The organism is Marinomonas rhodophyticola (assembly GCF_026113935.1).
Classification (GTDB): Bacteria; Pseudomonadota; Gammaproteobacteria; order Pseudomonadales; family Marinomonadaceae; genus Marinomonas; species Marinomonas rhodophyticola.
On sequence record NZ_JAPEUL010000004.1, the window covers coordinates 632159 to 743150 of the forward strand.

Genomic DNA, 110992 nt, shown 5'->3' on the forward strand with positions numbered 1-110992 from the left:
GTATAAATATTTTTTACTTATATGTGGTATGTTCAATTGGGGGGTAGCTTTTCTTAGGCAAAGACTAAAATATAAACAGAAGTAATTAGGGGTAAAGTAAATAAAATCTACTCCATACTCACTCCAATATTCAATTTTACAAGCGCTACCCTAAGTAAACGTAGATAACGCTTGCCCCTCACTTATGTCCCTAGGTGATTTAATAACTGGGGTCAGAGTCTGAGGTATCCCCATGAATTTACTCATAAATAGCTTCCTTGTTCGAGCTGCTGAACGAGTTGCCTTATGCCGTCCTGCCATTCCTTTTTTGGTATCTGGAAACGGGTCATAATGGCTCGTTTCCCAAGGTAAAAGTGTGACAGAACTCTTCGCTTACGTAGAGTGTTCACCTGAAAGCGTTTTGCATAGCCTGCCAGTTCTATGACTTTACCGATTAAAACAAGCAGAAGCGCAGTGACAGTTGTAAGCAGGATTAAGTTGCTCAGCCGCTCTATCTTTGATGTAAAATTCAACTCAAATCCTAGTCCGAATCGGCTGCTTTTTATATCGCGAAACCCTTCTTCAATTTGCATTCTCGTTTCATATGCTCTGACGCAACGCTTCGCAAAAAGACGGTTCACAGGAAAAGAAGACACTAATAACCAAGGCTCTTTTGCTCCTCTGGCTGCGGTAAGCGAAGATAAAGAAGCACGTCTTTTACCTTTTTGATTGATGGAGTGACGCCCTTTAGGTGGATTCTTGTAAAGGACAAACTGATTAGTGATTGGGCTAGATTGACGATGTTTAAGCTCTAGATGCTTAGGTTTTTGATTAGCACTAGAGAACAAAGTGGATATGCAACGCCAGGCTTGAAGCGAGTCATCATGGTACTTACGCGGCCTTCTGACTCGTCCGACATAATCCCAGCCCTGTTTCACAACTTCATCTAACCAAGGTGTCTTAAATCCAGCATCCGTTACAATGATGGGCTTTGCTTTACTTGGAAGCAGTGCTTTTAAAACGCTTAAAAATTGTCTATGTGTTTTAGGCTTTTCTTTTGTGAGCTTGTCATGCACTTCTTCATAAAGCGTAATGGATCGCCCCTCAAAAGCCATACTGGCACGAATTAGAAAGTGTTGTCCACGAGCATCTAAATCAGACCAATCCACGCTAATGATTGGACGCGTTTGAATTACAAAGAGTCGGCATATATAAGCGTAAATCGATAATGCTTCGCGGCGTAAATTCGGATTGGAGAGCAATCGGTCTGATCGTTTAATGCAGTGCTTTTCATACGCTTTTGATTGGATGCCTCGACCGATACTCGTCACGGTGCAAAGATTGCCTTGCGCTAAGCTGAGTACACAAGCCGATAACGCCTTGCGGCGAGTTTTATGCATGTTTGGGCTGACAATCGGAAGGATTTTGTTCAGAATAGTGGTCGCGTTCATGGCTCTCGTGTTTGGTTGTTTTTGGCGAAATTATTGATCACCAAGGGCCATGAACGTTCCCTTATTTCGTTAACTAATTGTTATTTATATCAAATTTTTGGGGATACCTCAGGGTCAGATGAAAAATAGCGAATGTGGGTCTCTGGGGGTGTTATGCCGCTCCAGTTTTTCCAAATCCAAGCGAGAATTGATGTCTTTTTCGGTAAAACAGTAGGGATAAGAACGTTATTTTCATCTGACCCTAAATTCATCTTAAATTCATTTGACCCTAAATTCATATGATGCTTTCTAATTTACTTTTTTATTTGCTGATACGAAAAAGGCTTGCTATGGAAGCTCCCCCTGCGATTAGGCATGCTAAACCAAAAGCATAGTCAGAGAAATAATCGCCGAAGTTTCCAGAAAATTTTGATAGAACTACAATTATAACTGCGACTAGTGCAGCACCTAATGATTGGCCAGCAGTACGAGCCGTCGATAGAATACCTGATGCAGTTACTGTATATTTTTCTTCGACATTTGAGAACATTTCTTTGTTATTTGGTGGGAGGAATAGACCATATCCAATACCGCAAATAGCTACGCGCCATATAAAATCGAGATAGGAAGTATTATTAGGAATCAGAGCTAAAGATCCCAGCCCAACGCAAAATATTATTATCCCCATAGTTGAGATTTGAGTTGCGTTTATTTTGTTTGAGAGTTTTCCAGATAAAGGCGCGCAAATTGCTACTGCAACTGGCCAGGGTGTAAAAATAAGTGCTGACTCTAGTACACTATATGAATAGGTGTATTGTAATACGAAAGGGATGGATATTAACCCGATGCCTTGTGCTATAAACATCAGAATAGACGATAGAACAGCAAATGAATATCTTTTAGAATGAAATATATCAAGCGGCATAAGTGGGTATTTTGCTCGCTTTTGCCATGAAACGAAAAACACTATTAACGCTGCCGAAAGTGAGATTAAAAAACATACAAGTATGTCATTCCATCTTCCTATTTGATCTACTGAAATTGTGAGTAATCCGAAAGCGAGAGCAGATGTCATAGCGCCTATAAAGTCAAATCCGCTTTTGGTCGAAGTGTCTTTTCCAAGTGCCATGATAGCGAAATAAATGGCAATCCCTCCTAGAGGAATATTTATATAGAATAACCATGGCCAAGATAGATAAGACATTATTAATCCGCCAAAGACCGGACCTGTAGCAGTTCCAATTGCGAAAGCCAAGGCATTGAGGCCAAAAATTGAACCTAGGGATTTGGGAGGGAAAATTACCCTATATAAGCTAAGGCCTACACTTATCATCACGGCATAGCTTATACCTTGAATAATTCTCATTGTTAAAAGAATTGAAAATGTTGGCGAGAGTGCACATCCGATTGATGACAATGTGAAAAATATTATGCCAATTTTATAGAAGCGCCGCTCACCAATTCGGGAACCTAGAGATGCACAAATAAGCATGGTTGCTGCACTTGCTGTTTGATAGCCATTTGCAACCCATATTACAGTCGCAGCATTTATCTCTAGTGAGTCGGCAATATTTGGTAATGCGATGTTAACAATAGAGCTATCCAATGCAGCCATGACAACGCCTATTAATATAGCTGCTGCTGCGTAATATCTTTGTGGAGTGGGGTAACCTTGTGCTTTTTCTGCGGACGACATTTCTTATATCCTTTAGTCGTTGTAGGTAAAGGCCTCCCTAATGATAGTGGAGGCCCTACATAGTAGTTTTACGAAGAATAGAGTGGTCTATGAACGTATAACTATTGATGTGTGTTGGCAGGAAGGCTTTCTAGGTAATAATGAAGGCCCAAAAATAATATTTCTGAAGGTGTGGCTGTTCTAGGGGATTGTGGTGCCTTCCATTCTTTTAAGTCACCATTGATCCGAATGCTTCGTAAAAAGCAAAGGACAGTTAACGTATAGAAGCGTTTGTAATCATCAAACGTTGTTTCATCAAAAGCATAGTCAACAAGTGTTTTCATTACATTGTCGAATTTATCTAAATCCATAAGTACTTCCTTCTATAAAATGATCGACCTTTTTCATATTCTGGTAACTTTTCAGAAACACTGACTACTATATTGATAATATGATTTAGTCTGATAAAAGACTGCTTTTATTGCTTTTAGGTTGAAATAAGCTTCCAATCTAAAGGTAATGATCGCGGTGGGTCGTAGTCTGTACTTGGAATATATGTCTTTACGTAAAGCGGCACTAGCGAGTAATATCGATAAGCAAATCGGAAAAATCGATACCTATGTCAAGGAAAGACCGTGAGGGTTGTTTATGAATATAAATGAATTGAAGGCTTTTATTGCCGCAGTACAATCAGGAAGCCTCACTCAAGCCGCACTTCGGTTAAATCGAGTTCAGTCTAGCATTTCGCAGCGTATACAAAATCTTGAAAGGAAGTTAAATACAACTTTACTTGAGCGGCAGGCTGATGGTGTGAAACCTACTTTACAGGGGGTAATGGTTTACGAATATGCAGTTAAGATTGTTGATGCTATGCGCGAATGTCAGGAAAAAATAGAGCGCTGTAACTACGATAATGAAAGAATACGGGTGGGTGTCGTTGAATGTCTTCCTTCTTATATCGTTGATAATATATTGGATCTTAATTACAACGGCAATTTAAATATTAGTGTTTCTATCGGAAGTTCACATAATCTTCTAGACTTTTTTGAAAAGGGGGATTTTGACATCATAATTATTGGTGCTGGGTTCGCTTCATCCAATTTTATAAGAACGCCTGTATTTCAAGATAAATTAGTTGTTGTAAATTCAATTTCTCTATCTCCAATAACTAGTTTTTATGATTTGCAAGATCAAGTTTTTTTATTAAGTAGTGAGAAAGCAGCATCTAGAAAAAACATTAACCATTTAATACGTGATAAAGGTGTATGCCCTAAAAAAATAGTTGAGTGTGGCTCATATCCTATATTATTTTCTCAGGTCGCAGCGGGTAAAGGTATTTCGTTAGTTCTCAGAAGCGCCTTGAGTAAAATTTATAGTGATAAAATAAGAATTAACGAATTGCCAGGTAGATATTTTAATATGCAGATCGAAATGATATTTCGGAGTGACACTATAGGAAAAAATACACTTGAACTCCGCAGACTGATTTGTGACTTATTTAAAAGTCAGAGTTTGAAAAAACCATGGTTCTAATTACTTTTTAATAGGCGGTATGATTGAATATACTGGCCTGCTAGTACTGGGGATATTAGGGGAGGTAACTAATTTTGCATTTCGGTTGGATGAGTAGTATGCGATTTTTATTAAGATGTCAAATGCCTAAGGAGTAAAAAAGTCCCTGATTGCAAATACACCAAAGCCACCTTACTATGCTGTGATTTTTACATCTCTCCGTGGATAATTAGGGAAGAAATCAACAAGACACCCACATAACCCCGACGATTCCTCTTTAGACCGTTTATTTAACTAGCACATTTCTCATGGAAGAGGGGGTTGTCATGTTAAGAGCCAGAAGTCAGTTACCACGATACGCCTTACTATCACTGTATTTTTCTTTGTAGATTCCTTTGGAGATTCCTTTGAAGAGAGTGCTTTGTGTTCGTAGGGCGTTTTTGTATGGAGAGGATCCAATTTCTGGCGAAAGCTTTGAACACCGCCGTGGCTGGGCTGAAAAGCGTTTGTTATTTTTAGCCAGTGTCTTTGCTATCGATGTTTGTGCCTATGCGGTAATGAGTAACCATCTGCATGTGGTGTTGCATATCCATGCAGAAAAGCGCGAAGTGGTCTACATTAGAGGTTTTGCAAAGGTGGCAGAAGTTACGTAAAGGCACCGTGTTTACTCAGCAATTCATGCGAGGTGAGTCATTGCCTGATTATGCTATGGCGTTGGTGGAATCGCCTGACGAAAGCCTTAGTGGCATGTAGCTATACCCATTAGGGCCTAGAGCTTTTTCTAGGCTAGAGTGGGGGAGGCTTAGATAACCTAAGGAGCGTTATATTTGTCGAACATAATAAAACCGTCGTTAATGAAAAAGTTCGAATAATTGGTATACAGCGAAGAGTTACTCCCATAGACGCCATTCTTACTGATAAATACATCGGTTGCAACGTTTGTCCCCCCATGTAGCGTGCCTAATAAATAGGCTTGGTCGAAGGGATTTTCGATGTCTTCTTCAGAGAGATCGCTAATCGAGAATAATGGCCCGCCACTGGCACCACCAAAAGTAAAAGTTTCAACAACAACGCTGTTATGGGCACCTCTTTTAAACCATTGGCGGGTTGAAATATCTGAATAGGTTAAGGTTTTTCCGTTGTAGCCTAAATCTGCATCAGAAGAGTAGCCAGCGGCGTAGACTTTTTGCGAATACAGAATCATCTCATTTGGGTCGAGTGTTAATTCTGTTTCGAGTAACAGCGGCTTTATTCGACTAAAGGGAATCTTTTTGGGAATAGACAGCAAGGCTGTGTCGTAGTCACTGTTCTCATACACTAATGAGGCGGGATATTCCAACCTTGAGCCATCCACAAGGAGATTTTTCCACACTAGCTTTACTGCCTGTTCACCAGAGGTTTGATGAAAAATACAATGGCGATTAGTCGTTAATAATCTTGATGCGCGCCCAGGAATGGTATCCGATAAACTTGCGGTACAGGTAAAATCTTTGCCGTTTTTAAAGGTGACAATAAGACGTCCAACGGCATTAAGCTGAATGGGAGAATATCCCGTGCGGATTTGACGTAGATCCGCACTGGAACGCGTTTCGTCTTCAGCGTGTGCTAGGGTAAAAAGACTCAAAGTGAAGAATAAACTGAACAACAATTGTTTCATTTCTGCTCTGGGAAAATCGACATCAAATTGAAGATGGTCAGCATTATAGCGAAGCTTCCTAACGAAGCAATCTAACTAGATTTCAAGACGGATGTTTGTCTCCGTAAACAACTAACAAGACCTCCACACACACCACGATTCCTCTCTATACCGTTTATTTAGCTAGCACATTTCTCGTGGAAGAGAGGTTTGTTAGGCCAAGAGCCAGACGTCAGCAAGTCAGTTACCACGATACGTCTTACTATCACTGTATTTTCCTTTGTAGATTCCTTTGTAGAGAGTGCTTTGTGTTCGTAGGGCGTTTTTGTGTGGAGAGGATCCAATTTCTGGCGAAAGCTTTGAACACCGCCGTGGCTGGGTTGAAAAGCGTGTGGGGATTTAAAGCCCAAGTCTGTAAATCCTCTTTAAAGCTTTTTTAATTCATTGCTTTTGTTTAGCTGATATTCATCAAGGTCGTTGGCGAGAAACAGGTTGCCCGAATAATGGGCTTTGGCTTCTTGATAAATGTCGGCGATGGAAGGGGACAGGTTCGGGTTAGCTTGGTAGCGAGGACTAAAGTGCGTTAACACTAGGTTGGGGATGCTGGCTTGCTCGGCAAAGGTCGCCACAAGCCCCGCGTAACTGTGACCGTAGCTGTTGCCTGACTTCTCAACGAGGTCTTTGGTGTAGGTGGCTTCATGAACCAGTACACTGGCTCCATGGCTTATTTGAGCCAATAGCTCTGGCTGGTCATTGTCACCTGCCACTATGATTTTTTGCGGGTTTTGATCGTAGAGCAAATAGTCTTCACAATGGATTAATTTGCCGTTTAATTTAACATCTTGCCCCTTTTGTAGCTGCCCCCAATGTGGGCCTCTGGGGATGTTGTGCCGTTCCAGTTTTTCCACATCCAAGCACGGGTTGATGTCTTTTTCGGTAAAACAATAGGCATAAGAAGGGACTCTGTGAGATAGGGCGACCGTTTCCACACGAATCTTCCTGAACTCGACAGACGGTAGCTCATCAGTACAGACAAACTCAATGTCATAGGGCAGATACAATTGTGTATGTTGCTGAGTCGCTTCCACCCATTCTCTTACACCACTTGGTGCCATAATTTTCAATGGCGCCTTGCGGCCATTCATGGCGGCGCTTGCCAATATGCCTGGCAAGCCATAACAGTGATCGCCATGAATGTGAGTGATGAAGATGGCTTGTAAGGCATTGATCGATAAATTGGTATGAAGTATCTGATGTTGCGTGCCCTCGCCACAATCGACAAGGTACCAGCCGTTGCCTCTTTCTTCGCGCACCGCGATTCCTGTTACATTGCGTGTTTTGGTGGGAACGCCTGCCGAGGTTCCAAGAAAGACAATATTCATTTTTTACCTAGATTCAAAAAACACACATCAGTCACTGCTAAGAATTGTTATCTTCTATACGCTTCCTGAGCTAAAATACAAACCTTGTTCGTACTTTACTACATGAGATTTATAAATGACCGCATTTGATACCAAAGTGGAAGAATTGATCGCTAAGCATCCTCATTTAACCAAAGATGAAGCCATCAAAATCGTCACTGAGAAAAACAAACGTAAGAAGCAGAAGAGAAATGCCAGAACCAACAAAGGTGGTGTTAACAAGGGTTAGCAGTAAAGTATATTTCAGAAAAAAGGCCCCTTTGTCATGTTTCAAAGGGGCCTTTTGCTTAATGTTACTTAACCTGCCATGCGGCTTGCATTGAATATTTCAATCCAATAACCGTCTGGGTCTTTGATGAAGGCAATGTTGTTCATCTTGCCATCACTGAGTTTTTTCTGGAATGGTACACCAAGTTCCTCAAAACGCTGGCAAGCGCCTTCTAGATCGGGCACGTGAAAACCAATGTGCCCAAACCCACGGGGATCACTGTTACCGTTGTGGTATTGCGTATTCTCTGGGGTATCGCCCCAGTTATGGGTCAGTTCTAACATAGCAGGGCGGCCAAAGGTTTGTGCTGTTCGCTCTGCATCATCAGCACTAATATCAGAAAAGTCTTCACCGTGAGTCAGAAAATACAAACTGAATTTCATCTCAGGAAAGTCGAGTTTCTTTAATAGCGTCATACCCATGACTCGGGTATAAAAATCGAGAGCGCGCACAGGGTCAGCAATGCGTAACATGGTTTGGTTGAACACAAACCCGTTTGTTGCTGGGTCTTTTTCTTCGCACAGGCCTTCAGCTTGTTCAAAATGACGACTCATATTTGTACTCCCTTGTGTTAATGAATGGTTAACACAGGAACTGGGGGCTGGCTGAGAAATTCCAACCCCCGTATGACGTTAATGGCTTAATACGCCAGTGCCATTTCAGCCATTTTCATGGTGTTTTCAAAAGACTTACAGCCAGCGATAAACAGGCCGTTATGGCAGAACATGGCATCATCTAATCCTGTTACCTCTTGCAGTTCTTTATCTGACAGTCCAGCCCATGGCGCAGGCAGTTTTTTGCGGTCTTCAAAGGAGCCAAGCTCGACGGGAACAGTTTGTATGCGCCATTCGCCTGTTTGAGAGGGGTACACCATGAACAAGGCGTCTTGCGATAATCTGAGTACCGTGGTTTTCCATGGCGTGTACTGTTCTAACACAATGACTCTTGGGTCTTGGGCTTTTTCGATGGCTTGGGCGACGATGGCTTTGGCATTTACACCACCGCTGGCTGCGGCGATGAATCGCGCTAAGATGCGTGAGGCAAAGGCAACGGCTTCATCAAAGCAGGTATCGAAATCGCTTTCTTCTTGCCATGTTGGGTTAAACATAGAGATGGTTTGACTCAGGCTAACGCCGGTTTGTACGCCTTCCACATGTCCGCAATCAATGGCATCGATAACAGAGACGAGGTTCTTGTCCAGCGCGTCTGCCACTTCTTTGTCCCCTGCGCAGATCGCTAGGCCGTATTTTTGCCAGATCAAACCGAAGGACGAAAAAGGAATGCCGTTTTCACGCGCTCCAGCACCGCCTTTTTGGTGGTGGTCAAAACGGCCTTGCTCAGCGTCGTAAATACCGCCTACGTCAACCACAATGTCGGCTTTGGCGATGGTGTCTAAGTCACGTGTGCGGATCAATTCGACCGATGGGAAAATGCTTTTCAGTGCGGCGATTGCGAATACGTCGTCAGCATGAAAGTTTCCATTGTGCGTTGCGATTACTTGAACTTGTTCGGTCATTTTACAGCCTCATTGATTGATGTCATTTCACTTAACAGCACACACGTCACTTCACAGTACATACGTACCAAGGGGCAGCATTTTACGGGGTTTTTATACTGGGTGACACCCTTCGTTTCAATTGTATTTAAGACAGGCTTGTGTACGAAACGCGTATTGTTAAGCGAGATAAATAGGAATATGATTCCTAAAACCTTAGGGGAGTAGTCTCTCAGCGTTGTCTGAGATAATCGTCAACAGTCTCCGAACAGTCGTTCGTGGCGGTTATATCCTGTTTGTTTGGATTGACAAGACCTAAGGCAAGTGTTGTTTTCGGGGTGGAGAACAATGTTTGCCTTTTGTCTCTTCCACCCCGAGGGCGCTCGTGTGTTTAATTTAACTGTTTGCCTTGCTCTGTCCTTCGTAGGAGGAGTTGGGAATGAATAATGTCAATGTTTGTGCTGTGGCTTTTTATAAAGCGACACGCCTCTGTTATTCTCATTTCATCTTGTTTGGATCGGTTCGGTCTAAACCCTCGATATTTTGCATCGTTTCTTTTTTCAAATCTGAGGTAAGGTTATGACGCTTGCTATTCTGGCTTTATTAGTCGGTTTTGTTCTATTGGTATGGAGTGCCGATCGTTTTGTGGAAGGGGCGGCGGTTACGGCAAAATACGCCGGTATGCCTTCTTTACTGATTGGTATGGTGATTGTTGGTTTTGGGACCTCGGCACCTGAAATGGTGGTGTCTGCCATGGCGGCGATGGATGGAAATCCTGATCTTGCTTTAGGTAATGCGCTGGGTTCGAATATTGTCAATACAGGGCTTATTCTGGGTGTGACGGCCCTGATTGCGCCGATTATGGTGCAATCTAATATTGTTCGAAAAGAACTTCCGTTGTTGTTGTTAATTGGTTTGGTATTTGGTTATTTGATTTGGAATGGGTCGTTGACACGTTTTGAGTCTGCGCTTTTGTTGGTTGGTTTTTTTGCTTTGGTTGGCTGGAGTATTTACTCTGCGATGAAAGGCAAAGGCGATGCACTCGAAGACGAAATGGAACAAGAGCTGGTGACTCATACTATGTCTAAATCCAGAGCCATTTTTTGGTTGGTATTTGGTCTTGTTGTGTTGATCATCAGTTCTCGAGTATTGGTGTGGGGAGCGGTGAATATTGCCCAAGCGTTTGGGGTGAGCGATTTGATTATCGGCTTGACCATTGTGGCATTGGGAACCTCGTTACCAGAATTGGCGGCGTCTATTATTGCGGTTAGAAAGGGCGAGCATGATATTGCCATTGGTAACGTGGTGGGATCGAATATGTTTAACATACTTGCCGTCATAGGGATTGCGGGGAGTATTTCGCCGATGACAAATTTGTCTGCCGAGGTGTTGTCTCGGGATTGGCTGGTGATGATGGGAATGACGGTGATGTTGCTGGTTATGGCATATGGTTTCCGCCGGGCGGGTCGTATCAATCGATTTGAAGGTGCGGGTCTGCTGCTGGCGTTTGTGGCTTATAACATTTGGTTGGTTTCCTCTGTTATTGTGTAATTTAATACTGTATTGGTTAGGATAAAACGAAGAAGAGATGCTTATGCAAGAGACACTGATTCAATTTTGGCAAAATCATTCGGATACGATTATTTCACTTTGTTATAACTTAGTATTAGCTGTCGTGATATTCACTGCCAGTTCGTTCATCGCAAGAGCGGTACGAAAGGCGATATTGAATGCCAATTCTAAGCTAAATAAATTAGACGCGACTTTAATACCAATTTTTTCAACCGTTGCCAGTTATGCGGTGTATATTATTGGTGGTGTGTTTATTTTAGACATTTTTGGGGTCAATACTGCCAGTCTTATTGCGTTAGTTGGTGCGGCCGGTCTGGCAATCGGGTTGGCGTTAAAAGACACGTTAAGCAATATCGCTGCGGGTATTATGCTGCTGATATTGCGTCCATTTAAGGCGGGTGATTTTATTGAGTTTGGCTCAACGCAAGGTACGGTAAAAGAAATCAATTTGTTTACCTGCGTGTTTGAAACGGTTGATGGCTTATATATTGCTTCGCCTAATAGTGTTTTGTGGGGCGGCAGTATTAAAAACTTCACCCGAAATGGTAAGCGACGAATGGATATTGTTGTCGGAATATCGTATTCAGATTCCATCGATGTTGGGTTGTCTGTACTGCAAAAAATCATCGCAAGTGAATCACGATTGTTATCAGATCCCGCGCCGCAGACTATGGTGGTGTCTATGATGGACAGTTCGGTAAACCTTCAGCTTAGAGCGTGGGCAAAAAACGAAGATTATTGGCCAGCCTACTGGGATTTAAATAAACGTGTGAAAGAATCCATCGAAGAGGCGGGTTTAACTATCCCGTTCCCTCAGCGTACTTTGCATCTGGTTACTGAACAAAGTATGCCAGTATTGAAAGAAAAGCCTTAATAAGATTTGGCTGTCTATGTGCATGTTTAGCTGCTTTTAGGGCAGCTAAACATGGCTTGAGCTAACACTCTTCTGAGTAATCCTTCTTCTGAGTAGTCATTACGACCACATTTCTACTCGGTTTCTTCCTTGTTCCTTGGCTTTGTATAGAGCTTGGTCTGCCAGTTTAAGTAGGTCCTGATAGTTCTCTACTTGATGAGAAAACGCGACGCCCATACTGACGGTCATGGTGAGGTTCGTAGCGATATCGAGATAGTTATACGTTTCTATGCGATGGCGTAATGCTTCACAGTAAGCCATTACGTCGGTGTCATCCATGCCTTTTATCATTAAGGTGAATTCTTCACCGCCCCAGCGAGCGGCATGTACCTGATGATTGATTAGTGCTTCTAGCTGTTTAGCAAGTGCTTGGATGGCCCTATCACCAGTGAGGTGCGAATACTGGTCGTTGATCCTTTTAAAGTAGTCGATATCCATGATCACCAAAGCGAGGGGCGTGTTCTGTTGCTTGGCTTCCACGAACTTCTCACTAAGCCATTGATCAAAAGCACGTCGATTAGGTAATCCGGTCAGTTGATCTTCATTGGCTTGACGCTGGAAGTCTTCTGATTGTTGACGCAGAGCATAGGTTTGTGATTCTACAAGGGCTTTTAAACGTACTTCACTTTGTCTTAAACGCTGCAAGCGCCAACGAAGTCCGCCAGCTAAGAGTATTAGGGTGAACAGTGCACAGGCAATTTGTACGTCGAGTCGTTGCCAGACATAGGGTAAGATTTGGAATTCGTAAATATCTTCAGCATTTTGCCAGTCACTGTATGGATAACGTGCACTGACTAAAAATTGATAGTGACCAGGTTCTAGGTTGGTGTATTCGGCAATGGTATTTTTCCCTCTGGTGGCCCAGTTTTTTTCAAAGCCGACGAGGCGAGTGCGGTATTCTATGCGCGACGACATAACATAGCCCAAGCCAGCATAATCAAAGAGTACTCGGTTGGTGCCAGCTGGCAGGACGTGTTTTTTGTTGACTGGCAAGGCGTGTCCATCAGCCGACATGGATTCAATCACCAGAGGCAAGCGGGCAGTATTTTTTTGTAGCACACGGGAACTGTTGACCATGGCAACGCCTTTGGCGGTGGCAAACCATAATCGACCATCTGCCATTGCAATAGCGGCTGGGTTGGAGCCTCCGTTTGCTTGGGCACTGGCCATGCCATCGCTTTCGGTAAAATGTTCGAACTCAAGATGTTGTTGGCGACCATCGGCAACAGCATGGGCGGCTTGGTAACTTATTTGCCAAATGCCACGATTACTGGTTAACCACAAACTGTTTGAACCATCATAAATAACTTGGAAGAGCTTATCGATGGGTAATCCGGCATGACGGCCGACTAAGCCTAACTGACCATCTTTTTGACGATAACGCACTAAGCCACGATCTGTCGCTATCCAAACATAGCCACTTTCCATCCAGAAACCAAAGGCATACTCGGCATCTTCCATGGTGTTGATGGGAATATTTTCAAATCCATCTGTCGTCAATTTTGCCGCGCCAACCCCAGTTCCGACCCAGAGTTGCCCGCGATCGTCCTCGGCCAGCGCCATAATATAATTATCAGGTAGGCCATTCTCACGGGTGAATATTTGTTGTTGTCCTGTTAGATCTTGTCTGACCAATCCGTTTGTGGTGCCAATCCATACGTTACCGTGGTGGTCTTCTAATACGGCTCTTACTTCGTCGCTGGGTAAGCCGTTTTGTTGATTAAGATAAGGAGAGAGCTGGTTGTCTTGCCAAAGCATTAAGCCATTCAGATAAGTACCGACCCATGCGCCACCTTGTCGGCGTTTACCAAGGCTAAGCACAGAAATAGAAGCACCTGCATTCAGTCTTGCATTGTGTGCGGTGTTGTCTTCAATGATGCTCAGTCCTTCGCTAGAGCCGACTAATATGATATTAGGGCTTATTTCAAGGATACTGCGGACATAGTCACCCACGAGCCTGCGTTCTTTTGTCCAGGTCGTAAATGGCGCTTTGCGTAAACGCATTAAACCACCGTTCGTCCCAACCCAAATACTGCCTTCTAAATCTTGTAGTATTGATAAAACACGATTATTCGGCAGGCCAGATTTCACATTTAAGGTTTCAATAAATTGTTTATTTAATCTTAGTAGGCCTTTATTCATGGTGCCTAACCAGAGATTATTTTCATTGTCCTCCATTAAGGAAGTAATACTTTCACCGGCTAAACTTGGGTGTAATAAATACGCTTGGTTGTTTTCTAGTACATAAGCCCCTCGGCTGGTTGCAATGATTAGACGGTTATCTTGGGTTTCTAAAAGGGCATATACTCGTAACTCAGGCAAACCATATTGTGTTAATAGCTCTTTTTTATCTGGTCCATTTAAGTGAAATAAACCTTTATCTGTTGCAGCAAAAATCCGACCTTGGCTATCTTCCATTAATCGATAAGCACTGATATTTGGCAGTAGCCAAATATCATCTTCGGTATAGGTCGTCGCTGTTGATTTTGCGCGATAAAAAACGCCCAAACCTTCTGTGGCCAGCCAAAGATTGCCGGCTTTGTCTTTGAGTAAATGATTCACCATGCTACGGGCTACCGATTGCGGCTGCCACTGATTATCTTTGCGATAGGTTACACTTCCTCTGGCTCCTGCAACCCATAAACCATTTTGATCATCCGATACTAATGCTCGCGTACCAGAGTCTATGATGCCAGTTTGGGCGGAGCGTTCATAAAAGCGAAAATCACGACCGTTATAACGTGCAACACCTTCCCAAGTGGCGAACCATAAATATCCGTCGGAGGTCTGTTCTATGGCATTGATACTGTTGTGTGGTAGGCCGTCTTGGGTAGACCAAGTGTCAGTGAAGTAATCGGCAAGAGGGGTTGTCGCATGAGCAATATTTGCAGAGCACATTAACACCATTGTTAACCACCATGGCAGTGCTTTTTGCAGACTAGCGTGCATTTCTTTTTTCCCTCTTGCTTATACGCGTTAGTAACATTGTTTCTTTGAACTGTTAGGATTCTAAAACGACGTCAAATTTATAGCGTTTTGTCTTGTGTATTTTTAATATGGAATAAGCATCAAAACGGCATGACACAAAGGTTTACAGATAGGCTGGATGGTATCATGAAGAATTTACAAAAAATGTTTCTAAATGTTACTGAACATTCAGTATAAATTATACGTGGTGCTGAGAGTTCGTCTTAAATCTATTGAGGGGAAGTGTTTATATATAGGTGAGCACTCAATAAAGAGTGTCTCCTTAATATTAACTTAATGAAAATTGTTGCGCGCAGTAGTAGATGACAACCTTGTCTGAAAATATAGTTTGTAAAAAGACAACGGAGACAAGCCAAAAATGCATTTTGGCGGTTAGCTTGTCTCAGCTGAGTTTTAATTAATGATTAGTAGCATTTTGCTTGTTTGTTTTGTTCAACAAGAGGTTCATAAATAGCAAGATTTTTTGGTAAATTGGCTTCTAAATCTTTGATACGAGTCGTGTTAGCTGGATGCGTGGACAGCAACTCTGGTGTTTTGCTCTCTCCACCGGCACTCATGTTACGCCACAATGCAACGCTTTCTCTAGGGTCAAAGCCAGCTTTGGCCATGTATTCTAAACCCAGTAAATCGGCTTCTGACTCATGAGCACGGCTGAAAGGTAAGATAATCCCGACTTGTGCACCAATGCCCAATGCCTGAAAAATGGCGATTTTTTCTGGCGTTTCCTCACCGCTTAATTGATAACCCAATGACAGCGCTTGGCTTGTTGCCAACTGAGTCGAGACCCTTTCATTACCGTGTCTTGCTATCACATGGGCCAATTCATGGCCCAAGACAGCGGCTAATTGAGATTGGTTTTCGGCGACCTTTAAAAGGCCTGTATAAACACCCACTTTATAACCTGGCAAGGCAAAGGCGTTTACTTGTTCATCATCAAATAAGACAATTTCCCAAGCTTGGTTGCGATATTTTTCTGGTAATACTGCGATCAAGGTGTCCGCCACACATTGTACTTGTTTGCCTAGTTGGGGGTTTGATGAGGTAGGAATCTCCTTCTTCATTTCGGTAAAAGACTGAACCCCCATTTCATCCATCTGACTGTCGGGCAACACGGCAAATTGCTTTCGTCCTGTTGGCGACGAACTGCAACCCACCATCACAACAAGCGCCGCTGCCAGCGCCGCTTTAAAAGAAACCTTCATAAACATCATCGTAAAACCGCCTTGAAAAAACTGCATGGACTGTTGGAAATAACCGCTATTATAGAGAAGGGCTTTCGTTAGAAGCAAATGTAGATAAGCTCGTTTGTCAGAGGCTTTGTCAGAGCTAGGGAAAACATTCGTCAACATTATGTAGGATCAAACATTTTGACTCTGAGCTGCTTTATAAATTGATCTAGTGTTTCGTTCAAACTTGTCCCTAAAATCGTAAACGATTCTTTACAATGCTAATATCGACTTTAAGTTAGGATAGTGGAGAATATTTTTTTAATGCAAGGAAAGCGACTAAAGTATTGAGATGCATATGATGCATTTCGTTTCGTTAATTTACACTTTGGTTGAGTAATATTTTGAAGCAATTACAGACTGCATGTTTTTATTTCATTTCGTTGTTTTTTGCTACCGCATTATTATGCTCGTCGGCAAATGTATCTGCGCAGGCTGTGAATCTAGATGATGGTTGGGAATATGCATGGGGTGACTCTGCGTTTAATTCTGATGGTGTTCCCTTATGGACTCAACAAAATAGCCTGGCTGATTGGCACTCCATTGCTTTTCCGGCCGATCCACCTGCTCGTGGTGGACATAATATTATTTGGTTTCGTATAACACTTCCGCAACATGTTTATAGAGATCCTGTATTTTACGCATCCAGTATTGATTTATTGGCTGAAGTGTATTTGGATGGTGAGCTTATTTATAAACATGGTCAGTTAGATCAGAATGGCGTAGGAGAATTTGCTGGTTGGCCTTGGCATATGATTACTTTGCCTGAGGATTTTTCGGGTAAAACACTCTATTTTCGAGTCTATTCAGATTATATTAATATTGGTTTTTGGGGAGAGTTAAAGCTCACCGAGCGAGTTGATGCTCTCTCACAAGTTATTGAAGAATCATTACAGGGTTTTATTGTCGCTGGTGTGACGATATTTATTGCTTTTATGGCAGTTGTTTTTGTCATGTTAAAAGGTCAGCGGCGCCAATTTCTGAATGTATGTCTCTTTTCTCTTGCGGCAGCGGGGTTAGTATTGGGAGACATCCCCGCCATGAAGCTTATCTGGGATCAACCTTTACTGTGGAATTATATTGGTGCGTATGCGTATTTTTTACTGCCGATTCCTATGTTTATGTTGTTGGCTGAGTGGTTGTCAGACGCCGGTTTAGAGGTTCGTCATTTTCATTGGTTATGGCGCGCTCATGTTCTGTTTTTGTTGGTGGCCGCAATTGGAAGTGTGTTTGGCCTTATTCACCTTACCCAACTTTATCCAGTATTCGATGGCATGTTTATCGTGACTTCACTCTTGTTGGTCGTCTCTGTTTTATTGGTGTTTAACCGTGTTCGGTTCGAGCAAAAACTGCTTATCCTGGCTTACTTTGGTTTTTGCGCTGTCATGATGCTTGATATGGCGGTTGCCCATAATTGGATCTCGTGGAGCCTCTGTTCCTGTTTCCAGTGGTGCGCTGCTATTTTCTATTGCGATCATTGGCTTATCTTTTAACCATTATCTATCGACTCAGCGTCGATTAGAGGAGCTGAATATCTCATTAGAGTCTAAAGTCAATGAGCGTACTGAGCAGCTTAGTATTATGGTAAAGCAAGAAGCACTTCGCGCTAATGGGCTGTTGTTTCAACAGGAAAAAAATGAAATTGTCAGTGATGTCATCGTCGAGCTGGAAAGCTGTCATACATTACAAATGGGAATTGAAAAGATAGCGAGTAGCATCGAAGCACTTTGCATGCCTTTTGCTGGTGTATTTAGTATAGCGAGTACCGATGGCTGGCAAAAAGCCCACAGCTGGGGGCAGAAAATGAACACATCTCTTCCTGATAATGCGGAGCTGATCAAGCTTAAGTTTAATAACGAGCAGGGCGTTTTTCCATTTAGATTCGTTAATCAGCAAGGTTCTGTTTGTTATGTTGCACTACTGCAAGTTCAGGCAACAGAAGCGCTCAATGGTTATCCCGTTGCTCACTTTATGAAATTGCTAAAGCGAGCCATCGAAAAAATAAACATTACCTTAGCAAATATAGCCTTACGTGAGGAACTGCAACGCTTTTCTTATGAAGATGAGTCTCACTGGATTAAAAAACCGACGCTTTTTCTCCGAAGTTATGGAATGTGAAATGGCAGCGGCTGAACAAAATCAAGAAGCGTTATCCCTCCTGATTTGTGATATCGATTACTTTAAAAAATTCAACGACACCTATGGTCACCCTGCCGGTGATGAAGCGCTGAAAACCCTTGCTAGCTTATTGAGCCACTTTTTCGATGAAGACAATATTGTTTGTCGTTTGGGGGGGAGGAGTTTGTCGTTGTCATGCCGAGAGTCAGAAGTGAGGCCTGCCTACGCAAGGCTGAGCAATTAAGAGCTGCTGTTGAAAAAACTCAAATAGAATATGAAGGAAATTTGCTCGAAAATATCACCATATCCATCGGCATCTCAAGCTGGCCCGAACTGATTGAAGACCCGCGACAACTATTCCAACAAACAGACGCCGCCTTGTATCAAGCCAAAGAGAGTGGCCGCAACTGCATTCGGGTGACGGAAAAGTAGTTCAATAACATCATGACCAGCGAAACCAGATAGGCCGCCAAGCAATTGGCGGCCTTTTTCGTTATTGGGTTTGTTAAACGCTGGAGTAGTATCGAAGTGTTTGTGCCACATCTACGTTTAATCATGATTTTGACTTACTACACTCTCTGTACCAAAATGTAATAAATATTGGTATGAAAGGAGAAAAGAATGCCTAAAAATACAAGCATTAGTTTAGGTAGTCATTTTGATCAGTTTATTGCACAGCAAATAGCAGATGGGCGATATGCCTCCGCTAGCGAAGTCATCCGTGCAGGATTGCGTAAACTTGAAGATGATGATCAAAAACTTAAAACACTGCAAAGTTTAATACAAGAAGGTATTGCTAGTGGCACTGCCGAATACAGCTATGAAGGCTTGATGAAAGAACTTGATGACGAATTGGGTAAATGAATTTGTTTACTCTGTCGAAGTCGGCACGTGCCGACTTAAAGCAAATAGCTACCTATACACAGAAAGTATGGGGTTCAGGCAAGCGTAGAACTTACATCAAAGAATTAGATTCAGCGATGCTTTTTTTAGCTGAGAATCCTATATCAGGAGTGCAATGTGACTACGTAGCCTCAGGCTTACGGAAACATCGACATGAAAGTCATACTATATTTTATGAAATTCAAAGAGACTCAATCTTTATTGTTCGGGTACTTCATAAAAGTATGGACGTAGAATCGAAGTTTTGAAGTTGTCGGCTGATTAACAGTAAGTACATTCAATTCAAGTGGAATGAGATGTCTATGGAGAGTACGCTGGTGAGTGGTCAACAAATAAATGAGCACATGAAAGCTTTGCTTTCAGCGGCGTTATTTATTTCAGAAAAGAGGTCGTCCCTCCCTAATTGTGGCCTATGATTAGCTACGAAGAAGCTACTTCGACGCAATCCCGATTGCGCGACCCTATGGAGTTTCTGAGTCAGTGTTTGAAGATCTATCTCTCAACCAATAAACAATCCATGCCTTACGGTTTAAATCGTCTTGCTAAAGGTTGCGTAAACAAAGCAAATGAGACGTTTGGGCGACAGCCCGATAAAAGATTTTTTGCTTTTCTTTTAAGGGAACGTTTTGCATCGTTTGGCAAAAGTTACACGCCCAGCTTTCCCTGAATTAAATAGCGGAATAAAGGTCGGGAATACAAAGCATTCGAATGGAACTCAAAGAAGAGATTAACCCCTCCCTAACCCTCCCCTTGGAAGAAAAAGGGGAGGGAACCATTGGTTCTGAGGTTGACGAGATCGGGATGACATCCACAAATCTTCGGCACTTCTGCCAAAAATCACTGTCTATTCACTTCCATGCGAATTTTTCCTTTATGATAGTCGCCATTAGAATTTGAATTTAAGTTGGAATCCGAAATTTATGAGCAGCACTCCTGAACACAAACCACGTCCGATGGTTGATCTTATAGTTAGTGTCATTTTGCCATCGGTCATTTTGATGAAGTTAAGTGGCGAAGATAAGTTAGGTACGACCGGTGGTTTGATTACAGCGCTGGCGTTTCCTTTGGGCTGGGGGATTTACGAGCTTATTAAGTACCGCAAGTTTAACTTTATTGCTTTGTTGGGTTTGGTGAGTGTATTGCTGACGGGCAGCATTGGTTTGTTTGAGTTAGACAATAAGTGGTTGGCGATTAAAGAAGCGGCGATTCCTGCGATCATTGGCATTGCGGTGTTGATTTCGACTTTTACGCCTTATCCTTTGGTGCGTGCTATGTTTTTCAATGCCGCTATCATGGACGTGGATAAGATCAAGCAAAAGCTGGAAGAGAACAACAGCACAGAAATGTTCGAAAAACGTCTGATGAAAGCCACGTACTTTATTGCCGGTTCATTCGCTTTTTCCGCGACCATGAATTACATCTTGGCAAAATGGATAGTGACCAGTCCAGCGGGAACCGAAGCCTTTAATGAAGAGTTAGGGCAGATGACGTTATACAGTTACCCAATGATTGCCATTCCATCGATGATCATGCTGATGGCGATTTTTTATTACCTATGGCGCAGCATCCAAAAAGCCACTGGTTTGACGCTTGAAGAGCTGATCGTTAAGAAATAACCCCGTCCCTAAGGTTGGGGTCAGAGCTTTTTTTGACCCCTTGGTCTCTTAGTCTACGTTGTCGGGCTAAAGCCGCGACCTACAAAAACCACTACAAATCAATCACTTGTAGGTCGGTATTTATGCCGACAAAAAATTTAAACACAACAAATTACGTCTTGTTGGGCTTAGTGATTGGTAAACGTTACCATCTGCGCTTGAAATCCCGATGACGTTAGTTCGACGCGTCATTTTGTTAGAGAGTTGATTGCGCGACTTTATGGCGTTTCAGAGTCAGTTAAAAATACCCTTCCTCATCACACCAAAAATAATCTATGCCTTACGATATAACGAGCGTAGGTAACAATTATGTGCCTCTGAAGAAAATCAGGCATTAAAGATCTTAAAGCGAATTTTTGGTTACTTTTTGGGCGCTAGCAAAAAGTTACACGCCCAGCAAGGGCGGAATAAAACTCGAAGTACTACGGAGCTGAGCTTGTTTTCTTTCTTGACGAAGCAAAAGAGAGAAAGTCGCTTTTAGTCTACCTCTAGTCGTTTCCAGCCACCTCCCACCCGTAGCGAAAAATTACACTGAGTTCATTGATATTTTACCCATGTGATAGGTAAGGAAAAACAATGAACGCAGCAGAGCTACACGACAAGTCCATTATTATTGACGGTTTGATTTGTGCGAAGTGGAATCGCGAGTTATTTGAAGACATGGCGAAGGGTAAGCTGACGGCGGCGAATTGCACGGTGTCGTTTTGGGAAAACTTCGAAGGTACGGTTCGTAATATTGTAGAAATGAATCAGTTGATCGAAGCCAATAGCGATTTGTTGCTTAAGGTTTACACCACCAAAGACATTCAGCGCGCTAAAGACGAAGGCAAAACCGGTGTGATGATGGGCTTTCAAAATGCCCATGCGTTTGAAGATCAAATTGGTTATGTTCAGATTTTTAAAGACCTTGGCGTCGGCATAGTACAAATGTGCTACAACACGCAAAACTTGGTCGGCACAGGTTGTTACGAGCGCGACGGTGGTTTGTCTGGTTATGGCCGTGAAATCGTAGCAGAGATGAACCGTGTGGGTATGTTGTGTGACTTGTCGCACGTAGGCCCTAACACAGCCAAAGAAGTCATCATCGAATCCAAAAAGCCTGTCGCGTACTCTCATTGTTTGCCCTCAGGTCTTAAAGAACACCCACGTAACCGTACTGACGAAGAACTGAAATTCATCGCTGATAATGGCGGCTTTGTGGGTGTCACCATGTTCGCTCCTTTCTTAAAAGCCGGCATCAATGCCACCATCGATGATTATGTTGAAGCCATTCAGTACATCTACAACATTGTGGGTGAAGATGCGATCGGTATCGGTACAGACTTTACTCAAGGTCATGGTTACGACTTCTTTGAATATCTTACTCACGACAAAGGTTACGCACGCCGTCTAACGCGCTTTGGCGAGATTATTAACCCACTGGGTATGCGCACCGTTGGGGACTTTCCGAACTTGACTGAGGCGTTGTTGAAGCACGGTTTTAGTGAGCGTCAGGTGGTGAAAATTATGGGTGAAAACTGGGTAAACCTTCTGCATGAAGTTTGGGGTGAGTAAAGCTACTGCGCTCGTAACGCTTTACAGTATTTGATCTTAACGAAAAGAATTTAAGGAATTAGATATGAGTTCTCACGCTCCAGAAATGCCAATTTTAGTGGATGACGAAACCGGTGTTTGGACAACCGATGCGTTGCCTATGCTGTACGTACCACGCCACTTTTTTGTCAACAATCACATGGGGATTGAAGATGAAATCGGTGCCGAGCGTTACGCAGAAATCTTATACAAAGCGGGTTACAAGTCCGCTTATTTCTGGTGTGAACAAGAATCTGAATGCCATGGAATTTATGGCGAAGAGATTTGGCATCACTATTTGAAGCGATTGTCTCAGCGTGGCTGGGGATTTTTCATTACCGAAGAGTTAGACATTGAGAAGGGCACAGCCAAAGTGCGTTTAGAAAACTCGGCCTTTGTTTATCACTACGAGAAAATCCACGGTAAGAAAGTTAACCGCAAGGTGGACTACATGTTTACGGGATGGTTTGCCGGTGCGTTGGATCAGATCTTAGAAAGTAAAGGTTTGGCGACTCGAACGAAAGCCATTCAAACCCAGAGTGCAGCCGAGGAAGGCTGTGATGTAGGGTATTTCCAAGTTTCTCCACTTTAGTTTTTTATCAGAACGTAAATGCGTGGGGTCATCACGGGCAGGTGATGACCACAACAGAATTTAGTTAAACCTCGTTTCCAAGAAGGCAGGATGTTATGTCCCAGTATGATGCGTTGTTCGAACCACTTAACATTAATAAATTAACCATTCGCAATCGTATTGTCAGTACGGCTCATGCTGAGGTTTATGCGACTGACGGCGGTATGACAACCGATCGTTATGTTAAGTATTACGAAGAAAAAGCCAAAGGTGGCTGTGGCTTGTGTATTTGTGGTGGCTCGAGTGTGGTTTCTATCGATAGCCCACAAAGCTGGTGGGGCTCTGTTAATTTATCGACAGATCGCATTATCCCACACTTTCAAAATCTTGCGGATGCGGTGCATAAGCACGGCGGCAAGATCATGATTCAAATTACTCACATGGGACGCCGCTCCCGTTGGGATGGTGAAAATTGGCCAAACTTGATGTCGCCCTCTGGTATTCGTGAGCCTGTTCACCGTGCTACGTGTAAGACCATTGAAGTTGAAGAAATGTGGCGCATTATTGGGGATTTCGCTCAAGCGGCACGTCGTGCCAAAGAAGGTGGACTAGACGGTGTTGAGTTGTCCGCAGTACACCAACACATGATTGACCAATTTTGGTCACCACGCGTGAATAAACGTACCGATGAATGGGGTGGTACATTTGAAGGTCGCATGAAGTTCGGTATGGAAGTACTAAAAGCGGTGCGTGCGGAAGTGGGGCCGGACTTTGTGGTGGGGATGCGAATTACAGGGGACGAGTTTCATCCAGATGGCTTAAACCATGAAGAAATGAAAAAAATCGCGCAATATTATGATGCTACTGGCATGGTGGATTATTTTGGTGTCGTTGGATCAGGCTGTGACACACACAATACTTTGGCGAACGTTATTCCAAACATGAGTTATCCGCCAGAGCCTTTCTTGTATTTGGCGGCAGGTATCAAAGAAGTGGTGAATGTGCCTGTCATTCATGCACAAAACATCAAAGATCCAAACCAAGCGAAGCGTATTATCGAAGCTGGCTATGTGGACTTTGTCGGTATGACACGTGCACACATCGCCGATCCTCACTTTATTGCCAAGATCAAAATGGATCAGGTGGATCAAATTCGTCAATGTGTTGGCGCCAACTACTGTATTGACCGTCAGTATCAAGGTTTAGACGTATTGTGTATCCAAAATACAGCAACTTCCCGTGAATACATGGGATTGCCTCATATCATTGAAAAAACATCAGGCGTCATTCGTAACGTGGTTGTGGTTGGCGGTGGCCCTGGTGGATTGGAAGCGGCTCGTGTCGCGGCTGAGCGTGGTCATAAAGTGACCTTGATTGATAAGGCCGATGAGCTGGGTGGGCAATTAGTGTTTGCGGCGAAAGCGCCACAGCGTGACCAAATTGCGGGTATTACTCGTTGGTTGGTGATGGAAGTAGAGCGTTTAGGGGTTGACGTTCGTTTAGGAACGGCTGCGGACGAAGCCTTGATTAAAGAGCTGAATCCAGATGTCTGTATTTTGGCAACGGGCGGCCGTCCATTCTTAGAGCAAAATCCAGAGTGGGGCGCAGCAGAAGGGTTGGTTGTCTCTACGTGGGATATTCTTAGCGGCAAAGTTGAGCCAGCTAAAAATGTACTGGTTTACGACACCATTTGTGAGTTCTCTGGTATGTCGGCTGCCGACTATTTGGCGTCGAAAGGTTCTTTGGTGGAGTTAGTAACAGACGACATCAAACCGGGTGTGGGTATCGGCGGTACGACTTTCCCAACTTACTATCGTTCGCTTTATGAAAAAGAAGTCATCATGACATCGGATATGTTGCTCGACAAAGTGTACCGTGAGGGCGACAAGCTGGTGGCTGTTTTGGAAAACGAATACACCGCGCAAAAAGAAGAGCGTGTGGTGGATCAGATCGTGGTTGAAAACGGTACACGTCCTAATGAAGACTTGTATTACGCCTTGAAAGCCAGTTCGCGTAATAAAGGTCAGATTGATAACGAAGCGCTGTTCGATGTGAAACCTCAACCTGTTCTTAAAGATCAGAATGGCGAAGGCATGATCTTATGGCGTTTAGGAGACTGTGTGTCTCAGCGAAATGTCCATGCGGCGATGTATGATGCTTTGCGTCTATGTAAAGACCTCTAATCCAATAAGGGGTTTAAGATGATTCTTGATTGGTTACCTCCAACATTGATTGGTGTCCTCCTTGTGTTAGCGGTGATTGGTGCGGTTCGCCGCATCAATTTATGGCGTGCAGGGCAGGCTGAAAAAGTCCATATTGTGGCTGGTTTATTCGCCATGCCGAAACGCTATTTACATGACCTTCACCATGTTGTTGAGCGAGATAAATACATGTCTCGTACACACGTTGCAACGGGTGGTGGTTTTGTATTGGCGATGGTGCTGGTGCTGTTTGTTCACCTGTTTGGTGTCGACAGTAAGGTTCTGGCGTGGGCATTATTAGCTGCTTTGGTGATGATGTTCAGTGGTGCCTTGTTTGTTTATAAGCGCCGTTTGAATCCGCCTTCACGCCTTTCAAAAGGGCCGTGGATGCGTTTACCTAAAAGTCTGCTGACCTTTTCGATCACCTTTTTTGTACTGACTTTACCTGCTGCTGGTGTGTTACCAGCAGGTTTTGGTGGATGGCTGCTCACTTTGGCTTTGTCAGTGTTGATCCTAATGAGTCTTGGTGAAATGCTGTTTGGCATGACGTGGGGCGGGCCAATGAAGCATGCTTTTGCTGGTGCTTTGCATCTTGCCTTTCATCGTCGGCCTGAACGATTTGGCGGTGGTCGATCTACTGGCCTCAAACCCGCAGTACTAGGCGGCGCTTCTCACGGGGTAGCCAAACCAACCGATTTTAAGTGGAACCAACTACTTGGATTCGATGCCTGCGTACAGTGCGGTCGTTGTGAAGCGGTGTGTCCTGCGTTTGCTGCAGGGCAGCCATTAAATCCCAAAAAGTTAATACAAGACATGGTGGTTGGCTTTGCGGGTGGAACCGATGTGAAATACGCAGGCAGTCCTTATCCTAATATTGAAGTAGGAAATGCCAAAGGTTCTCCTGATCAAATTATCACCGAAGGCTTGGTGAATCCTGATACCTTGTGGTCCTGTACTACTTGCCGAGCGTGTGTTGAAGAATGCCCAATGATGATTGAGCACGTTGATGCCATCGTGGATATGAGGCGTTTTTTGACCTTGGAAAAGGGACAGACACCTAATAAAGGGGCACAAGTTCTCGAAAACATTATTGCAACAGATAACCCTAATGGTTACGCACCAGCGGGTCGTGTGAATTGGGCGGCGGATCAAAACTTGCCTGTCATGAGGGACGTCAAACAAGCTGATGTCTTATTCTGGGTATCGGATGGTGCTTTTGATATGCGTAGCCAGCGCATTCTTCGAGCTTTTGTTAAATTAATGAAAGCGGCTAATGTGGATGTGGCGATTTTAGGTGATGAAGAGTTAGACAGTGGCGATGTGGCACGTCGATTGGGTGATGATGCGACCTTCCAGAATCTGGCTAAGCGCAATGTCGCTACTTTATCGAAATATCGTTTCAACAAGATTGTGACCACAGACCCTCATGCCTTCCATTGTTTGCGCAACGAATACGGTGATTTTGGCTCAAATGAATGGACGTCATTGTCTGGTGAGCCAGTAGAAGTACTGCATCACACAACCTTCTTGAATAGGCTAGTAAAAGAAGGCCGTTTACAGTTGGATGCGTTTAAAGGCGGTAAGGTGACGTATCACGATCCTTGTTATCTAGGGCGTTACAATGGCGAATATGAAGCCCCTCGTGAGTTGCTCGCAAGTTTGGGTATTGATGTCGCAGAAATGGAGCGATCAAAATTCCGTTCTCGTTGCTGCGGTGGCGGTGGCGGTGCGCCCATCACAGATATTCCAGGTGAGCGTCGTATTGCGGATATGCGCATGGAAGACGTCGTTAGCACAGGTGCCGATATGGTGGCAGTGGGTTGTCAGCAATGTACAGCGATGCTGGAGGGGGTTGTTGAACCCAGACCTGTCGTGAAAGACATTGCTGAAATTCTGGCTGGGCAAATAGTAGAAGCGGAGTAGGTGTCATGAATGATGATTCTTTAGATAATTTGCTACGTCGCGACCCTAGAGCAGAATGGATTGCGCGTAACCGCTTGCACCCGCTGCATGACAGTATGGTGTCTGTAGGACAAACTGAAGTGCGAGGGCCATCAGGATTATTGCGAAAAAATCCGCATTTAGTGGGATTTATTGGACCAAACGGTATTAAGAGAATTGACCGAGCGAATGTGTCGGCAGCAAATGTTGCAGGTAAAAAGCGCGGCAATAAAGAAAAAGAAATCCAATTGCCTTTGCATGTGGTAGAGAATCCAGAGCGCTATATCATGGTCGTGCCAGATATGATTGGTGGACGTTTAACGGCGCATGATAAAGACATTTTAGGGTTAGCCCATGAGCTTATGGCGAAGCGCAATGGTGCGGTTACCCTGGTGTGTTTCGGTGACATGAAAGATAGCCATCTTGATGTGGCGGGTGTGGATCGCTTGATTCATTTAAGCGCTGACTATTTTGATGGTTATGCCCCTGAAGCCAAGTTAGCCGCTCTTATGCAAATAGAGTCTCAATACCAACCTGAACATTGGCTTTTTCCGGACAGTGTCCACGGGGGCGCGGATTTGGGGAGCCGATTGGCAGCCAAACTAGGCGAAAGGCCAGCCGTGCAAGCATGGCAAGTTAACAGTACGACAACCGTTTGTCGTGGTGCATCAGCCAGCCAAGATATACAGCGTGAAACGCCCCGCATTGTAATGCTAATGGAAGAGTGTGCGAATGCCATTGAAGAGACTCGTCATCAAGTATTGCCACTGGATGTGACAGGCGAATTTACAGCTAGTATCACGCCTCGAGTGTTGGATAAAGGCCAAATACCTGTGGATGCCAATGCGGTACCGCTAGCGGAAGCCGAATTTATTTTGTCGGCAGGGAATGGTATTCACAATTGGGAGCAATTCCACGCCGCTGCTGCCGCGCTGGGAGCTACCGAAGGTGCCAGTCGTGTGGCGGTGGACGATGGCTTTATGCCACGTTTTCGTCAGGTAGGTGCTTCTGGAACATGGGTTACAGCAAGGGTGTATTTGGCGGTGGGGATTTCTGGCGCTATTCAGCATATGCAGGGGATTGGTCAGTGCGATAAGGTGGTTGCTATCAATACAGACGCGGGATGCGACATGGTGAAGCGTGCAGATTTAGCTGTGATTGCTGATAGCGAAGCGATGCTAGAGGCGCTTATTCAGCTTGCTCAGCAACATGCAGCCACTAAGCTTAATGAGGAGAAAAGTAATGCAGCCTAATGTCAATGTGGTGTCTTTGATATCAATTGGTCGCCATCCTCAATCTGGTCGTGCTAGACGGGCTGAACAGGATGGTCGTGCCGTTGAATTGGGTTTGAAGTTGGCTGGTAGTGCTTTAACTGTTGTTCACGCGGGCAATGAAGATGAGCCTATTTTGCGGCAATATGCTGGTATGGGCTTGTCATCCTTAACGGTCTTATCACAAGAAAGTGATTGCGATGCGCTGCCAGTACTCATGTCGTTTTTAAAGGAAAACCAAGCAGAGGTTGTATTGACAGGTGTTCGTTCAGAAGGTGGCGAGTCATCTGGTATGTTGCCGTATTTGTTGGCAGAGCAACTTGGCTGGCCTTTGGTTCCTCGCATTGCGGAAATTTTGAGTGTGAAGAATGGCAAAGCGGAAGTACTCATGGCATTGCCACGAGGTCAGCGTCGCGCAGTAGAAGTGTCACTGCCTTTTATTGCCAGTGTGGATAATGCGGCGCAAGAGGCCCGTCAAACGGCATTCGGTCCCGGCCAGCGAGCAGAGTTTGATGTATTAACGGTTATGACAGAGAAAGATGAAGAGGCCAGTCACTGGCAGATAACCGCAGCCAAGCCACGTCCTAAGCGTATTAAAGTTGTAAAAGCGAAAACGGCAGCGGATCGAATGAAAGCCGCGACAGCAAAACCAGTTGGTGGCGGTGGTAAGATCATGAAGAATGAAACCTCAAAGGAAAAAGCCAAGGCCATATTTGATTTGCTACTTGAAGAAAAAGTGGTGCGCTAAGAGCTTACTTAGGTATAAGCTATAAGTTCCCATAGTAATTGATTGAACAAAATAAAATGTTTGTTTATAGGTATACAATATGATGATCGTAGATTTGATCGACGAAGTCGATTTTAAAGAAAGGCTCATCGCGCTTGGTGCACCTGTCACACAAGAGCAAAGTTTAGCCGACGTGCAGGCTGCCATTTTAGCATGGCTGCAAGCTTACCCAGAGCAAACACCTTTCGTAAAAGATCTTTGCCGCGATATGCAAAAAGACAACACGACGGTTTTGCCTGAAGTATCTAGTGTAATGGCGGCTTTTGGTTAAATGTTGATGTCACGCTCTAAAAAAGTGCAAATTCGAAAGGTGTCTTTTTATTTTTTAACATATTATCAATAAGCGATTTTTTACATTATATTTTTTAATGGAAGTGATGGTTTATATTCTCAGAATCCAGTATTTTATCCTTGTTTAGAAAGTAAAGATTTAATCAGTTTGTGGGTTTTTAATAGTAATTTATTATCAATAACCTTATTTCTTTGATCGGATATGGTTTTTGATTTATAAACTCTTTAATGACCCGTTTTTTGATCCGAATTTATTTTATTAATATGGACATTAATATACTTGGAAATATGATATGAAAATTAAAACAAAGTTATTGATTGCTTTTTCAATTGCCACCGTTTTACCTGTTTTAATCGTTAGTTCGATTACTGCCTTTCTCGCCTCTGATCAGGCACTTAAGACTTTTTCACAGAACAGTGGGCAAACCTTAAGTGCAGTAGAGAAATCTTTTGATCAATTTATGAGTGACATAAAGTCGGTTGTAGGATTTATGGCTGACAGCGATCCTGTTACCGATCCTAATGCGATGCCATTAACGACGTATCATGAAAAACAAGGCAAAGCGCCCAGTAGCGTCGCTAAGCAAAATGGTGGACGCGAGGCTGACATTTTTAATTTGTTTGAAGCCATTGGTAAAAACAACTCAAATTATGTGTATGTCTACATGGGAGATGACGGTGATGGCTATCTAGAATGGCCCGGTACCTATGAGTACGCAGAGTGGCACCCTAAACAACGGGGGTGGTACTCAAGAGCGATGGAAACCCCTGGAAGGGTAACTCTGCGTGATGCTTATTATTGGGAACCAGACGATGCTGTTTATGTGTCTGCTGTTCGTACTTACAATAAGGGTAATGCAATCGGTGGCGTTGTTGCGGTGGATGTGTCCATCAAAACCTTGACTGAAATGGCCAATAAAACCAAGCTAGGCAATTCTGGTAGCATCATGGTTGTGGAGAATACGGGTACAATTTTGGTGGATGCACTGCATGCCGAGAACAATTTTAAGAAAATTGGTGAGGCCTCTCTGGTGAAGCGTATCAAAAAATTGCACAAACGTCAGAGGGGTTAATTCGTTTTACACTCGATGGTGCTGACTACTATGCCAATGTGTACACCTCCCCAAATCTTAAATGGAAGTTTGTCGGTTTGATGCCGGCGTCTGAAATCTATGCCAGTACTATGGAATTGGTCAAAACCACGGCCATTGTTTGTATTTTGTTATTACTGGTATTTGCCGTTGTTGCTTACTTGATGGCGAAAAGTTTGATTACCCCAATTGAATCTGTTTCTAGCCATTTGCGCGTTTTAGCAGAAGGTGAAGGCGACTTAACATCGAAAATTGACATTGAAACCAACGATGAAACGGGCACTCTTTCTAATTGGTTTAATCAGTTTATTGAGTCTACTCGCGCATTGATTCTTGGGATTAAAAAATCCAGTATGCAAATTGATAAGATTGCCGCGGAAACGTCTTCCAAAGCAAGTGATGTTGCCCAAGCTGCGACAGACCAATTACAGTCTATTGAGCTGATTGCAGAAGCGGGACAACAAATGCTGATTGCCTCTAATGAAGCCGCAGAAAGTTGTGCGAATTCGGCTCAGTTTTCCGAGAAAGGTTTGGAAACCACGATAGCAGGTAAAAACCTTCTTAAGCACAGTGCGGAAGGCGTAAATCGTTTAGGCACGCGTTTAAAAGAATCGAATCAGATTATCACCGAGCTGCAAAAAGAAACCACGAATATCAATCAAATTTTGTCGACGATTCAAGGCATTGCAGAGCAAACCAATTTGCTTGCTTTAAATGCGGCCATTGAGGCAGCTCGTGCGGGTGAACAAGGTCGTGGCTTTGCCGTAGTCGCGGACGAAGTAAGGACCTTGGCGGGTCGAACACAAGAATCGACGGAACAGATTAGCCATATTTTAGGCTTGCTTGCTAGTCGAACCAAACAAGCGTCGGATTCTATGGTGACGAGTTTGGCTGAATCGGAAAGTGCCATTAGTTTGTCTGATCAAGCGCTTGATTCGTTTGAGCAGATTGAAGAGGTCGTTAAACAAATGCGTGATATGACCATGCAAACTGCGGCGTCTGCAGAAGAACAACGTGCTGTTACCGAAGGGGTGAATGAAAATATCAACGCCATCAGTGAATCGGCCCATAGGGTATCGGGTATATCCGGAGACGTTGCTGAACTGTGTCGTAAACAAGACCAGCTAAGCAAAGAGCTGCATTCAATGGTGGTTCGCTTCCGCACCGAGTAATTTGTACGGTTATAAAATGCGTTGTAAAACAAAAGCTGCCTAAGGTGGCTTTTGTTTTTTTATGTCCTTTTTTCTGTCGACTTAGGCATAAAAAGAGCAAGAAGTAATATTAAAATAAAGTGATAACGATTATCATACCCGCCTAATGTTTCTTGTATAAGGTATTATCATGATTAAGTCGTTTGTGATGTTTGTATTTACTCTATGGGTAAGTTCGTCTTGGGCCGGTCAAGTGACGGTAAAAGATGTTCTTGACCGTGATGTGACGTTTAATTCGCCCGCCCAGCGAGTTATCGTGGGTTTTTATCCTGAAGATTATATGGCCATTGGTACGGAAGCGGCTTATGACAAGGTTGTTGCCATGTCTAAGTATATATGGGAAGCGCGCTCCGCTAGTTGGGAAATGTATGTGAAGCACCGTCCTTCATTACAAGATATTCCTGAAATAGGCCGTGTTGATACGCAAACTTTCTCGGTGGAAAAAGCCATTAGTTTAAACCCAGATGTGTTGATGTTAGCTGAATGGCAGTTTAAAGGGCTGGGTACAGATATTGAGCGTCTTGAGAATGCTGGTATCTCCGTTGTTGTGGTCGATTATAATGCTCAAACGGTGGAGCGACATGTTAAAAGTACCGAGCTGATTGGTTTGATCACCGGACAAGAAGCGAGAGCCGCAAAAATTGCTGCTGAGTATAAGCAAACTGTAGAAAGCATCAGTAAGCGTCTTGCCGATGCCAATTTACCGCAGCCAAAAGTGTATACGGAGTTTGGTGCATCGGGTGTGCAGGAGCTGGGTTTTACCTTTGGTAAAAACATGTGGGGCGCGATTTCAACCATGGCGGGTGGCGATAATATTTCCGCACCATTTGTTGAGTGGTGGGGTCGATTGAATCCTGAGCAAGTTATTGCTTCAAACCCAGATGTGATCATTATCACTGGCTACGAGACAGGCAAGGGGACGGATTCTATGCTGATGGGACAAGGTGTTGACACAGCGGAAGCTCGTAAACGTTTGGCCGGGTATAAGGATCGCTTGGGTTGGTCTTCCATTTCGGCGGTGCAAAATAATCGTTTATTTGGTGCTTATCATGGCGCATGCCGTACTATTTTAGATGCTGCGATGATCGAGTTTTATGCAAAAGCCATGTATCCAGAATTGTTCTCAGATTTAAATCCTGAGCAAGCGTACTTAGACTTTTATAAAAAGTACCTACCAGTAACCCCTGAAGGTACTTTTACCTTAGCGTTATAGGCGCAGCTTTCATTGATAAAAAAGGGACGCTGGTACCATTTCGGTCGCAGCGTCTCTTTTTCGTTTTTGGATGGTGTAATGTTACAACTACCTAAAGACATAACGCGTAATTTGTTGATAGCGATCTTCTGGTGCTAACAAAATAGGCGGAAAATGAGACTGGTGAACCGCATCTGGCCAATGTTGTGCTTCTAGGGCAAGACCGGCGTACGCTGTCAGCCTGCCTGGGTTGATGTTGGATGCTGCACTGAGCTGAATGTGTCGTCCATCGTAGACCTGCAATCCTGGCTCGGTGGTTTGGTAATCCAGAGTTAGCCCAGTAATGGGCGCTTTGAGCGTCGCTACGGTTTGCAATGGGCGATTGCGAAGTGAAAGACAGAAATTCGTATCAAGCCCTGGATAATCTTCACGACCAATACGGCGTAACTGATTAAAATCAAAGGCGCTTCCTTCAGTAGGAGTGACTTCGCCGGTAGGAATCAGCTCGTTATCGACAGGCAAATAATGGTCAGCTTTGATGTGAAGTTGATGGTCCAGAATTGAGCCGGTGCCATCTAGGTTAAGATAGCTGTGACCTGCAAAGTTACAAATCGTTAAGCGATCTGTGGTCGCAGTAATGTCCATTTCTAAACTGTTATCGAGTAATTGATAGACAACATTAACCACCATGTTACCGGGATACCCCATTTCACCGTCGCTAAGTCGTGTCTGTAGTTGCACTCTATCATCGGCTTGCTCGACGACCGACCAATTTTTACTGCCTGTGCCTGCAGGACCACCATGTAAATGATGAGGTTCTGGTAATGTCAGTGGCAATTGATAAGTTTTACCATCGACGACAGCATGGCCTTTGGCGGTCCGATTGGCGACGCGTCCGACAACAGCTCCGAAATACTTGGCGTCACCAAGATAGTCGGATAGATTCGATGATCCTAAGACGAGCGAGTGCGCATACCCTTTTAGATAAATGGATTGGATACTGGCTCCTAAGGTTAAGATGTTGACCTTAAGTTGTGCGTTAGTAAGTGTAATGCACTGAACTTGGTTTAAGTCTGGCGCTAGGTTCATGGTAAAAGCTCTTTTATTGAAATAAACGGGAGCCGAAGCCCCCGTTAAGAATAAATTAGATATTTTCTAACAAGTCATTAACACGATATTGCGCTGTTTTTAGAGCATCGTCTATCGATTTGTCACCATTAACCGCAGAACCCAACTCTTCTCCGATAATATCTTGGATGGCAAATTGACGTAATACCTCAGCCGGCAAGGCTTGTCCTGTTGTGGCCACTTTCGCAATATCACTGCGATGAGGTAAGGATTTGAACGCCTCACTGGTAATGACTTTTTTCACCGTTGGTAAGTGGCCTGTTCGAGACCATTCATAGTTGTTGTCATAGAAAAACTTAAACAGTTTACCAATGGCGGCCATTTTTTCATCCGTTCGGTCCCCGCGAGGCACAACCCAACCGTGGCCATCCGCATAGGTTGCATCTTTTTGTTGGAAAAATTGTGGCACAGGGAAAACACTGTAGCCATCAGACAAGGCATTATTCGGCTCTTTTGATTGCGCATCGTACGTGCCAATTAGCCATGTTCCATTCACAGCGATACCTCCGTCGCCATTGGCAAAAGCCGATACGGCAGCAGGGTAATCCATATTTTTTGTACTGAGTCCTTTGTCCATGATGTTTTTCATCAATGTAAGGGCGGCTTTGGCGTCTTTACCACTTAAGTCGATGCGATTTGGGTCATCAAAAAACTTACTGTTTTGTTGCATCATGAGGGTATAAAAAATACGTGCATAAGCGGCGGTTTCATTGGCTGAAATTTGTATAAGGTAAGGCTTGTTTGTCGCGCTCTTGAATTGCTCACCTTGGGCAAAAAGCGTATCGCTGCTGTCGGGCAATATGGGTTTACCATCCGCTGTCAGCAGATCTGCCTTTTTCATTAGGTTGTTGTTAACGTGAAAGAGCATGGTCCAGTTGTCAAAAGGTAGAGCGTAGACTTTGTTCTCTTTCGTAACACTGGAGATAGCGGCATCGGTGAAATCGGATGCTTTAATATGTTGCCCTTTTAACACATCATCAAGCGGCACCAACAATCCACGGGATTGATAATCTGACATAGCAGAATAATGCATCGACACTACATCTGGAGCAGAGCGAGAGGCTAACTGTGCGTTTAACTGATCGTATCCTGGCCATTCTACGGTGGTGACATTGACCTTGATATCAGGGTTGTCTGCTTCGAATTTATTGACGAGCGTTGTAATAATGCCACATTCACCAACGGCAGCAGATACGTCGGTTGTTTTACCGTACTCTGCTTCGCAGGCACCAAAGAAGCGTTGTAACTCTATGGTGGTATTGGCATTGGCTAAGGGTGATAGCGCCAATAAGCTTATTGCTGTTGTTCCGAGAAGTAATCTTTTCATTATTTTTTTCTCCTTGGTTGTTATTGTTTTCTTTTTTTACTTGTCATTGTGAGTGTGTTATTTCACGGCACCGCCAGAGACCGCTGTGACGATGTGGCGTTGGAAAAAGATATAGACGATCACCACAGGTAAAGAGGCAAAGACGGCTTGAGCGCCTAAAAAGCCTAAGCCTTCTGACTGCGCAAAGTTGGTTTGCGAGGAGGCGATGCCTATGGTGAGTGTGTACATATCGGCTTTGGTCGCTGAGATGAGTGGCCACCAATAATCATTCCAAGCTTGCAAAAAGGTGAAAATACCTAACGTTGCTTGGGCGGGCAGCGTCAGTGGCAATAACACTTTCCAAAAAATACGAAAGGTCGAAGCGTTGTCGAGCATGGCGGCTTCGTCGATTTCTTTGGGGATGGCTCGGAAGAATTGCGTCATCAGAAAAACGCCAAACGCAGAAGACAAGTTAGGCAATATTAAGCCTATGTGCGTGTTATGCAGATCAAACCAGTTGAACATTTGATGGCGTGCAATAATGACGGCTTGTTCTGGTACCGCTAAGCCAAATAATACAATGATGAACAATGTTCTGCGGAATGGAAACTCCAGTCTTGCAAAGGCATAGCCAGCAAGAGAAGACAGCAGCAATACGCCGATGGTTTGGCCGATGGCCACTATCATCGAATTTATAAACCAACCAAACACACTGGATGATTCCAGAATATTGGCGTAATTCACCAAGGTATACGGCATGGCAAAAACGGCTTCGGTGCCTTTGAGCAATTCGGCGTTGTCTTTTAGAGACAAGCCGACGATCCACGCTACTGGTGCCATCATAATGACGCCAAGCACAGCCGCTATCCAAAACAGATGGCGGTTTGAGGTTAAATGCTCAGGAGAATAATTCATGGTTTTCATGCGTCTGCCTCCTCTTTACGAGTGCTGATCCAGTATTGCAGCATGGCGGCACATAGGATGATTAAAAACAGAATTTGCGATGCCGCCGCACCCATACCAATGTCCCAGCGTAAAAAACCTACTTCATAGATGTACATAACGATTGGGCGAGAGGAGTCTCGCTGGACCACCATTGGTCATTAATTGAGCTTGACCAAACAACTGGAATTGCATGACCACTTGAATCACGGCAACCAGCATAATAGTGGATTTAATGGAAGGCAGTGTGATGCGTGTGAGCACCCGCCAGCGGGAGGCGTTGTCTAGTGCTGCGGCTTCATAAAGGTCTTTGGGGATTTGCTGCAATGCCGCCAAAAAAAGCATCATGGGCAAACCGATACACCACCATACCGTTGCGACACCAACCGAAAATAACGACCAACCAGTGGTTGAGAGGAAACCAATTGGCTGCCAACCGAAATATTCAAAGATCAGTGCCATTAAGCCATCATTAGGGATGAAAACGATTCGCCAAATGAGCGTGACTATAGTGACCGATAAGATGGAAGAAGCAAAAAACAAACCTCGTAAGAAAGACGACCCTTTGGTGGTTTTATTGAGCGCTAAGGCCAGAAATAACCCCAATATGACTAAGGTCGGTACAGACACACCAACAAAAATGACGGTGTTTTTTACCGCTTGAGCAAAAATCGGATCGCTCAATACCCGCGCGTAGTTTTTTAAGCCAATAAAGCGTTCCCCGCCAAAAAGATCGACTTTATTGAGAGAAAGCCAAATCCCCCAGCCTAGGGGAAAAACGAGTAACGTTAAAAAAACGCTAAGATAGGGCACGACAAATAGGCCATTTGACCAGCGAGAACGACGATAGCTTTCTGCCATCTTACACCTCCCTTTGGCTGTGATGAGCCAAGCCATTACCGTCAAAAATATGCGCGGCATGGGGGGAAATAGACACTCTCACCGTTTCACCTGCTTTTACTTTAGAGCGACCTGTATCTTCTGCAATAAGCTCTGTGCCATCAATTAAGGTGCCATACAGAAGTGTTCGATCCCCCAGCCGTTCGACAACCTTGATGGTTAGATCCAGTCCTTCTTCTTGTGGGGATACAATGGCGGTGTCTTCTGCCCTAATTCCGATCACGGCATCTTTGGCATTGAAATCCTGTGGTAGTGTGATCGCGGTAACGACTTTACCTGCGCCACTGACTTCTACGGTGACGCCATCCACTGTGTTTTCAATATGGTTAATCGGCAACATAGACATGGGTGGAGAACCGACAAATTCCGCGACAAAACGACTGACAGGGTGTTGATATATTTCCATCGGTGTACCGATTTGCTCGATTTTTTGCTTGTGCATGATGACAATGCGATCGGCCAGTGTCATGGCTTCCACTTGATCATGGGTTACAAAGATCATGGTTGAGCCAAGGCGCTGGTGGAGCTGCGCTAGTTCCAATCGAGTTCTACCCCGTAAAGCGGCATCTAGGTTAGACAAGGGTTCATCAAACAGGAAAGCTTTTGGTTCTTTGACGATGGCGCGGCCAATGGCAACACGCTGGCGTTGACCACCAGACAGTCTTCCAGGTTTACGATCCAGTAAATGATCTATTTCGAGGATTCTTGCCGCGTCATTGACGCGACGGTCAATATCGTCTTGCGCGACGTTCACGTTTTCGAGGCCAAATGCCATGTTTTGACGGGTCGTCATGTGAGGGTAGAGCGCATAGGACTGAAACACCATTGCCACACCGCGTTGACCAGGTGGCAAGGTATCAATGCGTTTGTCGCCAATTTCAATGCTGCCTTCTGTGATGGATTCTAGCCCCGCAATCATGCGTAATAGGGTAGATTTTCCGCAGCCAGAAGGGCCAAGGAAGACAACAAATTCACCGTCTTCAATGTGCAAGTTGATGTCATCTAATACGGTTACGCTGTCATATCGCTTTATTATATTTTTTATAGAGATAGATGCAGACATGGTTTTCTCTCTCAGCCAGTGTTAAACGGAAGAACTTGGGGGATTACACCCCAAGTCGAATCATGCGGTAGCTCATAGGAGCAATGCTTGCCGTTAGTTTCTGTTGTGTCACAGCAGCACCTTGGCCGTCTTTTGGCGCGACGGGTTCTGCTTCTGGACCATTTTTGGCGTCGAGTGCATGACCTGATATGACTTTATCCATAATGATGCGATGATGTGTGAAGCCTTGCAGAGATAGGTCTAACTCAATGTTTTCGTCTGGGTGGCGATTCACAATAAAGAAGGTCAATGCGCCGTCTTTATCGGATACCACTGCGGAAATATCCAAGTAAGCCACATTTTTAGCAAACTCGGTGTCATAGCTCGGAGAGTTCACCGCAAGATTCAGTGCGGTGCCACGACCATATTGTGATGCGTATAAATAGGGATAGTAAGTAGACTGGCGCCAAGCTGGGCCGCCTTTAACGGTCATGATGGGCGCAATAACGTTAACCAATTGTGCCAAACAGCCAATTTTGACCACGTCGCTGTGGCGGATAAAGGTATTGAGAATACAACCTACTTGCAAGGTGTCGGCAAAGTCGTAGATGTCCTCTAATAAAGCCGGAGCATGTGGCCAGCCATCATTGCCGCCGAGAATTTTCTTGTCCTGCTCATTCGAGTGGTACCAGACGTTCCATTCATCAAAGGAAATATACACATCGTGTTTGGAGCGTTTTTTGGCCTTAGTGGCTTTAATTACAGCGGCGATAGTGTCGATGTAGTTATCGAGTAGGCAAGCCTTCGCTAAATAATTTGCCATGTTTTTTTCGTGATTATCGAAATACATGTGCAGTGAAATGTAGTCAACTGTGTCATAGGTATAATCCAGAACCGTGCTTTCCCATTCAGGGTAGATACTCTGTTTAAGCGCAAGCTTTTTATGCTCATCACTGAATAATTTTGAGGAGTCATAGGGTGTGTTTAATTTTAAACACGCCCATATCCCTGTTAACATTTTACGCATAACTGCGCACATGGCTTGTATCTTTTTCTTACCTCGTGCGACTAATGCCTCGTAAAACGCTTTTACATTTGGGTCATGACGTACAGCCGACATGGCAGGCATAAAGAGCGCGCTACGCAAATAAGCATTTCCAGCCTTACTGAGTCTACCTGGACGGTTGAGACTGCTACCAGATTGGTTAAGTCGGACATCCAAACCTGCATAGCGACTAACCTGATTGGCCTTAAGTGTTTCAGGTAAAATAATCAGCTCTCCTAGCATCGCAATAGCAGAGACTTCTCCAATGCCCTTAGCCGCTAGAATATTATTAAATTGCTGTGCTATTTCAGTATCGCTTTTAATCATTTCTAGGGCTGCCATTCGCAAGCGTTGAATACGACTTTCTAGGTACGCAATGCCATCTTGCTCATCATGGATGACTAGATCAGAGGTGTCTTCATAAGATTTCATAGCATGTAAGCGGTTCTTCGCTTTGGTGCAATCATCTGTTAAACGATTGATCTGCCTTGATATATCTCGTATTTTTAATTTATTTTTCTGGGGAGGCGTCCACTTTTCAGGTGCCATTCGTTGTGCATATTCAGCCAGTAAGCCAGCATCAATATTATCAGTTTTGCTGTGTTCTAGTTTTATTTGAGCGAAGTGGTTAAAGCTTTTAGGGTTAATCACACTGATAGGTATGTCGGCATCATGAAGCGCGACAGCTAAATCCAAATAATAGATTCCAGTGGCTTCCATAACGACAGATTGCGGCGCATGTTGTTGCAGGAGAGTAAGTATTTCTGTTCGCCCATTTGGCGTCTGCTCAAAGGTTTTTACTAGACTATTTTTATTGTCATGGCGTATGACAAGGTCAACGGTTTTTGCTGCGATATCAATACCTACAAATGTGCTCATAATTTGCGTACTCGCTAATTTGGTTGGATAATAATTATCGGTTCCCGACCTCGCACTTTTTTACCGCTCAACCTTGTAACGCGAAGTCACTTAAGTGTGCTTCTTGATACTCTTCGAGATGAGTAAATGAGGCGGGAGCCACTCTACACGCGAGGTCAGTACACTGCCTCAAGGTCGCCGCGGCCTCCCGATAATGGTTAAATAATACACCTCAATAACCATTAAATTCATCATACAAGGTCGCCATTTTAGGGGAAGACGAGCCACAAACGACCAACTCAATATTTTTATCAAAAGCGCGCATGGCTTTGGCCGTTTCAAAGGCAACTCGACCGTATTCCGCTGCGGTTTTTTGGCCGATTTGCCAAGGGCCATCCATTTCATTTCCAAGGCACCAGAGTTTGACATTCCAAGGTGCTTCGCGACCGTTTTGTTTGCGTAGGTCAGACCAATAGGAGCCACCAGGATGATTGACGTATTCTAGAAAAGCGCGGGCTTCGTCTAAGCCTCGTGAGCCGAGGTTCACCGCCAACATCATTTCTGTACCTGCTTGTTCAGCCCACTCGGCGAATTCATGGATACCAACCTCGTTGCTTTCGGATGTGTGCCAAGCAAGGTCGAGACGAGTGGGGCGGTCTTCTTTTGGTCCAATTCCATCTTCCCAGTTGTAAGCAGAAACGAAGTTGCCACCAGGGTAGCGTGTCACAGGTACATCAATGTCTTTCACTAATTCGATGACATCTTGACGGAAACCATGTTCATCAGCAGTTGCGTGACCTGGCTCGTAGATACCGCTGTAAACAGCGCGTCCTAAATGCTCGATAAAAGAGCCGTAAAGGCGAGGGTCTATTTTAGCAATCACATAATCTTTGTGTGCAGTCACGTTAGCGCGCATGCTTACTCCTTTCTTATTTTTGTAGGATATTAAGATTTATTAAGTATCTGTTTTTTTGTTTCTTATCTGATTAGTGGATATTAAAAGCATGTTTGACTCGAGGTCAATCAATAAGACGTTTATTTTTTGTGCGATTAAATACCAAAATTGGTATGTCTAAGTGGAGGCGGTAATGAAAAAAGAATGAGGCAAGTATTTGAAATTCTACTAAGATATTGAAATATATAATTTTTTTAATATTGATTGATTAAAGCAGGATTATGGATATACACATCAGAAAATAAGATGTTGTGTATGAGGCTAAGATTGAAGGCGTAATATAATATCTTGGTCGTAGTTACCAAACTGTTTGCCAAAAATATTAATACCACCAGGATGTTTGGCATCATTTGGTACAGAGATTCGTACACGAATTGATCTATGGTCTTCTAATGCGATATCTTGTAAGGAAACATTGGAGACTCGAATACCATCGATATAGGTGCCGTCATGGGTGACACGAAAGCTTTTCAAATGACCATATTGGCTGCCAGCCAATTTCCACCAATCTGGTGTGTATTTGCCTCGATGGTCGCCGTAATCACCGGGCGCTGTCCAAACAGCGGCCGTTGTTCCATTGATGGAAATATGAATGTCAGAAGGCCAATTTTCAGAGGTGCCTGGCACTTCCGATGATAGTTCCATCACCAGCTCTAGCTCTTTTACTGTCTGGCCTGCAATACGGGCATTATTGGGGAATTGATATTCCACGTAACCTTTAGTGAACCATAACAAGCTGGCACGCATACGATCTGGCGAGAGGTAAGTATCTGGACTGTCTAAATACCCCACAATGCCGGAGTCTGAGCACAAACCACAAGGCGCCATAACATCAAATTCAGAATACAAGCCAACCGGCATGGAGACTTCGATGACATTGCTTTGTTTCTGCTTGGTATGACTGAAAGATAAGACGATTTCTTCGTGTGTCGCGCGGCAAATTTTTTGACTGCCTTTGCGACCTTTTTGGCTTTCGGTAGTAATTAAGCCGGCACTTTCGAGGGAATTGATATGACTGGAGGTCGATGATTGCGGCAGTTCTAGCAGGTCTGAAATATCATTAACATTCATGGGGCCTTTCTCATGCAGCAAGGTAAGAATCGCCAATCTGGCTGGTGCTGCTAAGCTTTTTAATACATTGGACCCATCTTCAGGGGTAAGCAATAAGAACTTTTTACTCATCGTTATCTCCAGTTGAAGATGTATTTATATCGAGTTTTATGATTCTTATCAAGTTTAACTTGCTGATAGATTGTTACGGAAAGTAAGTGGTGATCGCATTATTTGAGATAATGCGATCAGTAATAATCCCGCTAAATTAAGCCAGTGGTCCACCTACGATAGTGGAGCGTAGGCCAGCAATAATGTTTTCTCCCGTTTCGCGTCTTAGTTCGTCGTACCAAGCTTGGGTCTCTTGCATGTCTTTGCCGTGGGTAACGTCGCAGCGTTTACGGGCTTTTAAAACGAGGTCTTTGACACGGAAGCGACGTGCTTCTTCATAGTGTTTCAAGGCCTCAATTACCCCAGATAATGTTTTGGTTTTTTCTGACCAAAACTGTTCTCTAAAGCACTGACCCAGTACAACGGCGTCTTCTAATGCTGAGCAGCCGCCTTGGCCGATGTCTGGTGTGGTGCTGTGAGCGGCATCGCCAAGAAGGGCAATGTTGCCTTTTACCAAGGTATCAAATGGCTCGATGTCGTGAATTTCAATACGGTTTGTGGTGTCAGGGTCAATGGCCGCAATCAGTTTTTGAACGGGATCTGCCCAACCGGCAAAGTAGCGGGTGAGATCCGCCACCACGGTGCTTCTGTCTTCTGCTAGCCCTTTTGGTAATGGCACATCAAAGAAAAAATAAAAGCGACCACCAGCAATCGGCATAATGGAAACGCGTTTGCCTTCGCCAACGAACGTCGTCCATTGCTCAGCTGGTGCGATGCTTTCGTCTATTTCTACCAACCCGTTCCAATTCACATAGCCTGCATAGCGGCGTTCAGTTTGGTAGCCGATCACATCAGCGCGAACCGCTGAGTGTGTGCCGTCGGCGGCAATCATAAAGTCGCCAACGGCGTGGGTGCCATCGGTAAAATACGCCGTGACTCCTGTGTCGGTTTGATCTACTTTTTCTATGCGTTTGCCAAATTGGATGGTCTCGCGCCCCCACCAATCGACCATTTGGCTCTGTAGGTCGGCGCGTGATACCGGGCAAGGGCGCTCACCCACGGCGTCAACCAATGGCGCAAGACTAAACTGTGTCATCACGCTGCCAGTGAAGCCATCGTGGTAAGCCATGTGGTGCATTGGCCCACCGAGTTCGTCCATGATGCTGCCCATGCCTAGATGGTTCATGCATTTTACGCCGTTAGACCAAATAGAGAGTGCCGCACCAACGGGTTTGATTTCTTTTACAGCTTCAAAAATCTCGCATTCAATGCCTTGTTGTTTTAGTGCTGCTGCCGCAGATAGGCCGCCGATGCCGGCGCCGATAATAAGTGCTTTCATCTCATTCTCCTTTAATCTTGCGCCTTGTTTGAGCTGTCTTGGCGCATTTTTAATCTTTGATTAAAGAAGTAATTGGCAATAAATATGCCATGAAACAAATGAGTCTAAGTTTTATTTTATGAAACCATTGTTTTAGGGCGATTGATTATTATGAGAGTCGAGTCAAAGAAGAAGGTGGTCAATTTTCTTCTTTGACCGATGAGACAGAAAGTGATGTATCTTGGTGCGATTCTTTTAAAGGCTGCGCTATTCTGGCTCGTTCAGCCGTTTGTGATTGCTACGTTATCGAGAACTAGCTGCCGCGATAAGTGCTATAGGAATAAGGCGAAACAAGCAATGGAATATGGTAGTGGGCGTTTTCATCACTGATGCCAAAACGAATCACCACGGTATTCAAAAAGTTAGGGGTTGTGGTCTCGCCGTCGCTACGAAGGTTGCAGGCGTTAAAATACTCATCTATGGCAAATTCCAGCTCATATACACCCACAGAGAAGTCGTCGGCTTGCAGTAAGGGCTGATCACAGCGTCCATCGTTATTGGACAGCGTGCTGTGAATCCATTGTCGTTGACCGTCTGCAGTATGTTTATAAAGGTGTATTTTGACACCGGCTGCCGCGATGCCTTTTGTGGTATCTAAAATATGCGTGGTTAAGTATCCCATTGTTTTTCCTTAACGGTTTTTTTTAATGATGGCTTTATCTTGCCTGTTTTTTGCAAGCAGTACAGTAGTAAGTGAAAAGTGCCTGAAAATATTGTTTCATAGGCTTCAATATTTGTGCCATGTGTTTCTGTGGTGAAGAGATTTTGTTTGTTAGTGCAACTTTTGTCGAATTGTTGGAATTTGGAGTCTTTTTATGCACGACCCGTTAACGACTTTTAGTCATTTAAATGAAGCGGATTTTATCGCGTTATTCAGCCGTATTTATGAGCACTCTGCTTGGGTGGCAGAAGAACTGTGGCGTCAAAAAGCCGCGCATCCCAGTGAGTATTTTGACAGTATCGATAAAATACAAACAGCCATGGCCAATATCGTAGAACACAGTAGCGATGAGCAAAAATTGATCTTGTTACGCGCTCACCCTGATTTGGCAGGTAAGGCCGCACTGGCGGGTGAGTTGACGCAAGAATCCTCTTCTGAACAAGCAGGAGCAGGCTTAGACCAATGTTCAGAGGAAGAACTGGCGCACTTCTTACAGCTGAACGATACTTATCGAGAGAAGTTTGGCTTTCCTTTCATCATGGCCGTGAAAGGCGCTACCAAGGCGCAAATACTCGCCGGGTTTGAAGCCAGAACGCCCAATGACTGGCAAACCGAGTTTGACCGAGCCATGAGCGAAGTGCATAAGATCGCGGGGTTTAGATTGGCCGATCTTTAGATAAATATCATAGGTAAGGTCGCAAGCAGTAATAATCCCATTGATACACTAAAGTAACGGTGGAATTTAGGTTCTTGAAGCCTCTTAGATACGAGCTTGCCTATGGTAATCCACATGAATGTCCCAGGTAGCGTAGCGATATTAAACATCATGATGCATAGCAAAGCCGATGACCAATAAAGCTCCCCAGTCAATGTGAATACAGAGCTTGCTGTCATTAAGCTGGCCCAAGACTTAGGGTTAATTGCCTGAAATGATGCGGCTTGTAAAATGCCCATTGGTTGAAGGCTCTTTTTGTCTGAAGGCATTTTTGAACAAGCGATTTTTATAGACATATAAACAATGTAACTTGCTGCAATAAAGGTGAATACCTTATGAAGGTAAGGCCAATGCTTAAACATTTCACCCAAGCCAAATAAAATCATTATATGCAGTATTGTCATGCCAAAACGAATGCCAATCACGTGAGGCAAGGTTCTTCTAATGCCAAAATTGGCACCTGAGTTAGCCAGCAGGATGTTGTTGGGTCCAGGTGTTATGGTGCTTATTAGGCAAAAAAGCATCAGAGCGGGAGCGAGCCCAATAGGGCGCTATTTATCATTTCCTTTCCTTCTTAGAAAAATTCAGCCAATAATTGTATTAATACAATTATTGGTTTAATGTACCTATATAGATTTACATACAATACAATTGTGGGCAATTTATTTATTGTTATGAATATAATTATAGAAATTAGTAAAGACACATTCGATAAAGCTTGTTTGGCGCATCCAAAGTACAAAGCATTGGCCCTGCTTATTGAGCAAGCGATTCAGTCTGGCGAGTTACCCGATCGACAAAAATTGCCAGCTCAAAGACTTTTGGCGGATAAGCTAGAAATTACCCATGGCACAGTAACAAGAGCCTATGACTTGCTTGAAAAAAAGGGTCTAGTGAATGCGAAGCTGGGCGCTGGTACGTATGTGAACCTTCCAAGTTCCTTCATTGCTACTAATGATTCTGCTATCAAAGAATACGATTTTGCATCCAGTATGCAGCCCATGTTGGGTCAGCAAATGTTGATCAAAAATGCGCTAAATGAACTGGCTCAAGATCTTCTTGCAATAGAGCAGGTGATGACCTATTCGCCGCAAGGTATACAAAAGCACAAGCAATTTTTTACCGATTGGCTGGCTGTTAAAAAGATTAAGATCGATGCCAATGATATTGCTTTCACTCAAGGTGCTCAGCAAGGAATGTATACCTGCCTGCAAATTCTCACCAAAGAAAATGATTATATTCTTCATGAAGAATTAGCGTACCCTGGATTATTTCGAGCAGCACAAGCGAGCCGAATAAACCCCTTAAGTGTGCCATTGACGGCACAAGGCTTGGACTTAGAGGTTCTGGAAGAATACTGTCAGAAATTTAGTCCTAAGGTTTTGTATATAACCCCCAATATTCAAAATCCGACCAATATTAAATATTCACAACAGCAACTAAGCGCCATCATAGAACTGAGTGAGAAATATGATTTTTATATCATTGAAGATGATGTGAATTACTGCTTGCCAGAACACTGGAATGTACCCTTACAACAGCAAGCACCAGATCGAATATTTTACCTTTCTAGCTTGTCTAAATACGTGGCAGGTGGTTTAAGAATCGCTTACTGCTTGGTACCTAAACAATGGCAACAAGCTTTTAACTTGAGTATACACAGCCAATGCTGGATGGTATCGACGCTGAACTTTGAGTTGGCAACACGCTTCTTAAACAGTGAAAATTTCAAACACAATCAATCCCTTTTAGAAGAAGAAATGCGTTACAGACAAGGCGCTTTCCAAGCCCTTGCTGAGAAATTTGGTTTTCGTTCTCGGAGTGGTGGTTTGAATGCGTGGTTGGAATTACCAAACCATATTAATGTGAATCAGTTTAACAACTTCCTAGCATCGAAGAATATCAAAGTTAGAACCGCGGATTTATTTCGTTGCCCTACGGCATCTTTACCTTCAATAAATTGTTTTAGAGTGTCTTTAGGAGGATTTAACTCAAGAGTGGATTTTGAACAAGGCCTTTCTTTGTTTGAAAATGCCTTAATACAATTTAACAGCCAAGAAGATATTGTCATTTGATATTTTGAATCGAGTCTTAATAAAACCATCATAGGGTGTCTATGATGGTTTTTTATTTTCTACTTACTTATCGACAAAGTTAGCCTGAATACGTTGAGTCAGAAAATCCGCTGCGCTGATAGGTTGGTAGCGTTTCGCTGGACCTTGGATGATCTGTGATTTATTGGCTTGGCAGAAAAAGGCGATGGAATGTCGGCTGCCGCAGTATTCGTCGATTCGTGGCAAGCGGACTCTGTGCAGATTGGATTTAAGCTGATCGTCGCTCCAGCGCATGAGCATATCGCCAATATTACAAGTGATGACATCGCCATAGGGAGGAATGCTGGTCCAGCGTTGGGTTTCTGCTTCGGCGCCTGGGCAAACTTGTAAGCCGCCGTGGCCTTCGTGTTGGAACAATAAGGTCAAACAATCGAAATCCGTATGGGCGCCAGCTCGCCAAATACTGCCCTGTTCTGTGACCCCTTCGGTGGCGTAATAGTGCAACAAACGTAACGTGCTTTGGTAATCCGACAGGCGTGGGTCATGGGCTTTCGTAAAGAAATCTCGATCAAAGCCTAGTTTGTCCGCAAAGCAAGACAACACCTTCATGCCCACTTCCCAACATTGTTTTTCAAAGCGCAGTGCATTGGCTTGAAAGTGTGGCAACTCTTTTTCAGTCGGCCACAAGTTATCCATGTGGTATTGGGTGATTTGATAGGATTCTTTTTGATCTTTGGTGCCAGTGGAAGGGCGAATTTGGCTACGGCTTTCCCAGCCAGCGTTGACACCTTTGGGTCTTGGGTATTGGCTTTTAATGCTTTCTGGAAGGTTAAAGAAACGTTCGGATTCGCTGAATGCGGCTTTTATTTCTTGTGGATCAATGCCGTGGTTACTTAATTGAAAAAAGCCGATTTCAGTGGCTGCGAGCCAGAGTTGCTCGGTGATTTCTGTGCGACGATTGTCAAAGTCGCTCATGTCGATGATACGAATTTCGCGATCGTTGGTGTCTTCGCCTGCGCCACCAAACGTGGTTTCACGTTGCAGTTCTTCAAGTACGTATGAATGAGTCATTATGGTCTCCTCCTAATGGAAAATGGAGCAATGACCCAGCGTTTTGAGGCGCTTGACTGCTTCTACTCCGATTACTTCTGTATTACGGTAATATTGTTCTATTGCTTACCAAACACCTTCATGCAATTTTGCTGCCTCTTCTTCAAGGCAAGGTCCAATGACTTCCACTTCTCGTTGCCCCGATTCAAACACAGTACGACAAGGTAAGGCCAAGGTTGGGTTTTCTGGATGGTTGCCAGTGATCTGTTTCAAGCTGTGTTCACTTAACCCATACACAAGGCGTCCTAATCCCGCCCAATAGGCGGCACCGGCACACATGGCGCAAGGCTCGGCGGAAACGTACATAGTGCACTTTGCCAAAAAGTCAGGGCGATAGGCTTTGCTGGCGCGGGTCATTAACTTACGCTCCGCATGGCCTGTCATATCGAAGTCGGGCAGGTAGCCGTTTACTTGGCTCATCAACACATTGTCTTCATCGTCGACCAAGATCGCTGCAAACGGGTGAATGCCTTGTTGTTTGGCTTCATCCGCAAGGGCAAAGCTTTGGCGTAAAAAGTCTGTGTCTTTAGTATTTAATGTCATATCTGTCTCTATAGTTGAGGTTTTTACGATGTCATGAGCGAATTAAAGACAAGGCAAAAATGAACGAAAAAGCGGAGTCTATTGGCTATAAATGAGCATTTTGAGTTCATTTTTAACGCAGTATTTAAGAGCGCAATAATCGTAAGTTATTTCTTCTTAGGAAGGCTCCACGGAAAAAACCAAGCCTGAATCCACTGGATCGATTTAAACAGTAACAAACTGATAATCGACAAAAAGATCAGCCCAGCAAACGCCTGTGGAATTTTAAAGAATGACGTGGAAAATTGAATGAAATAGCCCAAGCCTTCTTCCGCCGCGACGAACTCGGCCACCACAGCCCCGATAATCGCCAAGGTGATAGAGACACGAAGGCCACTGAAAATGTGCGGGATCGCATACGGAATGCGAATCTGCCAGGTTTCACGATAACGCGGAGCTCGCAAGGACTGGCTCAGCTCAATCATTTCGGGTGGCGTTTCCAGCATGCCCGTTGTGGTGGAAACCACCAAAGGGAAGAAGGTGATTAGGCAGGTGATGAGTACACGAGATGGGTCATCGGTGCCAAGCAATACGATGATCAAAGGCGCCACGGCGACGACTGGGGTAGATTGAATGACAATCAACGCAGGATAGAGCACACGGTTCATCAATTGTGAGCGCATCATGCCAATCGACAGTGGGATGGCAATGATGATTGACAAGGCAAAGCCCATCAAAGCCACACGTAATGTTGCCCAAAGGTGTGTCAACCAGCGGGAAAACTCTACATCGAAAAAGGCCATAAAAATAGCCGAGGGCGATGGCAAAATATAGTTGGGTACACCGCCAACGCGACAGATAAGTTCCCAAAGCAGCACGAGGCCGATAAAGAATAAAGCTGGTGCAAAGCGATTCGCTTGTTGGGCAAGCCAAGAGTTAGGCTGGTACGTTGGGTTCATAAATATAGCCTCTAATTTTGTCAGTTAGCTCGGCAAAGCGTGGCGAGTTAATGGTTTTAGATGAACGAGGTCGTGGTAAATCCACCTCGATCAGATCCAACACCGTGCCAGGACGTTTGCTCATGACCAAAATGCGATCAGACAGTAACACCGCTTCACTAATGGAATGGGTGATAAACAGCACGGTTTTTGGATGCTCTTTCCAGATATCGAGCAGGTCAAAACCGATTTGCTCTCGCGTCAAGGCATCGAGCGCCGAGAAGGGTTCATCCATCAATAGAATGTCTGGATTGAGCAACAGTGCGCGGACAATGCCGACACGTTGCTGCATGCCGCCAGAGAGTTCGTCTGGCATCTTGTCAGCAAACTGAGTCAATCCGGCCATTTCTAATAGTTCATTGGCGCGTTTTTCATCGCTGGCAGAATAGCGGCCATATTTGTGTTTAAGCGGAAACAGCACGTTTTTGCGTACGGTTAACCAAGGCAATAAATTGGCTTTTTGGAAAACAATACCCACGTCATCACGTGGCTCGGTCACGGGCAAATTGAACACGGATACCTGACCATGAGACGGAATAAGTAATCCCGCCACCATGCGTAATAAGGTGGATTTGCCACAGCCAGACGGCCCTACCACCGCCACAAACTCGTGGCGATGAATGTCCAAGTTAATATCTTGCACTACCATGGGCGTTTCTGGGCGTGGGTCATATTTATGCCCCACGCCTTTCATGCTGACATAAGCCGCTTTGCCGTTGTCGTTTATTGGTGTTTGGTTATCCATGCCGTTACTCCGGCTTAAAAGTGTTGTTTACTGCTGTTGCAGGGTCGAGGGCGTCTTTTGATAGGCCATTGGCTTCTGCCACGTACTCCCAGGTTTTTTGAATGCGTTCATCGGTAAAATTACCAAAGCCGTCTTGTGTCGTCACATCGTTGTAGACCAGGTTATAAATGCTCTTAATTTGTGCAGAAACAATACTGGCGTCCACTTCTGGCACCATTTTGTGCAGATCGATACCGGCTTGGTCTGGATTGGCGTAAGTAAACTCGATGGATTTGGCAAAGGCTTTGATAAAGCGTTTGGCGACATCTGGACGTTCAGTTAAGAATTTCTCAGAAGCCAAAACAGACGAACTATAAAGAGACAAGCCTGAATTCGACCACGGCATTTCGATCAGCTCTTTGCCTGCGCCTTTTGCTTGTGCGTCATAAAGCGCGGTATTAGTAACCCAAGCAATAATGGCATCGGTGCTGCCTGTTATCATCATTGGCGCGAGCGCACCTGGATCGGATTTCACTAATTGAATGTCCGTTTCGCTTAAGCCATTTTGCTTCAAGACTAAGGGTAAAAAAGCATTGGATGAAGTGAAAGGAGAGGTGGCGACTTTTTTGCCTTTCAGATCTTTAATGGAGGTGATGCCACTGCTTTTAAGTACGAAAAAGGCGTGTGGTGCTTGAGTGAAGTATGGGTAAACCGCTACAACAGGTACTTTATCAAGGGCTTTGGCTGCCATTAACGCTCCAATATCAGAGCTACCAATGTCTGACTGACCTGTTGCCATTTTGGTTAGCGCATCGGTGGAACCGCGACCGCTGGCGATCTTGACCTCTAAGTCTTCGTCCGCAAAGAAACCTTGTTGAATTCCCACATAGACAGGTGCTTTGTCGCCACCTGGTAACCAATCTAATTGAAATGTCACCTGATCTGCCGCCATGGCAGAAACACTGGAGACAAGACTGGCTAGAAGCGTTAAACGGATTGCTGTTTTCTTTGCCTTACTCATAGCTTTACTCCATACAATTAATAGGGGTTAAAGACCCACTTGTTTCATATGGTTTGTATGTAGCAACAATCGTTCCATATTTTTATAGAATCATAGCCGTTTATTTAACTCATTGAATTCATTGGAATAAACAGACATTTATAGCGGGGTGTAGAAAAACCTATGAGGTTTTTTATCGAGGAGGTGAAACAAAACGGTGCGATATCAACTCACTCGAGAGGCGAGTTTTTTATAAACCGCGTCGTTGTCTCGTTTGCCAATTGCCAGCACATAAACGACGACTTCATCGTCTATGACTTCATAAGCTAGGCGGTAGCCTGAGGTTCTTAGTTTTATTTTATAGACAGAATCATAACCGCGTAGCTTTGAGGCAGGGACATGCGGGTTTTCTAGTCGCTCCGCTAGCTTCTTTTTAAATTGTGTTTGAATTTGTGGTGCTAATTTGCGCCATTCTTTTAGAGCAGCAGGAAGAAATTTTAATTTATAAGTCATCTAAACTCACTTCGATGGCTTTGGATAAATCAGTACGGCGAGCTTCAACCAGTTTTGCTAGTTCAATATCATCGGCCATCTCCATTAAAAGCTCATAGGCCTCAGCAGGGACGAGGTAAGCCGCTGGCTTATTGTGGTTTAAAATGGCGATAGCAGAGCCACCAGATTCGTTAAGTAAAGCCGTTGGGTTTTTCTTTAATTCAGAAATACTGGCTGTGTAATTGGCTAAGACTTGTCTCATAGGAACCTCAATTAAGTACTAAATTTAAGTCTTATTTTAGACCTAAATTTTTAACAGTGCTATATCTTTATCGCTCTGGCTTTATCTTTGATGCTCACCTTGGAGTGCAGACTAAGTTGGCTCTATCATCATGAAGTGTGTGTCGGGCTGTGCGACTGGGCAATGATCGACACCTTTTGGCATCACATACATATCGCCCTCATTAAGGATGATGTCGTGGGAAGATTTGAGTTTTAATGTGAGTTGGCCTTTGAAGACAATGATGACTTTTTCGTCATTCTCATGTTGATGCCAGCCAAGTTCACCGCTGCCTTTGAGAATTCTGATGGATTGTCCATTTGGCTTGGCAATGACTTTTGGTGCCCACTCTTCTGATAGCAGAGCAAATTGTTCCCTAATATTAAGTTTATTCATCATGTCCACCTTGGGTTACTTGCTTAAATTCACTTAATGATAATAAAACTCATTTGCAATTTTTTCTAGGTTGGTAAACCTTTTTTGAGCATTCAATGTATGTTTCGGTTGGATATAGTGTGTTTAGCGTTGCAAAATTGATTGTTCGGGGGAGGAGATTAGTTTTTAATTAAACTTTGTACGATTGGTCAGGTTTTTGCATTTCGACTATTATTATAACCACCATCATAGAGACTATTTTAATTAAGGAGAGCGCTTTGCAATTTATACTAAACGATGAGCCTCATCGACGATAACACGCTCCCTAGCGACTTTACAGCGTTGCGCTACTTAAGAGAAAAGCGTGGCTTAACGGGGACAAAAGAAGGCTGTGGATCTGGCGATTGTGGTGCATGTACGCTACTTGTTGGTGCGTTGGAAGACGGCGAACTTAGGTACTCGACACTCAATTCGTGCATTACGCCGATTCAATCCTTGGCGGGTAAACACATTGTTTCGGTGGAGTATTTATCAAAAGCTGGTGAATTGCACCCAGCTCAGCAAGCCATGGTGACGCATCACGGCTCTCAATGCGGCTTTTGTACACCGGGTTTTGTGTTGTCATTGGCGGGGCTTTATGAAAACGCGCAGCGCGCCGAGCAATCAATCGACCGCGAAGCGGTGTGCGACGCAATTTCTGGGAATCTATGCCGTTGCACAGGCTATCGTCCGATCATCGATGCGGGCTTGTCTATGAGTGACATGGCAAGCTCAGTGGAACCCTTCACTGAGCTAATGAGCCAAAATAATCAAGTCAAAACTCAGTTAGCAAGCCTGCAAAAAGAGCCCCAAAAACAGTCGTAATTACTTACAGCCGACAGATTTAGAACAACTTGCTCAGGCATTAAAAGCGAATCCAGCAGCGACCTTGATTGCGGGTGGAACAGACTTGATGCTAGAAAACACGCAACGCTATCGTGATTTTGACACCTTGATCGATGTATCTTGCGTGGCCGAGCTGAAACAGCTACACGTTGCAGAAACCACCTTGACCATCGGCGCATCCGTCACTTACAGCGAGCTGGAAGCGTTCAGTAAGACGCAGTATCCACAGATGAACGCTTTGTTAAGTCGCATAGCCTCTCGACAAATTCGTAACCGTGGCACCATTGGCGGCAACGTGGCGAACGCCTCACCGATTGCCGATTTACCTCCGCTATTGCTGGCGTTTGATGCCGACATCCAATTATTGAAAAATGACGGCAGCACCAGAGCTGTGAACATTTCGGACTTTTACCTAGGTTATAAGAAAACTCAATTAGCAAGCGATGAAATGATCGCCTCGTTTGATGTATCCCTCGGATAAGCTCGCGCAATTCCATCGTTTTTATAAAGTCTCGAAACGCATGGAAGACGATATTTCCAGTGTTATGTTGGCGGTTCGTTTTGCAGTCGATAATGGCGAATTAAGCGATGTGCGTTTGGCGTTTGGCGGCATGGCAGCGACGCCGATTCGAGGACGCAAAGCCGAAGCCGCATTGACAGGCAAACGCATTAATGACGAGCACGCGTTAAACCAGGCCATCGAAGCATTGCGCAGTGAATTAACCCCCATGAGCGATATGCGAGCCAGCGCGGCATATCGTTTAGACATGGCATGCAACCTGATTCGCAAGGCATGGTTAGAGCTGAATGGTACCGACGTGGTGACTTTCTCAGGCCATGCTGTCAGTGACTCAATTTTATCGACAGGTTTGGAGGCAAGCACTCATGCGTAAACTGCCACAAGATTTTGCTATCTCTTCTCAAAAAGGCCTTTTGCCGATCCATGAATCGGCGATTAAACACGTAACAGGCCAAGCGATTTACATTGACGATATGCCGGAATGGCCAAATGAATTGCATGTGGCGACGGGCTTATCGACGGAAGCGCACGCGGATATTGTGTCGATCAATTTGGATAAAGTCCGTGCCTATCCCGGCGTGGTGGATGTGATTGTGCAAGCAGACATTCCTGGTGATCCAGACGTTTCCCCGTATTAAGCGGGGATTTAATGTTGGCGGGTAATTTCGTGCATTACATTGGGCAACCGATTTTTGCCGTGGCTGCCACCAGTTTGCGCGCGGCGAAACAAGCCGTACGGTTAGCCGAGATTGTCTATCAACCGCGAGAAGCAACCTTGCATCCTCGTCAATCATTAGAGCGCCAAGAGTTTGTGCTACCCACCCATACCATTCAATGTGGTAATGCCACGGAAGCCATGGCAGCGGCGCCGCGTCGGATTAAGTCGGATTTGTATATCAAAGGCCAAGAACATTTTTACCTAGAAGGGCAAATCAGTGTGGCCGTTCCCAATGAAGACGGCGGAGTGCAGGTATTTGCGTCTTCCCAGCATCCTGCCGAAGTGCAAAAGCTGGTGGCTCGAGTTTTGGGTTTGCCTGTTGCGCAGGTGCTTGTTGAAGTGCGTCGTATGGGCGGCGGCTTTGGCGGTAAAGAATCGCAAGCCGCTGTACTTGGCTGTACCGCTGCCGTATTGGCTGTGCGTAATGGTTGTCCGGTGAAATACCGTATGCCACGCCAAGATGACATGGTACAAACGGGCAAACGTCATGATTTTTGGAACAGCTACCAAGTGGGCTTTTCCGATGAAGGGGAAATCCTCGCGGCAGAATACGACATGGTCGGCAAATGTGGCTGTACGGCAGACCTGTCCGACGGCGTGGTCGACCGCGCGATGTTTCATGCCGACAATGCTTACTTTTTACCGAATGCTCGCATCAGTGGTTATCGCGGCAAAACGCATACGGTGTCTAATACTGCTTTCCGAGGTTTTGGTGGACCTAAAGGCGTTTTGTTGGCGGAAAACGTCATCGAAGAAATCGCCTGTGCGGTAGGCAAAGATGCCTTAGATATTCGCAAACTGAATTGTTATCAAGCCGGTAAAGACACCACGCCGTATGGGCAAAAAGTTGACGACGATGTGTTGCTGACGCTGATGGAAGAATTGGAAGCCAGCTCGGATTACCGTGCGCGTCGCCAAGCGATTAATGCCTTTAACAAGCAAAACCCTTTCTTGAAAAAGGGACTGGCGCTGACACCCGTAAAATTCGGTATATCCTTTACCTCGAAACACCTAAACCAAGGCGGCGCCTTGCTGCATGTTTACACCGATGGCAGCGTGCATGTGAGCCACGGCGGAACAGAAATGGGGCAGGGGCTTTATACCAAGGTAGCGCAAATTGTTGCCAAAGCCTTTGGTATAGATTACCAGCGCGTTAACGTCGGCTCGACTCGTACCGACAAAGTCCCCAACGCCTCGCCCACTGCGGCATCAGCAGGCACGGATTTGAACGGCATGGCAGCATTGGATGCAGCGATGACGATTAAAGGTCGCTTGCAAGAATTCGCCATGGAGCATTTTGGTATCGCCGCCGATGCCTTCGCTATTGAAGACGATCAAGTCATTTTAGGCAGCGAGACCATGAGCTTCCCTGAATTTATCAAACTGGCCTACATGAACCGCGTGTCTTTATCGTCTACCGGTTTTTATAAAACGCCAAAAATTGGTTACGACCGCAAAGCCGCCAAAGGTCGACCCTTCTTGTATTACGCCAATGGCGCCGCAGTGGCAGAAGTGATCGTCGATACCTTTACCGGCGAATACAAAGTCACTCAAGTGGATATCCTTCACGACGTGGGGGATTCAATTAACGCGGACATCGACATCGGACAAATCGAAGGCGCGTTTGTGCAAGGCATGGGCTGGCTCACCTCAGAAGAACTCAGCTGGGATGATAAAGGCCGTATCACCACCAACAGCCCAGCGAATTATAAAATCCCAACCTCGGCGGACATTCCAGAAAAATTCACCGTCAAACTCTTTGATCGTGCCAACAGCGAAGAATCCGTCTATCGCTCTAAAGCCGTGGGTGAACCGCCATTGATGCTGGGGATTTCCGTTTGGTGCGCGTTAAAAGACGCCTGTGCTTCGGTCGCTGACCATAAATTCTCGCCACCATTGGCCGTGCCAGCGACACCAGAAGCGGTATTTTACGCCATGCAAGCGGCTAAGGAAGCCAGCCTATGATGTCTTCCATGAGTTGGGTTCATGCTTTACAGGAAGTAGAAAAAGCAGGGCAGGCTTGGGTGATCGCCACCGTGATCGGCACCCAAGGTTCTGCGCCGCGGGAATCCTCCAGCAAGATGATCATTACCGAGGAACACAGCTTCGACACCATCGGCGGCGGACAGCTGGAATACGCTGTCTGCCAAAAAGCCCGCGCCATGTTGCAAGATGCGTCTTCGCCTTCTCATCTGCTGGAACACTTTCCCCTCGCCGCCAAAACCAACCAATGTTGCGGCGGCGCGGTCAGCGTATTGTTGGAATATTTTCCAGAACCCGCCGACAAAATTACCATCTTTGGTATGGGACACGTAGCGACCACCTTGGTCAATGTATTGGGCAACATGCAGGCGAAAATCTCATGGGTCGACAGCCGTGAGAACCTAGCTCAAGACCACAATATTAAAGGTCTTCCGAGCAACGTCACACCGTTTTTGTATGAATCCATGTTGGAACACATCGACCACATGAGCCATAACGAAATCGCCTTAGTCATGACCCACGACCACGCCTTGGACTATCAGCTAGTGGAAGCATTATTGGATCGAAAAGACTGCCGATTCATCGGCCTAATCGGCTCGAAAACCAAAGCCCTACGCTTCAAAAAACGCCTCGTCAGCGCCTCCTTCAGCCAAGCCGAAATCGACTCAGTACATTGCCCAGTAGGACTAAACGAAATTACAGGCAAAAAGCCCTTCGAAATCGCCATCTCCATCGCAGGGCAGATTATCCAAATCACCCAAACCAAAACAGAAACGAAAAAGCGCAGCGGACTGACTTGGAAAGAAATCAACAACGCTTTAAGTGACGTGAAAGAAAGCTCAGTGGTTTAGTTAGCAGATTAAAATGAGCTTTTGGGGTTGAATTGAAACAAATGACATTCCTTCCTCGCTGTATTTTTAAAGAAAAGTACCGCCTACCTCGTAGGAATGTCATTTTTCAATTCTAGCTTGTTTAGCGGTGGTTAAAGTCTTTTGATCTCGTTCTTGGCGTTGGCCTTGCTCCACATCAACCTTGTAAGTTGTTGATTTAACTTTTTTGTAAGTCGCGGCGTTAGCCCGACAACGTAATTTTCCCTCCCCTTATGTCTTCCAAGGGGAGGGCGAGGGAGGGGTTATTACTTTGGTGCTTTTACGTTATAACGCTACAATGTAAAGGCTACAAAGGAATCGTCGAGGCATAACATGAGTAATTTATCAAAGCGTTCAACCGTTTATTTTGAACCAGATACCCTCAAAGCGCTAAAAATGCGAGCGGCATCATCGGATGTCTCTATTTCAGAACTAATTGATGAAGCGGTACGCTTGCTGATGAGAGAAGATCAAGAAGACCTTATAGCCATATCAGAGCGTTCAGATGAGCCAGAAATGTCTTATGAAGACTTTCTGAGTGAATTAAAAATTGATGGCAAAATATAAAATCTGTATCAAAGTGCTTCAATAACCCAAAGTGTCGAGCCCCTTTTCCTCCAACGTACTATCAGAAACAACAAGCCTTTATGGAAAAGGGCTTTGACCCGACTTCCGCGAGCATTATGCTCCTTGACCGCACCTGTTAACGGGTGCTACTAATAGCACTTAATTGCCCACTAGGTAGCCACTATGCAGATTAAATTTTCCGAGGATGTCATTCCTCTATCAGACCTTAAAATCAACCCTGGAAAGGTAGTTGGTCGAACGCAGGAAACGCATCGCCCAATTTTGCTTACCAGTCGTGGCCGTGGCGTAGCGGTTGTTCAGGGGCTAGAAGATTATGAGAAAAACGCGGAGGAACTGCAGTTTGTAAAAGCGGTAGCAAAGGGACTTATGGATGTTCGCGAAGGCAACACTGTCTCCTTGGAGGACGCCAAGAAAACCTTGGGTATCAAGTAAATGGAAATACGCATTGCACAGTCTGCTCTTGAAGATTTACAGGCTATTCAGGTGTATTACAGAGAGGAGGGTGTGCCACATATCGGTGAGGACTTCGTAACTGCTATCTTGAAGCGTTGCGGCATGCTTCAAATTCACCCCGATGCAGGCCGAATTGTTCCTGAATTCAACATGGATCATATTCGCGAACTGATAAACGCGCCATTTCGGGTTGTCTACCTCAGACAAGCTAAAGAGATTGTGCTCATACGCGTCTGGCGAAGTGAGCGGCAGCTTGAATTGACAGAAAATGAAACATAAGCAAACAACTTCGCATCCCAACCCACCCGTAGGGCATCGTAAGCGGAGCGTAATGTGCCGCGAAAGCGAAGCTTTCTTTAATGTAAATAGTTATTTTACCACCCCATAATCTATTTTATGAGCCAGTGTTTTAAAGGTTTTTTTGGATAAACGTAACGCTTACAAGGCGCTTTTTTCGTTAATTTATGGCTTATTAAAAACGGCTGTACCTTTTTTCTGTACTGATTTTCTTGAATAGTTTAATGTGAGTTTCAATTAATCATTTGGCTACTTCATCCTTTCAGGTTGAGTGTGCTTTCACGTTATTAAAGAATAAGGATGTTTATGACAGACTCAAAAATGGATTCATTTCCCCCAGAAGTGGCTGAAAAACTCCAATACTATGTCTATCGATTGATTGATCCTAGAAATGGAGAAACTTTTTATATTGGTAAGGGAAAAGGTAATCGTGTCTTTGCTCACGTGCGAGGTGATATAGAAGATGATTCGTTATCGGAGAAAATGACTAGAATCCGATCTATTCATCTCGCAGGTTTTGATGTTGCCCATGTTATTCATCGACATGGTTTATCCGAAAGCTCAGCCTTTGAGGTTGAAGCCGCACTAATTGACGCCTATCCTGGAATCACTAATATCATGGATGGGCATGGAAACAGTGATTTTGGTGCGATGCACTCATCTGAGATTATAAAGCGCTATTCTGCAGAAACAGCTAAGTTTGAGCACAAGGTTCTACTTATAAGTGTTAACCGTACTGCATTGGACAGTTCCCTTTATGAAGCAACTCGCTATGCTTGGCGCTTGAGTCAAAAGAAAGCGAGTCAGGCAGAGGTTGTACTGGCTACAGTACAAGGCTTGATTGTAGGTGCTTTTATTGCAGAAGAGTGGCTCGAAGCAAATTCAGACAATTTCTCAGGCAGGGAAAGTGTTGAAGGACGTTATGGCTTTAAAGGTGGCGAAGCGCCAATAAATATACAACAGCAATATGTTGGTAAGCGAGTTCCAGATGAGTACCGAAAAAAAGGTGCTTCGAATCCTATAAAATACACTTGGTAATTATAAGTCGTGCGACTAATGGAATTTAAGCTCAGATGAAAATAGTGTTTTTTCATCTGACCCTAAATTCCAGCCAATAACAATTAGTGCCAGATGTAAATTAAACTTTATTTTCATCTGACACTAATCCAAAAAAAAGCCCTTTCAATCCGAAAGGGCTTTTTTAGGTTATTTGAATATACCCTTTATTTAGTGTGATTTAACGAATGAGTTAATGCGGGACTCCTTATTTTTTGTTAACCAGTGATAAGCCAAATAAACAAGGCTGGTTCCAATGGCTATAAGCCAGATAACACTTGCTGTTTGAGAAATCATTGCGAAGAATCCACATGCCATCATTATGATGCGTTCCAGTTTGTTCATTCTTCTTTTTGCAAACCCTATGACACCAATTGCCCAGATGACGGTTGAAAATATCAATCCAACGCCAGCCAATAAAATATCTACATAACTTCCTATAAACAGGAGCGCCTCGTCAGCAAGGAAGGCAAATGGAATGAGGAAGGCCACAGCACAGATTTTAAAGGCTTCTACACTGGTTCTCATGGCATCTGTATTAGCAACGCCGGCCGCGGCAAAAGACGCCAATGATACCGGCGGTGTTACCATCGAAAGGACGCAAAAATACATAACAAAGAAATGCGCTTGCAGCTCACTAACACCAAGCTCTTTAAGGGCTGGAACATACAATACTGCGCCAATAATGTACGCCGCAACAGTAGGAAGTCCCATTCCCATGATGATGCAGCCAAGCACTATCATGATTAAAGAAACCGTGTAAGAACCGCCTCCCATATCAATGAGTCCTGAGGCAAATTTCAGTGCTAGGTTAGATTGTATCGCGACTGAGACAACTAACCCTATTGCCATAATGGGACAAGCGATTTTTGCCGCTTGAATACCAGAGTCCAGTACCATTTGTGGGATGTTTTTTAGGTCGTAGCGTGTGTCCTTGCTTAAAAATGGCGCGATGAAACAGGTTATCGTGGCCCACACAACAGAAATTTGTGCGGAATATCCCATGACTAAGCCAATAACCAGTACCACAGGTGGCAGTAGCATGTTTAATCTGGGGAAGATGGATTTAATTTCATTGATATCTTCATCATTAAGCGTACCGGTATTGGTTTTGTTGGCATGGATTCCCGCAAAGACAAACAAGGAAAAGTAGAAGGCAAGTGCTGGGAAAATGCCCGCTAATGCGATATTGGTATAAGAGGTGGCAAGCATTTCTGCCATCACGAAGGCCGCGATCCCCATGATGGGCGGCATGAGTTGACCTCCTGTGGAAGCAATGGCCTCATAAGCCGCTGCTTTTTCTGGTGTTATGCCTGTTCGCTTCATTAATGGGATGGTAAATACGCCTGTTGCTGTCACATTGGCGACCGCACTGCCAGAAATGGTCCCCATCAAGCTAGAGCCAATAATGGCCACTTTGGCACCGCCTCCCTTGGATTTTCCAACCAGCTTAATGGCGAGGCTCTATAAAGAGCCGTCCACCACCAACTGAACTGTAAACCACGCCAAAGACGATGAAGTAAAAAATAAAGTTGGTAGAGGTTGCGGTGGTGACACCCAAGATGCCACTGGTTGTCATGCCAAAAATCTCGCTCCATTCTGTCCACGAAATATTGCTAAAGCTCATTTGTCCTGGTAGCAAATAGCCAAACACGCCATAGAGCAAAAACGTAATAATGACAATTAACAGAACATAGCCAACGGTTCTTCGAACGGCTTCTAAAAGTAAGCCGATCAAGATGGTACAAATGACAATGTCATAAGTTTCAATGGGGGAGACATTTTCAATTCGGCTAGAAAGCCTTTCACTTTCGAAGTAGTAGTAACAACCAACCACAACGACCAAGGCAAACATAAGCACCGAAATGGCTTTGTTTAAGGTTGATGATGGTTTGGTTTTTAAAAAGGGTGTGGAAAGAAAAGCGATCGCTAAAGTCAGTACTAAATGCGTTGCGCGCTCAACTAAGGGAAGATCTGGATTAAATAAAATCCAGTATTGGTAAGCCAACAACCCAAGTGCTAACCAAGCACAAGGGTCGAGCATGTATCTACGAACAAATTTTTGCATGTTTTACACCTGATTTTTATATTTATTGTTGAGGCTTAGCACGACATTATTTTAACAGGCCAATTTCTTTGTAATAACGAATGGCGCCTGGGTGCAAACGAATACCATTTTTTTCCGGCTTAGCCGCATCTTCAAGCTTAAATGCCTTCCAAGCTTTAAAGTCATTGCTGAGCTGGTCCATATTTTCAATGACAATTTTGGTGATTGAGTAGGCGGTATCATCACTCATTTTCGAACTGACGATTAAGTGCGTACCAAAATCTCCGCCAATATTACTGTCAGTTTGTGCATCAAACCATTTTCCGTAGCTGCCTTTTTGTAGACCTAGCGAGGCCATGACGTCCAACGCTCTTTCTGACATGTCTAAGAACTCAATGTCACCAGTTAAGCTGATTTCAGTAATAGACGGGTGTCCTTGTAAAATGGTATCAAAATAAAGATCTACCCGTTTATCTCTGATTAACCCGGACATTTGTGAGGAATCCACTTGGAGGATACTGCCACCTTGGGATTTAATCTTATCTCTATCTAAGCCATAGGCAGCGAGAATGGCTTCCACAACGGGAGGAATATTAGAGCCAGCAGGTTTCATCATAATGTTTACTGGACGGTCTGATTTCAAAATATCATCCAAAGACTTGAAACCATTTTCTTGCATATATTCTTTGCGAACGATGGCGCCGATATAAACAGGATTGAGGCCGCCTACTAAAGAACGAATATGTGTCGCTGAATTTCCTTGGTACAGCAACATACCTTCAGAAGCCCAGCGAGAAGTGGCCACGTTTGATAACGCAATATCTGCCTTGCCAGATTCAACCACCATGGGATTGGCCACACCGCCGCCGCGGGCAATGATCTCAATATTTAATTTGGAATCTTTTTCTTGCACCATCCTTTGGATGGCCGCAGCGCCAACATACCAACCTGATCCAACAGGCATTGCGCCTAGTTTTAATTCTTCAGCTTGGGTAGGTAGCGAAAGTACACTTGTAAAAATAAGAGCTGAAGCAAGCAGAGAAAACTTATTAATTATTTTCATTATCTTGTTCTCCTTAATTAAGGGCAGCCGTGACCGCCCTTATGAAAATGTATTTCAGTGTATTTAAGGCAATATAATTTTTCTATTAAATTATACCTGCAGAGCGTAATGCGTCCGCAATTTCAACGTCTGCTCCTTCGGCAAGAGGTAAAAGCGGAGAACGTACCGTTGCGTGCTCCAAAATGCCTCGAGCAACCAAGGCGTGTTTTAGTGCCACAGTACCTTCCATGTGAGATCCACGGTGATAGACGTTTTTAGTGACTGGCAAAAGTTGATCGTGAATGGCTCTAGCCGTAGGGTAATCTTTGGCTTTACCCGCTTCGATCAGTTTAACCAATAATTCTGGTGCCACGTTACCGTAACCAACCAAAAGACCATCGACATCAAACATAGTGTGCAATAGATATTCGTCATGGCAGCTTAGAATCTGCAGGTCTGGTCGTTCTGCACGAATCACTGGGATTTCAGTGTCCCATCTTTTCATATTACGGACACCGTTTTTCATCGCAAAAACACCAGGTTGAGCGGAAATTTCAAGCTGTGTTTCTAGATCGTAAGTACATTTTGTCGCGTCTGGATATTGGAATAGGATTAGCGGTAAACCACTGTCTTCATAGCAGGCTCTGTATTTGTCTTGTGGCGCGCCTTTTTGATAACCAAATCGTAGCCAGCCGTGTGAAGGGTACAATAAACCGGCTTTTGCACCTGCTTCCACCGCATTGCGACATTCTGCCGCCGCGACTTCTGTGCCTTCTCTGGTGATGCCCGCGATGATAGGGATTTCATCGTTAACCGATTCAACAAATGCTTCGATCACTTTCATTTGTTCTTTTTCAGATAGGAATGTGCCTTCACCAGCATGCCCCAAAACAGTAAGGCTTTTCACGCCATCAACACTTTTCAGCCATGAACCAAGTTTTTGAATTGCCTTGAAGTCGACAGTGCCATCGCGATTAAAAGGAGTGACAGGAGCAGGGTTCAGTCCACGAAGGTCTATATCAATTTTATTCATTAGATTTACCTTTAATTATTATGTTGTTGGTTTTGTGTGGCTCTGTTTGGGTTAAGAGCACGTAAATTAGGATAGAATTTGTTTTGCTATGTGAATACTGTGAAAGTAGTATTTCTGATATGTATAAAACGTATGGGTTGTAGGGCATGAATTACGAAGTATGGAAAACCTTTGTCGACGTTTGTGAACTGGGGAGCTTGAGTAAAGTGGCGTCGCTTCATGGTATTAGCCAGCCGCAAGTGAGTCGCCAAATGAAGACAATTGAAGAGGCGTTTAATTGTCAGCTATTTATACGAACGGGCAGAGGGGTCGAACTCACTGACTTGGGAAAACGCATAGAACCCGAGGTCAGGAACTGGTTACAGCATACGGAACAGCTTGAAAACAGCATCCGAAACACCTCGGGCATTCCTATTGGCAAAGTGAGATTGGCAATTATGCCATCAACGGCGGCGCCATGGCTAAGAGAAGTGTATAAACTTGCCAAAGAGCGCTACCCAGGAATACAGCTAGAGGTTAGAGAAGCGCAGGGCAATCAATTGGAAAACTGGCTAGAAGAAGGGCGTGTTGACTTGGCGTTACTGTTTCGACATTCCATCGATGATAAAGGTGGCGATATTTACTTACGTGACACTGCGACCTTTTTAGTTGGCCCTCCCAATGACCCATTAACGGCGAATCCTACCATTGAGTTCAGCGAAATAAATGGCATTCCACTAACGTTATTTTGTCGTCCTAGTAGCTGGAGAGATAGATTGGACGTACTAGCAAGACGATACGAGATCGAACTGAATGTGGTACTGGAAGCCGACTCATTATCACTTCAGACCCATGCGGTCGCTTCTGATAAATGCTATGCAATGCTAGGTGCTTACGCCAGTGAATCCGCGCGTAATCTATTGGGCTTATCCGTTTCTCGTATCATTGCACCAGGCATTAAACGATACCTAGCATTATCTATGTCACCGCACGGGCAATTGACCCTCGCCATCAAAAAAGTCAAAGAACTCATCAAAGAAGTATCGGAAAAATACCCACCAGGATTTGAGTAAAGGTTAATGTTGCTTTTTTTAACTCTCTCTTTGCGTTCGCCTTGCATCACATCAATCGCTATCTTCAATCCTTGTGCACAACTTGAATATACAATTGATTCTTTATCACTAGGGTTTTTGACTGCCTTGTTTGATAAGTAATCAAAAACTGCGAGCTTTTACTGGTGACTGATTAGAAAGTCTCTTAGTATCAATGGATAAAGAGAATAGCGCGCATGCGTATGAACATAATGTTGAATACCCAAAGGAGCAAAGATGTCTCTCATCGCGAACACACCTAATCCGCCATACTACGCGGTAATTTTTACATCTCACCGCACTGAAGGTGATAGCGGTTATGGTCAAATGGCAGATCGAATGGTCGAACTAGCTTCAAAACAACCAGGTTTTTTAGGCATAGAATCGGCACGAGAGGATGTTGGAATTACAGTGTCATATTGGTCTGATCTTGAGTCCATCAGGCAGTGGAAAGCACATGCCGAGCATCAACAAGCCCAAAAACTTGGCCATGAAAAATGGTACTCATCATTCAAAACTCGCATATCGAAGGTAGAGCGCGACTACGGTATTTAGCAAACCAATGCATCCTATCTCAATACGCTGCGCTTCTTTGGGTGCCTTATTGAGGTGTTAGCTATTTTCCGGAATTTAGGGTCAGATGAAAAATAGCAATCGTTAGCACTTGGTGCTATCAGTGTATAAAGCGGATCAGGTCATACTGGCTGAGGGAATTACTTGCCTCTTTGGTTAAATCGCGCTACAAAAGAGCAAATAAAGAATCGACATAGCGGCGATCAAAGACCATCTGAAGCGGCATCGTCCAAACAGATTTTGGTATCTAGCGAGTTATATAACAGGGAAGTCCTACCATGAAAAAAGCAAATCCCCTATATAGACAACGCAGCCGTTCAACAGTGGGTTATAGCCGCAGCTACGCTGCTGTATAACCCTTAATTGTTAACCAGACTGAACAATCATGCGATGTGGTGAAGGGAATGGTAAGGAAGACAATAATAACTGGCAATGGATTAGGCATGGCAATTAATCCACGAGCTTTTTCTTTAAGTACCGCATTGCAGGAAGTCTGGGATGAAGAGCACATACTTACTGACGATGATAAAAAGCTGATTTCCAAATGTATTAGACACGATGGCGCGCCAAGAAGTGAAGATGAGTTAGATGTTTTGCATCTTTCGGTTGCGTCCTGTGATCTGCTTGAAAGCATAGCCGAGCCAGAGCACAACATTCATTGGCTGTCTGAGATAGGTAGACGTTTTCCAGTAGCCACAAGGAATTATATCCATAAAGTTTCCAGCTATTTTCATGGGCGAAACGTTTCTTTACCAGAATTCTTTGCCGATCCTCTTGTTGAGTTCGTGAGAGAAACTAAATCACATGTTGCGACGCTTAATTATGATTCTTTGATTTATGATAGGTTTATAGAAAGCGGTATTTTGAATGGCTACAATGGATTTCTCATTGATGGGATGCTTGATAGCGGTTTTTCAGAAAATGCATTGGAACGCCGTCATGGGAATAACTTCGGTTACTATATGCACCTGCACGGGTCCCCTTTATTCTATGATGATAATGGTGTCACGAGAAAGCTATCGCGTTACTACTTAAATGTAAATCAGCAAGAGCATGGCCGCCATATCGTGCTTACTCATGTAAAGCATAAAGTTTCAGTCATAAATAGCTCGGAAGTTCTTTCTGCATACTGGCGATATCTTGGCTTTTGCCTCGGGGAGTCAGATGAAATTATATTGTTTGGATATTCAGGGCTGGATAAGCACTTGAATAAGCTTCTTCAGCCTTATTCGGAAACAAGGTGTGTGAGGGTTGTTGAGTGGGATGGTACTGGGAAGAATGCAGAGAGGCTCAGTTTTTGGAGAGGGGTTATAGGTCGTAAAGTTGAGTTGTTGCAGTTTGAATCAATTCTTAATTTTAATGAGTGGTAAGGGTTAACAATGCCAAGCACAGCGACAGCTTTTTCCTTGCGGCTTCGCCTTCACTACAAAACTGCGCGTGTTGGCGGCGTTAGGCAATCCTAAAGAACAACCTGGGGAATAAATGGAAAGTATATTGTCAATACTAGGATCGGTTGCATCTATTGGGGCTGCGATATGGGCATTTATTGAAGCTGGTAAGGCTGCTGATTCCGCGTCTCAGGCAGTACAAGTTAGAGACGAGATGATCGATCGTAGGCGTTTAGTTGAGGTTTCAAAAGTTCATGCCCAAACAGATAGAATTTTATCCGTTGTATCGAAGATAGGGCCTTCATGTAATATCAAAAAGCTAAAAGGCGTCGACTTTCATGGTATTGCAAAGGAAGTGGAGGAGTATGCAAGGTTTCTGAATGAGCAAAGCTCAAATTTCTCTGAACTTTTTGAAAATAAAGCTAGCTCACTGTGTAGTGAGTTAAATGAGGATATTGAAGCATTATCAGATGCTTCTGACCCCGAATCCATTAAAGAAGTTGGGAAGAGGATTTATTACAAGATTAATAGCTTCATGCCCTTTGTGAAAGATCTCGCTGACGAGCGTCAGGAACGTCCTGTCTCAGCTAAATAATTTGGAAGGTAATATGAAAATATCAGATGGTGAAAAGTTAATACTCCTGATGCTAAGTGAGCTGTATGAAAATTTAGAAATAGACGGTGAAATTGAGCCTAAATTTATACAGTCTGCAATCTTTAGTAATAACTTATGGGCAATACCTTGGAAATATTCTGGGATACCTTTTGAAGATCAAGATGATCCAGAAATTGTTAAAGAGGTCCTTGATATACTGGATATGTGGAGCTTTATTGAGCATAGTTATGAGCAGCTGTCAGCAGAAGAAAAAGCACATCTAGAAGAGGCTGCGAAACCGTTTGGAAAAGACCCTAAGTTTCCTGGGTTTGATGGAAACAATGAATCTTCCTATATGGGAATTGCATCTTTTATTGTTAATGAATTAGAGCGATTTGAAGAATTCAAAGGTAGAAATTTTAATTCTCATTGCCCATCTTTAGATGGGCATGGAAGAATGCTTTCAGTTTTTGAAAAAATTCGAAAAAACATGAACTTTGGCCCATTATCTGTAGATGATTTAACCCGCATTCTTAAAGAGCGAATTCATCCAAGTAACAGAGAAAATGCCTAACAAGGCCAGCCAGAGGGATGCAAAAACCGCCTCTTCTCTATTGTTTTTTCACCCCTGCTGGCGGCGTTATAAGCACAAAATGGAGTATTTATGCATCCCAAAGTTTTTGTAAGTCACGCAAGTGAAGATAAAGAAAGGTTCGTAACAAATTTCGCAACAAAGTTGCGTGAAAATGGTGTAGATGCTTGGCTAGACAAGTGGGAAATGCTACCAGGTGACAGCCTAGTTGATAAGATCTTTGAAGAAGGCTTAAAAGAAGCTCAAGCAGTGATTATAGTGCTTTCAAATTACAGCATAAAAAAACCGTGGGTTCGTGAAGAGTTAAATGCAAGCATTGTTGCCAAACTATCTAAAGGTACAAAAATAATTCCAATTGTATTAGATGATTGTGAGGTTCCTCAATCGCTAACATCAACTCTTTGGGAGTCAATTCCTGATCTAAAAAATTACGATCAAAACTTTAAGCGAGTCTTGTCTTCAATTTTTGGCGCTACAGATAAACCAGCGCTGGGCAAGACTCCTGGACATACGACATCTGTGTATCATGAGATTGGAGGCTTAACCAAGGCGGATAATTTGGTTTTAAAAGAATCTTGTGAATACGCCATTGAAAATGATGACCTTATGATCAACCCAGAGTCATTGTTTGGGGATGGAGAAAAATTAGGATTCAGTCGAGCTGAAATCAAAGACTGCATTGAAGTATTGGAACAGAATGGATACCTTGATGTATCTCGATATCTTGGAGGTGGTGGAAACACTTACTCATGCCATTTCAAAATAACTACATATGGTCTAGATAACTACGCTAGGTCCTATATCCCCGACTATTCAGAAACACTGGAAAAGATCGTTAGCCTTATCGTCAATGAAGACGTAAATTCAAATGCGGGCATTCAAGAAAAATTTGATAAACCTATCTTAATTATCAATCACGTATTGAACGTATTAGAGTCAAATAACCATGTTAAATTATCCAAAACTATTGGTGGCATGGTTCGTATATATAATGTTTCAGCAAGTCTGCGCCGAGCATTGGCGTAGCGTGCTTATAACAAACGCATGTTGTCGGACTGGTTTTCCGCTGCGCTCCAAACCCGCCACAAATACTGGCGTTATGTGACTACCAAGTACTTTCTTTACAGAGGTGTTTTTATGCGGAATTTAAAAGGAAAAATTAAAATAATAGATAAATTAATTTTGGATGATACACCTCAAAGCCTAGTCTACGCTGCTCTTGAATGTAGACTAGCAATCGAATTGATTTGTTACGAAAGATTAAAAGTATCAATAGGAAAAATGTCTAAAAATGAAGTCGATTGGCAACCTAAGAAAGTAATCCGACAAATTTTGGCAGAAGAAAACCCAAACGCGACTCAGGAGTTAAGACTTTCAATTTCAACTGAGCCTAATGAAGAATCTGATGATAACCCATCTTTGGAGGAATTTAAGGCAAAGTCATATGTTAAGCTTGGTACGCAATCAGAGTTAGATATAAATAAGTTAGCTAGATCTTACCAAGCTTTATCTAATTTAGCCCTTCATGTTTCTGTACCCAAAAATCAAACAATTCAGACATATGGTGACGCTAAAAAAATTAAGCGGAAATTAGAAGAAGCTCTTGTTCAGCTTAGAGCGGTTAGCTGCGGTAATCTTGTATTAGGAGGTATCGGACCAGAGTACAAGTTTCAATGTCTAGCATGTGATTCTTTAATAACCCGAAAGGTTTCTGCATTACACGATGGTAAGATAGTTCACTGTAATTCGTGCATTGAAAGTTACTTAATATCTATAAGTGATGGGGAAATCTTTCACTCTCGCAATGTATATGAAGTACCTTGTGATACTTGTGGTACGGCATCTCTTGTTCCTAAAAATTTATTTAGGAATATGAATGTAGAGGAATGCCACTGTATAGGGACTACTTAAATGATCAATCTAGGGATTAACCGGACTTATGAAAGATTAGACGGGATTAAAAACTAGAAAGCCAGTGGATTAGCGGGGTTGAGGTCTGTTTAGACGTTGGCCCCGTTTGCATTTTAGCAGCGTGTAAAAATTACGCTAGTTTGAGCAGTGGTTTTAAAATTAGCATTTTGAGTCTTGTTAGTTGAGCAACCGCAACGGATGCGCAACGAGTCTTTAAACACCGTTTAAACATTTAATCAATCGCCGATGTCTTTGGCAATATGAACGACTTGTCCGATAACCTCAAACTGATGCTGTTCTTCTTTCTTGATTTCGAGTGGCGCATACATGGCGTTGTCACTAATCAAACGCCACGCCCCCACGATGCTCTGATAACGTTTTACGAATAGTTCATCATCATGTCTAAATATGTAGATGTGCCCATCTTGCGGACGGTTACGGCCAGTGTGAACGACGAGCGTATCGTTGTTATTTATCGTCGATTCCATGCTGTCACCTTTTGCCCAAACTATCACGAGATCCTTTTCAGCGAAGCCTCGAAACTTTAGCCACTTCCTTCTGAACGCCAGATATCTAGAGGGTTCTAGCTGATCTATATTTAACGCACCATTGCCCGCTGACACTTGAATCGAGTAGCCTGGTATCAGAGCGAACTCTGCCAAAAAATCGCCCTGACTAATCGGCAATACATTCTGTTCATATTTTGATGCGGGTTCCTCTATTACATGACCGCCCAGCAAGCTCTCCTGTGTTTCTTTCGGCAATAGACTTACATGATATTCAAACGCTTTCGTCCCTTTCCTCTTGCGAGACAGATGTGGTTTGTCCGTTGCCAGGTCTTTTAGTTGATCTCTAGTCCACCTGTCTGATGTGGGAAAACCAGCGTGACCAGCCACTTCGGACGCAACAACCCACTCTATCCGTTTGTCGCCATAAGAAAAAGACGGTTTATCCGTTTTGCCGTCCTTTGCATCTTTTTCTATTAAGTTGCTGTTATTTATTGAGTTTTTCATATAAAGCCCTAATTTTAACCATCCATTAAACGGATGCCTTACAAAATATTACATCCGTTTGTATTGATAAATTCGTCCGTTGTGTCCATTATGTAGTTACTAAGTTGAGCAACACAATGGAGTTACCAAGATGAGTAAGAGCGCAGTTTCTCAGAAAACGGACGAAATCGCCAGCGATTGGCATCGAGCAGACATTGTTGCGGAATTAAAAAAACGCAACTTGTCCGTTCGTCAGTTATCGCGTGATGCGAACCTTGCCGAAAACACCCTCGCCAATGCCCTGCGTTCGCCATGGCCAAAAGGTGAAAAAATCATTGCCGACGCGATCGGAGTGACACCGCAAGACATTTGGCCTAGCCGTTACCAAGCATTACAAGCGGCCGTGTGAGGGGATCAGTATGTGGTTAACAGCAACTGAAATAGCGGGTGCCGCAGGCATGCCAGCAACAGAGCGAAATGCTCGTGAAAAGTTAAAGCAGCTTGCAATGTCACAGCCGGAACTTGCTAGAAAACGCGAAGGCACCAAAGCCTTTGAGTATCACATCAGCATATTACCCGCTGCCACTCAGGCGGCTTTGTTCAAGCGTGCGGGTCAAATCAAAGTCGGTGAAAAAGTCTTTGATGTGCCACAACCAAAATCAGATCGCTATTGTCGCGAAGCGCTATGGTCACGTTGGAACAACGCTGGCAGCAAAGCGCAAGCCAAGGCCAAAGCAAAACTGTCTTACCTGACTGTATTGCAACAGCTTGTTAATAGCGGCGTGCCGAAAATGACGGCTTACGAATCCGTATGCGAAGAATATGGCGTTGCTTTCGCTAGCGTTCGTCGTGAGTTCGCCAGCCTTAAAAACTTCGCAGAGCAAGACTGGTTGCCAGTGCTTCTACCTAAGAACAAAGAAGCTGCTGTCAGTGCTCGTAAGGCTCGCTTTGCTTTCATCACGCCAGCCGCTTGGGACTTCATCAAGTCTGATTATCTACGTCAAGAAGAGCCAACGTTTAGCGTTTGTTATGAGCGCTTGAAAGATGCGGCTAAGAGAAATCCAGACTGGGTTATTCCTTCCAAAAAGTCACTAGAACGTCGTATGTACTTTGAAGTGCCACAAGAGCACCGCACTCTTTTGCGAAAAGGCGAACACGCTTTAGCCATGCTGTATCCGCCGCAAGAGCGAACCGTTGCAGATCTACATGCAATGGAATGGATAAACGGCGACGGCTACCAACATAACGTGTTTGTGCGCTGGTTTAACGGTGAAGTTATTCGCCCTAAAACATGGTTTTGGCAAGACATCTACAGTCGAAAAATTGTGGGCTGGCGTTGTGATGTGAGCGAGAACACAGACTCTATTCGTCTATCCATGATGGACGTGTGCGAGAAGTACGGCATCCCTAAAGAAGTCACTATAGATAACACCCGCGCCGCTGCAAACAAATGGATGACGGGCGGTGTACCAAACCGTTACCGCTTCAAAGTCAAAGAAGACGACCCGCTAGGCATCATCCCCATGCTTGGTATGAAGCTGCATTGGTCTAGCGTGATTTTGGGCAAAGGTCACGGCCAAGCCAAGCCAATCGAGCGCGCATTCGGTGTGGGCGGTTTAGAAGAATACATCGACAAACACCCAAGCCTTGCGGGTGCCTACACAGGCCCAAACCCAATGGCAAAACCAGACAACTACGGATCGAAAGCCATTGAAGCGGACGTGTTCCTGGCGGCGATTGCCAAAGGCGTCGAAATGTACAACGCCAAAGCCAACCGCAACACAGAAATGGCCCACGGCTTCATGTCGTTTAACGACGTGTTTAACACCAGCTACCAGCATGCCGCGATTCGTAAAGCGACAACCGCACAATTGCAAATGATGATGCTGCAAGCCGAAGCCGTCACTGTCGACAAACACGGCACCATCACGCTAGACGCTGGCGGATCGATCAAGGGCCAGAAGAACCGCTACTACCATCAGTCAATGATGGACATGGTCGGCAAAAAACTGGTTGCACGATTTGATCCACTCCGCCTTCACGATGCTGTCGAGATCTACACCCTAGATGGCGTTCATATCTGCCGTGCAGAGTGTCAGCAAAAAGTGGGCTTTGGCGACACTCAAGCCGCTCGCGAAACAAAACGCCACCGCACTCAGTTCACCAAAGCAACCAAGGTGGCTGCGAAAGCACATCAAGCAATGGACGCGCTCGAATTGGCGGCACAAATGTCACCGCTGGAAGAAGAAATCATTCCAGACACTAAGGTCGTTATGCCGTTCCGCCCAGCTGTGGCCTACGGAAACGTAGCCGTTGCACAACAGCCGCAATACGACGAAGAAACAGAGTACGAACAAAACTTCGCGGCATCTATTGCCGACTACCGCGAACAACTAAAGAAAAACAAACTGTAAGGAAATCAGAAAATGACAAACGTATTGAACCTACAGAGCAGCAACGCCGCAGACCAAACCACTGTGCTCATGCGCATCAAAGCAAAGCTCGATGCAAAGGAAGTAACCAGCGCCCAGCTTGCTCGTGAAATTAGTTCATCACCCGCCACGGTGAGCCAGATACTTAACGGCAAATACCAAGCCGATGCCACGGCCATCGTCACCAAATTAGCGAAATGGCTAGCACGGGATGAAGAAAAGAAATCTAGCCCAGTGGTTAACCCTGGCTTTGTTATGACAACAACCGCCAAACAAATCATGGACGACATGACATACGCGCAAATCAGCGAATCCATCGTAGTCATATTCGGTGCGTCTGGCGTTGGCAAATCAGAAGCATTGCGCGAATACAAACGCAATAACAACAACGTTTGGCACGTTACCGCCAGCCCTAGCCGAAGCAGCCTAACCGAGTGCTTATACGAACTCGCCATGGAACTGGACATGGAACAAGCCCCACGTCGTAAAGGGCCACTGTCTCGCGTGATCCGCAAACGTCTAATGGGAACTGAGGGGCTTATCGTCATCGACGAAGCCGACCACCTTGATTATCCGACTCTAGAAGAGCTTCGCATTCTGCAAGAAGAAACAGGTGTCGGAATGGTGTTAGTCGGTAACAACCGAGTCTATACGCAACTAACAGGCGGTCGACGCAATGAGGATTTTGCCCGTCTATTTTCGCGTATCGCCAAAAAACGTGGCATCCACAAAACGAAAATTGCAGACGTGAAAGCCATTGCTGATGCATGGAGCGTTACGGGCGACAAAGAACGCGCCTTGATGCAACAAATCAGCGAGCGCCTGGGGGGCTTCGCCTACTAACCAAGACTTTGAAACTTGCAGCCATGTTTTGCAAAGGCGAACTCATTACAGAGAAAGCCCTGCGTGCTGCTTTCAATGAACTAGAAAACAACGAGTAACGAGTGAGGTGTCTGATGGCAGATATAGAGCAATACCAAGTAACAGGCTGGAATGCGGCCGCTATTGCATCGCATGAAAGTCTAGAAGCTGCAAAGTTAATCATAGAAATGATGTCGCTTGATGAAACACATTGCGACGAATCGGACTGGGAGACGTTAGTTGAAAAGTTCGGTGGATTAGAAAGCTTATTAAAGGGGATTTATCAGAATGACTAAATCAACACGCTATGACGGCTGGCACGTCCAGCCAAACCAACAAAACGCCCACATGCTGGAAAGTCTTTTGAACGTCAGCAAGACAACGCATCAGCTTGTAAAAATGGGCATAACGATCACAGGCACAGTAATGGGTACCGCACACCCGACGATCTTAGTCTTGGCAACAGCGGAAACCAAAAAGCTAAGCGGCGCGATCATCAAAACCCGCAATTTTAACGGTACTCGTACCAGCGTTTACAGCGCACAACTAAACAACTGCAACATCGAATGGGAGAGCAAAAATGTCCACTAGCCAACAACAAGATAACGTCATCAAAGTACCAGCCGGAATGCGCGTAAACGCTGATGGACACTTCGTGCCAGAAGCCAGCATTCGCGAACAAGATCTATTGCGCGATCAGATCGTTATGGCACTGGTACCAGAGGCACTTTCTCTTAGTCGTGACATGGCCGCTTACAAAGCAAAAGCCCTCAACGATATCTCGGATCTGATCGAAATTGCCGCCGATCGCTACGGCGCAAAACTGGGCGGCAAGAAAGGCAACGTCAGCCTCGTGTCGTTCGATGGTCGCTACAAAATCCAACGTACCTATCGTGAAGTGGTCGCTTTTACAGAAGAGATCGAAGCCGCCAAAGCCTTGATCGACTCTTGCCTAATCCGTTGGAGTGAAGGCGCAAACGCCAACATTCGTGCCGTGGTATCTCAAGCATTCCGCAAGAACCGTAATGGTGAAATCAGCACAGGCAAAGTGCTGGATCTGATGCGCATGGAAATAGACGACGAGGAATGGAACCGAGCCATGGCCGCATTGAAAGACGCACTCAAATCCAACGGTACCGCCGTCTATATCCGCGTGTACGAACGCATCGGCACCACCGACCAATACAAACCTATCTCGTTAGATATCGCATCACTGTAATGGAGCAGTTTATGGCTAATAACGCAGTTCAACATGCCGCACAAAACGCGCTTAACCAGCCCGTTGCCGTTGGCGAATACAAACAGTTTTTGATGCATGTCATCGCTCTAGCTAGTGCAAACCTTAGCGAACTAGAAACACCAGAATACGCCGCTGCTTATCTCAATGGCATTGGCTACATGATCGAGCCACCAAGGAGAGAAGCATGATCACAAAAGACCAATGGGAAGAAATCGAAAAGGCGCTGAAAGGCTCTATGGGAGTCGTCAAATTCAAGTTAGGCGATAAACAAATCGCGCTCGAAAAACGCTTCATCAAAGAGAACGTGATGGTGATCTGTGTCTTCATTAACGGAAAACTAGATCAAAAACTTGGGTGGCCAGGCGATGACTACGATCCAGCTATTGAGCCAATTTGGAATAAACGATCGCGCTCTGTTTATTCCCCAGCTCGAAAGCAAAAGTTCATAAAAATATTTGGTAAGAGACGAGTTAAGCAAGAGATCGAAGATTTAGATAAGAAGTACGAATGGTACGAACCCTTCTTTAAAACTTTCGCATCAATGCAGCGCAAGTACAAAAAGATCGAAGACTTGGAGTTTGTGAGAACTGACTTTGTGAGGCTTTAAAACTAATAAGCGAAACGCGGCCCCGCCGCGTCTGCATGGCGTTGTGGTCATGCACTGATGAGCAGCTAAGGAGAATGAAATGTTAGAAAGAAAAATACTGGAATGGATGGCATCTAGTGATACAGGCATGAGCCTCTCAAACGATGGCGTATTGCGCAGCTAATATCGAATGTCACCACAAAACAGAACCATACGATACAGGTGACTTTAATCGCTGTTTAAACCTCGTTCATGAAGTGCCAGAAGTGCGTGATCATTTTTCGACAATTGCCAAGCTATCACCTGAGTGGATGACGATCATTCGTAACTGGGGCCGTTTAGAAAAATCCTTTCTCAATGAAGCGGGTTTGAATTTTAGCAAACGATCCAGCGCACCGATTACCAACCAGTTGCTAAGAGATCTTAGAGCACAGCGCTAAGCGCGGGAGGCTTTTATGTTTGGTGAATACACACCACTCATGCCGCCGCAGTTGTTGAGTAAGCGGCTAGCAAATGGCAAGGGCATCCTCGACCCAGAGTTGGGTTTGCAAAAGTGGTGTCCCGATTGCAAAGAGTACTGGCCGCAAGACACCCTGTTTTGGGGAATATCAATACACAAACCCGACGGCCTGCAAAGCACATGCAAAGCCTGTCAGTTGGGTAAATCCAGAGAAAAGCGCAACGCCGCTTAGGAGATAGAAATGACTATTGAAAAAGAAACAAATGATCTTTTTAGAAGAATCTGTTAGGGCTGAAGTAATAATTCACATAGGCACTATGTTCATAGATGGTGCTGTGTCTTCTGAAGTTAGAGATGCACTAGAGTTTGATTGGGAAAATATTTTTACAGCTATTGGCTGCGATCAACCGGAGCATGAAGATGAAGATTTTATTGTCGATTACTTTAGAAACGAAGTGAAGAAACAAGGGTTCTTAGTAAGGTTTTCGACACCTATTCCAAAAGACATAAGCCGCCATGGTTACTCTATCTCTTGGGGTAGTTACATGAATAAATGGATTTATGCAGATACATATCAAGAAGCTTGTAACAATGCTTTGGTCTGGCGTGGTGACTATATCAAGCAAGCCAAACTTGCGGCGGGTATCGATGCATGAACTCATGGCCCAGACAGCTGGGGTGATCAAAACATTAGAATTAGCGGGGGCGCACGTGATCGCAGTACGTGCCAAACCCAACGGCTCACAAGTACAGATTAACGCGCCTTTACCTGACTGTTTACAGGCTCAAATATCAGAAGAAAGCGACGCAGGACAAAACCTTTGGGGAGTGTGGATACAATGCAAACACAACACGACAGCACAAGACGAAACAGAATGATTGCCGCCATCAGTATTGGCAAGAAATCATTAGAGCTAGACGATGACATCTATCGCCCAATGCTGAAAAGGTTAACGGGGCAAGAGAGTTTAAAATTGATGACCGAGCATCAGTTAAGCCTTGTTTTAGACCATTTTAAAAACGCCCTTGGCTTTGTTCCCGCACCACCAAAAGCCAACACCAAGAACAATGCTAAACCAAAGCCACGCTCACCAGCGGCTAGTAAGATAAGAGCGATCTGGATCACCATGCACAAACAAGGCTTTATTGAAAACGGCAGTGACCGAGCTTTAGATACATATTGCCAACGCATGACGAAAACAACCAACGGCCAAGGCGTACAGTACCTAGTCTGGTTAGACAATTGGCAAGCACAAAGCGTCCTCGAATCACTCAAACGCTGGCACTATCGATTGATGAAGAAAGCTTTCGAGAAACAAGGTCACAATGTAAACTCAGGTTTAAGTTACGAAGCGTTAAGCGCAGACTATCAAAAGTCGTTATAACCAATTAAGTAGACTAGCAGGACAAAAACAAATGGACGAATACTGGAACTTAGCGTCAGCCGTAGGACAAAGCATTTACATTAATTCTGATCTACTGGCGTCTAGAGGTGCAGATTGGTGGACAATCTCAGGGGTATTCTTTAGCACAGTGACCGCAATCGCTGGTGTTATTATTGCGGCCAAATCTCACTACTTATCACGCGATGAAGCCATTAAAACAAGAGAGCACCATCGACTATCAGCTAAACCGCTACTTCAATTCCAACATGAAAATAGGCTGGCACAACAAGGTTCAAATAGGAGGATTTTTTCTTTAAAGCTAGCTAACGATGGTCTTGGACCAGCAATGGTTAAAAATATTAAGTTTAATGTTGATGGGCATCCAATATATAGGCAAGGCAACAGAGATGAAAATGTTCTCATAGCGGATAACAAGGGGGAAAAGGATTATACATATGCTATACAGGAGTTCCTTGGGGCTGAACCAGGAGTGAATTCAACTATTATACCAGCCAACCGCTTGATTAAAGTAAATGAAGAAATTCTTGTCTTACATATGGTTATTGATAAACCATTTGCTGAATACATGAAAACGATTGGTTTAATAGAAATTGAAATTACATATACTGGTATTTATGAAGATGAAGAATACACAGCCCCCTACAAAGGTGTCTAAAGACTGAATCCCACACCAGCCGGACTTACAATAGAAGCCTTCCTAATACGAAGGCTTTTTTATTGAGTGTGAGCTGAGGGCGAACCATGAAACCAAGACAGCAAGAGCGAGACGAAACCACCATAGATGCATTCGGATACAGCAATGTATCCATTGATGCAATCGAGCACATTGATGACGAGAATTGCCGCTGGCCCGAAGCCATGCGCCAAATCTACGACATACTAAAACACGAACTAAATAAAGCAGAGCAAGACGAAACCATTGCGCTGCTTCAGCTCAGCGCCATTTGTGATGCGTTTGGCGGCATGCAGTTTTACTTACCACGCGGCCACAGATTAGAAGAAAGAACTCAAGCACCTTAGGATCTGGAATGAATTTAACGGCCACAACGTGCAAGAGCTGTGTCAAAAATATAAACTATCGATGCAGCAAATATACCGAGTGATCGCCAATATGCGTCGACACGAAACCAACAAGCGCCAAGCGCAACTTTTTTAAGGATTGAAAAAATGAAAACGCTATTTATATTGTCTTGCCTTGCTTTTTCGGCATTATCTCAAGCTAAAGAGATGCCGTCGACAGAGTTAATACAAGCACGATTAGATGCAAGCGGCCTAACAAAAGTGGGTCAATGGAATGACTCACAAGATGGCATAGCTCAGCGTATTGATGGCGGTACGATTGTGATAACGAAAGACGGTTTTGCGGCTGCAATGGAGTTGGTCGAAACTAGCGACAGCGAATTGGAATTGTCTTTTCTTAAAGCAAATAATGTTTGTGTGTCTGGTGCATTAGACTCTATTGATATGGCTCAAAACACAACACTTCGCCAAATGATGCGCGAGAGTTTCAACAGCTCATTAACGGCTTATGAAAACAGAGCAACCACCCCAGCATGGGGTTATCATTTTAAGACAGAATTAGCGAAACATAATGGCGGCACTCTAGCTATTTGCGCACTGAGATAAAACAGCAAACAAGGTTAATCCGCGTCCTCACTCTTAAAAAAGCACAATCAAATGAACTAATTTGATTGTGCTTTTTTTATGTCTACATATTACTGCTTTAACACCAAGCCCTACTCAGAAGCCTTTCTGTTCGCTGTTGTCTTTGTGCTGATCAAAGAAGGCGCACTGAATAACGATGGTACTCCAAAGCCAGACCTTGGTTATGTTAACGATCCGAAAGACTTAGGTGGTGAAACAAAAGGCGGCATTAGTAAACGCGCCTTTCCTAATCTTGATATCGCTTCTCTTACCCTTGATGACATTGTGCGTATCTACCACACCCGTTATTGGCGTGCCGCGTATTGTCCAGAATGGTCGCCAGCCGTGGCGCTGTATGCGTTCGATGCAGCGGTTCAACATGGCGCGATCACGTCCATTACGCTGCTGCAAGAGATTAGCGGCTGTAAAGACGACGGCATGGTGGGGCCAAAGACGCGCGCCGCTGTTACCTCGCTAGATCAAGAATATCTACTCGCCCGTTTCGGGCTACGTCGTGCGCGCTTCTATGCTCGCATCATCCAGAACAACACATCACAAGTGCGTTTTATCGAGGGCTGGCATAACCGCCTAGTCGATCTCACGAACGCCGCATGGGAAATCAAGGAGTAAATTATGTTGTCATTACTTACAGGGCTTGCGTCCCTTGCTGTCGATCTTGGCCCAGCGGCTATTCGTGGTGTGGCGCATTTATTTGGTGGTAGCGATACAGCCGAGAAAGTAGCCAGTGCAGTAGAGAAAGCCGATGCGGTGCTTGGATTAAGCAAAGACGCTAAGCAGATCGCCGTGACTCGTGAGTTACAGAACTTGCCGCCAGAAGCCATGATTGAACTAGAACGAATCAAAGTCGAACTAGAAAAACAAATTACCCGCCGTCAAGAACTCGACTTGACAGACAAGCAAGCCGAGCACCACGAAACTCAAGAAACAGTGCGTGCAGGTGATAAAGCGACAGACGAATACGTCCGTCATACACGACCATTACAAGCACGCCAAAGCTTTTGGGCTGGCACCACTTATATTTTTGGAATGTCGCTTACTAAAGCCTTCGGCCTTACCGCTGACGGCCCCGATGTTGCTATCGCACTAACGTTGTTTGCCCGGCATTTTCTTATCACGGTTTACGCTCTCTTGATGGCTTTGCGCCTTACTCAAAAAGCAGTGGCGACAAAGTGACAGGCGCTATTGCAAACGTAATTAAGGGGCGCAAATGACCGACCAGTTTGATCGCGCTTCAGAGCTAGAGCAGGAACACAGAGACCGCGCACTAGCAGCACAACGCAACCGCCCAATCGAAGCTCCAGACGAAGACGCCAACGGCGTTCGCTACTGCCTAGATTGCGGTGACATCATACCGAAGCAGCGCATCGAGTACGTACCAACCGCCGTGCGTTGTGTGTCATGTCAAAACAAAAAGGAGCGCCAGCGTGGGTGAATTGTTGTTGAAATATTGGGCACCCATCTGGGCGCTACTGACCACAGCCGCGATTATCGTCATGGCGTTTCTAGCGAAGACCTACGCCAAAAAAGAAGACGTGCAAGCGGTCTCTAAAAAAGTCGATCACTTAGAAGGCAAGCTGGATAGCATGGCGACACAACAACAAATGACCGACCTGCTTATCGAGCTAGCCAACACACGGGGCGAAATGAAAGAACTACGCGCCCAGATTCAACCCGTTGAACACCTATCTCGTCTGCTGTTAGAGCAGCGACTCAAAGATGACAAATAAACAGGAGTAATTAAATGTCGTTTAAAGACCTTTTAAAAGAAGACCAACGGCTTGTCATCTTGCGCTCTCTCGAAGAGATGCCAGCCTACGAAGCCAACGAATCTATTTTAGATACTTGCCTTGAAAGCTATGGCCATAACATTAGCCGCGATGCCGTTCGTACACATCTTGCTTGGCTGCAAGAACAAGACTTGATAACAATCCGTGAAATGAGCGGTTGCCAAATCGCCAAGCTAACAGGTCGCGGTCAAGATGTAGTAACAGGCCAAGCCATCGTGCCAGGCGTAAAACGCCCACGGGCATAAGGGGCGGCTATGTTAAAGCGAGCAAAGAACCGCAAGTCAAAAGTAGAACTGTTACCAGAGGAAATACGCGCCAGCATCGGCGCTTTGATTCGTTCTGGCGATATGACGCAAAAAGACATCCTGGCCGCGATCAATGAAATGATCGACGAAGCAGGCTTGCCCGAAGACGCAAAGATTAGCCGCACGTCATTCAACCGCTATGCACAGCGCATGGAAAAGAATGGCGAGCGTATCCGCGACGCCCGCGCCATGGCAGAGGTTTGGGTTACAAAATTTGGTGAAGCACCCGTTTCAGAAGTCGGCAAACTACTGCAAGAGTTTATTCGAACCATGGCGTTTGAGACCTCAATGTCAATGATGGACGAAGCTTCAGACGGCGGTAAACCTATCCCACCAAAAGCCCTTGGCCAACTCGCCCTAGTTGTACAGCGCATCGAGAGCGCGGCAATGATGAGCACAAAAGTCGAAAAAGAAATTCGTAAAGCCTTTGCAGAACAAGCCGCCAGCGAAGTGGAAGCCGTTGTTAAAAAAGCCGGTATCTCAGCTGATACCGCCGCCGACGATTAAAAAACACATTCTAGGGATCGCATGATGACACCTGAGATTTTAAAGTTCTTTAAATGGCAGCACTTGCCAGAGCACTTGCAGCTAGTCAGCAAACCTTTTTCTGATATGGCTGATTTGATCGTTGAGCGCTTGCCCGACAGTGCCGAGAGAGCTGTGGCGCTTCGTAAGCTGCTTGAGTCAAAAGATGCGGCTGTTCGGGCGTTAGTATGATCACGGCCGAGCAAAAGCAACTCACAAACCAATCCACCGCTGCAATTCTGAGAAAAGAATTCAACCCTGATGAAGTGTTGTTGGATTATCAAAAGCGTTGGATTGCAGACACTAGCCAATTGAAGATTGGAGAGAAAACTCGACGTTGCGGTTTGACCTGGGCCGAAGCCGCAGACGACGCGCTTACGGCTTCATTGTCGGCAGAGGCAGGCGGTGAAGATGTCTTTTATATCGGCAGCAATAAAGACATGGCGCGGGAGTTTATCGACGCCTGTGCGATGTGGGCCAACGCATACAACTTAGCCTGTGGCGATGTGGGTGAAGAAGTCTTTACCGATGAAGATAAAGACATTCTGACCTATGTGATCTATTTTGCGTCGGGCTTTAAAATCAAAGCGCTTTCATCCAACCCAAAGAATATGCGCGGTATGCAAGGGACGGTGGTTATCGATGAAGGCGCGTTCCATGAAAAGTTAGCCGAGGTTTTAAAAAGCTGCGCTTGCTCTGACAATGTGGGGTTCTAAAGTCCGCATTATTTCCACTCATAACGGTATCGAAAATCTATTCAATCAGCTTATCCAAGACAGTCGTGCAGGTAAGAAACGTTTTTCGATCCACACCATTACGTTAGACGATGCTTGTGCTGATGGTCTGTACAAACGTATCTGCCAGGTCAAGAAGCAAGAATGGACACAAGAACTCGAAGACGAATGGAAAGCCAACTTAATCAAAGACACGGCGACAGAAGAAGACGCCCTAGAAGAATATTACTGTGTGCCTAAAAACGGCGGCGGCGCTTATATCTCTCGCGGCTTGCGTGATCGTGCTGCGCGTTTGCTTGATGCGCCTGTTTTACGATTCACTGGAACCGCAACATTCAACACCGCGAGCGAACACGCACGCAAAGGTGAAATGCAAGAATGGTTAGAAGAGTTCGTACTGCCAGAACTGGAAAAGCTGCCGCCTGATTTACGCCACTGTCTTGGGGAAGACTTTGCAAGGAACGGAGACTTAACGGTATTCGCCCCGATAACGGTCGAAGCCAACACCAAACGCATCGTGCCTTTTTTAGTTGAACTTGCAAACGTGCCATTCAAGCAGCAAGAACAAGCCCTGTATTTTATCTGCGATCGTCTGCCTAAGCGTGACGGTATCGCACTGGATGCACGAGGCAACGGCCAATACTTAGCCGAGCAAGCCAAATACAAATACGGCGATGAAGTGGTCGAGGTCATGCTGTCCGTGGGTTACTACCGCGAGAACATGCCGATATTTAAAGCGGCCTTTGAAGACGACGATATCCTATTGCCAAAGCATGAAGACATCATTACCGACTTGGGACAAATCCAAATCATTCGCGGTGTGCCAGGCATAGATGACAGCCGAACAAAAGGCAGCGACGGAAACAAACGCCACGGCGATAGCGCCATCGCCATCTTCCTCGGCTATGTCGTCTCGAAACAAGAAATGACCCGTTACGAACTCCACACCATCGGCACCCGTGGCGACGATATCAACCGCCGCTTCTTCGGCAGTGCCAAAGAAAATGACTTATATGATGACATTGACCAAGCATCAGGCCGACAAGGAATACGATTATGATCAGCCCAATTTTAGACCACAACGGCAAGGCCTTCGAAGCAGAGAAAGAAGTGTTAAGCGAGCAAGTCAGCCGAGCCTATACAACTGGCATTCGTAACCCACGACCCGCTAGTGTTGCCAGTATGTTAACGCCCAGCCGCTTGGCTGGGTTGTTGCGTGGTGTGGTGGACGGCAACGATCCTGAACAGTACATGACGCTCGCAGAAGAAATGGAAGAGCGAGACTTGCATTACGCAGCACAGCTTAGAACGCGTAAGCTCGTTGTTGCGTCTATCATGCCAACCGTCGAAGCAGCCAGCGATGCCCCTGCTGATGTGGCAATGGCAGATCGTGTGCGTGCGATCCTCCATCAAGACGCCATGCCAGAGCTGTTCTTTGATTTGCTAGACGGCCTTGGTAAAGGCATTGGTGTATCTGAGATCCTATGGAACACCAATAAAATGCCATGGACACCGAGCGAATATAAATGGGTAGACCCTCGTTACTTGCGTCCAGATCAAGAGACCCTGCAAGAGATTTTGTTGATCAGTGACGATGCGCCAATGGGCGCACCATTGCAGCCATACAAATTCATCGTCCACACACCGCGCTCGAAATCGGGTAGCGTGTGGCGTAATGGGTTGGCTCGCTTAGTCGCTGTTATGTACATGCTGAAAAGCTACACGCTTAGAGATTGGTGGTCATTCGCAGAAGTGTTCGGGATCCCGATCCGCATCGGTAAGTATGGCCCGAATGCTACGAAAGACGACATCGCCACACTGATTAACGCCATCGGCAAAATCTCTAGCGATGCAGGTGCGGCCATTCCAGACTCTATGAAAATGGAAATCATCGAGTCAGGGGCGGCTAAGGGGGGCGATACACTATTCGAGAACATGGCTCGATGGTGTGACGAACAGATCAGTAAAGCTGTGCTCGGCCAGACAATGACAAGCGATAATGGCAGCTCACGCAGTCAAGCCGAAGTGCATAATGAAGTACGTGAAGATATTGCAGACTGGGACGCACGACAGTTAGAGGCGACAATTAACGAACAACTGGTCAAGCCCTACATAATTTTAAACTGGGGTCTACAAGAACATTATCCACGCGTCAAAATCAGACTACCAAAGCCAGAAGACCTAAAAGCTTTTGTTGATGCTGCCACGCCATTGATTGATCGCGGATTTAAAATTTCAACAAAGCAAGTCTATGACAAGTTCGGATTGAAGCCGCCAGCCGATGGCGAAGAGGTATTGGTGCCAGAAGGTAGTTTAACGCCTGTTTATCCAAGCAGTGAACAGGGCTTAAACGGCACAGCGTTAAATCGATTTACTCGCCCTGTTGCAATGAACCGCACACAGACTAATCTCGATACCGAGATCGACGACATGACAGATGAAGTCATGACTGACTGGGTCGAAGTCGGTGGTGAAGAGTTTATGAATCCGATTCTAAAAGCGGCTGAGTCTGTGAGCAGCTTTGAAGAGTTTCAAGCACTGTTGCCAGAGCTGCAAAAGAGCTTAACAGCGGAGCAGTTTACTGAACAGCTTGCAAAAGTTATGTTCCAGGCACGAGCATTGGGAGATGTAAACAATGCCGGATAACGTCATCAATCAAGAGGCGCTACGCTATTTAATCGACAAAGATTTAAAGCCAGGCTTTGATTACCGTGACGTTTGGAAAGCGGAACACGGCAACGCATTCACGGTTGCCAAAATGACCAATGCAGATTTGCTGCTTGATGTGCAGGTTATGGTTGCCGACGCTATTGCTAGCGGACAGACCTTTGCCCAGTTCCGCGATGTACTAAAACCACTACTCGTTAAAAAGGGATGGTGGGGTATTCAAGAAATGGTCGACCCGCTAACAAACGAAACGCAACCCGTACAGCTTGGTAGTACAGGCCGTATTAAAACCATCTACAAAACCAACATGCGTACCGCTCGCGCCGCTGGTCAGTGGGAACGCGCACAACGTACTAAGCGCGTGATGCCTTATCTCATCTATGAACTTGGCCCGTCCGAGAATCATAGGCACCAGCACGAGAAATGGGCTGGCACTTGCTTACCTATCGACGACCCGTGGTGGAAAACCCACATGACGCCAAACGGCTGGGGTTGTAAGTGTGGTGTACGCCAAGTGTCTCGAAGTGAATACGAGCAGCTCGTAAAAGATGGCAAGATCAAAACAGAAGCCCCAAACGATGGTACAAAAGAATGGATCAACAAACGGACGGGTGAAGTGGAAACACTACCAGCCGGAATTGATCCAGGCTGGAATTACAATCCTGGCATAAACAGAGAACAGGAATTGAAAGACGCCCTCGCAACCAAAGAAAAAGCCCTGTTTGATCCTACAGAATAAACAACGAGCCGAACGCCTCAGAACGCGCCTAAGCGATTTAATCACCTAGGCGCAATGTCACAACGTAAAAAAATGTTTAAACGTTTCTACGAGAAATTAAACACGGTTTAAATGTGGTTTGTGGCATACGATAAAACATAATGCAGATGAAATCGTTTCGTGGATAATGATCAAGCTCCAATACAAAAAAACAAGTGAGCAAATTATGAACAGCGAAAACAAAGTGGAAAATGTATATACGGTTTACTATGGTACCGAGCCGGAAGCGAGAAACTACTACAAAAAGTGTGGCATGTATTTTGAAAATCCCTTGTTGGTATATGCTAGAAATCCTACAGAGGTCTATCAGTTTGATAGATCAGGAAAGCTAAAACTTATTACAACTGAAAAACAAGAGACTGTCTTTGTTGAACAAAACTCTATTTTCTGTTGCATTAAACATCCCCACAAAGATCTGAATTTAGAGAGTGCATTGGCAAGGCTTAAGGATTTGTATGAAGAGCTTCATACTTTAGCGCCTATTCATTTACTTACACAGATACACTTCAAAGAACTCCAGTATTTATATATTTACGTTCAAACAAATGAACGTAAAGTAGACAATGATGATGACTATATAAAAGTACAAAAATGGTTTAGAGAGCTAATATCATAAATTGAACAACAGACGTTATTTCTAGTTAATCCTTCCTCTCTCATAAGCTGACTCCAATAGATAAATTTTTGGAGTCAGTTCAATGTCGCAAGTCGCACTCACCGCTTTATGTTTCCAAATGCCTCAGTTCGTTCAAAGCGAGGAAAAGGATTCTGACATTCAGTGGTTACCAATGATTCCAGCGGGTACCGCTGAGGGTCGCGATGGTCGCAAGTGGTTTAACAACAATCCTGATGCAGTGGTTGCCGCGTTCGACTCTAAGCTTCCTTTTGATGTGGAGCACTCAACAGAAATCAAAGGCCCTCAGGGCGAAGACGCCGATGCTTACGGCTGGATCGTCGCGCTAGAAAACCGCAATGGTGAAATCTGGGCAGGTGTCGAGTGGAATGATAACGGCATCTATAAGATCAAAGACAAGCGCTATGGTTTCTATTCCCCCGCATTTAGCTATGACGACAAAGGCAACATCGTTGCGATGAGCAGCGCAGGCCTAACAAACAAACCGAACTTTAGAGTTCCCGCCTTAAACCGTTCTGAAAACAAAGAGGATACAACCATGCCGTTGCCTAAAGCATTGGCCGATGCACTCGCATTGCCAGAAAACGCCACCGAGCAAGACGCAGTCACCGCTATTGGTGCGCTGAAGTCTGCTGAACAGATCGCGCTGAATCGTGCGGCTCAACCTGATCTCACCAAGTTTGTACCGAACGACACGTATGAAATTGCGCTGAATCGTGCCACGGCGGCTGAAGCGTCTTTGAAGGAAATCGAAGACAAAGAAACAGAAGCGCTGGTAGATGTGGCGATTGCTGCTGGCAAAGTCGCCCCAGCGAATAAAGAAATGTATGTTGCGCTTTGTCGTACTGAAGGTGGGCGTGAAAAGTTTGAAAAGTTCGCTGAGACAGCGCCGAAGATCGTTGACGCTAAGCCAAAGAAAGTACCAACCCAGCAACAAAGCGAAGAGCTAACCAAGGATGAAATCGCTTTGTGCCGTCAGATGGGCGTCAGCGAAGAATCGTGGAAAGCAAACCGCCACCATAAAGCAACTTATTAATTGGAGTTAGATCATGCCTTTTACTGAAGCACAAGTTATTGAAGCGTTAACCGTCGGCTCCAATGCCGCGTTTACCGAGGGTCTGGGGCTAGTTTCTCCAAAATGGGACAAGATCGCAAGTAAGGTTCCAAGTACTGGCAGCTCAGAGTTTTATGGCTGGCTTGAAGACCTTCCAGAGATTAAGGAATGGGTCACTGAACGTCAGTTAAAAGAGCTGGCGAGTCATGGATATTCCATCCCAAACAAAACTTACGAAGCGTCTATCAAAATTAAGCGTGATGATTTAGAAGACGACAAAATCGGCAAGTACGCGATCATTGCTAAATCATGGGGGCGTAACACTGCGATCTTCCCAGACAAGCATTCGTTCCCGCTGTTAGCAGCTGGTTTTACTACGCTTTGCCATGACGGACAGAATTTCTTTGATACCGATCACCCACTTGGTGATACAGGCGATACCTATTCAAACGTGATCGGCGATCCGGCAACGGATACGGGCGAACCCTGGTTTGTTTTTGATAACACTCAGATTCTGTTACCCGTAATTTACCAAGATCGCCGCCCTCTGAAATTAGAATTCATGGGCGCAACGTCTGAGTACGCATGGTTCAACAACATGGTTGCCCAGGGCGTCGATGGCCGTGCGGGATTTGGTTTTAGCTTCCCGCAGATGTGTGTGGGTTCTAAAGCACCGCTAACAGAAGCCAACTACATTGCAGCGAAAAAGCTTTTAGCTGACATGCTTAGCGTAAACGGCAAGCCACTTGGTACAGAAGCAAAAGTCCTTACCGTTGGTACTGCAAACGATGCAGTCGCTAAGAAACTGATTCTTACGCAGCTGGTAAATGGTGGCGATACCAACGTCTATTACAACGATGTGGAAGTTGTAGTGAGTTCATTCATCAAGTAAGTCGTTGATCAACTAAGCCAATCAAAAATGGCGGTTCAATGCGCCGCCATTTTTAAAAAAACAGGAGTTTTTCGTGAGTGAAGCAACTAACAAAACCGCAGCAGCTAAAGCAAAGCGCAATGCAACAGCTACAAAAACAGTGGCTAAAGGTGCTACCGAGCAAGCAACGGAAGCCAAACCGGACGCGGCTATGAAAGTAGACGAAACCAAACCAACCGAGTCTACGCCAGAGACCCCGTCTACGGGTGAGGCCGACAAGCTGGAGCAATCAGATGCTGAGAAGGCAGACTCGAAAATTGAAGGAAAGAATAACGATGGTGAACTCAATAAAGAATCTATTGGTGCTGATGGAGCTGGTGCTGATTTGGGCGCTAATGCCACAGGAAATGATGGCTCACAGAATAGTGTTGCTAGTAGTGACGTTGTCATTAATGGCGCTAGTGATAATGCCAGTTCCGCAGCATTGGGAGAACACTTTAAAGGCGCGTTTGTCGTCACTGCGAAAACTGACGTGGGCTTTTGGCGTTCGGGTGTCAAGTTCAAACGCTTGGAAAAGACCTTGGTACTGGTGCTGGCAGAAGACGAAAGCGCGATTGATGACGTGGAAATCGTGGGTTACGAGTCGTCTCAAGTTGTTTGTCTCTCAGCTGCCAAGGCAAAGCGTATTTACAACGAAAAGAACCTCGTCGTAACCGAGATTGATCTCGACGAACTGAAAGTGAAATAGGAAAACCAATGGCCACTTACGCAACCAAGCAAGACTTATTAGATCGTGATAGCAGCATGGTATGGAACCTCGCTATCGATAGAAACACTGACGATCTAAACGACACGGCTATCGACGAAGCATTAGAGCAAGCGGATGACGAGATCAATTCATACCTCGCCCGCCGCTATGTTTTGCCGCTTGAGACGGTACCAAGTTTGTTGGGTAAGTTGGCCATTACTATAAGTTTTTATTGGCTGGCTGACAGAGATCAGCAAGCCACAAATATGATGACCGAGCGCTATAACTCGGCATTAAAAACACTGAAAGAGATTTCAAATGGTCAGCGTGAATTAGGTTTGCCAACGCTGGAAACCCCGACCGAAGGCGCGGTGGGTAAAGTGGAACTCATTCAAGACGGTGAACGTTTGTTCACTCGTAAGTCATTGGGCGGGATTCTGTAAATCATGGGTATCTCTGTTCAAGTTCGCGGCCAAGAAGAGCTGGCACGTTATCAGCGAATGATAGACGCGCTAGGCAATCCAGCGCACAAACGTGAGTTGTTAGAAACCATTGGTGCCGTCGCAGAGAGCCAAACACGCCGACGCATTAGCACAGAGAAAACCGCACCGGATGGAACACCCTGGCAAGCCTGGTCAGCAAGCTACGCGAAAACGCGCCATGGCAATCAGTCTCTGTTGCAAGGCGATGGTGACCTGCTGGATTCAATTCAATACCAGGTCAAAGGCAGCAAAGTACACGTAGGTTCGCCATTGCCATACGCCAGAACGATCCAAGATGGTTTTGATGGGCCTGTCAGTATATCGGCTCATAACCGACGCATTACACAAGCGTTTGGTAAGGCGCTCAAGTTCCCAGTGAATCAAACGGTCAGCGCATTCACTCGCGCGATGAACATGCCGAAGCGCGAATTTTTAGGATTGAGCGGCAGTAACAAAACCGAGCTGCTTGATACCGTTGGCGATTTTTGGAATGGAGTTTTAAGCGATGCGTCCTGATTTTGTGACAACAGGCTCAACGGTCTACGCCGTCAATGAGATCGTCAGCTATCTAACGCCAAAGCTGACAGGCAACGAAGACGACATTGATAAAGTGTCAGAAATTACACGTCACGTTGGGCGCTTTGATAAGCCCGACGAGATTAAGAATTGGATGAGTCGAAAAGATGGCGGTATTCGCATTGCCGCTCTACGTGTTCGCAATATCGATCAGTCAGCCGGACAGATGACGGGGGATGTGGATTTAGTAGCTTATGTGTTTTGTACCGAGCAGTTCGGCTACTCACGCGACCAGCGCGCGGAAGTGATCGCGGGGCGATTAGCAAAGTTGCTGTTAGCAAACAAAGGTGTACCCACTGCGAACAAGAAAGCCGAAAGCTTAAACATGGACAACTTGTACAGCGGTGATGTAGACGGCTTAGGCCTTGCCATTTGGTCAGTCAGCTGGACACAAAACTGGGTGCTAGACAAACCCATTACCGCCGCAGACCTAGACGACTTTGTAACTATGTATGCCACGGCAGAGATTGCCGATGGTGCGCCAACAATGGACAGCGACATTACTCTTGATCAGTAAATAAATTGACCAGCAAACAGGACTAACAAAATGAGCACTCAAGAAATGATCACGATCAAACCCGCGAAAGCTGGCGTGAACGTACTCAAGCCAGACGGCACACATTTAGCGAATGATGGCGAGACTGTAAAGCGATCGGCTTTTTGGGTTCGTCGTCTATCTGATGGCGATATCGCTATCGTACAGCAAGCGAAAACCGCTGCTAAGAAAGGAGAGTAACTATGCCACTTGGTAATATTCCAGAAGACATTTACGTACCGCTCGTTTACATCGATATCGATAACAGCGGCGCACTAACAGGTACGCCAACGCTGGTAAACAAAGTGCTCATTATAGGCCAGCAGCTGGCGAGTGGCACGGCTACAGCGCTAGACACTCGTCGCATCGGCACGTCTGAGGCAGACATGGACAACGCTTATGGCAAAGGCTCTATGCTGGCGAAGATGCTAAAGCGATTTCGCAAGATCAACCCATCAACAGATATGTATGCACTTGGTGTCGCGGATCTGACAGGCTCAGCCGCTACTGCAACCATTACGGTCACGGTGGGTACAGCGAGCGCGGGTATTGTTGCCTTGTTGATCGACGGTGTGAGCATGCAAGTCGCGGTAAAAGCTGGCGACGATGCCACAGTGATTGCGACCTCTATCGTTGCCGCCGTTACAGCTAAAACCGATTTGCCTATTACCGCATCCGCTGCCGCTGGAGTGGTCACACTGACATGCAAATGGAAAGGCGAAACGGGTAACGATATTGATGTGCGTTACAACTACTACGATGGCGAGCTTCTAGCTAAAGGTGTAACGGTAACAACTACAGCTATGACGGGCGGTGCGGGTACGCCAGACATCAGCGCTATCGTCGCCGCGATTCCTGACGAATGGTACAACCATATCGTTATTCCATATTCAGACACACAAAGCTTAAACGGTTTGCGTGATGAGCTGGTTGATCGATACGGCCCACTGAAGATGATGGAAGGTACTGCGTACACAGCAATGCGCGGCACGTTTTCAGAAACCAGCACATGGGGCGAAGGTCGAAACGATTACCTGATTACCTGCATGGGTACCAACAAATCACCAAGTTCGCCTTGGGACTTTGCCGCCGCTTATGGTGCGCGTGCTAGCTACTCGCTGGCGATTGATCCAGCGCGCCCACTGCAAACCCTCGTGTTAACAGGCATTTTACCGCCTGCAAAGACAGACCGTTGGGACTGGACAGAGCGCAACTTGCTATTACAAAGCGGTGTTGCCACTTACATGGTAACGGCGGGTGACGAAGTGGCCATCGAGCGTGAAGTCAGCACATATAAAGTCAACAGCTATGGCGATCCTGATCCTAGTTACTTGGATATCACCACGCCAGCAACACTTGGCTACCTGCGCTATTCCTTGAAAGCCATGGTGACGAATCGCTTCCCTCGCCACAAATTGGCGGGTGACGATGTGCTTGATTTTATCGATCCAGGTCAACCGATTGTTACTCCAAAAATCATGCGTAACGCAATCATTGAGCAAGCACGTATCGATTGGGTGCCAAAGGGTTTGATGGAAGATATGGAAGGCTTCAAAGCGTCACTGTCTGTCTATCGTGATGAGTCGAATAAGAACCGCCTCAACTGCGTATGGAAACCAGACATCGTGAATCAGTTGCGCGTATTCGCGGCACTCACTCAGTTCAAGCTATAAGGGGTAATTCAATATGGCTATTTTAGGCAGCGCGGTAATTCGTGCAAACAGCAAGCAGTTAAAAACCAAGCCAGGCACTGTGTTTAGTCCGGTGGCTACACCTCTACCGAACATGCAGGTCCAAATAAGATTTGGGGGTTTTCGAAAACATTCGTTAAGCCAACCATGCAGGTCACTATCGTGGCGGATGAAGATGTTGATCTGATGGAGATTAACGCCATGACGAACGTGACGTTAACGTTTGAAGGTGACAATGGGCTTAATTACATGATGACGGGCTGTGAGCCGCAAGAGCCATTTTCAATGACCGATGCGGGCGAGATCACTGGCACGTTTCATGGTATGAAGGCGGAGAAAGTCTAATGGCCATCATGACGTTTGATCTCATTCATGGCTTCAAAGTGGGCGAATCGATACACACGGAAGTGGGTCTTCGTAAGCTAGCAACGGGCGACTATATAGACGCTCAGTTAGCTGCTGAGAAAGCTGTTGTGCAAAACGGTAAAGCGCTGGCTTATACATCTGACGTGCTCTTGGGGCTTGAATTACTGTGTCGTCAAGTTGAATACATAGGCTCTGTTCAAGGCCCGTTCACGATTAAAGATTTTCGTAAATTAGAGCCTGAAGATTTTCAGTTGATTCAAGAAGAATCTGAAAATCTGGACAATCAGCTGGCCGAGGCGCTAGCACAGCGGGGCGATCTGGCGGGGATGGGTGATGTTTGCGAACAACTCACCTGGGCGCTTAGCGCCCGCATCCCCATTGAAACTACTCGCAAAATGACATTCGACAAGCTGCTTAAATGCGCTGACTTTTTTAGACCTAAAAACCAGAAATAGAGAATCCCATGGCGCAAAAACTCGAAACCGACATTGTTGTAAACCTTGCGGGTAACTTAGCAGCGAAAGCCAAACGCTATGGTAACTCAATGAGTGACTTTGCGCGTAAGAACGAACGCGCCATGACGTTAGTTCGTACAACGACTGCCGCCGCTGGTCGTGGTATAGACAGCTTGGGGAATCGCTACGTGGGTCTGGGTACTGCGTTATTAACTGGTGCGGCCGTGCGTGGAGTGGGCAACTTCGAAGAGCAAATGACGCGTATCGGCACAAACGCAAAGCTGTCAGAAGAGCAAGTCAAGGCGCTGACTAAGTCCGTACAAGATGTATCTAACCAAGCAGATGTACGTATCGATACGACACAGATCGCAGCGGGTGTCGATGTCTTGTTGGGTAAATCAGGTGATTTAAAATTCACACTCGACAATTTGCAAAACATGGGTGTGTTTATGCAAGCGTTCGGTGCTGATGCAGAAAGCACGGGCGCATTGTTCGCACAGTTTCGCGAAAAAGGCATTAAAGACGCTAAAGAAGTCATGAACGTGCTTGATCAATTGTATGGGCAGTTTGCAGTTGGTAGTGTCAGCGTAAAAGATCTTGCTGGCATTAGTGAGCAACTGTTTGCAACATACCAAGCTAACGGCCCTGGTGCGATCACTCAAATGGGCGCGCTAGTCCAGCTCATTGCAAAATCAAAAGGCAATGCCAGCGAGGCATTAACATCTATCCAAGGTATCTTCGCGACCTTCTCAGATAAAAAGAAAGTCGAATTCTTAGACAAGCAAGGCATCAAGGTTTTTCAAGACGGCACAAATCAACTGCGTGAGCCTGTTGAGCTGTTACTAGAAGTGCTAGACAAAGCGAAAAACGACCCGCTTAAACTGGGCGACGTGTTTGACCAAACTTCATTGCAAGGTCTTGCTGCCTTATACAGCCAAGACAACAAAAACTTGCTGTTAGAAATGGTGTCCGGTACGGCAGAGCTAGGCGCGACACAGCAAGCGGCCGCTCGTAATGCAGCAACATTTAACAGCGCCATGGCATCACTCAATAACTCTTTTGATAAATTCGCAGATGAAAAGCTATCAGGCCCAATCAAAGAGCTGGCTGATGCCATCAATGGTGTCGACCAAGAAACCATTGATAGCTGGCTCAAATGGGGCGAAGCGGCGGTGTGGGCCATCGGTGGTGTCATTGTTGCTAAGAAAGCGCTTGATGCTGGCATGTGGGCAAAGAAAACCTTTGGCACTGGCGGTATCGCTGGCGGTATCGCTGGCGGTAACAAAGGTGGCATCAATAGCCTTGGTGCAACGCCTGTTTATGTCGTCAACATGGGTCAAGGTGGTTTAGGTGGTTTAGATGGTGGCACTGGCGGTGTCGATGCTGGCAGTGGAAAGCAAACTAAATCCGCCAGCAAAACGGGTGGCGCTGTAAACAATTTGTTGAAAGGCGGCATTGTGGCCTATGGCTTGTCGATGGTGCCGGATGCGTTGCCGAAAATGCGCCGCGACGAAGGCGCAGATCCTAATGATCTGGTGGCTAGTATGCCTGGTCTATTAGATGCGTATGACGGTTTAAAAAAATGGTGGGATGAAGATTCAAAAGAGAATTTAAACCACGAACTCGCAACCGTCCCTCTATTTCAGAAATGGCCAACAATCTAGGTGGCCAAGATGGTGACGTGTCCACGTTCGCTACTCAAATCATTCAGAACATCGCTAACCCAGCCGCAACCAGCCCATTAAACGGTCAGATCGCTGTCGATGTGCAGGTCTCTGATGATCGTGTGCGTGCCACGGCTCGCAGTCGATCCCCATTTATTAGCATCGAGAAAGACCCCGACGCTGGGCAAAATTAAAGGAGCTTTATATGGCATTTGAAGATCGTTTAATGGCCAGTTTTCGAGGCGTTAAATTTGAACTCGATATGGTGAATGGCACGTCTGGCCGTCGTGCCATTGCACATTCATATCCCAAACGCGAGAGCGGTTATGCAGAAGATAACGGCGCAGTATTCAAACAAGAGAAGATCGAAGGCAAGATCGTTGGCAGTGATTATGTATCGCGCTTGCAGACGCTACTAGTTGCCCTGAATCAATCTGGACCAGGTGAATTGGTTCATCCGTGGTTTGGCGTGATTCAAATTCAAGTCGGTAATGTCTCGCACAAGTTGGATCTAAAAGAAGACGGTGTTGCGACATTCTCATTTGACGCATACAACGCAGGTGAAAGCCTCTTCCCCAATACCACTATCGATACCAGCGAATCAGTAAAAGCCGCTGCTGAATCAGCAAGGGCCGCATCACAAGCCGCCTTCGCTCGCTCGGTATTAAGCTATAAAAAAGCCACCACACAAGCCGCTGGACTGGGCGATTTGTTTGACCAGGCATTGCAAGATTTTGATGAGTTTACTCGCTCTATTCCAAGCCTTCCTAGTGAGCTGAAAGCCTGGACAAACCGACTAACGAACTTGAAGTACTCTGTTGGTAACTTACTCGCCAAGCCAGGTGATTTAGCACGAGAAGCCATGGGGCTAATTGAAGATGTGAAAAGCTTAGTCACAGACCCAATTCAAGCTCTGTCTGTTTACGATAATGTGCGCAATCGTTGGAACGGTATGCGTGCAGAGTTGACGATCCGTGGCGGCTTAGGTCGTTCGATTATATCCGCTGACGGTTTTGCAAGTGGAGTACAAACGGTGTCGGATGCAGAAACCATTGCAGCACAAGACAACAATATCAGTGCGTTTAATACGCTGCTTTTAGATAGTTCGCTAATCGAAAAAGCCGACGCCATGGCCAACTCAGATTTTAATGTCAATACAGACATCGACACGATAGATAGTCTGACGGGTGTGGGTCGCCAAGCCGTGATTACTGGTAGCCAGTTAACCGCAATCGGCAATGGCATTGCTAGTAATTTAGCGATTGCAGCCGAGGCCGCCGTGGAGCGTGGCGATAGTGACACATGGCGCACATTTAGAGCCTTGCGAATTGCAGTATTAGAAGACACGCGCATTCGTGCGCAACAGTTACCAAATCTTTCTACGACTCGCCCAAATGTCACAATGCCAGTGGCGCTTTTAGCCTGGCAACAAACCGGAAGTGCTGAAAGTCGCGCAAGCGTGATTCGTCGTAACGGAATCTCTAACCCATCGTTCGTTCCCGCTGGCCAAACCGTGGAGCTGATCAATGGATAAGGTCATTTTAAAGGCGGCGGGTAATGCTTACGAAGGTTGGCAAAAGGTGCGAATCAATCGCTCATTAACGGCTATGGCTGGCACGTTTGACTTAGAACTAACATGGCAATTTCAAGGCGATGTTAAAGGCTATGATGATTTTATTGATGGGCTATTAACTGGCTCAGAATGCACCGTTGATATTGGTAAAGATCGACTGATAACTGGCTATTTAGATGATTTTATTCCTAGCTACGACGACGAGACGATTACGATAAACGTGACAGGACGCGACAAAACAGCGGATCTAGTCGACTGTTCCGTCGTCCAGCAAAGCGGCCAATTCAAAAACCAAAGCCTCCTGCAAATAGCTGTCATTGTATCGGCCCCGTTTGGTATATCGGTGATTAACGAAACAGACGTGGGTGCAGCGTTCCAGCGCGTACAAGTAGAGCAAGGTGAAACCGCTGGCGAGTTTTTGACACGCCTAGCACAACAGCGCGGTGTACTGCTTACGACTAACGGACTAGGCCAACTCGTTATTACTCGCGCCAGTAAAAAGCGCGGTGAAGTCGCGTTGAAACTGGGTGTTAATATCAAAGCAGGACGTGGCCGATTTTCACGCAAGCAACGCTTTAGTGAGTACATCGTCAAAGCCACGGGCGGTGCTGGCTGGGAAGACGATCAGCCGCTTGAAAATGTCGGCGGTATAAAATCGACAATCACAGACCAGGATGTAAAGCGTTATCGTCCGTTAATCATTGTGAACGACGAAGTCACCACAGCAGCGGGGGCAAGTTTGCGCGGACAATGGGAACGACAACGGGCGATCAGTGCCAGCAATACAGCCGAGTATACATTAACGGGGTGGCGTAACCCGAACACAGGAAATCTTTATCAAATTAACCGTATTGTGCCTGTCACTGACGACATCATGGGTATTAATAAAGATATGTTGATTAGCGATATTCTGTACTCAGAAGACAACGACACGGGGCGTCTAGTCGTGCTGTCTGTTGTCGATCCAGACGCGCTAAATATCCCCGCTGTTGCGGAAAAATCCACAACAATTAGTAAGAGCTGGTAATGAATAGATTGATTGATAAAGCCCTTGCGCCCCTTCGTCGTCGTATCAGTCAAATGCTGGTTCGTGCGCTAGTAACATCGGTTAATGAAGGTGTGAAGCGTCAAACTCTGCAAGTGAAAATGCGCGCGGATGAATCAGCGGACGACATCGAACGCTTTCAAAATTACGGTACAAGCAGCAACCCACCGCTTGGATCAGAGGCCATACTTGCTGCACTAGGCGGCAACCTTGGTCAACTTGTCGCCATTGCAGTAGAGAACAAACAGTACCGTCCTAAAGGCGAGATGGGAGACGTGTTTTTGTATCACATGGAAGGCCATCGTGTGCAGCTTACGAAAGATGGCGTGATCAATATAACAGCAAACAAGGTTAATTTAACTGCTAGCGAGAGTGTGACTATTGTATCCCCTGAAACCACGATTATTTCCCCAAAAACTAAGATCGAGGGTGAGCTGCATGTAACCGAAAACATTAAAACCGACGCCAATATTGTGGCAACTGGATCTGTAACAGCGACGGGCGCGATTAGCTCGTCTGCTGTTGTATCTGGATCGGATTTAACAGCGGGCGGCATCAGCTATTTAGGACATAAACATCTTTACGATACAGACCAATTAACTCAAGGGCCACAATGAGTATTTTGTTAGATCAACTCAAGCAACAACTAAACATTATTATCGATGGTGATCTTGTCGATAGTAGTGTTGCTGAGCTGGTTTTGATCTCGCTTTTTACCGATTCCCGCGCCTCAGATTCTGACGAATTACCTGACGGTTCCAGTGACTTGCGTGGTTGGCCAGGCGATACCTACAGTACCACCCCTTGGGGTGGTAAATTATGGTTGCTCAAACGCGAAAAACTGATCAGCGATGTAAAAAACCTTGCTGTTAAGTACGCTGAAAATGCCCTTGCTTGGATGCTCGTAGACGCTGGCGACGGCATCATGGCCAAGTCTGTTTCGGTTGTCGGTTCTATTCCTCGCATCAACACTCTTGCGCTTACAATCGTTATCACCAAGTCAGACAACCGAACTATGACGGTCAGCGTGTCACAGCGTTGGGAGGCTCAAAATGCCGTATAACGTCCCAACACTTAAAACCATTATCGAACAGGGTTTAATCGACGTTCAAAGCTCGTTAGATACCGTCTTACCTAAGTTCGGCATTGAGCAAGCATTGAACAGTGCAGTAAGCGGTTCTGTGCGAGATCTGTACGATTATCAAAGCTGGATCGTTCGCCAAATCATCCCTACGTCTGAGTCCGACGACCAGACCATTATCGACACAGCACAGTCCGAAGGCGTTGTTCGTAAGCTGGCAACGTACGCCAGCGGTACCGTGACATTCTCGGGCACAAATACTATTCCAGAAGACACACAAATGACTCACAGCGATGGTCGTGTTTATACCGTCACATCGTCGTCATTAAATGGCTCTAGCGTGCTCGCGGTCGTGCAATCCGAAGACACTGGCGTTAGCTATAATGTGCCAGAAGGTGAAGCGCTAACACTGGTTTCCACTGTGCCAGGAGTATCGCCACAAGGTAGCGTTACCGCTGCTATATCAGGTGGTGCAGAGATCGAAAACGTCAGCGAATTGCTAGAGCGTTTACTGTTCCGCAAGCGCAACCCACCAATGGGCGGCGCGGTCGCTGATTATGTAGCGTGGTGTCGAGAAGTGTCGGGCGTTACCCGCGCTTGGGCCTATGACGCTTATCAAGGCGGCTCAACAGTTGGTTATGCATTCGTGTTCGATGGTCGCCCCGATATCATCCCAACGTCTACCGATGCAACGGCAATGGATGCGTATATCTTCCGTCACCAAGACCCAGCGACGGGTTCTTATGTAGGTCGTCCTGCGGGTATTGAAGTCATTTATATCGGGCTGACATTAAAGCCGCTTTCAACTGCGTTAAACATCGTGCCTGACACCACAGAATTACGTTCATCAGTCAGCAAGGCAATGTCGAATTACATTGCGTCATTAAGCCCAGGCTCAACACTATTGTTAAGCAGCTTACGCACCGCAATTGGTGCGGTCACTGGCTTAACAGACTACACGCTAGCACTCACAACAAACGTAACAGCGGTGGCAAACGAGTTGCATAGTCTTGGGGTTATTAGCTGGGGTAACGCATGAGTCACAGCGTAGCGGATTGGACAAATGCAATCATGCTGCAAATGCCGCGCGGTGATATTTGGTCACGCGATCAGACAGGGCCGCTTTATAAATATGCGACTGGCTATGCATCAAGACTACAGCGTGTAGAACAAAGCGCTGACCAGCTTTTAGACGAAATGCGACCAGAAACGACCCAGCAATTATTGGCCGAATGGGAAATCTATTTAGGGCTTCCTGAGTGCTCATTGACAGGCCAAACAGTCGATACTCGACGCAATGCAGTCGTAGAGAAATATCATCGTAAAGGCGGCTTACAGAGCTGGGCAATTGAAGAACTAGCGGCACTACTGGGATTCACAATCGAAGTGCAAGAAATCTACCCGCACCACTGCTTGCGTGGCTGTACGTACCCGCTTTACGAAGCCAAATATCGCCATGTAATGCGCGTTATTGTAAAAGGCGTGCCAAACGCCTACGCAACGTGCCTAGACGACTGCTTAACGCCGCTTACATCACAATCAGCCACAGCTCTGATTTGCTCTCTAGAGAAGATCAAAATGGCGGGTAAATACTATGAATACATCTACGAATAGCATGGAGACAATGCATGACTAAACTACGAAACGGCTCGCAAGTAACCACCCGACCCGCCCGAAAAATCACCGCTGGCACAGCGGGCTACTTTTCAGAAAGTAACGATAGCGGTGAACCAAGCTATCCAGGTCAAGACTGGTTTAATGACCTCATTGATGAAATCGTCCAAGCCGTCACAGCCGCTGGTGTCACATACGACCCTACAAAAATCACCAACTTAAAATCAACAGTCGAAGCCCTGCGCAACGCATCAAATCTAAACGCAGGAACAGTTGCGCTGGCACGTTTGCCAGTTACAACGAATGCGACAGACGGCACACCAGATAAGTTGTTGAAAGTGGGTGACGGTGGGCTATTGTCAACAAAAGGCGTTTTGTTGGCATCCGGAGATGCAAACACGCTAATTATTGCTGGTTTATACTGTGTGCCGGCAACGTGGACTGGATCGCCGTACCCTGGGGCAAACGGTGCAAATCAAGGGGTTTTGGAGCATATAAACGCATCACCGTCGGTCACTACGTACGCAATACAGCGATTTACTCGCATGCAAAACGCTAACACGTTTTTTCGCTTCAAAAACAACGGTGTGTGGTCCGATTGGCGAGAAATCCTCCACGCAGGCAACACAGGTAATGCAGTTGGCTATGATGTGACATCCAGCGCGACAGATACAACCCAAGGTAAACTGTTAAAAGTAGGGGATTTTGGGATTGGAGGTGATCTCCCGTTCGAAAGTTTTAATACTCCATTGCATCGTGTATCTCGGTACATATCAGATGCAGTACCCGATTCTCCAACTGGTCTGGGCGGCTGGCTGATGGTAAACAAGACAGCTGATCGTATTAATTCATTATCGCAAACATTATCTGCTGAAATTTTTGTTGATAGAAATGGCGATAGAATGCTTTTTAGACATCAGAATTCGGCCCAAAGTACAGTTTTAAGTGCGCCGTGGCGCGAAGTTTATCATAGTGCGAACTTAGCTAAGGCCGCTGTGTCGGCAGTGGTAGCAGGCACGAATGACACGACATACATTACGCCAAAATCGCTTCATGATGCCAATATTCTGTTCGGAGTCGGCCAAACTCGACAGCAAGCAGAGTTGACTGATACAGGGGCGACGTTCGACGACGGCACGCCGTCGTTTCGTGCTGTTGGTACTACATACATAAACATGACAGATGCTGCAATTGAGTGGAGGTTGGTATTTTTTAATAGATTGACAATTAGGGTTGGTCAGTTAGCACCGCAAAGTGTATCTGATCAAGGGGACGTCACAGCGTGGAGTTCTATCTCTGTATGTATTTTACCAGGGGAAGAATATGAGGTCGTGGCGGCACCGGACGGAATTAGAAGTTGGAGTTACATCAGATGACTAGATATTTCAGAAATGTGGGCGGTAGGGTTTACGCGGTCAGTGATGATCAATTAACGTGCTCTCAAAAAGCAGCGTGGATTGAGAATTTAAATACGGATCTGCTGAGTACATCGCATTATTCAGATTGGAAAGAAGCAGTGGAAGCGCTAGACGCGATTGATATTAATACTATTAATGTTGAGGCGGCTCAATCTGCGTTAGACAGTTCGACGTTTGCTCACGATTTTGAGCAGGCGAAAAGCACGTACGATTTAGAACAGTCTGATGATAATCAAGCTGCTCTTGATCTAGCAAAAGCGGCATACGAATCGTGTGATGAATACATTGCTCTTGAAGCTGATAAAAAAGCTCTTGAACAGTATCAAATTGCAGTGCAGCGCGTCGAAAGCGCACAACTATCGTACGAGTCGTGTCCGGAATACATTGAGTTAGAGCGTCTGAAATCAACAAAAATATGGATTCCGGAAGACGCTGTCGAAATGACAGATGACGAGATTTACGCGCATTTAAATCCCACGATTTCGGACGAACAACTCGCGGCAAAAGCTAGAGCACAGCGTGATGCTTTGTTAGAACAGTTTACATGGCGCTACGAGCGACACGCGCGCGAGGCGCGGTTGGGTATTGAGACAACAGACTCGTTATCAGCATTGGACGCATACGCCCAAGCATTAGCAGATGTTCCGCAGCAAGCAGGTTTCCCCACAACAATTGAATGGCCAGCTTTGCTAGCATAATAAAAGGGCCATTTGGCCCTTTGTTCTTTTCCTTCCCTAAGTCTACAATTCTGGTCACTTTATAAAATGCGCAAAATTCTAGGCTTTGATGCTCAAGCTTCGCGACGCGCTACAGCCACGAATTGAAGTGTGATGGATGTAATAAAAAACTGTATGTCAGGTTAATGCCAACAATGTATAAGTGTCGAGAACAAGTCACATAACAAGGCAATCAAGTCGGATTCGTAACAGTTGGCCTCGTTCCGCTTCGCTCCATTTTAGCCAACTATTACTCACCGCTTATTGCGGCGTTAGGCAGCCATCAGAGAAAGCATGAAGGGCTATGGATTTCAGAGAAAAATATAAAGAATTGCTTGAACCGGCTGACGATGCTCCTCCCACATGGTATCGAAAAAGGGGCTACGCATTTGAGGAGATACTTAAAAGCTGTTTAGAGCATGAGCAACTAGATCCTCGCGCAAGTTTTAAAGCCGAAGGGGAACAGATTGATGGATCATTCTTTCTCGATGGCAGTGTTTTTCTGCTAGAGGCAAAATGGCATAAAAATGAGTTGCCAGCTTCAGCAATTTATCAGTTCAAGGGAAAAGTTGACGGCAAACTAGCTGGGACAATTGGGGTTTTTATCTCCATGTCTGGTTACTCCAAAGATGCAGTTGATGCTTTAACACTTGGAAAGTCTCTAAATGTAATTCTGTTCGGCAAGGAAGATATCGACGCGGCAATCATCGGAGGGAGTAGTTTCAGAAGTGTTCTGAAATCTAAGCTTAGAATTGCAGCTGAAGAGGGTGTTGTCTATCATTCAACTGAAATGGAACAAGTTTCAAAAGATGGTCAAACCATCATCGAAGCCTTCACTTACGACAGTAGGTCATCAATGCTTGTTAAGCAGGATTTAAATTTTGAAGCAAATTCTGACTTGGTCATTGTCTGTGAAGGAACCACTGACCGAGAACTACTGTCACTTTTGGCAACTAAAATTCTCAATAAGTTTGGTCTGACCAAGAAAATCAATATTATTGTCGCCATGGGTAAAATGACTATCCCCCGTGTTGCAAATGCCGCTAGCAACATCATCACAAACGCTCCTGTTCTAATCGTTACAGACTCAGATAATGACATTGGCAAAACCCGTGACATGCTAAACCGAGGAGTTGAATTGGATAGCTGGCGGTGTTCGATTCCAGATCCAGAAATAGAGTCTTGGCTTGGTTTGGACCACCCTAAGGAATTCCGTCGCCGGTATCGAGGAACAGAGATGCGCGAGATGTTAACTAAGCTTGTTAACGACCTAGACCTTGAAGAACTATCGGAGCGAGATGAATCCTTTAAAACGTTTTATGACTGGATCAAGAATGCCTAACAAAACGCTGCTACGGAAAATTTACTCGCTGGCGCTCCTAAATTTCCGCAGAGCGCGGCGTCAAAATACAACCCAAATCTGTCTATAGAAACCACAACCCTGCAATAAGGGCACTCCCCAAAGCGCCCTTGCTTATCCCGCACTCAATCAAAAAACTCACTTCCACAGTGCTTTATTCACTTCGTGATCCACATCCGCAGCGGTGAGGCCGATGTCTTTCAGTTGCGCTTCGTTTAGGTAGCTGAGTCGGCTTCTAGTGCGCCAGTTATGTGCGATTTTTTTGAAGATCCCTTTCCATGGCTTTTCTTTCAGATTATCTAATGTGTCTTTGCAGCATTGGCTTACGTTTAGTTGGCTGTTTTCTATATTGTTTAATGCTTCTGAGGTGCAATTTTTCATAGCGCTATCCTTTTCTATGTTAATGAGTTTGTTTGCTTTATGTGCAAATAATCGTCTAATCATTGCACCGCGACAAACGAGAAAAAGTGTTTTATAGTTAAGAAAATCTTACTTATAAAAGGTGCCTTCCATGTCTTCTAATCGAGTTTTACCGCCGCTGAAATCTTTGCAGGCGTTTCGTTATGCGGCGCAGACGTTGAGTTTTAAGAAGGCGGCGGAGTCTTTGTTTGTGACGCAGGCGGCGGTGAGTCAGCAGATTAAGACCCTTGAGCAGGCGCTGAGTGTTGAGTTGTTTGAGCGACATACTCGCCAAGTGGTGCTGACGTCGGAAGGGCAGTATTTGTTTGACTACGTTGAGAGGGCATTTGGTTTATTGGAAGAAGGTGTGAAAGGCATTATGGAAGATCCGACGCCCAATACCTTGGTCATCAGTTCGGTGCCGTCGTTTTCGAGTCGTTGGTTGGTGTCGCGTTTGGGGCGCTTTCAGGCGCAGCAGCCGGAGATTAATCTGCGTTTAAGTCCGAGTATTGATTTATCGACCTTTGCGGACAGTGATTTGGATTTGTGCATTCGTTTAGGTCGTGGTCAGTATGCTGGGCTGACATCGCAATTGTTGTTCAAAGAGTATTTGGTGTTGGTGTGTCATCCGTCGATGATTAATGTTGATCAGCCAATCAAGGAGCAGTTGCTCAATATTCCTATTATTACTGATACTGGACCGGATGTCCGACATGTGTGGCCTGTGTTGCAGCGTTTTTTAGATCTTTATGATATGCCGATGAAGTCGCATTTGCATGTGGCGGATTCGACGTCGTTGGTGGAAGCCTTGCTGTCTTGCCAAGGCTTGGCGATGATGCGCTATGGTTTGGTGTATGAGCTGATTGAGAAGGGGCAGTTGATTTGCCCGTTGCCTATTTACATGAAGTCTCAGTATGACTTTTATCTTGTTGCGCCAGCGCCGCATTTTAAGTACCAAAAAGTCATGACGTTCAAACGCTGGATTGAACAGGAAGTGAAGGCGATTGATTCGTCTTGGGCGACGTATTTAAAAATGCATCCCGAGATGGAGGAGGTTAGAGTGTAGATTTTTAGGCATTTTATTAAGCCACCATTTTATCAAGCTACCTATCTCTAGAACCCCGTTATATCAAGGGATTAACTGAATAGTCTTGGGTTGTCCTATGACAGTTCATCTCATTTCAGCCGTGAATACGCCCGCCTCTTTGGTCAATCCCGGCTGACCTTCTGATACCGCGCGATCTAATGTTAAGCAACTGAGTGTAGGTAAACGTGTTGATTAAGCAGGGGAGTAAGGTCGCTAGTAGGGTTGTGTAAGTGGTATTCTGCCCAGTTGACCTAAGTTTTGAGTATTTTTAAGAGGTTTTCGATGCCTTGTTTCACGCGTTCTTCCATCTCAATATCCGTCAGAGGTGGACGAACACCTAGCTTGATTTCAAGGTTGACAAAGCCGAGCCAGAGGCCGGTTAGTATATCCGCGGCTTGAGTGGAATCACATGGTGGTAATTGCCCTTTGGCCACAGCTTGTTCAATTAATTGTGTGAGGAGGTTCTGACCACGACCTAGGACCTAAATCAAAAATACGTTTTTGCAAATCACTATTTTGTGATTCTAATGACGAAATTAGCCTATCCCAATTTAATAAGTCTCGGTTGTTAATAAATGTTAAATATTGCAGACCGAAAGCATACAACGCATCGGAAATGGGGATTTGGCTGAAGTTAGTGAACTGCTCTTCGGTCACGGTGAGGTCTGATTCACGACGAATAACCGCTTCTATTAACGCTTTTTTGTCGGTGAATTTTGCATACAGGGTCGCCTTTGCAACGCCAGAAGAGGCGGCTATTTCGTCCAAACTGACATCTGGGCCTTTTGCGAGAAATAAATTGCGGGCGCTGTCGAGTATGGCGGTTTTTTTAGCATTGTCTTTTGGCCTGCCTCGTTGTTTTTTCTCTAACGTCACTTTCACTCCGATCTGGTCTATCTAGGGATATATGTCTACTAAGCCTTGTTAGCATGGCAGAAGTTAAACACATTATATCAGCCCTATAATAGCATCAAATCCGTCAGTCAAAAGAAACAGACTCTTTAAAATAATATTTGGATATTTGATGGGTGGGTAATTTGGAGTGATGTTCTACTGTTCAGATATTGACCTTTAAAAGCCTTGAAAGAATGAAAAAAGAATGCTGATTCGGGAACGATACAGAGCGTGAGCTTGCTCCAGAACCAGCATATTAGGCGTATTTATGACAAATAATCCTCTTCCATGAGCCATATCTTTTCCTTGAGTTTTATCTCGCCTGTCAAAATAGGGGATGTCACATTGGCAATGCAGAAAGAATAGCTGCCAATATAAGCCCTCCGACTACCGTTACATGCTCAAGCGCAATGTGGAATTCGTGCGTTCGTTTGGGTTCTTCAAATGTCCAAAATGCATGGCCTAGCGGAATGGTTAGCAGAAGAAATACCGCCAACCATCCTGCACCTAACCAGCCAAGACCACTGAAATTGGTAATGACAAGTAATGAGCCTACTAATTGTGTGGTGATCGTGGCCAGAGCAAAAAGACGTGGATACGGTAAGTTAACATCGACCATTTCTTGAACAATGACTTTGAAATTGAATACACCAAAGAGCTCCAGCCATCCAAAACACAAAGGTCAGTAGGACTTTAGCAATAACAACAGTTAGAGGGTGTATCAGAGCAGTAACAATAAAATTTTCCAACGGTTAAACCTTATATCCAATTAATAGACTGAAGAGTATAGTAAATAGTTTGACGGTTGAAAAGCGTCCTATGAGGTGTCTTAGTAACATGATGAATGCAGGATAAAACCGCTGCGTGCCTTTTGAGGGCGATCGGGTATTAATTTGATCGAATGTTAAAAAAGGTGGTGGTCGCTTGGCTGGTATCGGCTATTATTTGCATCAACGAGCATTAATGTAAGGCTTTGCCTAAGTACTATGGGATAAAGCGTTGGTTCTTTTTGAGAAGAAGTGAATAGATTGGACGTTAAAGAGAGTTATTGGATTGCCTGTACCTATTGCCAAGGGCGAGGAAAGCGCAGTCGAAGGTTACGTAAAAAAGTACGTTTATCGTACTTAAAAGAATTAACCGAGTTTGAGCAGATGAAGGGGCAGGGGCCTGCGCCTATTCGTCCTAAAGCGCATCTTGAGTTGTGCTTGAAGTGTGCAGGTTCTGGGTTGTTGCCGTCTGATCACTTTCCCGTGGCAGACACGGAACATTATCCTCACGTTGCTATCATCGGTGGTGGCATAGGGGTGTGGCTCTGGCGGTGGCGTGTCTGCACCGTGGTATTCCTTTTACGCTTTATGAGCGCGATAGTGGTTTTGATGTTCGATCTCAAGGCTATGGACTGACCCTGCAGCAGGCGAGTAAGGCGATTGAAGGTCTGGGGATTTTCTCTTTAGAAGAGGGTGTGGTGTCCACGCGGCATTTGGTCCATACACCGGAAGGTGACGTGGTCGGTGAGTGGGGAATGCGAAAGTGGGTGCATTCTGGTACGAAAACCGCGCCGAAGCGAACCAATATTCATATTGCGCGTCAGGCTTTGCGCTTGGCTTTGCTTGATCAGCTTGGTGGTCACGATGCGTTGCATTGGGGTCATCAATTGGTTGATTTTCAAGAGTCTGAAGGGGGTGTTGATTTACGCTTTCAAGTCGGTGGCGAGATAAAAAGCGCGAAAGCGGATCTCGTTGTGGGCGCGGATGGTATCCGAAGTGTGGTGCGTCGTTTGCTAATCACTGAGGAAGCCACACCGCTGCGTTACTTAGGTTGCATCGTCATCTTAGGGATTTGCTCATTGGCGGATCTGGGCGATATTGAGAGTGATCTGTTGGATTCGGCCACGGTTTTTCAAACCGCCAATGGCAACGAAAGAATTTATATTATGCCCTATGCCGCAGATTCCGTGATGTGGCAATTGAGTTTTCCGATGTCAGAAAGCGATGCGAAAACATTGAGTGCGCAAGGTGCGCAAGCGTTGAAAGAAGAGGCTTGTCGAAGAACCCAGTGGCATTCTCCGATTCCTCAGATTTTAACGGCCACATCCTCATCGTTGGTGTCGGGGTATCCTGTGTATGACCGTACTTTGCTGCAACCTGAATGGTTGGCAAAGGGCAATAATGTTACCTTGATTGGCGATGCCGCTCACCCAATGAGTCCATTCAAAGGTCAAGGGGCGAATCAAGCGTTGTTGGATGCGCTGGCGCTGGCTCGAAGCATTGCGGCTGGTTGTAGGATTGGTTCCAATTGGCGGGACGTGGGAGTTAGACAAGCTGTATTGGCAGAGTTTGAAGCCGAAATGCTAGAGCGCAGTGCGGTGAAAGTAAAAGATTCTGCCGCGGCGGCTGAGTTTTTGCATTCTGATATTGTGCTTCGTGTTGGAGATGAGCCCAGAGGGCGGCATCTGAATCGATTGGAAGATGAGTAACCTTTATCTTCTTTTAGGTTAAGTTCTTAATGACGTCATTACGTGACGTTAGCAATAACATTTCATTATTAAGGCTGTAACCCATACCATGACGAGAAAAATCTTAAGCTTGAAAGGCAAACGTGCCTCTGACGTCAACTCTGTAGAAGAGGGGCGGCATGAGGTGTTTGAAAGTGATCCACAAAAGCGTTTTTTAAATGGTGTGATCATTCACCCTGCACCTTGCATTCATTTGGCGTCTGCATCTCAGCAGTTGTCCATGCGAGCGATGGATTTAATTACGCCAATTGGTTTGGGGCAGCGAGGTTTGATTGTGGCGCCACCTGGGTCTGGTAAAACAACCATCTTGAAGCATATTTGTCAGGCCGTTGGTGACGCTTATCCTGATATTAAGTTGTATGCCTTGCTGATTGATGAACGGCCAGAAGAAGTAACGGATTTTAGACGTGGGGTGTCGGCTGAGGTACATGCATCTTCTTCAGATGAAAGTTATGCGCAGCATGTTCGAGTGGCCGATGAGCTGCTTGATAAAGCACGTGCTCAGGCTGGTGCTGGTCAGGATGTGATGATTGTGATCGATTCGTTGACTCGATTATCGCGTGTGCATAACGCAGATCGTAAAAGCAGTGGTCGCACCATGTCTGGTGGGTTGGATACCAGAGCGTTGGAAATTCCCCGCAAACTGTTTGGTGCGGCACGAAATATCGAGAATGGTGGTTCATTAACGATTCTTGCCACGATTTTAGTGGACACAGGGAGTCGAATGGATCAGGTAATTTTTGAGGAGTTCAAAGGGACGGGCAATATGGAGATTGTGTTGTCACGTGAAGTGGCAAGCCACCGAATTTTCCCAGCGATAGACATAGCAAAAAGCAGCACGCGCCGTGAAGAGTTGCTAATTGATAGCAAGGATATCGAAAAGGTACGAGCGTTACGACGATCACTTACCCATTTGAAGCCTGTAGAAGGCGCCAGTAAACTGGTGGATTTATTGCAAACCTACCCTACCAATTCTGAGTTACTCGAGCATTTTGTTGCTGAATAAAGCCATTTCTTCAGCTAATAGGCGGATCATTACTAATCAAGGCGATCTTTTTATTTAGCTGTTGGGTTTCCTTGGCTTTTGCTTCTGGCTTAGGTGCGGTAGCTTCAGCTGGGTGAGTGACTCCAGTAAACTTTCCGCCAGGTTCAATGCTTAGATTATCGCTGTAAACCGTGCCGCTAATGCGTCCGTTACTTAGAATATCAACGTAGTTAGCGCGACAAGTGCCTTCGAAATGACCATTAATAATCAGGCGTTCGGTGGTTATTTCTCCAAGTACTTTTCCTGATTCGCTGATTTTTAATTGAGTAATCGCATCAACTTGACCTTCTACATAGCCATCAATTTGCAGCTGGTTCGCTACTTTGAGATGTCCTTTGACTGAACAACCTTCTGCGATGAGCGTTGTAGTTGATGACTGACTCTTGACTCTATTTTGCCCACCAAAGATTCCCATTGTATACCTCTTATGCTTTTGAAAATGGTATCAAAATTATCAACACTCCAATCCACAAAGGGCTTTGGATTTAATGGTCGTCCAATAAACCTCACTTCATAATGCAGGTGTGGTCCAGAGGACAGCCCACT

At 45.2% G+C, this 110992-nt stretch carries 132 protein-coding genes, 1 other RNA gene and 3 pseudogenes (1 of these 136 only partly in view); 95 read left to right on the forward strand and 41 right to left on the reverse strand.

What is annotated here, in order from left to right; all coding sequences use genetic code 11:
* Positions 1-242 precede the first annotated feature (242 nt).
* The 3 genes from ONZ52_RS03755 to ONZ52_RS03765 all read right to left on the reverse strand — a co-directional run bounded on the left by ONZ52_RS03755 (position 243) and on the right by ONZ52_RS03765 (position 3455).
* Positions 243-1430 (reverse strand): IS4 family transposase, encoded by a 1188-nt coding sequence (locus ONZ52_RS03755; protein ID WP_265217353.1) that lies wholly within the window; start codon positions 1428-1430, stop codon positions 243-245.
* 301 nt (positions 1431-1731) lie between these two features.
* The gene (locus tag ONZ52_RS03760) at positions 1732-3105 is read right to left on the reverse strand and encodes an MFS transporter (RefSeq protein WP_265217354.1); all 1374 of its coding nucleotides are present in this window, start codon (positions 3103-3105) and stop codon (positions 1732-1734) included.
* Positions 3106-3206: 101 nt separating this feature from the next.
* Complete coding sequence (locus ONZ52_RS03765) at positions 3207-3455, reverse strand: hypothetical protein (RefSeq protein ID WP_265217355.1); 249 nt, start codon at positions 3453-3455, stop codon at positions 3207-3209.
* Between the two features lie 277 nt (positions 3456-3732).
* Between ONZ52_RS03765 and ONZ52_RS03770 the strand changes: the two genes are divergently transcribed.
* Both ONZ52_RS03770 and ONZ52_RS03775 read left to right on the forward strand, forming a co-directional pair.
* Positions 3733-4617, forward strand: a complete 885-nt coding sequence (locus ONZ52_RS03770; protein WP_265217356.1) for a LysR family transcriptional regulator — start codon at positions 3733-3735, stop codon at positions 4615-4617.
* A gap of 386 nt (positions 4618-5003) precedes the next feature.
* Entirely contained in the window at positions 5004-5249 is a 246-nt protein-coding gene (locus ONZ52_RS03775; protein WP_265217358.1) for a hypothetical protein, read from the forward strand.
* 158 nt (positions 5250-5407) lie between these two features.
* Here the strand turns inward: ONZ52_RS03775 and ONZ52_RS03780 are convergent, their stop codons facing one another.
* Both ONZ52_RS03780 and ONZ52_RS03785 read right to left on the reverse strand, forming a co-directional pair.
* Positions 5408-6253, reverse strand: a complete 846-nt coding sequence (locus ONZ52_RS03780; RefSeq protein ID WP_265217359.1) for a S1 family peptidase — start codon at positions 6251-6253, stop codon at positions 5408-5410.
* Positions 6254-6657: 404 nt separating this feature from the next.
* Positions 6658-7614, reverse strand: a complete 957-nt coding sequence (locus tag ONZ52_RS03785; protein WP_265217361.1) for a ribonuclease Z — start codon at positions 7612-7614, stop codon at positions 6658-6660.
* A gap of 115 nt (positions 7615-7729) precedes the next feature.
* On the opposite strand from ONZ52_RS03785, the gene ONZ52_RS03790 reads away from it, so the two are divergent.
* Positions 7730-7882, forward strand: a complete 153-nt coding sequence (locus tag ONZ52_RS03790; RefSeq protein WP_265217362.1) for a hypothetical protein — start codon at positions 7730-7732, stop codon at positions 7880-7882.
* A gap of 68 nt (positions 7883-7950) precedes the next feature.
* Here the strand turns inward: ONZ52_RS03790 and gloA are convergent, their stop codons facing one another.
* Together gloA and ONZ52_RS03800 are read right to left on the reverse strand one after the other, a co-directional pair.
* On the reverse strand, positions 7951-8475 hold the full coding sequence (gene gloA / locus ONZ52_RS03795) for a lactoylglutathione lyase (RefSeq protein WP_265217365.1): 525 nt from the start codon (positions 8473-8475) through the stop codon (positions 7951-7953).
* Between the two features lie 86 nt (positions 8476-8561).
* Entirely contained in the window at positions 8562-9437 is an 876-nt protein-coding gene (locus ONZ52_RS03800) for an MYG1 family protein (protein WP_265217367.1), read from the reverse strand.
* 558 nt (positions 9438-9995) lie between these two features.
* On the opposite strand from ONZ52_RS03800, the gene ONZ52_RS03805 reads away from it, so the two are divergent.
* Both ONZ52_RS03805 and ONZ52_RS03810 read left to right on the forward strand, forming a co-directional pair.
* A complete protein-coding gene (locus ONZ52_RS03805; RefSeq protein ID WP_265217368.1) occupies positions 9996-10967 on the forward strand; it encodes a calcium/sodium antiporter in 972 nt (323 codons plus the stop codon).
* A gap of 43 nt (positions 10968-11010) precedes the next feature.
* Complete coding sequence (locus ONZ52_RS03810) at positions 11011-11862, forward strand: mechanosensitive ion channel family protein (protein ID WP_265217369.1); 852 nt, start codon at positions 11011-11013, stop codon at positions 11860-11862.
* A 99-nt stretch (positions 11863-11961) separates the two neighbouring features.
* On the opposite strand, the gene ONZ52_RS03815 is transcribed toward ONZ52_RS03810, so the two are convergent.
* Both ONZ52_RS03815 and ONZ52_RS03820 read right to left on the reverse strand, forming a co-directional pair.
* On the reverse strand, positions 11962-14850 hold the full coding sequence (locus ONZ52_RS03815; RefSeq protein WP_265217371.1) for a ligand-binding sensor domain-containing diguanylate cyclase: 2889 nt from the start codon (positions 14848-14850) through the stop codon (positions 11962-11964).
* Positions 14851-15293: 443 nt separating this feature from the next.
* Positions 15294-16100 carry a M48 family metallopeptidase gene (locus ONZ52_RS03820; RefSeq protein ID WP_428981152.1) on the reverse strand — a complete coding sequence of 269 codons (807 nt, stop codon included), beginning with the start codon at positions 16098-16100 and terminating at the stop codon, positions 15294-15296.
* A gap of 359 nt (positions 16101-16459) precedes the next feature.
* Between ONZ52_RS03820 and ONZ52_RS03825 the strand changes: the two genes are divergently transcribed.
* The 3 genes and pseudogenes from ONZ52_RS03825 to ONZ52_RS25240 all read left to right on the forward strand — a co-directional run bounded on the left by ONZ52_RS03825 (position 16460) and on the right by ONZ52_RS25240 (position 18665).
* Complete coding sequence (locus ONZ52_RS03825) at positions 16460-17608, forward strand: hypothetical protein (protein ID WP_265217372.1); 1149 nt, start codon at positions 16460-16462, stop codon at positions 17606-17608.
* Positions 17520-18233: a hypothetical protein gene (locus tag ONZ52_RS03830; RefSeq protein ID WP_265217373.1), complete on the forward strand. Its 714-nt coding sequence runs from the start codon at positions 17520-17522 to the stop codon at positions 18231-18233. Before ONZ52_RS03825 ends, ONZ52_RS03830 begins: the two co-directional genes overlap by 89 nt.
* A 1-nt stretch (position 18234) precedes the next feature.
* Positions 18235-18665, forward strand: a pseudogene (locus ONZ52_RS25240) (GGDEF domain-containing protein).
* Here ONZ52_RS25240 and ONZ52_RS03840 read toward each other — a convergent pair.
* Positions 18588-18776, reverse strand: coding sequence for a hypothetical protein (locus tag ONZ52_RS03840; protein WP_265217375.1), 189 nt, complete (start codon positions 18774-18776; stop codon positions 18588-18590). The pseudogene ONZ52_RS25240 and the gene ONZ52_RS03840 overlap by 78 nt on opposite strands.
* Before the next feature lie 78 nt (positions 18777-18854).
* Between ONZ52_RS03840 and ONZ52_RS03845 the strand changes: the two genes are divergently transcribed.
* The 13 genes from ONZ52_RS03845 to ONZ52_RS03900 all read left to right on the forward strand — a co-directional run bounded on the left by ONZ52_RS03845 (position 18855) and on the right by ONZ52_RS03900 (position 32940).
* Positions 18855-19097: a type II toxin-antitoxin system ParD family antitoxin gene (locus ONZ52_RS03845; RefSeq protein ID WP_265217376.1), complete on the forward strand. Its 243-nt coding sequence runs from the start codon at positions 18855-18857 to the stop codon at positions 19095-19097.
* Complete coding sequence (locus ONZ52_RS25245; protein ID WP_409419365.1) at positions 19094-19384, forward strand: type II toxin-antitoxin system RelE/ParE family toxin; 291 nt, start codon at positions 19094-19096, stop codon at positions 19382-19384. The genes ONZ52_RS03845 and ONZ52_RS25245 overlap by 4 nt, the downstream gene beginning before the upstream one ends.
* A 672-nt stretch (positions 19385-20056) precedes the next feature.
* Positions 20057-20752: a VC0807 family protein gene (locus tag ONZ52_RS03850; protein WP_265217377.1), complete on the forward strand. Its 696-nt coding sequence runs from the start codon at positions 20057-20059 to the stop codon at positions 20750-20752.
* 615 nt (positions 20753-21367) lie between these two features.
* Positions 21368-22345 (forward strand): dipeptidase, encoded by a 978-nt coding sequence (locus ONZ52_RS03855; protein WP_265217378.1) that lies wholly within the window; start codon positions 21368-21370, stop codon positions 22343-22345.
* Between the two features lie 64 nt (positions 22346-22409).
* The gene (locus tag ONZ52_RS03860; protein ID WP_265217379.1) at positions 22410-22955 is read left to right on the forward strand and encodes a DUF5943 domain-containing protein; all 546 of its coding nucleotides are present in this window, start codon (positions 22410-22412) and stop codon (positions 22953-22955) included.
* 95 nt (positions 22956-23050) lie between these two features.
* Positions 23051-25117 (forward strand): dimethylglycine demethylation protein DgcA, encoded by a 2067-nt coding sequence (dgcA, locus tag ONZ52_RS03865; protein WP_265217381.1) that lies wholly within the window; start codon positions 23051-23053, stop codon positions 25115-25117.
* Between the two features lie 18 nt (positions 25118-25135).
* On the forward strand, positions 25136-27058 hold the full coding sequence (locus ONZ52_RS03870; protein ID WP_321160251.1) for a (Fe-S)-binding protein: 1923 nt from the start codon (positions 25136-25138) through the stop codon (positions 27056-27058).
* Between the two features lie 5 nt (positions 27059-27063).
* Positions 27064-28329 (forward strand): electron transfer flavoprotein subunit alpha, encoded by a 1266-nt coding sequence (gene etfA / locus ONZ52_RS03875; RefSeq protein WP_265217382.1) that lies wholly within the window; start codon positions 27064-27066, stop codon positions 28327-28329.
* Positions 28319-29095: an electron transfer flavoprotein subunit beta gene (gene etfB, locus ONZ52_RS03880; RefSeq protein ID WP_265217383.1), complete on the forward strand. Its 777-nt coding sequence runs from the start codon at positions 28319-28321 to the stop codon at positions 29093-29095. The genes etfA and etfB overlap by 11 nt, the downstream gene beginning before the upstream one ends.
* A gap of 79 nt (positions 29096-29174) precedes the next feature.
* Positions 29175-29405: a hypothetical protein gene (locus ONZ52_RS03885; protein WP_265217384.1), complete on the forward strand. Its 231-nt coding sequence runs from the start codon at positions 29175-29177 to the stop codon at positions 29403-29405.
* Positions 29406-29718: 313 nt separating this feature from the next.
* A complete protein-coding gene (locus ONZ52_RS03890) occupies positions 29719-30498 on the forward strand; it encodes a cache domain-containing protein (RefSeq protein ID WP_265217385.1) in 780 nt (259 codons plus the stop codon).
* A gap of 80 nt (positions 30499-30578) precedes the next feature.
* Positions 30579-31688 carry a methyl-accepting chemotaxis protein gene (locus ONZ52_RS03895; protein WP_265217387.1) on the forward strand — a complete coding sequence of 370 codons (1110 nt, stop codon included), beginning with the start codon at positions 30579-30581 and terminating at the stop codon, positions 31686-31688.
* Between the two features lie 169 nt (positions 31689-31857).
* Positions 31858-32940, forward strand: a complete 1083-nt coding sequence (locus ONZ52_RS03900) for an ABC transporter substrate-binding protein (protein ID WP_265217388.1) — start codon at positions 31858-31860, stop codon at positions 32938-32940.
* An 87-nt stretch (positions 32941-33027) separates the two neighbouring features.
* On the opposite strand, the gene ONZ52_RS03905 is transcribed toward ONZ52_RS03900, so the two are convergent.
* The 11 genes from ONZ52_RS03905 to uraH form a co-directional block, all read right to left on the reverse strand.
* On the reverse strand, positions 33028-34008 hold the full coding sequence (locus ONZ52_RS03905; RefSeq protein WP_265217390.1) for an aldose epimerase family protein: 981 nt from the start codon (positions 34006-34008) through the stop codon (positions 33028-33030).
* Between the two features lie 55 nt (positions 34009-34063).
* On the reverse strand, positions 34064-35374 hold the full coding sequence (locus ONZ52_RS03910; protein ID WP_265217391.1) for an extracellular solute-binding protein: 1311 nt from the start codon (positions 35372-35374) through the stop codon (positions 34064-34066).
* Positions 35375-35431: 57 nt separating this feature from the next.
* Complete coding sequence (locus ONZ52_RS03915) at positions 35432-36277, reverse strand: carbohydrate ABC transporter permease (protein WP_265217392.1); 846 nt, start codon at positions 36275-36277, stop codon at positions 35432-35434.
* Positions 36274-36414, reverse strand: a complete 141-nt coding sequence (locus tag ONZ52_RS03920) for a hypothetical protein (RefSeq protein WP_265217394.1) — start codon at positions 36412-36414, stop codon at positions 36274-36276. Before ONZ52_RS03920 ends, ONZ52_RS03915 begins: the two co-directional genes overlap by 4 nt.
* Entirely contained in the window at positions 36401-37156 is a 756-nt protein-coding gene (locus ONZ52_RS03925) for a carbohydrate ABC transporter permease (protein WP_265217395.1), read from the reverse strand. Before ONZ52_RS03925 ends, ONZ52_RS03920 begins: the two co-directional genes overlap by 14 nt.
* Before the next feature lies 1 nt (position 37157).
* The gene (locus tag ONZ52_RS03930; RefSeq protein WP_265217396.1) at positions 37158-38258 is read right to left on the reverse strand and encodes an ABC transporter ATP-binding protein; all 1101 of its coding nucleotides are present in this window, start codon (positions 38256-38258) and stop codon (positions 37158-37160) included.
* A gap of 43 nt (positions 38259-38301) precedes the next feature.
* Positions 38302-40161: an IS110 family RNA-guided transposase gene (locus ONZ52_RS03935; protein ID WP_265217397.1), complete on the reverse strand. Its 1860-nt coding sequence runs from the start codon at positions 40159-40161 to the stop codon at positions 38302-38304.
* Positions 40162-40372: 211 nt separating this feature from the next.
* Entirely contained in the window at positions 40373-41056 is a 684-nt protein-coding gene (locus tag ONZ52_RS03940) for a hypothetical protein (RefSeq protein ID WP_321160252.1), read from the reverse strand.
* Between the two features lie 300 nt (positions 41057-41356).
* Positions 41357-42277, reverse strand: a complete 921-nt coding sequence (locus ONZ52_RS03945; protein ID WP_265217400.1) for an ArsR/SmtB family transcription factor — start codon at positions 42275-42277, stop codon at positions 41357-41359.
* A 136-nt stretch (positions 42278-42413) separates the two neighbouring features.
* Complete coding sequence (hpxO, locus tag ONZ52_RS03950; protein ID WP_265217401.1) at positions 42414-43595, reverse strand: FAD-dependent urate hydroxylase HpxO; 1182 nt, start codon at positions 43593-43595, stop codon at positions 42414-42416.
* A gap of 292 nt (positions 43596-43887) precedes the next feature.
* Positions 43888-44256, reverse strand: a complete 369-nt coding sequence (gene uraH, locus ONZ52_RS03955; protein WP_265217403.1) for a hydroxyisourate hydrolase — start codon at positions 44254-44256, stop codon at positions 43888-43890.
* A 193-nt stretch (positions 44257-44449) separates the two neighbouring features.
* On the opposite strand from uraH, the gene uraD reads away from it, so the two are divergent.
* Complete coding sequence (gene uraD / locus ONZ52_RS03960) at positions 44450-44971, forward strand: 2-oxo-4-hydroxy-4-carboxy-5-ureidoimidazoline decarboxylase (protein ID WP_265217404.1); 522 nt, start codon at positions 44450-44452, stop codon at positions 44969-44971.
* Here the strand turns inward: uraD and ONZ52_RS03965 are convergent.
* The gene (locus ONZ52_RS03965) at positions 44968-45534 is read right to left on the reverse strand and encodes a LysE family translocator (protein WP_265217405.1); all 567 of its coding nucleotides are present in this window, start codon (positions 45532-45534) and stop codon (positions 44968-44970) included. The genes uraD and ONZ52_RS03965 overlap by 4 nt on opposite strands.
* A 150-nt stretch (positions 45535-45684) precedes the next feature.
* Between ONZ52_RS03965 and ONZ52_RS03970 the strand changes: the two genes are divergently transcribed.
* On the forward strand, positions 45685-47085 hold the full coding sequence (locus ONZ52_RS03970) for an aminotransferase-like domain-containing protein (protein WP_265217407.1): 1401 nt from the start codon (positions 45685-45687) through the stop codon (positions 47083-47085).
* Positions 47086-47148: 63 nt separating this feature from the next.
* Here the strand turns inward: ONZ52_RS03970 and ONZ52_RS03975 are convergent, their stop codons facing one another.
* The 8 genes from ONZ52_RS03975 to ONZ52_RS04010 all read right to left on the reverse strand — a co-directional run bounded on the left by ONZ52_RS03975 (position 47149) and on the right by ONZ52_RS04010 (position 52586).
* On the reverse strand, positions 47149-48135 hold the full coding sequence (locus tag ONZ52_RS03975) for an isopenicillin N synthase family dioxygenase (RefSeq protein ID WP_265217408.1): 987 nt from the start codon (positions 48133-48135) through the stop codon (positions 47149-47151).
* A gap of 105 nt (positions 48136-48240) precedes the next feature.
* Positions 48241-48717: a nucleoside deaminase gene (locus tag ONZ52_RS03980; RefSeq protein ID WP_265217409.1), complete on the reverse strand. Its 477-nt coding sequence runs from the start codon at positions 48715-48717 to the stop codon at positions 48241-48243.
* 146 nt (positions 48718-48863) lie between these two features.
* The gene (locus ONZ52_RS03985; protein ID WP_265217410.1) at positions 48864-49655 is read right to left on the reverse strand and encodes an ABC transporter permease; all 792 of its coding nucleotides are present in this window, start codon (positions 49653-49655) and stop codon (positions 48864-48866) included.
* Complete coding sequence (locus ONZ52_RS03990; protein WP_265217412.1) at positions 49633-50439, reverse strand: ABC transporter ATP-binding protein; 807 nt, start codon at positions 50437-50439, stop codon at positions 49633-49635. The genes ONZ52_RS03985 and ONZ52_RS03990 overlap by 23 nt, the downstream gene beginning before the upstream one ends.
* A 4-nt stretch (positions 50440-50443) precedes the next feature.
* The gene (locus ONZ52_RS03995; RefSeq protein ID WP_265217414.1) at positions 50444-51439 is read right to left on the reverse strand and encodes an ABC transporter substrate-binding protein; all 996 of its coding nucleotides are present in this window, start codon (positions 51437-51439) and stop codon (positions 50444-50446) included.
* 204 nt (positions 51440-51643) lie between these two features.
* Positions 51644-51931 carry a type II toxin-antitoxin system RelE family toxin gene (locus tag ONZ52_RS04000; RefSeq protein ID WP_265217415.1) on the reverse strand — a complete coding sequence of 96 codons (288 nt, stop codon included), beginning with the start codon at positions 51929-51931 and terminating at the stop codon, positions 51644-51646.
* Positions 51921-52172 carry a type II toxin-antitoxin system Phd/YefM family antitoxin gene (locus ONZ52_RS04005; RefSeq protein ID WP_219703656.1) on the reverse strand — a complete coding sequence of 84 codons (252 nt, stop codon included), beginning with the start codon at positions 52170-52172 and terminating at the stop codon, positions 51921-51923. The genes ONZ52_RS04000 and ONZ52_RS04005 overlap by 11 nt, the downstream gene beginning before the upstream one ends.
* A 111-nt stretch (positions 52173-52283) precedes the next feature.
* Positions 52284-52586 carry a cupin domain-containing protein gene (locus ONZ52_RS04010; RefSeq protein WP_265217417.1) on the reverse strand — a complete coding sequence of 101 codons (303 nt, stop codon included), beginning with the start codon at positions 52584-52586 and terminating at the stop codon, positions 52284-52286.
* 276 nt (positions 52587-52862) lie between these two features.
* Here ONZ52_RS04010 and ONZ52_RS04015 point away from each other — a divergent pair, with 276 nt between their 5' ends.
* From ONZ52_RS04015 to ONZ52_RS04060, 10 genes and pseudogenes are all read left to right on the forward strand, one after another.
* On the forward strand, positions 52863-53429 hold the full coding sequence (locus ONZ52_RS04015; protein WP_265217419.1) for a 2Fe-2S iron-sulfur cluster-binding protein: 567 nt from the start codon (positions 52863-52865) through the stop codon (positions 53427-53429).
* Positions 53430-53487: 58 nt separating this feature from the next.
* A pseudogene (locus ONZ52_RS04020) lies at positions 53488-53931 on the forward strand (FAD binding domain-containing protein); the annotation flags it as partial.
* Positions 53915-54343 (forward strand): hypothetical protein, encoded by a 429-nt coding sequence (locus tag ONZ52_RS04025; RefSeq protein ID WP_265217773.1) that lies wholly within the window; start codon positions 53915-53917, stop codon positions 54341-54343. The pseudogene ONZ52_RS04020 and the gene ONZ52_RS04025, both read left to right, overlap by 17 nt.
* The gene (locus tag ONZ52_RS04030) at positions 54336-54608 is read left to right on the forward strand and encodes a xanthine dehydrogenase family protein molybdopterin-binding subunit (RefSeq protein ID WP_265217420.1); all 273 of its coding nucleotides are present in this window, start codon (positions 54336-54338) and stop codon (positions 54606-54608) included. The genes ONZ52_RS04025 and ONZ52_RS04030 overlap by 8 nt, the downstream gene beginning before the upstream one ends.
* 11 nt (positions 54609-54619) lie before the next feature.
* Entirely contained in the window at positions 54620-56653 is a 2034-nt protein-coding gene (xdhB, locus tag ONZ52_RS04035; RefSeq protein ID WP_265217421.1) for a xanthine dehydrogenase molybdopterin binding subunit, read from the forward strand.
* Positions 56650-57522, forward strand: coding sequence for a xanthine dehydrogenase accessory protein XdhC (xdhC, locus tag ONZ52_RS04040; RefSeq protein ID WP_265217422.1), 873 nt, complete (start codon positions 56650-56652; stop codon positions 57520-57522). Before xdhB ends, xdhC begins: the two co-directional genes overlap by 4 nt.
* A 351-nt stretch (positions 57523-57873) precedes the next feature.
* Positions 57874-58107 (forward strand): ribbon-helix-helix domain-containing protein, encoded by a 234-nt coding sequence (locus ONZ52_RS04045; protein ID WP_100185614.1) that lies wholly within the window; start codon positions 57874-57876, stop codon positions 58105-58107.
* A 183-nt stretch (positions 58108-58290) separates the two neighbouring features.
* The gene (locus ONZ52_RS04050; protein WP_265217423.1) at positions 58291-58560 is read left to right on the forward strand and encodes a type II toxin-antitoxin system Phd/YefM family antitoxin; all 270 of its coding nucleotides are present in this window, start codon (positions 58291-58293) and stop codon (positions 58558-58560) included.
* On the forward strand, positions 58561-58860 hold the full coding sequence (locus ONZ52_RS04055; protein WP_265217424.1) for a type II toxin-antitoxin system RelE/ParE family toxin: 300 nt from the start codon (positions 58561-58563) through the stop codon (positions 58858-58860).
* Positions 58861-59184: 324 nt separating this feature from the next.
* Entirely contained in the window at positions 59185-59916 is a 732-nt protein-coding gene (locus ONZ52_RS04060) for an LEM-3-like GIY-YIG domain-containing protein (protein ID WP_265217425.1), read from the forward strand.
* Between the two features lie 189 nt (positions 59917-60105).
* Here ONZ52_RS04060 and ONZ52_RS04065 read toward each other — a convergent pair whose 3' ends face one another.
* The 4 genes from ONZ52_RS04065 to ONZ52_RS04080 form a co-directional block, all read right to left on the reverse strand.
* Complete coding sequence (locus ONZ52_RS04065) at positions 60106-61350, reverse strand: TRAP transporter permease (protein ID WP_265217427.1); 1245 nt, start codon at positions 61348-61350, stop codon at positions 60106-60108.
* Positions 61351-61384: 34 nt separating this feature from the next.
* Positions 61385-62002 carry a hypothetical protein gene (locus tag ONZ52_RS04070; RefSeq protein WP_265217429.1) on the reverse strand — a complete coding sequence of 206 codons (618 nt, stop codon included), beginning with the start codon at positions 62000-62002 and terminating at the stop codon, positions 61385-61387.
* Positions 62003-62048: 46 nt separating this feature from the next.
* Positions 62049-63044 (reverse strand): TAXI family TRAP transporter solute-binding subunit, encoded by a 996-nt coding sequence (locus tag ONZ52_RS04075; protein WP_265217431.1) that lies wholly within the window; start codon positions 63042-63044, stop codon positions 62049-62051.
* 85 nt (positions 63045-63129) lie between these two features.
* Positions 63130-64056, reverse strand: a complete 927-nt coding sequence (locus ONZ52_RS04080) for a dihydrodipicolinate synthase family protein (RefSeq protein WP_265217433.1) — start codon at positions 64054-64056, stop codon at positions 63130-63132.
* Positions 64057-64202: 146 nt separating this feature from the next.
* Between ONZ52_RS04080 and ONZ52_RS04085 the strand changes: the two genes are divergently transcribed.
* The 7 genes from ONZ52_RS04085 (at position 64203) to ONZ52_RS04115 (ending at position 70185) form a co-directional block, all read left to right on the forward strand.
* Positions 64203-65108 (forward strand): LysR family transcriptional regulator, encoded by a 906-nt coding sequence (locus ONZ52_RS04085; protein ID WP_265217435.1) that lies wholly within the window; start codon positions 64203-64205, stop codon positions 65106-65108.
* Between the two features lie 255 nt (positions 65109-65363).
* Positions 65364-65681: an antibiotic biosynthesis monooxygenase family protein gene (locus tag ONZ52_RS04090; RefSeq protein ID WP_265217436.1), complete on the forward strand. Its 318-nt coding sequence runs from the start codon at positions 65364-65366 to the stop codon at positions 65679-65681.
* A gap of 461 nt (positions 65682-66142) precedes the next feature.
* A complete protein-coding gene (locus ONZ52_RS04095) occupies positions 66143-67069 on the forward strand; it encodes a hypothetical protein (RefSeq protein ID WP_265217437.1) in 927 nt (308 codons plus the stop codon).
* Positions 67070-67181: 112 nt separating this feature from the next.
* Positions 67182-67682 carry a hypothetical protein gene (locus ONZ52_RS04100; protein ID WP_265217438.1) on the forward strand — a complete coding sequence of 167 codons (501 nt, stop codon included), beginning with the start codon at positions 67182-67184 and terminating at the stop codon, positions 67680-67682.
* A gap of 13 nt (positions 67683-67695) precedes the next feature.
* Positions 67696-68256, forward strand: a complete 561-nt coding sequence (locus ONZ52_RS04105) for a YfbU family protein (RefSeq protein ID WP_265217439.1) — start codon at positions 67696-67698, stop codon at positions 68254-68256.
* Between the two features lie 90 nt (positions 68257-68346).
* Entirely contained in the window at positions 68347-69300 is a 954-nt protein-coding gene (locus tag ONZ52_RS04110) for a toll/interleukin-1 receptor domain-containing protein (RefSeq protein ID WP_265217441.1), read from the forward strand.
* A 111-nt stretch (positions 69301-69411) separates the two neighbouring features.
* A complete protein-coding gene (locus tag ONZ52_RS04115) occupies positions 69412-70185 on the forward strand; it encodes a hypothetical protein (protein WP_265217442.1) in 774 nt (257 codons plus the stop codon).
* A gap of 236 nt (positions 70186-70421) precedes the next feature.
* Here ONZ52_RS04115 and ONZ52_RS04120 read toward each other — a convergent pair whose 3' ends face one another.
* Positions 70422-71198 carry a helix-turn-helix domain-containing protein gene (locus ONZ52_RS04120; RefSeq protein WP_265217443.1) on the reverse strand — a complete coding sequence of 259 codons (777 nt, stop codon included), beginning with the start codon at positions 71196-71198 and terminating at the stop codon, positions 70422-70424.
* A 130-nt stretch (positions 71199-71328) separates the two neighbouring features.
* Here ONZ52_RS04120 and ONZ52_RS04125 point away from each other — a divergent pair, with 130 nt between their 5' ends.
* The 51 genes and pseudogenes from ONZ52_RS04125 (at position 71329) to ONZ52_RS04370 (ending at position 104488) form a co-directional block, all read left to right on the forward strand.
* Positions 71329-71586, forward strand: a complete 258-nt coding sequence (locus tag ONZ52_RS04125) for a helix-turn-helix domain-containing protein (RefSeq protein WP_265217444.1) — start codon at positions 71329-71331, stop codon at positions 71584-71586.
* A gap of 10 nt (positions 71587-71596) precedes the next feature.
* Entirely contained in the window at positions 71597-73591 is a 1995-nt protein-coding gene (locus tag ONZ52_RS04130) for a transposase domain-containing protein (protein WP_265217446.1), read from the forward strand.
* 306 nt (positions 73592-73897) lie between these two features.
* Positions 73898-74550 (forward strand): annotated as a pseudogene (locus ONZ52_RS04135) (AAA family ATPase).
* Positions 74551-74565: 15 nt separating this feature from the next.
* A complete protein-coding gene (locus tag ONZ52_RS04140) occupies positions 74566-74766 on the forward strand; it encodes a hypothetical protein (protein WP_265217448.1) in 201 nt (66 codons plus the stop codon).
* Positions 74759-75061, forward strand: a complete 303-nt coding sequence (locus ONZ52_RS04145; protein ID WP_265217449.1) for a hypothetical protein — start codon at positions 74759-74761, stop codon at positions 75059-75061. Before ONZ52_RS04140 ends, ONZ52_RS04145 begins: the two co-directional genes overlap by 8 nt.
* Positions 75051-75689, forward strand: coding sequence for a DUF3164 family protein (locus ONZ52_RS04150; protein WP_265217450.1), 639 nt, complete (start codon positions 75051-75053; stop codon positions 75687-75689). The genes ONZ52_RS04145 and ONZ52_RS04150 overlap by 11 nt, the downstream gene beginning before the upstream one ends.
* An 11-nt stretch (positions 75690-75700) precedes the next feature.
* Complete coding sequence (locus tag ONZ52_RS04155; protein WP_265217451.1) at positions 75701-75898, forward strand: hypothetical protein; 198 nt, start codon at positions 75701-75703, stop codon at positions 75896-75898.
* Positions 75895-76317 (forward strand): hypothetical protein, encoded by a 423-nt coding sequence (locus tag ONZ52_RS04160; protein WP_265217452.1) that lies wholly within the window; start codon positions 75895-75897, stop codon positions 76315-76317. Before ONZ52_RS04155 ends, ONZ52_RS04160 begins: the two co-directional genes overlap by 4 nt.
* Before the next feature lie 7 nt (positions 76318-76324).
* Positions 76325-76388, forward strand: an RNA gene (locus tag ONZ52_RS04165) — hammerhead ribozyme type II.
* Positions 76389-76460: 72 nt separating this feature from the next.
* On the forward strand, positions 76461-76736 hold the full coding sequence (locus ONZ52_RS04170; protein ID WP_265217454.1) for a hypothetical protein: 276 nt from the start codon (positions 76461-76463) through the stop codon (positions 76734-76736).
* A gap of 15 nt (positions 76737-76751) precedes the next feature.
* Positions 76752-76988 carry a hypothetical protein gene (locus ONZ52_RS04175; RefSeq protein WP_265217456.1) on the forward strand — a complete coding sequence of 79 codons (237 nt, stop codon included), beginning with the start codon at positions 76752-76754 and terminating at the stop codon, positions 76986-76988.
* 16 nt (positions 76989-77004) lie between these two features.
* Positions 77005-77412 carry a hypothetical protein gene (locus ONZ52_RS04180; protein ID WP_265217458.1) on the forward strand — a complete coding sequence of 136 codons (408 nt, stop codon included), beginning with the start codon at positions 77005-77007 and terminating at the stop codon, positions 77410-77412.
* A 4-nt stretch (positions 77413-77416) separates the two neighbouring features.
* Positions 77417-77635 (forward strand): hypothetical protein, encoded by a 219-nt coding sequence (locus ONZ52_RS04185; RefSeq protein WP_265217461.1) that lies wholly within the window; start codon positions 77417-77419, stop codon positions 77633-77635.
* Positions 77596-78141, forward strand: a complete 546-nt coding sequence (locus tag ONZ52_RS04190; protein ID WP_265217463.1) for a gp16 family protein — start codon at positions 77596-77598, stop codon at positions 78139-78141. The genes ONZ52_RS04185 and ONZ52_RS04190 overlap by 40 nt, the downstream gene beginning before the upstream one ends.
* 31 nt (positions 78142-78172) lie before the next feature.
* Positions 78173-78817, forward strand: coding sequence for a hypothetical protein (locus tag ONZ52_RS04195; RefSeq protein WP_265217465.1), 645 nt, complete (start codon positions 78173-78175; stop codon positions 78815-78817).
* Positions 78818-78903: 86 nt separating this feature from the next.
* Positions 78904-79182 carry a Mor transcription activator family protein gene (locus tag ONZ52_RS04200; RefSeq protein WP_265217467.1) on the forward strand — a complete coding sequence of 93 codons (279 nt, stop codon included), beginning with the start codon at positions 78904-78906 and terminating at the stop codon, positions 79180-79182.
* 28 nt (positions 79183-79210) lie between these two features.
* Entirely contained in the window at positions 79211-79318 is a 108-nt protein-coding gene (locus ONZ52_RS25250; RefSeq protein ID WP_428981153.1) for a Mor transcription activator family protein, read from the forward strand.
* An 11-nt stretch (positions 79319-79329) separates the two neighbouring features.
* Entirely contained in the window at positions 79330-79788 is a 459-nt protein-coding gene (locus ONZ52_RS04205) for a hypothetical protein (RefSeq protein WP_265217468.1), read from the forward strand.
* A gap of 78 nt (positions 79789-79866) precedes the next feature.
* Positions 79867-80436, forward strand: a complete 570-nt coding sequence (locus ONZ52_RS04210; RefSeq protein ID WP_265217470.1) for a glycoside hydrolase family 108 protein — start codon at positions 79867-79869, stop codon at positions 80434-80436.
* Positions 80437-80439: 3 nt separating this feature from the next.
* A complete protein-coding gene (locus ONZ52_RS04215) occupies positions 80440-81000 on the forward strand; it encodes a hypothetical protein (protein ID WP_265217472.1) in 561 nt (186 codons plus the stop codon).
* A gap of 34 nt (positions 81001-81034) precedes the next feature.
* Positions 81035-81259 (forward strand): TraR/DksA family transcriptional regulator, encoded by a 225-nt coding sequence (locus ONZ52_RS04220; RefSeq protein ID WP_265217474.1) that lies wholly within the window; start codon positions 81035-81037, stop codon positions 81257-81259.
* Positions 81252-81554, forward strand: a complete 303-nt coding sequence (locus ONZ52_RS04225; protein ID WP_265217475.1) for a DUF2730 domain-containing protein — start codon at positions 81252-81254, stop codon at positions 81552-81554. Before ONZ52_RS04220 ends, ONZ52_RS04225 begins: the two co-directional genes overlap by 8 nt.
* 14 nt (positions 81555-81568) lie before the next feature.
* Positions 81569-81859 carry a VpaChn25_0724 family phage protein gene (locus ONZ52_RS04230; protein ID WP_265217477.1) on the forward strand — a complete coding sequence of 97 codons (291 nt, stop codon included), beginning with the start codon at positions 81569-81571 and terminating at the stop codon, positions 81857-81859.
* 9 nt (positions 81860-81868) lie between these two features.
* Complete coding sequence (locus ONZ52_RS04235) at positions 81869-82426, forward strand: DUF3486 family protein (RefSeq protein ID WP_265217478.1); 558 nt, start codon at positions 81869-81871, stop codon at positions 82424-82426.
* Positions 82427-82447: 21 nt separating this feature from the next.
* Positions 82448-82636, forward strand: coding sequence for a hypothetical protein (locus tag ONZ52_RS04240; protein ID WP_265217479.1), 189 nt, complete (start codon positions 82448-82450; stop codon positions 82634-82636).
* Positions 82633-83160: a hypothetical protein gene (locus tag ONZ52_RS04245; RefSeq protein ID WP_265217481.1), complete on the forward strand. Its 528-nt coding sequence runs from the start codon at positions 82633-82635 to the stop codon at positions 83158-83160. The genes ONZ52_RS04240 and ONZ52_RS04245 overlap by 4 nt, the downstream gene beginning before the upstream one ends.
* The gene (locus ONZ52_RS04250; RefSeq protein ID WP_265217482.1) at positions 83147-84238 is read left to right on the forward strand and encodes a hypothetical protein; all 1092 of its coding nucleotides are present in this window, start codon (positions 83147-83149) and stop codon (positions 84236-84238) included. Before ONZ52_RS04245 ends, ONZ52_RS04250 begins: the two co-directional genes overlap by 14 nt.
* A complete protein-coding gene (locus ONZ52_RS04255; protein WP_265217483.1) occupies positions 84235-85824 on the forward strand; it encodes a DUF935 domain-containing protein in 1590 nt (529 codons plus the stop codon). Before ONZ52_RS04250 ends, ONZ52_RS04255 begins: the two co-directional genes overlap by 4 nt.
* Complete coding sequence (locus tag ONZ52_RS04260) at positions 85814-86584, forward strand: phage head morphogenesis protein (RefSeq protein ID WP_265217485.1); 771 nt, start codon at positions 85814-85816, stop codon at positions 86582-86584. Before ONZ52_RS04255 ends, ONZ52_RS04260 begins: the two co-directional genes overlap by 11 nt.
* A 205-nt stretch (positions 86585-86789) precedes the next feature.
* Positions 86790-87239, forward strand: a complete 450-nt coding sequence (locus ONZ52_RS04265) for a hypothetical protein (RefSeq protein ID WP_265217486.1) — start codon at positions 86790-86792, stop codon at positions 87237-87239.
* Positions 87240-87321: 82 nt separating this feature from the next.
* Positions 87322-88293 carry a phage protease gene (locus ONZ52_RS04270; protein WP_265217487.1) on the forward strand — a complete coding sequence of 324 codons (972 nt, stop codon included), beginning with the start codon at positions 87322-87324 and terminating at the stop codon, positions 88291-88293.
* A gap of 13 nt (positions 88294-88306) precedes the next feature.
* Entirely contained in the window at positions 88307-89203 is an 897-nt protein-coding gene (locus ONZ52_RS04275) for a Mu-like prophage major head subunit gpT family protein (RefSeq protein ID WP_265217488.1), read from the forward strand.
* A 73-nt stretch (positions 89204-89276) separates the two neighbouring features.
* A complete protein-coding gene (locus ONZ52_RS04280; RefSeq protein WP_265217489.1) occupies positions 89277-89930 on the forward strand; it encodes a hypothetical protein in 654 nt (217 codons plus the stop codon).
* An 8-nt stretch (positions 89931-89938) separates the two neighbouring features.
* Positions 89939-90373: a gp436 family protein gene (locus ONZ52_RS04285; RefSeq protein WP_265217490.1), complete on the forward strand. Its 435-nt coding sequence runs from the start codon at positions 89939-89941 to the stop codon at positions 90371-90373.
* A gap of 3 nt (positions 90374-90376) precedes the next feature.
* Complete coding sequence (locus ONZ52_RS04290; RefSeq protein WP_265217491.1) at positions 90377-90928, forward strand: phage virion morphogenesis protein; 552 nt, start codon at positions 90377-90379, stop codon at positions 90926-90928.
* Positions 90918-91505 (forward strand): hypothetical protein, encoded by a 588-nt coding sequence (locus ONZ52_RS04295; RefSeq protein WP_265217492.1) that lies wholly within the window; start codon positions 90918-90920, stop codon positions 91503-91505. The genes ONZ52_RS04290 and ONZ52_RS04295 overlap by 11 nt, the downstream gene beginning before the upstream one ends.
* A gap of 30 nt (positions 91506-91535) precedes the next feature.
* Complete coding sequence (locus ONZ52_RS04300) at positions 91536-91724, forward strand: DUF2635 domain-containing protein (RefSeq protein ID WP_265217493.1); 189 nt, start codon at positions 91536-91538, stop codon at positions 91722-91724.
* A gap of 2 nt (positions 91725-91726) precedes the next feature.
* A complete protein-coding gene (locus ONZ52_RS04305; RefSeq protein WP_265217494.1) occupies positions 91727-93196 on the forward strand; it encodes a phage tail sheath subtilisin-like domain-containing protein in 1470 nt (489 codons plus the stop codon).
* 129 nt (positions 93197-93325) lie between these two features.
* Positions 93326-93559, forward strand: coding sequence for a phage tail tube protein (locus tag ONZ52_RS04310; protein WP_265217774.1), 234 nt, complete (start codon positions 93326-93328; stop codon positions 93557-93559).
* Complete coding sequence (locus ONZ52_RS04315; RefSeq protein WP_265217495.1) at positions 93559-94035, forward strand: phage tail assembly protein; 477 nt, start codon at positions 93559-93561, stop codon at positions 94033-94035. The genes ONZ52_RS04310 and ONZ52_RS04315 overlap by 1 nt, the downstream gene beginning before the upstream one ends.
* An 8-nt stretch (positions 94036-94043) precedes the next feature.
* Positions 94044-95699, forward strand: a complete 1656-nt coding sequence (locus ONZ52_RS04320) for a phage tail tape measure protein (protein WP_265217496.1) — start codon at positions 94044-94046, stop codon at positions 95697-95699.
* A gap of 17 nt (positions 95700-95716) precedes the next feature.
* Complete coding sequence (locus ONZ52_RS04325) at positions 95717-95893, forward strand: hypothetical protein (protein WP_265217497.1); 177 nt, start codon at positions 95717-95719, stop codon at positions 95891-95893.
* A gap of 11 nt (positions 95894-95904) precedes the next feature.
* Complete coding sequence (locus tag ONZ52_RS04330; protein WP_265217498.1) at positions 95905-97233, forward strand: DNA circularization protein; 1329 nt, start codon at positions 95905-95907, stop codon at positions 97231-97233.
* Positions 97226-98299, forward strand: a complete 1074-nt coding sequence (locus ONZ52_RS04335; RefSeq protein ID WP_265217499.1) for a phage baseplate assembly protein — start codon at positions 97226-97228, stop codon at positions 98297-98299. Before ONZ52_RS04330 ends, ONZ52_RS04335 begins: the two co-directional genes overlap by 8 nt.
* The gene (locus tag ONZ52_RS04340; protein WP_265217500.1) at positions 98299-98934 is read left to right on the forward strand and encodes a phage baseplate assembly protein V; all 636 of its coding nucleotides are present in this window, start codon (positions 98299-98301) and stop codon (positions 98932-98934) included. Before ONZ52_RS04335 ends, ONZ52_RS04340 begins: the two co-directional genes overlap by 1 nt.
* Complete coding sequence (locus tag ONZ52_RS04345) at positions 98931-99380, forward strand: phage GP46 family protein (RefSeq protein ID WP_265217501.1); 450 nt, start codon at positions 98931-98933, stop codon at positions 99378-99380. The genes ONZ52_RS04340 and ONZ52_RS04345 overlap by 4 nt, the downstream gene beginning before the upstream one ends.
* Positions 99370-100437 (forward strand): baseplate J/gp47 family protein, encoded by a 1068-nt coding sequence (locus ONZ52_RS04350; protein ID WP_265217502.1) that lies wholly within the window; start codon positions 99370-99372, stop codon positions 100435-100437. Before ONZ52_RS04345 ends, ONZ52_RS04350 begins: the two co-directional genes overlap by 11 nt.
* The gene (locus tag ONZ52_RS04355) at positions 100434-101012 is read left to right on the forward strand and encodes a YmfQ family protein (RefSeq protein ID WP_265217503.1); all 579 of its coding nucleotides are present in this window, start codon (positions 100434-100436) and stop codon (positions 101010-101012) included. The genes ONZ52_RS04350 and ONZ52_RS04355 overlap by 4 nt, the downstream gene beginning before the upstream one ends.
* 14 nt (positions 101013-101026) lie before the next feature.
* Positions 101027-102388 carry a pyocin knob domain-containing protein gene (locus ONZ52_RS04360; protein WP_265217504.1) on the forward strand — a complete coding sequence of 454 codons (1362 nt, stop codon included), beginning with the start codon at positions 101027-101029 and terminating at the stop codon, positions 102386-102388.
* Complete coding sequence (locus tag ONZ52_RS04365) at positions 102385-103128, forward strand: phage tail assembly chaperone (RefSeq protein WP_265217505.1); 744 nt, start codon at positions 102385-102387, stop codon at positions 103126-103128. Before ONZ52_RS04360 ends, ONZ52_RS04365 begins: the two co-directional genes overlap by 4 nt.
* A 322-nt stretch (positions 103129-103450) precedes the next feature.
* A complete protein-coding gene (locus tag ONZ52_RS04370; protein WP_265217506.1) occupies positions 103451-104488 on the forward strand; it encodes a TOPRIM nucleotidyl transferase/hydrolase domain-containing protein in 1038 nt (345 codons plus the stop codon).
* 156 nt (positions 104489-104644) lie between these two features.
* Here ONZ52_RS04370 and ONZ52_RS04375 read toward each other — a convergent pair whose 3' ends face one another.
* On the reverse strand, positions 104645-104887 hold the full coding sequence (locus ONZ52_RS04375; RefSeq protein WP_265217507.1) for a DUF1127 domain-containing protein: 243 nt from the start codon (positions 104885-104887) through the stop codon (positions 104645-104647).
* Positions 104888-105017: 130 nt separating this feature from the next.
* Between ONZ52_RS04375 and ONZ52_RS04380 the strand changes: the two genes are divergently transcribed.
* Positions 105018-105971 carry a LysR substrate-binding domain-containing protein gene (locus tag ONZ52_RS04380; RefSeq protein WP_265217508.1) on the forward strand — a complete coding sequence of 318 codons (954 nt, stop codon included), beginning with the start codon at positions 105018-105020 and terminating at the stop codon, positions 105969-105971.
* 272 nt (positions 105972-106243) lie between these two features.
* On the opposite strand, the gene ONZ52_RS04385 is transcribed toward ONZ52_RS04380, so the two are convergent.
* From ONZ52_RS04385 to ONZ52_RS04395, 3 genes are all read right to left on the reverse strand, one after another.
* Positions 106244-106426 carry a hypothetical protein gene (locus ONZ52_RS04385; protein ID WP_265217509.1) on the reverse strand — a complete coding sequence of 61 codons (183 nt, stop codon included), beginning with the start codon at positions 106424-106426 and terminating at the stop codon, positions 106244-106246.
* A 7-nt stretch (positions 106427-106433) separates the two neighbouring features.
* Complete coding sequence (locus ONZ52_RS04390) at positions 106434-106868, reverse strand: TetR/AcrR family transcriptional regulator (protein WP_265217510.1); 435 nt, start codon at positions 106866-106868, stop codon at positions 106434-106436.
* Between the two features lie 358 nt (positions 106869-107226).
* Positions 107227-107565 (reverse strand): DoxX family membrane protein, encoded by a 339-nt coding sequence (locus tag ONZ52_RS04395; protein WP_428981154.1) that lies wholly within the window; start codon positions 107563-107565, stop codon positions 107227-107229.
* Positions 107566-107905: 340 nt separating this feature from the next.
* On the opposite strand from ONZ52_RS04395, the gene ONZ52_RS04400 reads away from it, so the two are divergent.
* The 3 genes from ONZ52_RS04400 (at position 107906) to rho (ending at position 110407) form a co-directional block, all read left to right on the forward strand.
* Positions 107906-108289 (forward strand): hypothetical protein, encoded by a 384-nt coding sequence (locus ONZ52_RS04400; protein WP_265217512.1) that lies wholly within the window; start codon positions 107906-107908, stop codon positions 108287-108289.
* Positions 108193-109362, forward strand: a complete 1170-nt coding sequence (locus tag ONZ52_RS04405; RefSeq protein ID WP_265217513.1) for an FAD-dependent oxidoreductase — start codon at positions 108193-108195, stop codon at positions 109360-109362. Before ONZ52_RS04400 ends, ONZ52_RS04405 begins: the two co-directional genes overlap by 97 nt.
* 88 nt (positions 109363-109450) lie before the next feature.
* A complete protein-coding gene (rho, locus tag ONZ52_RS04410; RefSeq protein ID WP_265217514.1) occupies positions 109451-110407 on the forward strand; it encodes a transcription termination factor Rho in 957 nt (318 codons plus the stop codon).
* A gap of 10 nt (positions 110408-110417) precedes the next feature.
* Here rho and ONZ52_RS04415 read toward each other — a convergent pair whose 3' ends face one another.
* On the reverse strand, positions 110418-110861 hold the full coding sequence (locus ONZ52_RS04415) for a bactofilin family protein (protein ID WP_265217515.1): 444 nt from the start codon (positions 110859-110861) through the stop codon (positions 110418-110420).
* Positions 110765-110992: the 3' portion of a M23 family metallopeptidase gene (locus ONZ52_RS04420; protein ID WP_265217516.1), read on the reverse strand. It continues 102 nt past the right edge of the window; only the last 228 of its 330 coding nucleotides appear in the window; its start codon lies off the right edge, out of view; its stop codon occupies positions 110765-110767. The genes ONZ52_RS04415 and ONZ52_RS04420 overlap by 97 nt, the downstream gene beginning before the upstream one ends.

Excerpts from the sequence above, each read along its gene's own strand:
- ONZ52_RS03755 (WP_265217353.1), bottom strand. The coding sequence starts at position 1,430 with ATGAACGCGACCACTATTCTGAACAAAATCCTTCCGATTGTCAGCCCA.
- ONZ52_RS03760 (WP_265217354.1), bottom strand. The coding sequence starts at position 3,105 with ATGTCGTCCGCAGAAAAAGCACAAGGTTACCCCACTCCACAAAGATAT.
- ONZ52_RS03765 (WP_265217355.1), bottom strand. The coding sequence starts at position 3,455 with ATGGATTTAGATAAATTCGACAATGTAATGAAAACACTTGTTGACTAT.
- ONZ52_RS03770 (WP_265217356.1), top strand. The coding sequence starts at position 3,733 with ATGAATATAAATGAATTGAAGGCTTTTATTGCCGCAGTACAATCAGGA.
- ONZ52_RS03780 (WP_265217359.1), bottom strand. The coding sequence starts at position 6,253 with ATGAAACAATTGTTGTTCAGTTTATTCTTCACTTTGAGTCTTTTTACC.
- ONZ52_RS03785 (WP_265217361.1), bottom strand. The coding sequence starts at position 7,614 with ATGAATATTGTCTTTCTTGGAACCTCGGCAGGCGTTCCCACCAAAACA.
- ONZ52_RS03790 (WP_265217362.1), top strand. The coding sequence starts at position 7,730 with ATGACCGCATTTGATACCAAAGTGGAAGAATTGATCGCTAAGCATCCT.
- gloA (WP_265217365.1), bottom strand. The coding sequence starts at position 8,475 with ATGAGTCGTCATTTTGAACAAGCTGAAGGCCTGTGCGAAGAAAAAGAC.
- ONZ52_RS03800 (WP_265217367.1), bottom strand. The coding sequence starts at position 9,437 with ATGACCGAACAAGTTCAAGTAATCGCAACGCACAATGGAAACTTTCAT.
- ONZ52_RS03805 (WP_265217368.1), top strand. The coding sequence starts at position 9,996 with ATGACGCTTGCTATTCTGGCTTTATTAGTCGGTTTTGTTCTATTGGTA.
- ONZ52_RS03810 (WP_265217369.1), top strand. The coding sequence starts at position 11,011 with ATGCAAGAGACACTGATTCAATTTTGGCAAAATCATTCGGATACGATT.
- ONZ52_RS03815 (WP_265217371.1), bottom strand. The coding sequence starts at position 14,850 with ATGCACGCTAGTCTGCAAAAAGCACTGCCATGGTGGTTAACAATGGTG.
- ONZ52_RS03820 (WP_428981152.1), bottom strand. The coding sequence starts at position 16,100 with ATGATGTTTATGAAGGTTTCTTTTAAAGCGGCGCTGGCAGCGGCGCTT.
- ONZ52_RS03840 (WP_265217375.1), bottom strand. The coding sequence starts at position 18,776 with ATGTGGCACAAACACTTCGATACTACTCCAGCGTTTAACAAACCCAAT.
- ONZ52_RS03845 (WP_265217376.1), top strand. The coding sequence starts at position 18,855 with ATGCCTAAAAATACAAGCATTAGTTTAGGTAGTCATTTTGATCAGTTT.
- ONZ52_RS25245 (WP_409419365.1), top strand. The coding sequence starts at position 19,094 with ATGAATTTGTTTACTCTGTCGAAGTCGGCACGTGCCGACTTAAAGCAA.
- ONZ52_RS03850 (WP_265217377.1), top strand. The coding sequence starts at position 20,057 with ATGAGCAGCACTCCTGAACACAAACCACGTCCGATGGTTGATCTTATA.
- ONZ52_RS03855 (WP_265217378.1), top strand. The coding sequence starts at position 21,368 with ATGAACGCAGCAGAGCTACACGACAAGTCCATTATTATTGACGGTTTG.
- ONZ52_RS03860 (WP_265217379.1), top strand. The coding sequence starts at position 22,410 with ATGAGTTCTCACGCTCCAGAAATGCCAATTTTAGTGGATGACGAAACC.
- dgcA (WP_265217381.1), top strand. The coding sequence starts at position 23,051 with ATGTCCCAGTATGATGCGTTGTTCGAACCACTTAACATTAATAAATTA.
- ONZ52_RS03870 (WP_321160251.1), top strand. The coding sequence starts at position 25,136 with ATGATTCTTGATTGGTTACCTCCAACATTGATTGGTGTCCTCCTTGTG.
- etfA (WP_265217382.1), top strand. The coding sequence starts at position 27,064 with ATGAATGATGATTCTTTAGATAATTTGCTACGTCGCGACCCTAGAGCA.
- etfB (WP_265217383.1), top strand. The coding sequence starts at position 28,319 with ATGCAGCCTAATGTCAATGTGGTGTCTTTGATATCAATTGGTCGCCAT.
- ONZ52_RS03885 (WP_265217384.1), top strand. The coding sequence starts at position 29,175 with ATGATGATCGTAGATTTGATCGACGAAGTCGATTTTAAAGAAAGGCTC.
- ONZ52_RS03890 (WP_265217385.1), top strand. The coding sequence starts at position 29,719 with ATGAAAATTAAAACAAAGTTATTGATTGCTTTTTCAATTGCCACCGTT.
- ONZ52_RS03895 (WP_265217387.1), top strand. The coding sequence starts at position 30,579 with ATGCCGGCGTCTGAAATCTATGCCAGTACTATGGAATTGGTCAAAACC.
- ONZ52_RS03900 (WP_265217388.1), top strand. The coding sequence starts at position 31,858 with ATGATTAAGTCGTTTGTGATGTTTGTATTTACTCTATGGGTAAGTTCG.
- ONZ52_RS03905 (WP_265217390.1), bottom strand. The coding sequence starts at position 34,008 with ATGAACCTAGCGCCAGACTTAAACCAAGTTCAGTGCATTACACTTACT.
- ONZ52_RS03910 (WP_265217391.1), bottom strand. The coding sequence starts at position 35,374 with ATGAAAAGATTACTTCTCGGAACAACAGCAATAAGCTTATTGGCGCTA.
- ONZ52_RS03915 (WP_265217392.1), bottom strand. The coding sequence starts at position 36,277 with ATGAAAACCATGAATTATTCTCCTGAGCATTTAACCTCAAACCGCCAT.
- ONZ52_RS03920 (WP_265217394.1), bottom strand. The coding sequence starts at position 36,414 with ATGTACATCTATGAAGTAGGTTTTTTACGCTGGGACATTGGTATGGGT.
- ONZ52_RS03925 (WP_265217395.1), bottom strand. The coding sequence starts at position 37,156 with ATGGCAGAAAGCTATCGTCGTTCTCGCTGGTCAAATGGCCTATTTGTC.
- ONZ52_RS03930 (WP_265217396.1), bottom strand. The coding sequence starts at position 38,258 with ATGTCTGCATCTATCTCTATAAAAAATATAATAAAGCGATATGACAGC.
- ONZ52_RS03935 (WP_265217397.1), bottom strand. The coding sequence starts at position 40,161 with ATGAGCACATTTGTAGGTATTGATATCGCAGCAAAAACCGTTGACCTT.
- ONZ52_RS03940 (WP_321160252.1), bottom strand. The coding sequence starts at position 41,056 with ATGCGCGCTAACGTGACTGCACACAAAGATTATGTGATTGCTAAAATA.
- ONZ52_RS03945 (WP_265217400.1), bottom strand. The coding sequence starts at position 42,277 with ATGAGTAAAAAGTTCTTATTGCTTACCCCTGAAGATGGGTCCAATGTA.
- hpxO (WP_265217401.1), bottom strand. The coding sequence starts at position 43,595 with ATGAAAGCACTTATTATCGGCGCCGGCATCGGCGGCCTATCTGCGGCA.
- uraH (WP_265217403.1), bottom strand. The coding sequence starts at position 44,256 with ATGGGATACTTAACCACGCATATTTTAGATACCACAAAAGGCATCGCG.
- uraD (WP_265217404.1), top strand. The coding sequence starts at position 44,450 with ATGCACGACCCGTTAACGACTTTTAGTCATTTAAATGAAGCGGATTTT.
- ONZ52_RS03965 (WP_265217405.1), bottom strand. The coding sequence starts at position 45,534 with ATGCTTTTTTGCCTAATAAGCACCATAACACCTGGACCCAACAACATC.
- ONZ52_RS03970 (WP_265217407.1), top strand. The coding sequence starts at position 45,685 with ATGAATATAATTATAGAAATTAGTAAAGACACATTCGATAAAGCTTGT.
- ONZ52_RS03975 (WP_265217408.1), bottom strand. The coding sequence starts at position 48,135 with ATGACTCATTCATACGTACTTGAAGAACTGCAACGTGAAACCACGTTT.
- ONZ52_RS03980 (WP_265217409.1), bottom strand. The coding sequence starts at position 48,717 with ATGACATTAAATACTAAAGACACAGACTTTTTACGCCAAAGCTTTGCC.
- ONZ52_RS03985 (WP_265217410.1), bottom strand. The coding sequence starts at position 49,655 with ATGAACCCAACGTACCAGCCTAACTCTTGGCTTGCCCAACAAGCGAAT.
- ONZ52_RS03990 (WP_265217412.1), bottom strand. The coding sequence starts at position 50,439 with ATGGATAACCAAACACCAATAAACGACAACGGCAAAGCGGCTTATGTC.
- ONZ52_RS03995 (WP_265217414.1), bottom strand. The coding sequence starts at position 51,439 with ATGAGTAAGGCAAAGAAAACAGCAATCCGTTTAACGCTTCTAGCCAGT.
- ONZ52_RS04000 (WP_265217415.1), bottom strand. The coding sequence starts at position 51,931 with ATGACTTATAAATTAAAATTTCTTCCTGCTGCTCTAAAAGAATGGCGC.
- ONZ52_RS04005 (WP_219703656.1), bottom strand. The coding sequence starts at position 52,172 with ATGAGACAAGTCTTAGCCAATTACACAGCCAGTATTTCTGAATTAAAG.
- ONZ52_RS04010 (WP_265217417.1), bottom strand. The coding sequence starts at position 52,586 with ATGAATAAACTTAATATTAGGGAACAATTTGCTCTGCTATCAGAAGAG.
- ONZ52_RS04015 (WP_265217419.1), top strand. The coding sequence starts at position 52,863 with ATGAGCCTCATCGACGATAACACGCTCCCTAGCGACTTTACAGCGTTG.
- ONZ52_RS04025 (WP_265217773.1), top strand. The coding sequence starts at position 53,915 with ATGTATCCCTCGGATAAGCTCGCGCAATTCCATCGTTTTTATAAAGTC.
- ONZ52_RS04030 (WP_265217420.1), top strand. The coding sequence starts at position 54,336 with ATGCGTAAACTGCCACAAGATTTTGCTATCTCTTCTCAAAAAGGCCTT.
- xdhB (WP_265217421.1), top strand. The coding sequence starts at position 54,620 with ATGTTGGCGGGTAATTTCGTGCATTACATTGGGCAACCGATTTTTGCC.
- xdhC (WP_265217422.1), top strand. The coding sequence starts at position 56,650 with ATGATGTCTTCCATGAGTTGGGTTCATGCTTTACAGGAAGTAGAAAAA.
- ONZ52_RS04045 (WP_100185614.1), top strand. The coding sequence starts at position 57,874 with ATGAGTAATTTATCAAAGCGTTCAACCGTTTATTTTGAACCAGATACC.
- ONZ52_RS04050 (WP_265217423.1), top strand. The coding sequence starts at position 58,291 with ATGCAGATTAAATTTTCCGAGGATGTCATTCCTCTATCAGACCTTAAA.
- ONZ52_RS04055 (WP_265217424.1), top strand. The coding sequence starts at position 58,561 with ATGGAAATACGCATTGCACAGTCTGCTCTTGAAGATTTACAGGCTATT.
- ONZ52_RS04060 (WP_265217425.1), top strand. The coding sequence starts at position 59,185 with ATGACAGACTCAAAAATGGATTCATTTCCCCCAGAAGTGGCTGAAAAA.
- ONZ52_RS04070 (WP_265217429.1), bottom strand. The coding sequence starts at position 62,002 with ATGCAAAAATTTGTTCGTAGATACATGCTCGACCCTTGTGCTTGGTTA.
- ONZ52_RS04075 (WP_265217431.1), bottom strand. The coding sequence starts at position 63,044 with ATGAAAATAATTAATAAGTTTTCTCTGCTTGCTTCAGCTCTTATTTTT.
- ONZ52_RS04080 (WP_265217433.1), bottom strand. The coding sequence starts at position 64,056 with ATGAATAAAATTGATATAGACCTTCGTGGACTGAACCCTGCTCCTGTC.
- ONZ52_RS04085 (WP_265217435.1), top strand. The coding sequence starts at position 64,203 with ATGAATTACGAAGTATGGAAAACCTTTGTCGACGTTTGTGAACTGGGG.
- ONZ52_RS04090 (WP_265217436.1), top strand. The coding sequence starts at position 65,364 with ATGTCTCTCATCGCGAACACACCTAATCCGCCATACTACGCGGTAATT.
- ONZ52_RS04095 (WP_265217437.1), top strand. The coding sequence starts at position 66,143 with ATGGCAATTAATCCACGAGCTTTTTCTTTAAGTACCGCATTGCAGGAA.
- ONZ52_RS04100 (WP_265217438.1), top strand. The coding sequence starts at position 67,182 with ATGGAAAGTATATTGTCAATACTAGGATCGGTTGCATCTATTGGGGCT.
- ONZ52_RS04105 (WP_265217439.1), top strand. The coding sequence starts at position 67,696 with ATGAAAATATCAGATGGTGAAAAGTTAATACTCCTGATGCTAAGTGAG.
- ONZ52_RS04110 (WP_265217441.1), top strand. The coding sequence starts at position 68,347 with ATGCATCCCAAAGTTTTTGTAAGTCACGCAAGTGAAGATAAAGAAAGG.
- ONZ52_RS04115 (WP_265217442.1), top strand. The coding sequence starts at position 69,412 with ATGCGGAATTTAAAAGGAAAAATTAAAATAATAGATAAATTAATTTTG.
- ONZ52_RS04120 (WP_265217443.1), bottom strand. The coding sequence starts at position 71,198 with ATGAAAAACTCAATAAATAACAGCAACTTAATAGAAAAAGATGCAAAG.
- ONZ52_RS04125 (WP_265217444.1), top strand. The coding sequence starts at position 71,329 with ATGAGTAAGAGCGCAGTTTCTCAGAAAACGGACGAAATCGCCAGCGAT.
- ONZ52_RS04130 (WP_265217446.1), top strand. The coding sequence starts at position 71,597 with ATGTGGTTAACAGCAACTGAAATAGCGGGTGCCGCAGGCATGCCAGCA.
- ONZ52_RS04140 (WP_265217448.1), top strand. The coding sequence starts at position 74,566 with ATGGCAGATATAGAGCAATACCAAGTAACAGGCTGGAATGCGGCCGCT.
- ONZ52_RS04145 (WP_265217449.1), top strand. The coding sequence starts at position 74,759 with ATGACTAAATCAACACGCTATGACGGCTGGCACGTCCAGCCAAACCAA.
- ONZ52_RS04150 (WP_265217450.1), top strand. The coding sequence starts at position 75,051 with ATGTCCACTAGCCAACAACAAGATAACGTCATCAAAGTACCAGCCGGA.
- ONZ52_RS04155 (WP_265217451.1), top strand. The coding sequence starts at position 75,701 with ATGGCTAATAACGCAGTTCAACATGCCGCACAAAACGCGCTTAACCAG.
- ONZ52_RS04160 (WP_265217452.1), top strand. The coding sequence starts at position 75,895 with ATGATCACAAAAGACCAATGGGAAGAAATCGAAAAGGCGCTGAAAGGC.
- ONZ52_RS04170 (WP_265217454.1), top strand. The coding sequence starts at position 76,461 with ATGGCGTATTGCGCAGCTAATATCGAATGTCACCACAAAACAGAACCA.
- ONZ52_RS04175 (WP_265217456.1), top strand. The coding sequence starts at position 76,752 with ATGTTTGGTGAATACACACCACTCATGCCGCCGCAGTTGTTGAGTAAG.
- ONZ52_RS04185 (WP_265217461.1), top strand. The coding sequence starts at position 77,417 with ATGGCCCAGACAGCTGGGGTGATCAAAACATTAGAATTAGCGGGGGCG.
- ONZ52_RS04190 (WP_265217463.1), top strand. The coding sequence starts at position 77,596 with ATGCAAACACAACACGACAGCACAAGACGAAACAGAATGATTGCCGCC.
- ONZ52_RS04195 (WP_265217465.1), top strand. The coding sequence starts at position 78,173 with ATGGACGAATACTGGAACTTAGCGTCAGCCGTAGGACAAAGCATTTAC.
- ONZ52_RS04200 (WP_265217467.1), top strand. The coding sequence starts at position 78,904 with ATGAAACCAAGACAGCAAGAGCGAGACGAAACCACCATAGATGCATTC.
- ONZ52_RS04205 (WP_265217468.1), top strand. The coding sequence starts at position 79,330 with ATGAAAACGCTATTTATATTGTCTTGCCTTGCTTTTTCGGCATTATCT.
- ONZ52_RS04210 (WP_265217470.1), top strand. The coding sequence starts at position 79,867 with ATGTCTACATATTACTGCTTTAACACCAAGCCCTACTCAGAAGCCTTT.
- ONZ52_RS04215 (WP_265217472.1), top strand. The coding sequence starts at position 80,440 with ATGTTGTCATTACTTACAGGGCTTGCGTCCCTTGCTGTCGATCTTGGC.
- ONZ52_RS04220 (WP_265217474.1), top strand. The coding sequence starts at position 81,035 with ATGACCGACCAGTTTGATCGCGCTTCAGAGCTAGAGCAGGAACACAGA.
- ONZ52_RS04230 (WP_265217477.1), top strand. The coding sequence starts at position 81,569 with ATGTCGTTTAAAGACCTTTTAAAAGAAGACCAACGGCTTGTCATCTTG.
- ONZ52_RS04235 (WP_265217478.1), top strand. The coding sequence starts at position 81,869 with ATGTTAAAGCGAGCAAAGAACCGCAAGTCAAAAGTAGAACTGTTACCA.
- ONZ52_RS04240 (WP_265217479.1), top strand. The coding sequence starts at position 82,448 with ATGATGACACCTGAGATTTTAAAGTTCTTTAAATGGCAGCACTTGCCA.
- ONZ52_RS04245 (WP_265217481.1), top strand. The coding sequence starts at position 82,633 with ATGATCACGGCCGAGCAAAAGCAACTCACAAACCAATCCACCGCTGCA.
- ONZ52_RS04250 (WP_265217482.1), top strand. The coding sequence starts at position 83,147 with ATGTGGGGTTCTAAAGTCCGCATTATTTCCACTCATAACGGTATCGAA.
- ONZ52_RS04255 (WP_265217483.1), top strand. The coding sequence starts at position 84,235 with ATGATCAGCCCAATTTTAGACCACAACGGCAAGGCCTTCGAAGCAGAG.
- ONZ52_RS04260 (WP_265217485.1), top strand. The coding sequence starts at position 85,814 with ATGCCGGATAACGTCATCAATCAAGAGGCGCTACGCTATTTAATCGAC.
- ONZ52_RS04265 (WP_265217486.1), top strand. The coding sequence starts at position 86,790 with ATGAACAGCGAAAACAAAGTGGAAAATGTATATACGGTTTACTATGGT.
- ONZ52_RS04270 (WP_265217487.1), top strand. The coding sequence starts at position 87,322 with ATGTCGCAAGTCGCACTCACCGCTTTATGTTTCCAAATGCCTCAGTTC.
- ONZ52_RS04275 (WP_265217488.1), top strand. The coding sequence starts at position 88,307 with ATGCCTTTTACTGAAGCACAAGTTATTGAAGCGTTAACCGTCGGCTCC.
- ONZ52_RS04285 (WP_265217490.1), top strand. The coding sequence starts at position 89,939 with ATGGCCACTTACGCAACCAAGCAAGACTTATTAGATCGTGATAGCAGC.
- ONZ52_RS04290 (WP_265217491.1), top strand. The coding sequence starts at position 90,377 with ATGGGTATCTCTGTTCAAGTTCGCGGCCAAGAAGAGCTGGCACGTTAT.
- ONZ52_RS04295 (WP_265217492.1), top strand. The coding sequence starts at position 90,918 with ATGCGTCCTGATTTTGTGACAACAGGCTCAACGGTCTACGCCGTCAAT.
- ONZ52_RS04300 (WP_265217493.1), top strand. The coding sequence starts at position 91,536 with ATGAGCACTCAAGAAATGATCACGATCAAACCCGCGAAAGCTGGCGTG.
- ONZ52_RS04305 (WP_265217494.1), top strand. The coding sequence starts at position 91,727 with ATGCCACTTGGTAATATTCCAGAAGACATTTACGTACCGCTCGTTTAC.
- ONZ52_RS04315 (WP_265217495.1), top strand. The coding sequence starts at position 93,559 with ATGGCCATCATGACGTTTGATCTCATTCATGGCTTCAAAGTGGGCGAA.
- ONZ52_RS04320 (WP_265217496.1), top strand. The coding sequence starts at position 94,044 with ATGGCGCAAAAACTCGAAACCGACATTGTTGTAAACCTTGCGGGTAAC.
- ONZ52_RS04330 (WP_265217498.1), top strand. The coding sequence starts at position 95,905 with ATGGCATTTGAAGATCGTTTAATGGCCAGTTTTCGAGGCGTTAAATTT.
- ONZ52_RS04335 (WP_265217499.1), top strand. The coding sequence starts at position 97,226 with ATGGATAAGGTCATTTTAAAGGCGGCGGGTAATGCTTACGAAGGTTGG.
- ONZ52_RS04340 (WP_265217500.1), top strand. The coding sequence starts at position 98,299 with ATGAATAGATTGATTGATAAAGCCCTTGCGCCCCTTCGTCGTCGTATC.
- ONZ52_RS04345 (WP_265217501.1), top strand. The coding sequence starts at position 98,931 with ATGAGTATTTTGTTAGATCAACTCAAGCAACAACTAAACATTATTATC.
- ONZ52_RS04350 (WP_265217502.1), top strand. The coding sequence starts at position 99,370 with ATGCCGTATAACGTCCCAACACTTAAAACCATTATCGAACAGGGTTTA.
- ONZ52_RS04355 (WP_265217503.1), top strand. The coding sequence starts at position 100,434 with ATGAGTCACAGCGTAGCGGATTGGACAAATGCAATCATGCTGCAAATG.
- ONZ52_RS04360 (WP_265217504.1), top strand. The coding sequence starts at position 101,027 with ATGACTAAACTACGAAACGGCTCGCAAGTAACCACCCGACCCGCCCGA.
- ONZ52_RS04365 (WP_265217505.1), top strand. The coding sequence starts at position 102,385 with ATGACTAGATATTTCAGAAATGTGGGCGGTAGGGTTTACGCGGTCAGT.
- ONZ52_RS04370 (WP_265217506.1), top strand. The coding sequence starts at position 103,451 with ATGGATTTCAGAGAAAAATATAAAGAATTGCTTGAACCGGCTGACGAT.
- ONZ52_RS04375 (WP_265217507.1), bottom strand. The coding sequence starts at position 104,887 with ATGAAAAATTGCACCTCAGAAGCATTAAACAATATAGAAAACAGCCAA.
- ONZ52_RS04380 (WP_265217508.1), top strand. The coding sequence starts at position 105,018 with ATGTCTTCTAATCGAGTTTTACCGCCGCTGAAATCTTTGCAGGCGTTT.
- rho (WP_265217514.1), top strand. The coding sequence starts at position 109,451 with ATGACGAGAAAAATCTTAAGCTTGAAAGGCAAACGTGCCTCTGACGTC.
- ONZ52_RS04415 (WP_265217515.1), bottom strand. The coding sequence starts at position 110,861 with ATGGGAATCTTTGGTGGGCAAAATAGAGTCAAGAGTCAGTCATCAACT.